107 protein-coding genes, 1 tRNA gene, 3 pseudogenes and 2 riboswitches (1 of these 113 only partly in view) are annotated in these 111,138 nt (G+C 62.9%); of the genes and pseudogenes, 60 read left to right on the top strand and 51 right to left on the bottom strand.

Going from position 1 to position 111,138, the window contains the following annotated elements; genetic code table 11:
• Positions 1-889 carry the 5' portion of an N-acetyl sugar amidotransferase gene (locus tag LQK84_RS22035; RefSeq protein WP_230830931.1) on the bottom strand. It extends 239 nt beyond the left edge of the window, so only the first 889 of its 1,128 coding nucleotides appear in the window; its start codon is at positions 887-889; the stop codon falls past the left edge of the window.
• A gap of 184 nt (positions 890-1,073) precedes the next feature.
• Here LQK84_RS22035 and LQK84_RS22030 point away from each other — a divergent pair.
• Positions 1,074-1,247, top strand: a pseudogene (locus LQK84_RS22030) (transposase domain-containing protein); the annotation flags it as partial.
• A gap of 326 nt (positions 1,248-1,573) precedes the next feature.
• On the opposite strand, the gene LQK84_RS22025 reads toward LQK84_RS22030, so the two are convergent.
• Both LQK84_RS22025 and LQK84_RS22020 read right to left on the bottom strand, forming a co-directional pair.
• Positions 1,574-1,879 (bottom strand): hypothetical protein, encoded by a 306-nt coding sequence (locus tag LQK84_RS22025; RefSeq protein ID WP_230830947.1) that lies wholly within the window; start codon positions 1,877-1,879, stop codon positions 1,574-1,576.
• Positions 1,879-2,109, bottom strand: a pseudogene (locus tag LQK84_RS22020) (transposase domain-containing protein); the annotation flags it as partial. The gene LQK84_RS22025 and the pseudogene LQK84_RS22020, both read right to left, overlap by 1 nt.
• 364 nt (positions 2,110-2,473) lie before the next feature.
• Here LQK84_RS22020 and LQK84_RS22015 point away from each other — a divergent pair.
• The 4 genes and pseudogenes from LQK84_RS22015 to LQK84_RS22000 form a co-directional block, all read left to right on the top strand.
• A pseudogene (locus LQK84_RS22015) lies at positions 2,474-3,169 on the top strand (recombinase family protein); the annotation flags it as partial.
• Positions 3,170-3,858: 689 nt separating this feature from the next.
• On the top strand, positions 3,859-4,824 hold the full coding sequence (locus LQK84_RS22010; protein WP_230830930.1) for a GGDEF domain-containing protein: 966 nt from the start codon (positions 3,859-3,861) through the stop codon (positions 4,822-4,824).
• Between the two features lie 175 nt (positions 4,825-4,999).
• Entirely contained in the window at positions 5,000-6,784 is a 1,785-nt protein-coding gene (locus tag LQK84_RS22005; RefSeq protein ID WP_230830929.1) for an ABC transporter ATP-binding protein, read from the top strand.
• A 32-nt stretch (positions 6,785-6,816) separates the two neighbouring features.
• The gene (locus LQK84_RS22000) at positions 6,817-7,749 is read left to right on the top strand and encodes a UDP-glucose 4-epimerase family protein (protein ID WP_269072217.1); all 933 of its coding nucleotides are present in this window, start codon (positions 6,817-6,819) and stop codon (positions 7,747-7,749) included.
• Between the two features lie 15 nt (positions 7,750-7,764).
• Here the strand turns inward: LQK84_RS22000 and LQK84_RS21995 are convergent, their stop codons facing one another.
• Entirely contained in the window at positions 7,765-9,027 is a 1,263-nt protein-coding gene (locus LQK84_RS21995; RefSeq protein ID WP_230830927.1) for a glycosyltransferase family 4 protein, read from the bottom strand.
• Entirely contained in the window at positions 9,024-10,397 is a 1,374-nt protein-coding gene (locus LQK84_RS21990) for an O-antigen ligase family protein (RefSeq protein WP_230830926.1), read from the bottom strand. The genes LQK84_RS21995 and LQK84_RS21990 overlap by 4 nt, the downstream gene beginning before the upstream one ends.
• Positions 10,398-10,667: 270 nt before the next feature.
• Here LQK84_RS21990 and cysD (LQK84_RS21985) point away from each other — a divergent pair, with 270 nt between their 5' ends.
• From cysD (LQK84_RS21985) to LQK84_RS21970, 4 genes are all read left to right on the top strand, one after another.
• Positions 10,668-11,573 (top strand): sulfate adenylyltransferase subunit CysD, encoded by a 906-nt coding sequence (gene cysD, locus LQK84_RS21985; protein ID WP_330166430.1) that lies wholly within the window; start codon positions 10,668-10,670, stop codon positions 11,571-11,573.
• The gene (gene cysN / locus LQK84_RS21980; protein WP_230830925.1) at positions 11,573-13,462 is read left to right on the top strand and encodes a sulfate adenylyltransferase subunit CysN; all 1,890 of its coding nucleotides are present in this window, start codon (positions 11,573-11,575) and stop codon (positions 13,460-13,462) included. Before cysD (LQK84_RS21985) ends, cysN (LQK84_RS21980) begins: the two co-directional genes overlap by 1 nt.
• Positions 13,463-13,495: 33 nt before the next feature.
• On the top strand, positions 13,496-14,074 hold the full coding sequence (locus LQK84_RS21975) for a peroxidase-related enzyme (RefSeq protein WP_230830924.1): 579 nt from the start codon (positions 13,496-13,498) through the stop codon (positions 14,072-14,074).
• Between the two features lie 135 nt (positions 14,075-14,209).
• Positions 14,210-16,225, top strand: a complete 2,016-nt coding sequence (locus LQK84_RS21970; RefSeq protein ID WP_230830923.1) for a putative bifunctional diguanylate cyclase/phosphodiesterase — start codon at positions 14,210-14,212, stop codon at positions 16,223-16,225.
• 250 nt (positions 16,226-16,475) lie between these two features.
• Here the strand turns inward: LQK84_RS21970 and LQK84_RS21965 are convergent, their stop codons facing one another.
• Positions 16,476-16,880 carry a hypothetical protein gene (locus LQK84_RS21965; RefSeq protein WP_230830922.1) on the bottom strand — a complete coding sequence of 135 codons (405 nt, stop codon included), beginning with the start codon at positions 16,878-16,880 and terminating at the stop codon, positions 16,476-16,478.
• A gap of 162 nt (positions 16,881-17,042) precedes the next feature.
• A complete protein-coding gene (locus tag LQK84_RS21960; RefSeq protein WP_230830921.1) occupies positions 17,043-17,522 on the bottom strand; it encodes a hypothetical protein in 480 nt (159 codons plus the stop codon).
• Between the two features lie 156 nt (positions 17,523-17,678).
• On the opposite strand from LQK84_RS21960, the gene LQK84_RS21955 reads away from it, so the two are divergent.
• A tRNA-Pro gene (locus tag LQK84_RS21955) sits at positions 17,679-17,755 on the top strand.
• Positions 17,756-18,157: 402 nt separating this feature from the next.
• Here the strand turns inward: LQK84_RS21955 and LQK84_RS21950 are convergent.
• The gene (locus LQK84_RS21950) at positions 18,158-19,951 is read right to left on the bottom strand and encodes a methyl-accepting chemotaxis protein (protein WP_230830920.1); all 1,794 of its coding nucleotides are present in this window, start codon (positions 19,949-19,951) and stop codon (positions 18,158-18,160) included.
• 415 nt (positions 19,952-20,366) lie between these two features.
• Here LQK84_RS21950 and LQK84_RS21945 point away from each other — a divergent pair, with 415 nt between their 5' ends.
• The 12 genes from LQK84_RS21945 to LQK84_RS21895 all read left to right on the top strand — a co-directional run bounded on the left by LQK84_RS21945 (position 20,367) and on the right by LQK84_RS21895 (position 32,065).
• A complete protein-coding gene (locus tag LQK84_RS21945) occupies positions 20,367-20,603 on the top strand; it encodes a DUF2171 domain-containing protein (RefSeq protein ID WP_230830919.1) in 237 nt (78 codons plus the stop codon).
• Between the two features lie 583 nt (positions 20,604-21,186).
• A complete protein-coding gene (locus LQK84_RS21940) occupies positions 21,187-21,867 on the top strand; it encodes a LuxR C-terminal-related transcriptional regulator (protein ID WP_230830918.1) in 681 nt (226 codons plus the stop codon).
• A gap of 172 nt (positions 21,868-22,039) precedes the next feature.
• Positions 22,040-25,813 carry a methionine synthase gene (metH, locus tag LQK84_RS21935; protein ID WP_230830917.1) on the top strand — a complete coding sequence of 1,258 codons (3,774 nt, stop codon included), beginning with the start codon at positions 22,040-22,042 and terminating at the stop codon, positions 25,811-25,813.
• A 303-nt stretch (positions 25,814-26,116) separates the two neighbouring features.
• The gene (locus tag LQK84_RS21930; protein WP_230830916.1) at positions 26,117-26,326 is read left to right on the top strand and encodes a cold-shock protein; all 210 of its coding nucleotides are present in this window, start codon (positions 26,117-26,119) and stop codon (positions 26,324-26,326) included.
• Positions 26,327-26,448: 122 nt separating this feature from the next.
• A complete protein-coding gene (locus LQK84_RS21925; protein WP_230830915.1) occupies positions 26,449-26,673 on the top strand; it encodes a hypothetical protein in 225 nt (74 codons plus the stop codon).
• 29 nt (positions 26,674-26,702) lie between these two features.
• On the top strand, positions 26,703-27,083 hold the full coding sequence (locus tag LQK84_RS21920; RefSeq protein WP_230830914.1) for a DUF6481 family protein: 381 nt from the start codon (positions 26,703-26,705) through the stop codon (positions 27,081-27,083).
• A gap of 199 nt (positions 27,084-27,282) precedes the next feature.
• A complete protein-coding gene (locus LQK84_RS21915) occupies positions 27,283-27,558 on the top strand; it encodes a BrnT family toxin (protein ID WP_230830913.1) in 276 nt (91 codons plus the stop codon).
• On the top strand, positions 27,527-27,805 hold the full coding sequence (locus LQK84_RS21910; RefSeq protein WP_230830912.1) for a helix-turn-helix domain-containing protein: 279 nt from the start codon (positions 27,527-27,529) through the stop codon (positions 27,803-27,805). The genes LQK84_RS21915 and LQK84_RS21910 overlap by 32 nt, the downstream gene beginning before the upstream one ends.
• Before the next feature lie 580 nt (positions 27,806-28,385).
• The gene (locus LQK84_RS25375; RefSeq protein ID WP_442967004.1) at positions 28,386-28,628 is read left to right on the top strand and encodes a type II toxin-antitoxin system RelB/DinJ family antitoxin; all 243 of its coding nucleotides are present in this window, start codon (positions 28,386-28,388) and stop codon (positions 28,626-28,628) included.
• A gap of 4 nt (positions 28,629-28,632) precedes the next feature.
• Positions 28,633-29,187: a GNAT family N-acetyltransferase gene (locus tag LQK84_RS21905; protein WP_230830911.1), complete on the top strand. Its 555-nt coding sequence runs from the start codon at positions 28,633-28,635 to the stop codon at positions 29,185-29,187.
• 74 nt (positions 29,188-29,261) lie between these two features.
• A riboswitch (cobalamin riboswitch) is annotated at positions 29,262-29,485 on the top strand.
• Between the two features lie 126 nt (positions 29,486-29,611).
• Positions 29,612-30,853: an aromatic ring-hydroxylating oxygenase subunit alpha gene (locus tag LQK84_RS21900; RefSeq protein WP_230830945.1), complete on the top strand. Its 1,242-nt coding sequence runs from the start codon at positions 29,612-29,614 to the stop codon at positions 30,851-30,853.
• An 18-nt stretch (positions 30,854-30,871) separates the two neighbouring features.
• Positions 30,872-32,065 carry a hybrid-cluster NAD(P)-dependent oxidoreductase gene (locus LQK84_RS21895; protein WP_230830944.1) on the top strand — a complete coding sequence of 398 codons (1,194 nt, stop codon included), beginning with the start codon at positions 30,872-30,874 and terminating at the stop codon, positions 32,063-32,065.
• A gap of 24 nt (positions 32,066-32,089) precedes the next feature.
• Here LQK84_RS21895 and LQK84_RS21890 read toward each other — a convergent pair whose 3' ends face one another.
• A complete protein-coding gene (locus LQK84_RS21890; protein ID WP_230830910.1) occupies positions 32,090-32,365 on the bottom strand; it encodes a hypothetical protein in 276 nt (91 codons plus the stop codon).
• Between the two features lie 117 nt (positions 32,366-32,482).
• Positions 32,483-33,550 carry an NAD(P)/FAD-dependent oxidoreductase gene (locus LQK84_RS21885; RefSeq protein WP_230830909.1) on the bottom strand — a complete coding sequence of 356 codons (1,068 nt, stop codon included), beginning with the start codon at positions 33,548-33,550 and terminating at the stop codon, positions 32,483-32,485.
• 165 nt (positions 33,551-33,715) lie between these two features.
• On the opposite strand from LQK84_RS21885, the gene LQK84_RS21880 reads away from it, so the two are divergent.
• Positions 33,716-34,786 (top strand): glycoside hydrolase family 25 protein, encoded by a 1,071-nt coding sequence (locus LQK84_RS21880; RefSeq protein WP_230830943.1) that lies wholly within the window; start codon positions 33,716-33,718, stop codon positions 34,784-34,786.
• A gap of 118 nt (positions 34,787-34,904) precedes the next feature.
• Here LQK84_RS21880 and LQK84_RS21875 read toward each other — a convergent pair whose 3' ends face one another.
• From LQK84_RS21875 to LQK84_RS21860, 4 genes are all read right to left on the bottom strand, one after another.
• Complete coding sequence (locus LQK84_RS21875) at positions 34,905-35,216, bottom strand: type II toxin-antitoxin system RelE/ParE family toxin (RefSeq protein ID WP_230830908.1); 312 nt, start codon at positions 35,214-35,216, stop codon at positions 34,905-34,907.
• Positions 35,213-35,473, bottom strand: a complete 261-nt coding sequence (locus tag LQK84_RS21870; RefSeq protein ID WP_230830907.1) for a CopG family ribbon-helix-helix protein — start codon at positions 35,471-35,473, stop codon at positions 35,213-35,215. Before LQK84_RS21870 ends, LQK84_RS21875 begins: the two co-directional genes overlap by 4 nt.
• A 102-nt stretch (positions 35,474-35,575) precedes the next feature.
• Positions 35,576-36,844, bottom strand: a complete 1,269-nt coding sequence (locus LQK84_RS21865) for a DUF3422 family protein (protein ID WP_230830906.1) — start codon at positions 36,842-36,844, stop codon at positions 35,576-35,578.
• Positions 36,845-36,980: 136 nt separating this feature from the next.
• Entirely contained in the window at positions 36,981-37,985 is a 1,005-nt protein-coding gene (locus tag LQK84_RS21860; protein WP_230830905.1) for an asparaginase, read from the bottom strand.
• A 136-nt stretch (positions 37,986-38,121) separates the two neighbouring features.
• Between LQK84_RS21860 and LQK84_RS21855 the strand changes: the two genes are divergently transcribed.
• The 3 genes from LQK84_RS21855 (at position 38,122) to LQK84_RS21845 (ending at position 41,706) form a co-directional block, all read left to right on the top strand.
• A complete protein-coding gene (locus LQK84_RS21855; protein WP_230830904.1) occupies positions 38,122-39,324 on the top strand; it encodes an MFS transporter in 1,203 nt (400 codons plus the stop codon).
• 62 nt (positions 39,325-39,386) lie between these two features.
• Positions 39,387-40,598 (top strand): MFS transporter, encoded by a 1,212-nt coding sequence (locus LQK84_RS21850; RefSeq protein WP_230830903.1) that lies wholly within the window; start codon positions 39,387-39,389, stop codon positions 40,596-40,598.
• Positions 40,599-40,725: 127 nt separating this feature from the next.
• Positions 40,726-41,706 carry a sensor domain-containing diguanylate cyclase gene (locus tag LQK84_RS21845; RefSeq protein WP_230830902.1) on the top strand — a complete coding sequence of 327 codons (981 nt, stop codon included), beginning with the start codon at positions 40,726-40,728 and terminating at the stop codon, positions 41,704-41,706.
• Positions 41,707-41,721: 15 nt separating this feature from the next.
• On the opposite strand, the gene LQK84_RS21840 is transcribed toward LQK84_RS21845, so the two are convergent.
• Positions 41,722-42,729, bottom strand: coding sequence for an NAD(P)H-quinone oxidoreductase (locus LQK84_RS21840; RefSeq protein ID WP_230830901.1), 1,008 nt, complete (start codon positions 42,727-42,729; stop codon positions 41,722-41,724).
• Between the two features lie 223 nt (positions 42,730-42,952).
• Between LQK84_RS21840 and LQK84_RS21835 the strand changes: the two genes are divergently transcribed.
• The gene (locus tag LQK84_RS21835; RefSeq protein WP_230830900.1) at positions 42,953-43,189 is read left to right on the top strand and encodes a hypothetical protein; all 237 of its coding nucleotides are present in this window, start codon (positions 42,953-42,955) and stop codon (positions 43,187-43,189) included.
• Positions 43,190-43,274: 85 nt separating this feature from the next.
• Here LQK84_RS21835 and LQK84_RS21830 read toward each other — a convergent pair whose 3' ends face one another.
• On the bottom strand, positions 43,275-45,068 hold the full coding sequence (locus LQK84_RS21830; RefSeq protein WP_230830899.1) for a GGDEF domain-containing protein: 1,794 nt from the start codon (positions 45,066-45,068) through the stop codon (positions 43,275-43,277).
• 256 nt (positions 45,069-45,324) lie between these two features.
• Between LQK84_RS21830 and betI the strand changes: the two genes are divergently transcribed.
• Both betI and betB read left to right on the top strand, forming a co-directional pair.
• Positions 45,325-45,912, top strand: coding sequence for a transcriptional regulator BetI (betI, locus tag LQK84_RS21825; protein WP_230830898.1), 588 nt, complete (start codon positions 45,325-45,327; stop codon positions 45,910-45,912).
• 29 nt (positions 45,913-45,941) lie between these two features.
• The gene (gene betB, locus LQK84_RS21820; protein ID WP_230830897.1) at positions 45,942-47,405 is read left to right on the top strand and encodes a betaine-aldehyde dehydrogenase; all 1,464 of its coding nucleotides are present in this window, start codon (positions 45,942-45,944) and stop codon (positions 47,403-47,405) included.
• 236 nt (positions 47,406-47,641) lie between these two features.
• Here the strand turns inward: betB and LQK84_RS21815 are convergent, their stop codons facing one another.
• Positions 47,642-47,995 (bottom strand): helix-turn-helix domain-containing protein, encoded by a 354-nt coding sequence (locus LQK84_RS21815; protein WP_230830896.1) that lies wholly within the window; start codon positions 47,993-47,995, stop codon positions 47,642-47,644.
• 195 nt (positions 47,996-48,190) lie between these two features.
• Between LQK84_RS21815 and betA the strand changes: the two genes are divergently transcribed.
• Positions 48,191-49,840 carry a choline dehydrogenase gene (betA, locus tag LQK84_RS21810; protein WP_230830942.1) on the top strand — a complete coding sequence of 550 codons (1,650 nt, stop codon included), beginning with the start codon at positions 48,191-48,193 and terminating at the stop codon, positions 49,838-49,840.
• Positions 49,841-50,009: 169 nt separating this feature from the next.
• Here betA and LQK84_RS21805 read toward each other — a convergent pair whose 3' ends face one another.
• Complete coding sequence (locus LQK84_RS21805; protein WP_230830895.1) at positions 50,010-50,966, bottom strand: AraC family transcriptional regulator; 957 nt, start codon at positions 50,964-50,966, stop codon at positions 50,010-50,012.
• Between the two features lie 118 nt (positions 50,967-51,084).
• Between LQK84_RS21805 and LQK84_RS21800 the strand changes: the two genes are divergently transcribed.
• On the top strand, positions 51,085-51,939 hold the full coding sequence (locus LQK84_RS21800; RefSeq protein WP_230830894.1) for an alpha/beta fold hydrolase: 855 nt from the start codon (positions 51,085-51,087) through the stop codon (positions 51,937-51,939).
• A 48-nt stretch (positions 51,940-51,987) separates the two neighbouring features.
• Here the strand turns inward: LQK84_RS21800 and LQK84_RS21795 are convergent, their stop codons facing one another.
• Positions 51,988-53,292, bottom strand: coding sequence for a phosphatidylglycerol lysyltransferase domain-containing protein (locus LQK84_RS21795; RefSeq protein ID WP_230830893.1), 1,305 nt, complete (start codon positions 53,290-53,292; stop codon positions 51,988-51,990).
• A 377-nt stretch (positions 53,293-53,669) separates the two neighbouring features.
• Between LQK84_RS21795 and LQK84_RS21790 the strand changes: the two genes are divergently transcribed.
• The 7 genes from LQK84_RS21790 (at position 53,670) to LQK84_RS21760 (ending at position 61,614) form a co-directional block, all read left to right on the top strand.
• A complete protein-coding gene (locus LQK84_RS21790) occupies positions 53,670-55,040 on the top strand; it encodes a chloride channel protein (protein ID WP_230830892.1) in 1,371 nt (456 codons plus the stop codon).
• 95 nt (positions 55,041-55,135) lie between these two features.
• On the top strand, positions 55,136-56,461 hold the full coding sequence (locus LQK84_RS21785; protein WP_230830891.1) for an alpha/beta fold hydrolase: 1,326 nt from the start codon (positions 55,136-55,138) through the stop codon (positions 56,459-56,461).
• A gap of 339 nt (positions 56,462-56,800) precedes the next feature.
• The gene (locus tag LQK84_RS21780) at positions 56,801-57,565 is read left to right on the top strand and encodes a phosphoadenylyl-sulfate reductase (protein WP_230830890.1); all 765 of its coding nucleotides are present in this window, start codon (positions 56,801-56,803) and stop codon (positions 57,563-57,565) included.
• A 110-nt stretch (positions 57,566-57,675) separates the two neighbouring features.
• The gene (cysD, locus tag LQK84_RS21775) at positions 57,676-58,626 is read left to right on the top strand and encodes a sulfate adenylyltransferase subunit CysD (RefSeq protein WP_230830889.1); all 951 of its coding nucleotides are present in this window, start codon (positions 57,676-57,678) and stop codon (positions 58,624-58,626) included.
• A gap of 203 nt (positions 58,627-58,829) precedes the next feature.
• Positions 58,830-60,305 (top strand): sulfate adenylyltransferase subunit CysN, encoded by a 1,476-nt coding sequence (cysN, locus tag LQK84_RS21770; protein ID WP_230830888.1) that lies wholly within the window; start codon positions 58,830-58,832, stop codon positions 60,303-60,305.
• Positions 60,306-60,491: 186 nt separating this feature from the next.
• Positions 60,492-60,929 carry a hypothetical protein gene (locus LQK84_RS21765; protein ID WP_230830887.1) on the top strand — a complete coding sequence of 146 codons (438 nt, stop codon included), beginning with the start codon at positions 60,492-60,494 and terminating at the stop codon, positions 60,927-60,929.
• A gap of 277 nt (positions 60,930-61,206) precedes the next feature.
• Positions 61,207-61,614 carry a hypothetical protein gene (locus LQK84_RS21760; RefSeq protein ID WP_230830886.1) on the top strand — a complete coding sequence of 136 codons (408 nt, stop codon included), beginning with the start codon at positions 61,207-61,209 and terminating at the stop codon, positions 61,612-61,614.
• A 49-nt stretch (positions 61,615-61,663) separates the two neighbouring features.
• Here LQK84_RS21760 and LQK84_RS21755 read toward each other — a convergent pair whose 3' ends face one another.
• The 5 genes from LQK84_RS21755 to cbiM form a co-directional block, all read right to left on the bottom strand.
• The gene (locus LQK84_RS21755) at positions 61,664-62,011 is read right to left on the bottom strand and encodes a BrnA antitoxin family protein (RefSeq protein WP_230830885.1); all 348 of its coding nucleotides are present in this window, start codon (positions 62,009-62,011) and stop codon (positions 61,664-61,666) included.
• Entirely contained in the window at positions 61,998-62,267 is a 270-nt protein-coding gene (locus tag LQK84_RS21750; protein ID WP_230830884.1) for a BrnT family toxin, read from the bottom strand. Before LQK84_RS21750 ends, LQK84_RS21755 begins: the two co-directional genes overlap by 14 nt.
• Before the next feature lie 62 nt (positions 62,268-62,329).
• The gene (locus tag LQK84_RS21745) at positions 62,330-63,151 is read right to left on the bottom strand and encodes an energy-coupling factor ABC transporter ATP-binding protein (RefSeq protein WP_230830883.1); all 822 of its coding nucleotides are present in this window, start codon (positions 63,149-63,151) and stop codon (positions 62,330-62,332) included.
• Positions 63,148-64,011: a cobalt ECF transporter T component CbiQ gene (cbiQ, locus tag LQK84_RS21740; RefSeq protein WP_230830882.1), complete on the bottom strand. Its 864-nt coding sequence runs from the start codon at positions 64,009-64,011 to the stop codon at positions 63,148-63,150. The genes LQK84_RS21745 and cbiQ overlap by 4 nt, the downstream gene beginning before the upstream one ends.
• A 341-nt stretch (positions 64,012-64,352) precedes the next feature.
• Positions 64,353-65,438, bottom strand: a complete 1,086-nt coding sequence (cbiM, locus tag LQK84_RS21735) for a cobalt transporter CbiM (RefSeq protein ID WP_230830881.1) — start codon at positions 65,436-65,438, stop codon at positions 64,353-64,355.
• A gap of 166 nt (positions 65,439-65,604) precedes the next feature.
• Between cbiM and nikR the strand changes: the two genes are divergently transcribed.
• The 4 genes from nikR (at position 65,605) to LQK84_RS21715 (ending at position 70,835) form a co-directional block, all read left to right on the top strand.
• Positions 65,605-66,003 carry a nickel-responsive transcriptional regulator NikR gene (gene nikR, locus LQK84_RS21730; protein ID WP_230830880.1) on the top strand — a complete coding sequence of 133 codons (399 nt, stop codon included), beginning with the start codon at positions 65,605-65,607 and terminating at the stop codon, positions 66,001-66,003.
• Positions 66,004-66,179: 176 nt separating this feature from the next.
• Positions 66,180-68,099, top strand: coding sequence for a putative bifunctional diguanylate cyclase/phosphodiesterase (locus tag LQK84_RS21725; RefSeq protein ID WP_230830879.1), 1,920 nt, complete (start codon positions 66,180-66,182; stop codon positions 68,097-68,099).
• Positions 68,100-68,237: 138 nt separating this feature from the next.
• Positions 68,238-68,852 (top strand): glutathione S-transferase family protein, encoded by a 615-nt coding sequence (locus tag LQK84_RS21720; protein ID WP_230830878.1) that lies wholly within the window; start codon positions 68,238-68,240, stop codon positions 68,850-68,852.
• A 78-nt stretch (positions 68,853-68,930) separates the two neighbouring features.
• The gene (locus LQK84_RS21715; RefSeq protein WP_230830877.1) at positions 68,931-70,835 is read left to right on the top strand and encodes an O-linked N-acetylglucosamine transferase, SPINDLY family protein; all 1,905 of its coding nucleotides are present in this window, start codon (positions 68,931-68,933) and stop codon (positions 70,833-70,835) included.
• Positions 70,836-70,878: 43 nt separating this feature from the next.
• Here the strand turns inward: LQK84_RS21715 and LQK84_RS21710 are convergent, their stop codons facing one another.
• The 9 genes from LQK84_RS21710 to mbhE all read right to left on the bottom strand — a co-directional run bounded on the left by LQK84_RS21710 (position 70,879) and on the right by mbhE (position 78,857).
• A complete protein-coding gene (locus LQK84_RS21710; protein ID WP_230830876.1) occupies positions 70,879-71,556 on the bottom strand; it encodes a glutathione S-transferase family protein in 678 nt (225 codons plus the stop codon).
• Between the two features lie 130 nt (positions 71,557-71,686).
• The gene (locus tag LQK84_RS21705; protein WP_230830875.1) at positions 71,687-72,118 is read right to left on the bottom strand and encodes a MucR family transcriptional regulator; all 432 of its coding nucleotides are present in this window, start codon (positions 72,116-72,118) and stop codon (positions 71,687-71,689) included.
• A gap of 394 nt (positions 72,119-72,512) precedes the next feature.
• Positions 72,513-72,863 carry a monovalent cation/H(+) antiporter subunit G gene (mnhG, locus tag LQK84_RS21700; protein WP_230830874.1) on the bottom strand — a complete coding sequence of 117 codons (351 nt, stop codon included), beginning with the start codon at positions 72,861-72,863 and terminating at the stop codon, positions 72,513-72,515.
• On the bottom strand, positions 72,860-73,225 hold the full coding sequence (locus LQK84_RS21695; RefSeq protein WP_230830873.1) for a cation:proton antiporter: 366 nt from the start codon (positions 73,223-73,225) through the stop codon (positions 72,860-72,862). The genes mnhG and LQK84_RS21695 overlap by 4 nt, the downstream gene beginning before the upstream one ends.
• Positions 73,222-73,695: a Na+/H+ antiporter subunit E gene (locus LQK84_RS21690; protein WP_230830872.1), complete on the bottom strand. Its 474-nt coding sequence runs from the start codon at positions 73,693-73,695 to the stop codon at positions 73,222-73,224. The genes LQK84_RS21695 and LQK84_RS21690 overlap by 4 nt, the downstream gene beginning before the upstream one ends.
• Positions 73,692-75,254, bottom strand: a complete 1,563-nt coding sequence (locus LQK84_RS21685; protein ID WP_230830871.1) for a Na+/H+ antiporter subunit D — start codon at positions 75,252-75,254, stop codon at positions 73,692-73,694. The genes LQK84_RS21690 and LQK84_RS21685 overlap by 4 nt, the downstream gene beginning before the upstream one ends.
• Positions 75,255-75,556: 302 nt before the next feature.
• Positions 75,557-75,934: a Na+/H+ antiporter subunit C gene (locus LQK84_RS21680; RefSeq protein WP_230830870.1), complete on the bottom strand. Its 378-nt coding sequence runs from the start codon at positions 75,932-75,934 to the stop codon at positions 75,557-75,559.
• A gap of 2 nt (positions 75,935-75,936) precedes the next feature.
• Complete coding sequence (locus tag LQK84_RS21675) at positions 75,937-76,356, bottom strand: Na+/H+ antiporter subunit B (RefSeq protein WP_230830941.1); 420 nt, start codon at positions 76,354-76,356, stop codon at positions 75,937-75,939.
• A 38-nt stretch (positions 76,357-76,394) separates the two neighbouring features.
• A complete protein-coding gene (gene mbhE, locus LQK84_RS21670; protein WP_230830869.1) occupies positions 76,395-78,857 on the bottom strand; it encodes a hydrogen gas-evolving membrane-bound hydrogenase subunit E in 2,463 nt (820 codons plus the stop codon).
• A 198-nt stretch (positions 78,858-79,055) separates the two neighbouring features.
• On the opposite strand from mbhE, the gene LQK84_RS21665 reads away from it, so the two are divergent.
• The 3 genes from LQK84_RS21665 to msrB all read left to right on the top strand — a co-directional run bounded on the left by LQK84_RS21665 (position 79,056) and on the right by msrB (position 80,495).
• Positions 79,056-79,388 carry a type II toxin-antitoxin system PrlF family antitoxin gene (locus tag LQK84_RS21665; RefSeq protein ID WP_230830868.1) on the top strand — a complete coding sequence of 111 codons (333 nt, stop codon included), beginning with the start codon at positions 79,056-79,058 and terminating at the stop codon, positions 79,386-79,388.
• A gap of 3 nt (positions 79,389-79,391) precedes the next feature.
• Entirely contained in the window at positions 79,392-79,874 is a 483-nt protein-coding gene (locus tag LQK84_RS21660; RefSeq protein ID WP_230830867.1) for a type II toxin-antitoxin system YhaV family toxin, read from the top strand.
• Between the two features lie 213 nt (positions 79,875-80,087).
• The gene (msrB, locus tag LQK84_RS21655) at positions 80,088-80,495 is read left to right on the top strand and encodes a peptide-methionine (R)-S-oxide reductase MsrB (protein WP_230830866.1); all 408 of its coding nucleotides are present in this window, start codon (positions 80,088-80,090) and stop codon (positions 80,493-80,495) included.
• A gap of 266 nt (positions 80,496-80,761) precedes the next feature.
• Here msrB and LQK84_RS21650 read toward each other — a convergent pair whose 3' ends face one another.
• From LQK84_RS21650 to LQK84_RS21640, 3 genes are all read right to left on the bottom strand, one after another.
• Positions 80,762-81,079 (bottom strand): TraR/DksA family transcriptional regulator, encoded by a 318-nt coding sequence (locus tag LQK84_RS21650; RefSeq protein ID WP_230830865.1) that lies wholly within the window; start codon positions 81,077-81,079, stop codon positions 80,762-80,764.
• Positions 81,080-81,109: 30 nt separating this feature from the next.
• On the bottom strand, positions 81,110-81,520 hold the full coding sequence (locus tag LQK84_RS21645) for a universal stress protein (RefSeq protein WP_230830864.1): 411 nt from the start codon (positions 81,518-81,520) through the stop codon (positions 81,110-81,112).
• 169 nt (positions 81,521-81,689) lie between these two features.
• A complete protein-coding gene (locus LQK84_RS21640; protein ID WP_230830863.1) occupies positions 81,690-81,914 on the bottom strand; it encodes a hypothetical protein in 225 nt (74 codons plus the stop codon).
• Between the two features lie 325 nt (positions 81,915-82,239).
• Between LQK84_RS21640 and LQK84_RS21635 the strand changes: the two genes are divergently transcribed.
• Positions 82,240-82,548, top strand: coding sequence for a hypothetical protein (locus LQK84_RS21635; protein ID WP_230830862.1), 309 nt, complete (start codon positions 82,240-82,242; stop codon positions 82,546-82,548).
• A gap of 88 nt (positions 82,549-82,636) precedes the next feature.
• On the opposite strand, the gene LQK84_RS21630 is transcribed toward LQK84_RS21635, so the two are convergent.
• The 6 genes from LQK84_RS21630 to LQK84_RS21605 form a co-directional block, all read right to left on the bottom strand.
• Positions 82,637-83,140: a copper chaperone PCu(A)C gene (locus tag LQK84_RS21630; protein ID WP_230830861.1), complete on the bottom strand. Its 504-nt coding sequence runs from the start codon at positions 83,138-83,140 to the stop codon at positions 82,637-82,639.
• A 36-nt stretch (positions 83,141-83,176) separates the two neighbouring features.
• Positions 83,177-83,935, bottom strand: coding sequence for an ABC transporter ATP-binding protein (locus tag LQK84_RS21625; RefSeq protein ID WP_230830860.1), 759 nt, complete (start codon positions 83,933-83,935; stop codon positions 83,177-83,179).
• Entirely contained in the window at positions 83,932-84,996 is a 1,065-nt protein-coding gene (locus LQK84_RS21620) for a FecCD family ABC transporter permease (RefSeq protein ID WP_230830859.1), read from the bottom strand. The genes LQK84_RS21625 and LQK84_RS21620 overlap by 4 nt, the downstream gene beginning before the upstream one ends.
• The gene (locus LQK84_RS21615) at positions 84,993-86,111 is read right to left on the bottom strand and encodes an ABC transporter substrate-binding protein (protein ID WP_230830858.1); all 1,119 of its coding nucleotides are present in this window, start codon (positions 86,109-86,111) and stop codon (positions 84,993-84,995) included. Before LQK84_RS21615 ends, LQK84_RS21620 begins: the two co-directional genes overlap by 4 nt.
• Entirely contained in the window at positions 86,108-86,806 is a 699-nt protein-coding gene (locus LQK84_RS21610; RefSeq protein ID WP_230830857.1) for a Crp/Fnr family transcriptional regulator, read from the bottom strand. Before LQK84_RS21610 ends, LQK84_RS21615 begins: the two co-directional genes overlap by 4 nt.
• Positions 86,807-86,915: 109 nt before the next feature.
• On the bottom strand, positions 86,916-87,272 hold the full coding sequence (locus LQK84_RS21605; protein ID WP_230830856.1) for a hypothetical protein: 357 nt from the start codon (positions 87,270-87,272) through the stop codon (positions 86,916-86,918).
• Positions 87,273-87,500: 228 nt separating this feature from the next.
• Positions 87,501-87,739, top strand: a riboswitch (cobalamin riboswitch).
• Positions 87,740-87,798: 59 nt separating this feature from the next.
• Between LQK84_RS21605 and LQK84_RS21600 the strand changes: the two genes are divergently transcribed.
• The 3 genes from LQK84_RS21600 (at position 87,799) to LQK84_RS21590 (ending at position 90,126) form a co-directional block, all read left to right on the top strand.
• On the top strand, positions 87,799-88,452 hold the full coding sequence (locus LQK84_RS21600; protein ID WP_230830855.1) for an energy-coupling factor ABC transporter permease: 654 nt from the start codon (positions 87,799-87,801) through the stop codon (positions 88,450-88,452).
• Positions 88,453-88,676: 224 nt separating this feature from the next.
• Positions 88,677-89,102 carry a helix-turn-helix domain-containing protein gene (locus tag LQK84_RS21595; RefSeq protein WP_230830854.1) on the top strand — a complete coding sequence of 142 codons (426 nt, stop codon included), beginning with the start codon at positions 88,677-88,679 and terminating at the stop codon, positions 89,100-89,102.
• Complete coding sequence (locus tag LQK84_RS21590) at positions 89,095-90,126, top strand: DUF6456 domain-containing protein (RefSeq protein ID WP_230830853.1); 1,032 nt, start codon at positions 89,095-89,097, stop codon at positions 90,124-90,126. Before LQK84_RS21595 ends, LQK84_RS21590 begins: the two co-directional genes overlap by 8 nt.
• Positions 90,127-90,409: 283 nt before the next feature.
• Here LQK84_RS21590 and LQK84_RS21585 read toward each other — a convergent pair whose 3' ends face one another.
• Entirely contained in the window at positions 90,410-90,826 is a 417-nt protein-coding gene (locus LQK84_RS21585) for a SufE family protein (protein ID WP_230830852.1), read from the bottom strand.
• A gap of 188 nt (positions 90,827-91,014) precedes the next feature.
• A complete protein-coding gene (locus LQK84_RS21580) occupies positions 91,015-91,446 on the bottom strand; it encodes a DUF5330 domain-containing protein (protein WP_230830851.1) in 432 nt (143 codons plus the stop codon).
• A gap of 488 nt (positions 91,447-91,934) precedes the next feature.
• Here LQK84_RS21580 and LQK84_RS21575 point away from each other — a divergent pair, with 488 nt between their 5' ends.
• The 3 genes from LQK84_RS21575 to LQK84_RS21565 all read left to right on the top strand — a co-directional run bounded on the left by LQK84_RS21575 (position 91,935) and on the right by LQK84_RS21565 (position 96,272).
• Positions 91,935-93,488 (top strand): sensor histidine kinase, encoded by a 1,554-nt coding sequence (locus LQK84_RS21575; RefSeq protein WP_230830850.1) that lies wholly within the window; start codon positions 91,935-91,937, stop codon positions 93,486-93,488.
• Positions 93,460-94,656, top strand: coding sequence for a peptidoglycan-binding domain-containing protein (locus LQK84_RS21570; RefSeq protein ID WP_230830849.1), 1,197 nt, complete (start codon positions 93,460-93,462; stop codon positions 94,654-94,656). Before LQK84_RS21575 ends, LQK84_RS21570 begins: the two co-directional genes overlap by 29 nt.
• A 161-nt stretch (positions 94,657-94,817) precedes the next feature.
• Positions 94,818-96,272 (top strand): methyl-accepting chemotaxis protein, encoded by a 1,455-nt coding sequence (locus LQK84_RS21565; RefSeq protein WP_230830848.1) that lies wholly within the window; start codon positions 94,818-94,820, stop codon positions 96,270-96,272.
• A gap of 71 nt (positions 96,273-96,343) precedes the next feature.
• Here the strand turns inward: LQK84_RS21565 and LQK84_RS21560 are convergent, their stop codons facing one another.
• The 3 genes from LQK84_RS21560 to LQK84_RS21550 all read right to left on the bottom strand — a co-directional run bounded on the left by LQK84_RS21560 (position 96,344) and on the right by LQK84_RS21550 (position 99,329).
• A complete protein-coding gene (locus tag LQK84_RS21560; protein ID WP_230830847.1) occupies positions 96,344-98,068 on the bottom strand; it encodes a copper resistance CopC/CopD family protein in 1,725 nt (574 codons plus the stop codon).
• A 188-nt stretch (positions 98,069-98,256) separates the two neighbouring features.
• Positions 98,257-98,778, bottom strand: a complete 522-nt coding sequence (locus tag LQK84_RS21555) for a YcnI family copper-binding membrane protein (protein WP_230830846.1) — start codon at positions 98,776-98,778, stop codon at positions 98,257-98,259.
• Between the two features lie 164 nt (positions 98,779-98,942).
• Entirely contained in the window at positions 98,943-99,329 is a 387-nt protein-coding gene (locus LQK84_RS21550; protein WP_230830845.1) for a hypothetical protein, read from the bottom strand.
• Positions 99,330-99,473: 144 nt separating this feature from the next.
• Between LQK84_RS21550 and LQK84_RS21545 the strand changes: the two genes are divergently transcribed.
• Positions 99,474-99,821: a DUF1491 family protein gene (locus LQK84_RS21545; protein ID WP_230830844.1), complete on the top strand. Its 348-nt coding sequence runs from the start codon at positions 99,474-99,476 to the stop codon at positions 99,819-99,821.
• Between the two features lie 5 nt (positions 99,822-99,826).
• Here the strand turns inward: LQK84_RS21545 and LQK84_RS21540 are convergent, their stop codons facing one another.
• Positions 99,827-100,858, bottom strand: a complete 1,032-nt coding sequence (locus LQK84_RS21540) for a DUF2336 domain-containing protein (protein WP_230830843.1) — start codon at positions 100,856-100,858, stop codon at positions 99,827-99,829.
• 540 nt (positions 100,859-101,398) lie between these two features.
• Here LQK84_RS21540 and LQK84_RS21535 point away from each other — a divergent pair.
• Positions 101,399-101,569: a hypothetical protein gene (locus LQK84_RS21535; protein WP_230830842.1), complete on the top strand. Its 171-nt coding sequence runs from the start codon at positions 101,399-101,401 to the stop codon at positions 101,567-101,569.
• Between the two features lie 246 nt (positions 101,570-101,815).
• On the opposite strand, the gene LQK84_RS21530 is transcribed toward LQK84_RS21535, so the two are convergent.
• The 3 genes from LQK84_RS21530 to LQK84_RS21520 form a co-directional block, all read right to left on the bottom strand.
• The gene (locus LQK84_RS21530) at positions 101,816-102,355 is read right to left on the bottom strand and encodes a DUF1254 domain-containing protein (protein ID WP_230830841.1); all 540 of its coding nucleotides are present in this window, start codon (positions 102,353-102,355) and stop codon (positions 101,816-101,818) included.
• Complete coding sequence (locus LQK84_RS21525; RefSeq protein WP_230830840.1) at positions 102,348-102,935, bottom strand: DUF1214 domain-containing protein; 588 nt, start codon at positions 102,933-102,935, stop codon at positions 102,348-102,350. The genes LQK84_RS21530 and LQK84_RS21525 overlap by 8 nt, the downstream gene beginning before the upstream one ends.
• 121 nt (positions 102,936-103,056) lie before the next feature.
• On the bottom strand, positions 103,057-105,246 hold the full coding sequence (locus tag LQK84_RS21520; RefSeq protein WP_230830839.1) for a transglycosylase domain-containing protein: 2,190 nt from the start codon (positions 105,244-105,246) through the stop codon (positions 103,057-103,059).
• 115 nt (positions 105,247-105,361) lie between these two features.
• On the opposite strand from LQK84_RS21520, the gene LQK84_RS21515 reads away from it, so the two are divergent.
• The 6 genes from LQK84_RS21515 to LQK84_RS21490 all read left to right on the top strand — a co-directional run bounded on the left by LQK84_RS21515 (position 105,362) and on the right by LQK84_RS21490 (position 110,843).
• Complete coding sequence (locus tag LQK84_RS21515; RefSeq protein ID WP_230830940.1) at positions 105,362-105,817, top strand: YcgN family cysteine cluster protein; 456 nt, start codon at positions 105,362-105,364, stop codon at positions 105,815-105,817.
• A 9-nt stretch (positions 105,818-105,826) separates the two neighbouring features.
• Positions 105,827-106,441 carry a LysE family translocator gene (locus LQK84_RS21510; protein ID WP_230830838.1) on the top strand — a complete coding sequence of 205 codons (615 nt, stop codon included), beginning with the start codon at positions 105,827-105,829 and terminating at the stop codon, positions 106,439-106,441.
• 98 nt (positions 106,442-106,539) lie between these two features.
• Positions 106,540-106,902 carry a carboxymuconolactone decarboxylase family protein gene (locus LQK84_RS21505; protein ID WP_230830837.1) on the top strand — a complete coding sequence of 121 codons (363 nt, stop codon included), beginning with the start codon at positions 106,540-106,542 and terminating at the stop codon, positions 106,900-106,902.
• 523 nt (positions 106,903-107,425) lie between these two features.
• A complete protein-coding gene (locus LQK84_RS21500; protein ID WP_230830836.1) occupies positions 107,426-107,998 on the top strand; it encodes a hypothetical protein in 573 nt (190 codons plus the stop codon).
• A gap of 565 nt (positions 107,999-108,563) precedes the next feature.
• Positions 108,564-109,868: a DNA-packaging protein gene (locus LQK84_RS21495; protein ID WP_230830835.1), complete on the top strand. Its 1,305-nt coding sequence runs from the start codon at positions 108,564-108,566 to the stop codon at positions 109,866-109,868.
• Positions 109,869-110,177: 309 nt separating this feature from the next.
• Positions 110,178-110,843, top strand: coding sequence for a hypothetical protein (locus LQK84_RS21490; RefSeq protein ID WP_230830834.1), 666 nt, complete (start codon positions 110,178-110,180; stop codon positions 110,841-110,843).
• Positions 110,844-111,138 lie beyond the last annotated feature (295 nt).

The following is a 111,138-nucleotide window of genomic DNA, read 5'->3' as shown; positions in this document are numbered from 1 at the left end:
AGGCGCGGCCAAAGCCGAATTTGTAGTATTTGATCATCTGATTCAATGTGACCCAGTCCTCGTCCAGCGACGAAACACCATACAAATCACCAGTATTGCTAGGGCTGTCATGCCGCACCGACAACCCATTCAAAGCAGATACCATGGCGTTGTTGTTCAGCGACCAATCTCCCAAAAACCAACCAAGGTAAATGATTTGAATGTTATGTTCCAAAAATTCTTCCGCCGAGGGGTAGTTATAGGCGATCAGATCTTTCTTTCCAAAGCCTGCCGACGTCATCCAATCATTGGAACCACCAGACAAAGTGTTCATATTGCGCAGGTTGTTACCGTCATAGCCCGTGCGCCCTAACGTCCCCAGATCGCCGAGTTGCAGCCCCGGATTTTCACCCCACAGGATCAGTGGTATCTTATAGTCAATCGCTAGGCGCGGAACGGCTGAAAACAGCGCTAGTTCGGTGGCTCTAGCCCAGTTGGCAAACTTTTCAAACGCCAAGGCCATCAACTTGCGCCATGTTTCGGGCGCTGGGCAGACCTGAATCAAATCGAAACCCAGCTCGATCAGGTTAGACAGGTTGTCAACGCCAATGTCCGTCACCTGGTGCGGGGGATAAGACAAGCAAACCAATAGTGGCCTGAGCTTTAGATAATCGCGCACCCAAAGGGCCTGCCGAACGCTGTCTTTGCCGCCACTTACCCCAATGATGCAGTCGTATTGTGCGGCTGGGTTTTTATAGCTCTGTGCCAAACGATGGATGATTTGTGTTCTTTCGGCCCAGTCCACCTCTTTATGCTTGCTGTAGTAGGTGCAAGCTGGGCAGATACCATCCTGTGAAAACCTGGTATTTGGTCTGGTGTCTGGCTGCAGACAATTTTTGCAATAGCGCATTCGATCGCCCAACACTCAATACATTCATCGAAACTTGGCACAGTTCAATGCAATATCACCTTTTCTGGCCATGTAGCCGATGCTTTGCACAGTCACCATACAACCGCCATTTCGGGGAGCAGTCTTAAAAATCGACTCGCACCAACCCGCGCCTACATCTAGCAAATGGCGTGAGGATCTACAAGCGCGCCTCTTTGCCGTTTCTGATCGAGGGGGATAGAGGGCGGCGACCCTTTACAGCCTGATCGGCACGGCAAAAATGAATCGTATTGACCTAGAGGCATGGCCTGCCGATGTTCTGGCTCGTATCGCTGAACATTCAGCCAGCCGAATTCATGAGCTTCTCCCCTGGAATTGACAGAACTCCGCAACAACATCTCTGCCGCAGGCGGCGTGATGGCTGGTCCTCTCGTTCGCTTGAAGGTTAAGCCCGACGAGGTCGACCCCTTGGTGATGCGGCGTGTTGCCGTGCCACTCCTCATTCGGCTGGACCCACAACTATCTCTATTAGTTCCGCATCCGAGACATCGGGTTTGGCGTGCCTGACGGCGGCTTTGATGACCCCATCGATGCGGAAGTCGAACGGTTAGCATGAAACATTGACCACGACACCCGATGCGATCATATCTTGCGCACCACCTGCAAGATCTTGGTGAGCGTCCGGTGAAGGGATTTTGTCAGGGGCTATAGGCTTCTCTTGGCTTCGTAGGCCATGACGCGCTCGATCATCTCGGGATCACATCGTTCATCGACGAGGAACTGGCGGATGCCACCCTCCCATGTTTTTATGTCGGCGAGCAGGTCCCGGAGATCGTCCACGCCGTTCTCGGTGAGGCCCTTTGTGCCATCTTCACTGCCATCGCGAACAAAGACCAATTCGCCCTCGGCGATATTGTCCGAGTTGGCCGTCACTTCCTCGATGAGTTCGAGGTTCTCGCCGATCATGCCGGCGACTTCTTTAAGCGTATAGATGAACCTTGATCGTGCCATCACGCAGCCTCGGACAGGGGTTTCATTGGCGTCCACTGCCACGGGAGCAGCTCTTCGAGGCGATCTGCGGGATGATCCTGAATGCGAGTCAGGACGTCCGTCAGATAGACTTCCGGAATGAGGCCGTGGAGTTTGGCCGTCTCGATGATGGTCAGGATATTGGCGATGCGCTCGCCGCGCTGGTCAGAGCCTGCAACGAGCCAGTTCTTTCGACCAATTCCCATTCGCCGTTCATTCTGCCCATGTCGGCGAAGAAGTCGAGGTTCATTATAGCTGGCATCCGTATTTCGGCCAGAAGGTAGTCGTTCGCCGCGTCGAAGAACGCGCGACAGGTCGATTTCTGAAGGTCTTGGGGGCGCCAGGCGTCGTGGTTTCGATTGCCGGGTGGATGATCGATCCGGTGGTGTGCGGCGGCATGACCATGGGAACGCCTGGCGTAGATCTTGTCGCGTTGATCGAATTGAACAGGCTGGTCACCAACGCCGACAATCCTGCAGTCTTCCGAAGTGGACTTAGAATCACTCAGGAGGACCATCATGAGAACCCGCAATACGCTGATGCCGGCCGCCGGTCTGGTCGTAGAGGAACTCGATGATGACCAGCGCTGACTTGATTCCGACAGCGCTACTGACGCGCAAGGCCGTCGTTTATGTGCGGCAATCCTAGCAGTCGCAGGTTATGACCAATCTGGAAAGCCAGCGACGGCAATATGATCTTGTCGATGTCGCGCGACGACACGGTTTCATCGACATTGAGACCATCGACGACGATCTCGGGCGCTCTGCCAGCGGAACGGTCGCGCGTCCCGGCTTCGACCGTCTTGTCGCCCTTTTATGCGCCGGCCAAGTTGGTGCCGTTTTATGCTTCGATGCCTCTCGACTCGCCCGCAGCGGCCGCGACTGGCATCACCTGCTCGAACTATGCGGCCTGGTCGAAGCCCGCGTCATTGATCATGTCGGCGTCTACAATCCGTGTCGACCCAATGATCGGCTCCTGCTGGGCATGAAGGGAAGTAATAGCGAGTTCGAACTCGGTGTGCTGAGAGCTCGAATGCTAGATGCCGCCAGATCGAAGGCGCGGCGTGGCGAATTGCGCCTTTGCGTTCCATTCGGTTACATCTGGCACCGAGAAGCGGGGCTCGGGCTTGATGCGGATCTGCGGCTGCAGGAGGTGATCCGGTCGATCTTCGCGCGCTTCCATGAGCTTGGAAGCGCGCGCCAAGTGCTCTTGTCGATGACACGGGAAAATATTCACTTCACGCGATCGTCGGACGAAGGACGCATGACCAGCTTGCGGTCCGTTGGTGGTGTCATTTGATCGGCGTAGCGAAGCGCCGTTCAGAACGATTGGAGACGATCAAGGCAGAGCTTCAAAAGCTGCAGGTCGAATTACGTTTGAAAGAACTCGCGATCTCGGCTGCTCGATTAAAAGAGGTTCGAGCAGAGAAGGCCGCCAAGGAGGCTCACGCTGCTATCGTTGTTAGCATCGCTGAAAGGCACAAAGTCGCTCGCCACCATTTGACGGTTATATAGGAGGCGAGGGCAATCCTGGAGGTGAGACCCGACATTGGATCGAAAGGGTTTGACACAGTGCTTGCAGTTGCCAAAGCCAGACTGCAACGCCAAAATGATGCGGCAAGGCAGCTGATCGAACTTGGAAATTAGGTAGCCACAGACCTCGCGGCGTTCTTATCGGCGGAAGAAAAATGTCTTGCGCTGTTGCCACAAATGTCTGTAATATTGTCATATTAGGTAAGCAGCTTTTTGAAGCGTTCTCAATGGGTTGAGGGTTCGGAAAAGCTAGCTGGGACTCCTTGCGCCCCAGCCATGCTTAACAAGGTTCGCCTCAAGACGGTGCCCAGCGATGGCGATGGCAATCGTCAAAAATGTGCGGCCGGAAACCTTAAGCTAACGATCACTTGCCATACTGTCTCGCAAGCTGAGGCGGCGAAGGCCGCAGCGAATTGAGCGAGGCCGTACATGTATTCTGCACTTATCGGGCGCGGCACCACAGGCGAGATCACGGCCGGCGATTCCACGACCCTCGAACAGTTCCGGCGTATCCAGGACCTGTTCGACAGGACGTTCAAGGCGTCACGGGTCGGCATATGGGTCTGCACGCTGCCTGACGAAAAGCTGACCTGGACCGACACGGTCTTCGAGCTTTTCGATCTCGATCCGCAGTCAAGGCTTCGCCGCGAGGATATCGTCAATCTTTATACGCCCGCCTCCCGCGAGGAACTGGGCAAGCTGCGTTCCGCAGCGATCAGGGACGGCGAGGGGTTTTCCCTTGATGCGGAGATCATCACCGCCAGGGGCAGCCAGCGCTGGATCCGGATCACCGCGATCGTCGAGCGCGTGGATGGCGTGGCCACCCGATTGTTCGGCATGAAGCAGGACATCACGACGGAGAAGACGATCTTTGACCAGATCCGTCGGGCCGCCGAGGTCGATTCACTCACTGGAACTGCCTCGCGTGCCATGTTCGACAACGTCTTCAGCGAGATATGCGGCGGCGCAGGCGCTTCGTCGCACGGTCTCTTCCTGATCGATCTGGACGGGTTCAAGGCCGTGAACGACAGGCTCGGCCATCAGGCCGGAGACGACTGCCTTGCGCTCGCCGGGCGGAAGCTTCTGAAGGCCCTGCCGGATGCAAGACTGGTGGCGCGCCTCGGCGGCGACGAGTTTGCAGTCCTCCATCCGTGCGAGTCCCCCGATGCCCTGCACCGCATCGGCGGGAGCATTGTCGAGGCACTTGAATACTGGTGGGGACGCGGCACGGAAAAGCTGAAGCTGACGGCCTCGGTGGGGGCAACGATGATCGAGCGGGACGCCGTTTCAAAGGACGTCTTTTCCCGGGCCGACCAGGCGCTCTACAAGGCGAAGGCTGCCGGCAAGGGCGGTCTGCAGACCGTATCGGACGCGGCGATCACCCACGCCGCATGAGGCTTGCCGCCGCATGACGGCTGGACAAGCCGCGGCGGCCTTGCAAAACCCTTGCTTTTTGGCGTCCTGAAGTCCAAATAGGCGCCTTATCAGGGCCTTGCGACACAAAGGCTCCAAGAGCGTGGGCACGACGTTCAGAGCGTCTTCGGCCCGGTCAAAAGGCATACCTGCACACATGCTGGACAATTTCATCTCACGCACCAACAAGACCCTCGTTGCGCGCCTGCTTTCCGAGAATTTCAGGAAACAGGCGCCGTGGTATGGCATTGCGATCGTGTCCATGCTGATTGTTGCGGCAATGACCTCGGCGAGTGCCTGGATCATGCGCGATATCGTCAACGAGACGGTGGTTTCGCGCGATCTCAACCGGGTCTTCATGATTGCGATTGCGGTCGCCGCCATCTTCGCGATCAAGGGTATCGCGACCTATGTCCAGTCCGTGTTCCTGTCGCGCGCCGGCAACAACATCATTGCCGAGACGCAGAAGAAGCTCTTCCGCAGCGTCTTGAACCAGAGCCTCGGCTTCTATTCCAAGTTCGCCTCGTCCGAACTCCTGATGCGCATCACCAACAATGCGCAGGCCGCCCGCAACGTGATGGACCTGATCGTCACCTCCTTCGTGCGCGACCTCTTCTCGCTTCTGGGGCTGATTGCCGTCATGGTCATCCAACAGCCCTGGCTGTCGCTGATCTCCGCCGTCATCGGACCGGCCGCCATTCTCGGCGTGCGCCGGCTGTCGAAGAAGGTGCGCAAGATCATGGAGCAGGAAATGGTGTCGCTCGGCGGCATCATCCGCAACGTCCAGGAAACATCCTCCGGCATCAAGGTCGTCAAGGCCTTCGGGCTCGAGGAATTCATGGGCCAGCGCATGGACCGCTATGTCGAGGATGTCGAGGCGCGATCCAATGCCATCGCCAAGCTGGAAGCCGCCTCCAGCCCGATCATGGAAACGCTCTCCGGCTTTGCCATCGCCGCCGTTGTCGCGCTTTCCGGCGTCTGGGTGCTGGAAAAGGGCAATACGCCCGGCGAACTCATGTCCTTCGTGACCGCGCTTCTGCTCGCCTATGAGCCCGCCAAGCGGCTGGCGCGCGTGCGCATCAATCTCGAATCCGGCATGGTCGGCGTTCGTCTCATGTATGAGCTTGCCGATCACCCGGTCGATCTGACGGAGCGTCCCGACGCGAAGGATCTGGTTGCCGGCCCCGGCGAAATCCGCTTCCACGATGTCGATTTCGGCTATCGCGAAGGGCAGGGCCTGTTCCGCAAGCTCAACATCACCTTCCCTGCCGGCAAGACGACGGCGCTGGTCGGCCCCTCGGGCGGCGGCAAGTCGTCGATCATCAATCTCGTGATGCGGCTTTATGATCCCGAAAGCGGCACGGTGACGATCGACGGGCAGGACCTGAAGTCTGCGACCTTCCGGTCGCTGCGCCAGCGCATGTCCTATGTCGGGCAGGATACGTTCCTGTTCTCGGGCACCATCCGCCACAACATCGCGCTCGGCCGCGAAGGCGCGACGGACGACGAGATCATCGCGGCGGCGAAGGCCGCGAACGCCCATGACTTCATTATGGCGCTGCCCGGCGGCTATGATTGCGACACCGGCGAAAACGGCGGCAACCTGTCGGGTGGCCAGAAGCAGCGCATCGCCATTGCCCGCGCCATGCTGCGCGACGCCGAAATCCTCATCCTCGATGAAGCAACCAGCGCGCTCGATTCCGATTCCGAAGCGCAGATCCGCGATGCGCTGGCGCGGCTCACCACGGGCCGCACGACAATCACCATCGCGCACCGCCTGTCCACCGTGACGACCGCACACAACGTCGTCGTCATGGAAAACGGCGCGGTGGCCGAGCAGGGCGAACTCGGCCGGCTTCTCTCCCACGACGGCCCGTTCAAGCGGCTTTACGAGCTGCAGCTTCTGCCGGGCAAGGAGAGTTTCGAAGGCGCGGCGCAATAGGCCGGACTTCGGCAGAGGCGAGGGCGAACACGATGAAAGTGCTGGTCACAGGCGCAAATGGTTTCGTTGGACGCGCTTTGGTGCAGGACCTTCGAGCCCGCGGTTATGATGTCGTGGCCGCCACCCGTCGCCCGACGGATCAAACAATCGGCGTCGGCGAACTCGATGGCGCAACGGACTGGAGCCGCGCGCTGCAGGGCTGCGATGCGGTGGTCCACACCGCCGCGCGCGTCCATCAGATGACGGAGCAGGCGGCCGAGGCGGAAGCGCTCTATCGGCAGACCAATGTCGAGGGCACGCTGAATCTGGCGCGACAGGCCGCGGCGTCCGGCGTCCGGCGCTTCGTTTTCATGAGCAGCATCAAGGCCATGGGCGAGGCTGGACATTTTTCGGAAGCAACGCCGTGCCGCCCGGAAGACGCCTATGGGCGTTCGAAGTGTGAGGCTGAAGAGGCGCTGTTGAAACTCTCCGGTGAAGCCGGCCTTGAGATTGTCATCCTGCGGCTTCCGCTGGTCTACGGGCCGGGCGTCAAGGGCAATTTCGCCAGCCTGATGCGCGTGGTGGAAAAGGGCATTCCGCTTCCGCTCGGCGCCGTCAACAACGCGCGATGCCTGCTTTATCTGGACAATCTGACCGATGTCATCGCCCTGTGCCTGGCGCATCAGAGCGCGGCGGGGCGGGCTTGGCTGCCGAGCGACGGATCGGCGGTTTCGACCTCTCAGCTGATCCGCGGCATCGCCGCCGCCATGGGCCGAAAGGCGCGACTTGTGCCTGTGCCGCCGGCGTTCATGCGGCTGGCTGCCAGCTTGCTCGGCAAGGGGCCGGCTGTCGCACGCCTTTTCGGCGACCTGACGGTGGACAGCGCGCCGCTGGTTCAGGAGCTTGGCTGGCGCCCGCCCGTCATGATGGCAGATGGCCTCAAGGTGACGGCAGATTGGTATCGGGCGCGCGAAGCGCGGTCATAGCCTCAGGCGGACCGCTTACGCTTTCCTCAGCGCCGCAAGCATTTCCACCGCGACAGTCTTCCAGGTCCGCAGCTGCGGCTTGGCATCCGCGATCCGCTGGCGCAATTCGTCGCGATAGGCGGCGTCCTCGTTAAGACGTGCAATTTGCCCGGCCAGCGTTTCCGGATCGTCCGGGTCGAAATAGAGACCGAGTTCGCCGCAGACTTCATAGAAGACAGGCGCCGTCGAGCAGAGCGCCGGCGTGCCGCACCACAGCGCTTCACCGGCCGGCAGGCCCCAGCCTTCGATGCGGCTTGGAATGATCAGCGCCAGCGCGTTCTCGTAAAGTCGGACCAGATCGGTCTGGTTTGGATTGTTGACGAAGACGATCCGGTCGCGGATCGGTTGCAGCTCGCTGCGTTCGACATAGCGCTTCAGCCGCTTGCGATGCGCACCGGCGAGCACGAGATGCGGAATGCTTTTCCCGGCCTTCGCCATGATCAGCAGCGCGTTCAGCACCACCTCGACATTCTTGCGGCCGAGATTGAGCCCGACGGTGAGGAGATAGGGCGAGGGCGGCAGACTGATTTCCGGTGCCTCGACGCCTTGCGGGCATTCGTGAACCAGCGGGATGGCCGTGACCGGGCCGGGCTTCGGCAGCATGCCGGAGGCGGCGAAACGGTTGAGTTCGTCCAGGGTGAACACGGAATTCGTCAGGATCAGATCGGAATGGGTGATCAGGTTGCGGTTGTCATGCATGAAATTGCGGTCGAATCGGCGAAACCGTTTCGTTGCGCCATTATGCAAAGGCATGAAATCATGCACCAGCGGCACGATCCGGGCCTTAGAGCCGGCACGCTTCATCGCCTCGATCATGTCAACGATCATCTTCGGCCGTGCGGCGGAAACGAATGTCCCGTCCAGGATGTCGACCTTCTTGAGCCCCGATGCGCGCTCGTCCCACACGCGGATGTTCCGCTTGGCAACCGAGGCATTCAGGAGCCGCAAGAAGAGCCCGATCAGCCCCGCGTCGCCGAAATGCGTACGGAACCAGCGCTGCCCGACATCCTTGGGGATATGGAACTCCACGCTGCCATCGGCAGCCCGGGTCCATTCGATTTCGTAGAAGGCCTGCTTGCCGAAGGAAAATACGACGAACCGCAGATCGGCATCAAGCAAGGCCGCTTCCCGCGCCGTCTCGATCACCACGCGCGCGATGCCGTAATATTGCACCCGCGTGGCCGAGGCCGAAAGCAGGGCTTCGGTGAGGTCGTAATAGATGGGTTTGGCCGATGTCATGTCTTACCTTCCGAATGCCTTTCGCTGACAAGCGTGTCGTTGACCAGCGCGTAGAGCAGGCCGCAAAGCAGACAGTAGTAATGCGTATAGAATTTCAGATTGAAATAGGAGTCGAACATCATCGCAAGCCCCCAGAAAATGGATACCGCGAGCGTCACGACAAGCCTATCGGGGAACTGAAGTCCCGCCGATACAAACCAAGGGATCGCGAGAAACATCAGCCCGAAGCACAATCCGACGATGCCGCCGGTCACGAGCCAGGAGAGATACTGGTTGTGATTGTGCTCGAAACCATAGCGTTCCGTGATCAGGTGCTGCAGGTAGAGCGCGCCGTGGCCGAAAATCGGTGCCTCGGCGATCGCGTGAAGCGAAGTCCGCCACATCTCCAGCCGGAAACCGATGGATATGTCGGTGTCCATGATGGCCTTGTCTGTGCCGGCTGCGGGTGGCGGCGGAGCGACAGGCTGCGCAACCACCGGGCTTGCGGGAGCCTGTGGCGTGGCAGCTGCCGGTGCGGCCTGCGTCGGCTGTTCCTCGGCGTGGGCGGAAAGAATACCGATCGTTTTGATCATCGGCATGATCCGGTCCATCGATCCGCAGCCGGTGATGACGGAAACGGCAGCACAGAGTGCCACGCCGGCAAGGCTGGAGACAAGCAGCTGCCGGAAGCCCGGCACAGCACCCCGACACTGCGGCACCAGCGCGAGGATCGCGAAGATCAGCAGCACGCCCGCTTGGGCAACCGCGATGCCACGTGAGCCGGTATAGGCCAGGATGACCACGACGGCGAAGGCGTTCAGCATGAGCCGGATATTGCGCTCACGGGCAGACAGGCCACGCCATCCCAGGAAGGAGAGGAAGGTCAACGTTCCGAAAAGCAGGGCCGGAATGAACGGCGAGGCGGCCGCCGCCGTGAGCCGGCAGCCGTTGCGGTAGCCTGCAAACATCAGCACACTCAGAACCACAAAGGCGGCAAGCAGCGCCCACGGAACGGTAACATCAAACTTCCGCCTCAGCCCCTCAATTTCGAGACTGCGGAGCAGTCCGACAATGAGCATCACAAGCGCAATGCCATAGAGTTCAAGATCGGGATTGACCGGCTTGGCTTCGCCCGGCTGAAGGCCAGTATAGAAAAAATAGGTGAGAAGTGCGTAGCCGAAATAGAGGGCTGCAGGCCCGACAATCCGTGCGGGCGAAACCACAAGCGGCCTCTGCCTGATGATGCCGAGAAGAAACGGGACTGGCACGACGCCGACAACGACGAGGAAGGGAACGATCTTGCCGGCCAGCACGAGACTGAAGACCAGACCGGCGATAAATGCCCAGTCCAGACCGCTTCTGAGCTTTGGGCTCGCAACATTCAAGATCATGTTTTCTTCCAGCGATAGTGTTTGCGCGCTCGTGTCGAGCGGGAACTTCTGGCCGCGACGCGAAGAAAAAGCAAGCGGTCATGAAACATGTCCGGTGTTGCCCATGGCTATTCACGGATTTTGCGCGAGCGCGCGGGATCTTGTCGTGCCATCCCCCAAACCAGTTCCGGGCAATCCAGCCCCGTTAAATCTCCTCGCCAGCAAGCTTGAAGCGGCCGCGGCCTCACCGGGGCGTCAAGGCCCGGAGGACTGACGGTGTCGAAGGCGCTTATCCATCTTGATCGGCCCCATCTGGAACGACTGGAGGCCGAGGCGATCCATGTGATGCGGGAGGTGGCGGCGAATTTCGTGAAGCCGGTCATGCTCTATTCGATCGGCAAGGACTCCTCCGTCATGCTGCATCTGGCGGCCAAGGCCTTTTATCCGGCGCGCCCGCCGTTTCCGCTCCTGCATATCGACACGCTCTGGAAGTTCCGGGAGATGATCGCCTTTCGCGATCGGATCGCCGCCGAGCTCGGCTTCGATCTTCTGGTCCATGTCAATCCGGACGGCATTGCCGAAGACATCAGCCCCTTCAACCATGGCTCCAGCCACCACACCCATGTCATGAAGACGGTGGCGCTCCGGCAGGCGTTGGACAAATATGGTTTCGACGCGGCCTTTGGCGGGGCGCGGCGGGATGAGGAAAAGTCGCGCGCCAAGGAGCGCATCTTCTCCTTCCGCAACAAGGAGCACGGCTGGGACCCGAAGGCGCAGCGGCCGGAAATGTGGAAGACCTACAATACCCGTATCCACAAGGGTGAATCGATCCGCGTCTTCCCGCTCTCCAACTGGACCGAGCTGGATATCTGGCAATATATCCTGAAGGAAGAAATTCCCATCGTGCCGCTCTATCTGGCGGCCATGCGCCCGGTCGTGGAGCGCGACGGCATGCTGGTCATGGTCGATGACGACCGTATGCCCATCAGGCCTGAGGACAAGGTGGAGGAACGCTCCGTCCGCTTCCGCACGCTCGGCTGCTATCCGTTGACCGGCGCCATCCCGTCCGAGGCCGATACGCTCGAAAAGGTCGTCGCCGAAATGCTCGCCGCCACGACATCGGAGCGGCAGGGCCGCGCCATCGACAGGGACGAGGCGGGCTCCATGGAAAAGAAGAAGCGCGAGGGCTATTTCTGATGCCAAACGCCCGGACAGATCTCGCAACCTATCTGCGCGCGCAGGAAGACAAGTCCATGCTGCGCTTTCTCACCTGCGGCTCGGTCGATGACGGCAAGTCGACGCTGATCGGCCGGCTGCTCTACGATACGAAGCTGATCTTCGAAGACCAGCTTGCAACGCTGACAAGCGACAGCCGCAAGCACGGCACGAATGGCGAGGCGCTCGATTTCGCTCTCCTGATGGACGGGCTGGAGGCCGAGCGTGAGCAGGGCATCACCATCGATGTGGCCTATCGCTTCTTTGCGACCGACAAGCGCAAGTTCATCGTCGCCGACACGCCCGGTCACGAGGAATATACGCGCAACATGGCGACCGGCGCCTCGACGGCCGATCTTGCCGTTGTGCTCATCGATGCCCGGCGCGGGGTTCTCACCCAGACCCGCCGCCACAGCTATATCGCCTCGCTGCTCGGCATTCGCCATGTCGTTCTGGCGGTCAACAAGCTCGATCTCGTCGATTTCGATCAGTCGACGTTTGAACAGATTGCCGACGAATACTGCGCCTTCGCCGCCGAACTCGGTTTCGAAACCATCGTCCCGATCCCGCTGTCCGCCCGCTTCGGCGACAATGTCATCGCCCGGTCGAAGAACACACCCTGGTATCAGGGGCCGTCCCTGCTGGAGCATCTGGAAACGGTGGAGATCGCGGGCAGGGGGCAGGATCTGCCGTTCCGCTTCCCCATCCAGTCGGTGGTCCGGCCAAACCAGGATTTCCGCGGCTTTGCCGGTGAGGTTGCCGGCGGACGTGTTGCGGTTGGCGATCCGGTCGTCGCCGCCAAATCGGGCAAGACCTCGCGCATAGCCCGCATCGTCACGAAAGACGGCGATCTCTCGGAGGCCGTCGAGGGGCAGGCGGTGACGCTGGTGCTCGCAGACGAGATCGAATTGTCGCGCGGCAACATGCTGGTGGCGCCCACCGATCGTCCGCATGTGGCCGACCAGCTGCAGGCCCATCTCGTCTGGTTCGACGCCAAGCCGCTGATCCCCGGCCGCTCCTATATCCTGCGCACCGAAACCGATGCGGTGAACTGCACCGTGACGGCGCTGAAGCATGAGGTGAATGTCAACACGCTGGCGCGCGATGCCGCGCGTTCGCTCCCCATGAACGGCGTCGGCGTCTGCAATCTGTCGCTCCAGTCGCCCATTGCCTTCGACGCCTATCAGGACAATCGCGCCACCGGCAATTTCATCCTCATCGACCGATATACCAATGCGACGCTCGGCGCGGGCATGATCGACTTTCCGCTGCGCCGGGCCGAAAACGTCCATTGGCAGGCGATGGAGGTCAACAAGCAGGCGCGCGCCGAAATCAAGGGCCAGCGCCCCGCCGTGCTCTGGTTTACCGGGCTTTCCGGCTCCGGCAAGTCGACCATCGCCAACAGCCTTGAAAAGCTGCTGCATGCGGAAGGCCGCCATACCTACATGCTCGACGGCGACAATGTCCGCCATGGGCTCAACCGCGATCTCGGCTTCACCGAGGCCGACCGTGTGGAAAACATCCGCCGCGTCGCCGAAGTCGCCAAGCTGATGGCCGATGCCGGGCTGATCGTTCTGGTCTCCTTCATTTCGCCCTTCAAGGCGGAACGCCGGCTGGCGCGCGACATGATGGAGGAGGGCGAATTCATCGAGATCTTCGTCGACACGCCCATCGAGGAATGCGCGCGCCGCGATCCGAAAGGCCTTTACAAGAAGGCGTATGAGGGCAAGATTGCCAACTTCACCGGCATCAGCTCGCCCTATGAGCCGCCGGAAAAGCCGGAACTGCGGCTGGACACGATCGCAGAGGAACCCGACGATCTCGCCCGCCGCATCGCCGATTTCATGGGCGAGCGGCTCATGCAGGGATAGCGGCGAAAGACGGGGCCGGAGGAGGGCCGCGACATGAGCGAGGACCTGAACCCACCCATCAGCCGCTTTGCCGTCCCCGCGCTCTCCAGCCTTCCCGCCGATATCCGCGAGCGCATCGAGGCCGTGCAGGAAAAATCCGGCTTCGTGCCGAATGTCTTTCTGGTGCTCGCCCGCCGCCCGGACGAGTTCCGTGCCTTCTTCGCCTATCACGACGCGCTGATGGAAAAGCCCGGCAATCTTTCCAAGGCCGAGCGCGAAATGATCGTGGTGGCGACCAGTGCCGCCAACCAGTGCCAGTATTGCGTGATCGCCCATGGCGCCATCCTGCGCATCCGGGCGAAGAACCCGCTGATCGCCGACCAGATCGCCATCAACTATCGCAAGGCCGATATCACGCCCCGCCAGAAGGCGATGCTCGACTTCGCGATCAAGGTCTCGCAGGCCGCCTACGCCGTTGACGAGGCGGACTTCCAGACGTTGCAGACCTGCGGATTTGACGAGGAAGATATCTGGGATATCATGGCCATAACCGGCCTTTTCGGGTTTTCCAACCGGATGGCGAATGTCGCCAGCATGCGCCCGAACGATGCGTTCTACATGCTGGGTCGCTGATCGTTACCGCTCCCGAATGGGACATCGGTAAAACACGGCAATCGCATTTGGAGGATTGTTAACAATCCAGCATTACGTTCGGCCTTGCTAATGTTGAATTCAGGGCATGCGCTTGAGAGTGGAGGCATGGGGGGAGTGAAACTGTTTCAGTCTGTGAAACGTCTCTTGACGGTTCCCAATGACAATCCGGAATTGGCGCTGGCGCAGTTCAAGGCCTTCTCGAAACAGGTCCCGCTTCTCTATTTCATTCTGCTCACCAACATGCTGTCGCTGGCCGGAACGCATCAGCAGAGCGCGCCCTTCTGGCTGGTCAAGGTCGTGCCGGCCGTCTTTGCGGTCATCTTCATCGTTCGCGGCATTGGCTGGATCCGGGAATCGCGCAAGACCGTCGACGCCGCCTATGCCTATCGCCGCCTGATTTCGACGAACCTTCTGGTCCCGCCCATTGCCATCATGTCGGTCGCGTGGTCGGTGGCGCTCATCCCCTATGGCAATGATTACCAGCGGGCCCATGTCGCCTTCTTCATGTCGATCACCGTCATCGGCGTGATCTTCTGTCTCATGCATCTGCGCTCGGCCGCGCTGATGGTGACATTCCTGGTCATCCTGCCTTTCGCCATCGTCATGGGGCTGTCGGGCGAGCCGACGCTGATCGCAACGGCGGTCAACATGTTCCTGGTGTCGCTCGCCATGATCGCGATCCTCATGCGGCACTATTCCGACTTCACCAAGCTCAACGAGCAGCGTCTGACGCTGCTGGCCCAGCAGGCGGCGCTGCACGACAAGAACCGCGAGATGCAGCTGCTGTCGGACGAGAACCTGCGGCTTGCCAATCTCGACAGTCTCACGCAGATCGCCAACCGCCGCAGCTTCTTCTCCAACCTGACATCGGCCTTCGAACGCGCGCGTGCCGAAAACCGCAGGCTGGCCATCGGCGTCGTCGATCTCGACGGGTTCAAGCCGGTCAACGACCTCTATGGCCATTCGGCCGGCGACAAGGTGCTCATCGAGGTGGCGGACCGTCTCTCCACCTTCGGCAGGGCCGGCTGCAGCATCTTTCGCCTCGGCGGCGACGAGTTCGCCCTGCTCATCGACATGGACGGCAAGGCCGCCATGGACGAGAAGGCACTGGTCGAGCTCGGCCAGCGCATCTGCGCCAGCCTTTCCCTGCCGATCATGATAGGCAACAGCGTCGTGCATGTCACCGGGTCGATGGGCATTGCCGTCTATCCCGATGTCGGCCTGAACGGGCAGGACCTCTACGAGCGCGCCGACTATGCGCTTTACAGCGCCAAGCGCGAGAACCGCGCCAGCGTCGTGGTGTTCAACGCGCGCCAGGCCAAGGCGCTGTTTCGTCAGCGGCAGGTCGAGGAAGTGCTGTTTGCCGCCGATCTCTCCCGCGAAATCACGCTCGCCTATCAGCCGATCGTCGACGCCCGGTCGGGGCGGACCGTGGGCTTCGAGGCGCTGGCGCGCTGGACAAGCCCGGTCCTCGGGCCCGTTTCGCCGGCCGAGTTCATTCCGATCGCCGAACAGCACGGGCGCATCAATCTCATCACCCGGCTTCTCCTGACGCGGGCGCTCAAGGATGCCGCCTCCTGGCGGGGCGAGCCCTATCTGTCGTTCAATCTCTCGCCGCACGATCTGGCGGTGGAAGAAAACGTCCTGCGCATCATCTCGGCCGTCAGTTCGAGCGACATCGCCCCGGAGCGCATCAATTTCGAGATCACCGAGACGGCGATCATGCACGATTTCGAGCAGGCCGCCCATTCGATCGAGCTTCTGCGCGCTCTCGGCTGCCAGATGTCGCTGGACGATTTCGGCACCGGCTATTCCAGCCTCAACCACGTCCACAAGCTGCCGCTGTCGAAGATCAAGATCGACCGCTCCTTCGTCGACCGTATCGACGAGCGGCCGGCCAGCTACAAGATCGTCAAGTCTGTCCTGACCCTGTGCAGCGAAATGGGGCTGACGGCAATTGCGGAAGGCGTGGAGCGCGAAGAGGAAGTGCGCGTCCTGAAGCAGCTGGGCGTGAACGCCATGCAGGGCTACTATTTCTCCACCCCGCTGGTGCAGGATCTCGCCGCCGCCCGGCTCGAACGCGAGCAGGCCGATGCCGGCGCGGCAATGGCCCTGGTGACGGGCGAATAGGCGAAACGGGCGCGGATGCGCCACTCCACAGTTCATCCCCCCACGAAGACAGGAAACGGTTTCGCGTCCGACACTGTTTCAGGACAGACGGAAAGGGGGCCGCGCGACGCGGCCTTTCGCGGAGCGGTCCAGGATTGGCTTGCAGACAAAAAAGCGACGCGGAGAATGGCCTCTTCTCCGCGTCGCGCTTCGTTGCTGAACCGGTCCCGCGACGGACGCACAGGCGCCCGTCATCGAACCGCGTTCGAAATCAGGACTTCTTCTGTGTCTTGGCAGTCTTTGCCGCGGCCTTGGCGGGTGCCGGGGCAGGCGTCGGCTTGACGCTGCCGGGCGCCAGCAGCTCGCGGCAATAGGACGGGCTGAATTCGCCCTGACGGTCGCCGGTGACGGTGATGGAGCGGATGTTGTAGTCGCCGTTGACGGCGATCGTGGCCGAGCAGCTCTTGTATTCGCCGCGCACGCGCTTGTAGCCGCCCTTCCAGGTGAAGACCGAACCGGTGCCGTCATCGGCCAGCGGCGGGCCATAGGCCGCGAAGAACTTGCCGGCCGACTTGCCAACCCAAGCAGACGCGATGGGATCGCCCATGCCGCCCGTCGTTGCGCAAGCCGAAAGAGATGCAGCTACCGCTGCCAATGCAAGAAATTTCAGTTTCATGATCGCCCACTCGAAATTGTTCGGCTCCAGCCGCCGAATCGCCACCGACAGGTTTGCAAGATTCGCAATGGGCGTGGCAACGGTTATCCTGCAAAAAATCAGAAATGTTGCCGCCAATCCCCGCTCTTCAGCCTCATACGGGCCGAAATGCGGGCCACCGCCTCACTTCTTGACGCCGAAAACCTCCGCGCAGCGCGACCGCGAGATGCCGTCGCCTTCCGTGTCGCCGGAGAGGCTGATGGTTTCGATGATGCGCGCCTTGTTCACCGTGATCTGTGCCTCGCATTGCAGGCGCACGTCGCGGCCGGGTGAAACCATGACCATCTGCGGATCGTCATACCAGGGTCCGAAACGCGGCCCGAAGCGGGGACCCATCATGGGATCGTAGAACGGGTCGCGCCGCACGATCTGGTAGTCTGGCGGGATATACTTGTCGAGCCGCCCGCCACGCCACGTATAGATCGTGCGCCCGCCGGCAAGCTTGTAGCTCGAAGCCGGCGGCCCATAGGCGGAGAAGAAACTGTCAACCGGCTGTCCCGGCCAGCGCTGCGCCACCGAGCGCTGCGCATCCTCGGTCGTCGTGCAGCCGGCCACGAGAAGGCAGGCGACAAGTGCAGCTGTGGGTCGAAAAAGCTCTGCCATGGCAATCCCCTTTGCGGCCAATGCTTTACGCCCTTCTCGCGGCAAGGTTAAGACCTTCGTCGGACCTTGTGGGCGCGCGACCAAAAAAATTCGAAAAACCGTCACACGACGCTTGTGGTTTCAAAACCGCTGGTCTATAGAGCCCCTCGCTGGCATCGGAGTGTAGCGCAGTCTGGTAGCGCACCACGTTCGGGACGTGGGGGTCGGAGGTTCGAATCCTCTCACTCCGACCAGCCTATTTCCTCACATATTTTAGCGTGTTTTAGAACTGCGGCGTGCTTGCCGGGTTCTGTTCATGTCTCCATGCATCTTATCTCTCTGGAATGGTTGAGAGACGCGGTGGATGGATGTCCCTCCAAATCCGACGACATATCCTGCGATGTCTGTGGTTCCTAATCCATGAAGGACCGGATCAGCCGCGAATGCAGGCCTCGCAACGGAACTGAAAATTGATACTGCGGCACCATGTGCCTGGGGACGCGGCCTGTGGAGGGCGGTGTCCGTCGTCCATTGTGTGAATGGAAGCTGTCTCAGGGCGGCCCATTTGTGATTTGGCCTTGAGACGAACGGCCAGCGTGGCAGCCCGCCATCTGAAGCAGTGGCGGGCACCGGGCGTGCGCGAGGTTCGACTGGGTTCAGAATTCTTCCCAGCTTGCCGCCGAAGTTGCGAGTGCCGCGTTGCCATGGCTTGCATAGGCGCGGGACGCGGGGCGTGGAGCGGTTGCCGGGCGGGCAGGGACGCGGTCCGGCGTGCGCGGGGCGGCACTTGCCCTTGCGGTTGCGATCGTGTTGCCCGTCTTGAATGTCGAGAGCAGCGCGTTCAGCGCGTCCACTTCCGAGGCGAGGCTGTGGCTTGCGGCGGTCGTCTCCTCGACCATGGCCGCATTCTGCTGCGTGCCCTGGTCCATGATGTTCACCGCGTGATTGATTTCCTTCAGGCCCGTTGCCTGCTCGCGCGAGGATTCGACGATGGCCGTGACGTTGCGGTCGATCTCGTTGACGCGCGTCACGATCTCCTCCAGCGCGTGGCCCGTCCTGTCGACCAGCACGACGCCATGCTGGACCTGCTGCGACGAGGTGCTGATCAGCGCCTTGATCTCCTTGGCGGCCTGGGCCGAGCGCTGGGCAAGCTCGCGAACCTCCTGCGCGACGACCGCGAAACCCTTGCCGGCCTCGCCGGCCCGCGCCGCCTCGACGCCGGCATTCAGCGCCAGAAGGTTGGTCTGGAAGGCAATCTCGTCGATCACGCCGATGATGTTGGAAATCTGCCCGGAGGACTTCTCGATATCGCCCATGGCCGAAATGGCGTCCCGGACGACGAGGCCCGATTGTTCGGCATCCCGCTTTGTCGTGGCGACCAGCCTTCCGGCTTCTTCCGCGCGGCGGGAGGCGTCGGCGACGGCGGTGGTGATTTCCTCCAGCGCTGCGGCCGTTTCCTCGACGGAGGCGGCCTGCTGTTCGGTGCGCCTGGCGAGATCGTCTGCCGCCGAGCGGATCTCGGATGCGCCCGCTGAAATCGAGCCGGCGTTCTGGGCCACATCGCGCATGGCGGCGCGCAGCCGGTCCACCGATGTGTTGAAGTCGGCCTTCACCTTGTCGAGATTGGCCGGGAAGGGGACGTCGATGCGCTGTTCGAGATCGCCCTGCGCCAGCCGGGTCAGGCCCTGGGCCAGTGCATTGACCGCATGGACGCGATCGGTCACGTCGGTCGCGAACTTGACGACCTTGAAGACCTTGCCGTTCATGTCGAAGATCGGATTGTAGAAGGCCTGTATCCAGACTTCCCTGCCGCCCTTGCCGAGGCGCCGGAATTCATCCGAATTCGGCTTGCCGGCGGCAAGATCGGTCCAGAAATGGCGATACGCATCGGAGCGGACATAGTCCGGGTCGCAGAACATCGCATGATGCTTGCCGGCGACTTCGCTCAGCGTATAGCCCAGAAGGTTGAGGAAGTTCTCGTTGGCGGTCAGCACCTCGCCGGCGGGCGTGAATTCGATCACCGCCTGCGCCCGCGAAATCGCCTCCAGCTTGCCGGCATCCTCGGCCGCCTTCAGCTTGGTCGCCGTGATGTCGGTCGCGATCTTGACGACCTTGACGGGCCGCTGTCCCGAGAAGACGGGGTTGTAGGAGGCTTCGATCCAGACCTCGCGCCCGCCCTTGGCGATACGCCTGTACTGCCGCTGTTCGAATTGCCCGCGCTTCAGGTTGGCCCAGAAGGCCACGTATTCGTCGCTCGCCCGTTCCGCGGGGTCGACAAACATGCTGTGATGCTTGCCCTTGATCTCGGAGAGTTCATAGCCCAGCGCCCGGCAGAAGTTCTCGTTCGCGGTCAGGATCTTCCCGTCCAGGTCAAACTCGATCATCGCTGCGGACTTGCTCAGTGCGGCAAGGACCGCGTCGGAATTGCCGGAGAAAGAAAAAATACCCATGAATGCCCCCCTCGTAAGTCGTGTTCGAATACAGGATGTCGGAGAGCGGCGTCGTTCGGCGCATGTGCCGGAGTGGACGGGCACCTCTGTGGTGCTTCGTCATCGCCCATGTGGCGCTCATCTTCATTCTGCAAGAAAAACCCCGCTGATTTTCAGGGGTTTCCTGTGCCATATCTAATACCGATTTATTAATCCTCTTTTAACGTCCGTTTTTTTGACGCTCTTTTCGGCCGTTTCGGCGGTCCGGTTTTCAGGGCGGGGGCATTTATACCTGATTGTTCACGTATCTCGCCGAATTTCCGCAAGAAACCACGCCGCCTCCCGCCCGGCAGGAGCGAAGGTCGAAGGCCGCGGTTCATGGAACAATCCATCGCGGCACGAGTTGATCCCTGGCAAACCTGAAGGGAGAAACACCATGATTTCTGCAAGTCAGATCAAGGACCATATGGAAGTGAAATCCGCCGACGGCCAGCATATCGGCACGGTCGACCATCTCGACGGCAACAGCCGGATCAAGCTGACCAGGCAGGGATCGCTGGATGGCATGCATCACGAAATCCCCCTCGACTGGGTCGATCACGTCGATGCCCATGTGCATCTTTCGATGGACGCGTCCGACGTCCGCTCGAAATGGACCGACCTGCCGAACTGACCGGACGAACTGGCCGGCCGCACTGCGCGCCTCGACGACGCTAGCGTCAGGGCGACGGCGGGACCGGTCACTGGTGCGGCGCCCGAAGACCCCTCGGGCGCCGCACCGTCATGGCGTGGCAGCCGGACCCCGAGCGGTGCGGAATGGCCACTGTGGCTTCCCCTGCTTTGCTCCTCGGCTTCACATGCGCCAACCCCTGCCGCGGGGTCGCTTCAAGTCAGACACGTCGTCATTGTCCGCCGTCCGAAAAGTCCGTCATTCTTCCCCAGCCACGCAGCGGGCGCGGCCCCGTTTGATAGGCCGTCTTCGGATTAGTTGAGCGCACGCCTGCCCCCGAAATTTTTCGTGTCTCTGTGTCCGGTCCGGCGTGTACCAAAAGGCGCTCCAGACGCAGGGATCAACGGGCGCAGCAGGTCCTGCACATCGCCAACGGGCATCCTGTCCCTTTTAAAGCCGAGAAAATTGATCTGGGAGAGCGCAAATACCCTAAAAATTTAGGGGTTTAAAGTTTGGCCCCCTGATTAACCTATGCGCTGGCATGACAAATCGTGGGGGCGGTTGATCTGGATGAGGACAGTTCTGTATGAGTTTCAATACCATCTCGCGGATGATGCTGGACAATTGGCTGAGCCAGTCTGACCCGTCTCCAGAGCAGATTTATGCAAGCATTCTCGATCGCGTTTCCATACGCTGGCAGATTGCCATCATCAGACTGGGCGGCAAGGACCCCGCCGACTGGATGTTCGAACCGGTCAAGCAGATGGGGATCGTTTCGCGGCTTCTCAATATCAACGCCATCTTCAAGAGCGGGCCTGTCGCCGACATTCCGGACGGGAAATACCTCGAAGAGACGGTGCTTCCCCGGTATAGATCCGTCATTCAAAGCCGGCAGCCGGCCATCGATCGCGTCGATGCGAGGCTTCTGGGCATCAAGGTCATCTACGACAGAATTGTCCTGCCCGAAAAATCGGAAAATGATCCATCATGGCTTGTCACCGGTTGCTTCGGGCGCTTCCTGTCTCCTCTGCCGGATAGCAATCCGGTTGTGGATGATCTGGATCAATCCATATTTCTTCATCTGACCGCTGGGCATCCCGCCAAGGAAATTGCAACGATCCTCCATCTATCCCCGCGCACCGTCGAACACAGGATCGATCGCATGAGGCGGCATATGGGAGCCAAGAACACGGCGCATCTGGTCGCCCTGCTGATGACCGCCGGCTTTGAAGGCGAAATCCGCTTCAGGGCGGACAGGCAGGCATGAAACGGCGCCCGGCGCCTCGGCAGTTTCGCCCGGCGTAATGCTCGATCGAGACGAGGCAGAGATGCGGACCGTGTTCCTGCCCAAAGACCGGCTGACAAAGAGCGCTGCGCCTGTTGCATCTCTGCTCCCATAACCATATAAGGATCCCTTTATATGATTTGAGAGGCCTCCCATGTCCCCCGTGATGGAAACGCTCTTCGGCTCTACCGCCGCGCCTGAAAAATCCTCGCGCGAGCGGCTGATGGCGGCGGCGCGCGAGCGCATTCTGGTTCTGGATGGTGCCATGGGCACGCAGATCCAGGGTCTCGGCTACAAGGAAGATCACTTCCGCGGCGACCGGTTCCTCTCCTGCGCCTGTCATCAGCAGGGCAACAACGATCTTCTGATCCTGACCCAGCCGGCAGCGATCGAGGAAATCCATTTCAAATATGCCATCGCCGGCGCCGATATCGTCGAGACCAACACATTCTCCTCTACCACCATCGCCCAGGCCGATTACGGCATGGAAGACATGGTCTATGAGCTGAACCGCGATGGCGCGCGGCTGGCCAAGCGCGCCGTGCGCCGCGCTGAAGAGATCGACGGCCGCCCACGCTTTGTTGCAGGCGCGCTCGGGCCGACCAACCGCACAGCCTCCATCTCGCCCGACGTCAACAATCCCGGCTATCGCGCGGTTTCCTTCGACGATCTGCGCATCGCCTATGCTGAACAGCTGCGCGGCCTGATCGATGGCGGGGCGGATATCATCCTCATCGAAACCATCTTCGACACGCTGAACGCCAAGGCGGCGATCTTTGCCTGTTTCGAGGTCTTCGAGGAAAAGGGCGTCGATCTGCCGATCATGATTTCCGGCACGATCACCGACTTGTCCGGCCGCACGCTATCTGGCCAGACGCCGACCGCCTTCTGGCATTCCGTGCGCCACGCCAAGCCTTTCACCATCGGCCTGAACTGCGCGCTCGGCGCCACCGCCATGCGTCCGCATCTGGCGGAACTCTCCGATGTCGCCGACACGCTCGTTTGCGCCTATCCCAATGCCGGCCTGCCGAATGCTTTCGGTCAATATGACGAAAGCCCGGAATTCATGGCCGAACAGGTCGAGGGTTTCGCCCGCGAAGGTCTCGTCAACATCGTCGGCGGCTGCTGCGGCTCGACGCCCGAACATATCAAGGCGATTGCCGAAGCGGTTGCCAAGCACAAGCCGCGCGAAATCCCGGAGCGCCCGCCGCTCATGCGCCTCTCGGGCCTCGAGCCCTTCACGCTGACCAAGGACATTCCCTTCGTTAACGTGGGCGAGCGCACCAATGTCACCGGCTCGGCCAAGTTCCGCAAGCTGATCACCGCCGGCGACTACGCCGCAGCGCTCGATGTCGCCCGCGATCAGGTCGCCAACGGCGCACAGATCATCGACATCAACATGGACGAGGGCCTGATCGATAGCAAACAGGCGATGATTGAATATCTGAACCTGATTGCCGCCGAGCCCGACATTTCCCGCGTTCCCGTCATGATCGACTCATCCAAATGGGAGGTCATCGAGGCGGGCCTGAAATGCGTTCAGGGCAAGCCGCTGGTCAATTCCATCTCGCTGAAGGAAGGCGAGGAGGCGTTTCTCCATCATGCCAAGCTGGTTCGCGCCTATGGTGCCGCCGTCGTCGTCATGGCCTTTGACGAGCAGGGGCAGGCCGATACGCGGACGCGCAAGGTGGAAATCTGCACCCGCGCCTATAAGCTCCTGACCGAAAAGGCAGGCCTTGCCCCGGAAGACATCGTCTTCGACCCCAACATCTTCGCCGTTGCCACCGGCATCGAGGAACACAACAATTACGGCGTCGACTTCATCGAGGCGACGCGCGAGATCATTGCGACGCTGCCGCATGTCCATGTGTCGGGCGGCGTGTCGAACCTCTCCTTCTCCTTCCGCGGCAACGAGCCGGTGCGCGAAGCCATGCACGCCGTCTTCCTCTATCATGCGATCCAGGCCGGCATGGACATGGGTATCGTGAACGCCGGCCAGCTCGCCGTCTACGAGACGATCGAGCCCGATCTGCGCGAAGCCTGCGAAGATGTGGTGCTGAACCGCAATGCCAATGCGACCGAGCGCATGCTGGAAATTGCCGAGCGTTTCAAGGGAACGGCCGGCAAGGAGGCCAAGGAGCGCGATCTGAAATGGCGCGAATGGCCGGTTGAAAAGCGGCTGGAACATGCCCTCGTCAACGGCATCACCGAATTCATCGACATCGACACGGAAGAGGCGCGTCAGGCCGCCGAGCGCCCGCTGCATGTCATCGAAGGCCCGTTGATGGCCGGCATGAATGTCGTCGGCGACCTCTTCGGCGCTGGCAAGATGTTTCTGCCGCAGGTGGTCAAGTCCGCCCGCGTGATGAAACAGGCCGTCGCAGTCCTGCTGCCCTATATGGAAGCCGAAAAGGCGGCCAACGCCGCCAAGGGCATCATGGGCGAGCGCGAAACGGCGGGCAAGATCCTGATGGCGACCGTCAAGGGCGACGTCCACGATATCGGCAAGAACATTGTCGGCGTCGTGCTCGCCTGCAACAATTACGAGATCATCGACCTCGGCGTCATGGTGCCGGCGGCGAAGATCCTCGAAACGGCCAAGGCCGAGAAGGTCGATATCATCGGCCTGTCCGGTCTCATCACGCCGTCGCTGGATGAAATGGTCCACATGGCCGCCGAAATGGAGCGCGAGGGCTTCGATATCCCGCTGCTGATCGGCGGCGCGACCACCAGCCGCGTCCACACCGCCGTCAAGATCCATCCGCGCTACGCGAAGGGCCAGGCGATCTACGTCACCGACGCCAGCCGCGCCGTCGGCGTCGTCTCCAGCCTCCTGAGCGCCGAAATGAAGCCCGGCTATGTCGAGACCATCCGCGCCGAATACCGCAAGGTCGCCGAGGCACACGAAAAGGCCGAGGCCGCCAAGAAGCGCACCAGCCTTGCCGCAGCCCGCGCCAATGCCCACAAGATCGACTGGTCGGGCTATACCCCGCCGAAGCCCACCTTCACTGGCACGAAGGTTTTCGAGGGCTGGGATCTGGCCGATCTCGCCCGCTATATCGACTGGACGCCCTTCTTCCAGACCTGGGAGCTCAAGGGCCGCTATCCGGATATCCTCAACGACGAGAAGCAGGGCGAGGCCGCCCGCCAGCTTTATGCCGATGCGCAAGCCATGCTGGAAAAGATCATCGCGGAAAAGTGGTTCGCGCCGCGCGCCGTCATCGGCTTCTGGCCCGCCAACGCCGTCGGCGACGACATCCGCCTCTTCACCGACGAGAGCCGCAGTGAAGAACGCGCCACGCTCTTCACGCTCCGCCAGCAGCTGGCCAAGCGCGAGGGCAGGGCGAATGTCGCGCTCGCCGATTTCGTCGCGCCGGCCGACACCGGCAAGCCCGACTATATCGGCGGCTTCGTCGTCACCGCCGGCATCGAGGAAGTGGCAATCGCCGAACGTTTCGAACGCGCCAATGACGACTACTCATCCATCATGGTCAAGGCGCTGGCCGACCGCTTCGCCGAAGCCTTTGCCGAGCGCATGCATGAAATGGTGCGCAAGGAGTTCTGGGCCTATGCAAGCGACGAAACCTACGCACCCGAAGAGCTGATCGGCGAACCCTATCAGGGCATCCGCCCCGCCCCCGGTTACCCCGCCCAGCCCGACCACACGGAAAAGAAAACCCTTTTCCGCCTGCTCGACGCCAAGGCAACAACCGGCGTGACGCTGACCGAAAGCTACGCCATGTGGCCCGGCTCCTCCGTCTCCGGCCTCTACCTCAGCCACCCCGAAAGCTACTATTTCGGCGTTGCGAAGGTGGAGAGGGACCAGGTGGAAGACTACGCGGCGCGCAAGGGCATGAGCGTGGCGGAAGTTGAACGCTGGCTTGGGCCGGTGCTCAACTATGTACCGGTGAATGAGGCGGCGGAGTGAGGGGCTGAAGGTCGGCTCCTCAAATTGTGCCTCACCCCTGGAAGGCTTCAGCAAAAAGGGCGTTTCCAACACGCGATGCGAAAATGCTCTTTAAGGTTGTATTATTGGGAAAATGAAAACTATTCGTTGACGTCCCTGGTTTGATCCTTTACATAGGGGTCATCGATCTTTTGCTTGCCGAGCTTTGTCTACCGCGCGATTGGCACCGCGCTATACGCGAACTTCTCTTTCAAAAATAGTCGGTTTCGACCTGCGCAGCATGAGCTTCGCGGCACCTCAATCTATGCTTTGAAAGGGTTCAACATGACCACTGGCACAGTAAAATGGTTCAATTCCACCAAGGGCTTCGGCTTCATCCAGCCTGACAACGGCGGCGCTGACGCATTCGTTCACATCTCGGCCGTCGAACGGTCAGGGATGCGCGAACTTGTGGAAGGCCAGAAGATCGGCTTCGAGCTCGAGCGCGACACGAAGTCGGGCAAGATGGCGGCCATCAATCTTCAGGCCGCATAAATCGAAATTCGCTTCCCTTTGACCACGGATGTACTGGCACTGCCGGAAGCTGTTTCATCAAGGCCAGGCGTTTTGCCTGGCCTTTTCGTTTCGGCACCCACGCTGAAACCAACGAGGTTTCCATGACCCAGACATATAGCAAACCCCGCCAGCAGGCGGAGCGCGCCTTCAGCAACATTCAGACGCAGTTCTTTGCGAAGAATGATGCGGTAGAAGAGCTTGAATCCGTCGCTTACGCGCGGGATGCCAAGACCCTCCGCCTGAGAGAGGCACGCATTGCCAAAGAGGTGGCCGATCGCGTGTCGGTCACATCCAATCTCATCGCAAAGCGCGCCAAAATGCGCTGATCTCTCCTTCACTCATTGTTGGGATAAGAATGAAGAACGCCAGAAACAAAGACCTTGCCGACCGCAGCTCCGCATCCGCCGACGCCAAGGCAGCACTCCTTGCCGCCTACCGTGCAGCAAAGACTGCCGCAGAACCGGACAGGTTGGCAAGACAGGCCGAAAGAACCGCCAACGCGGCAGCGCGCGAAGAACGACGCCTTGAACGTGAACGCGCGAAGCTCGAAGAGCGGACGCGCACTGAGGCCGAAGCCGCAGAACGGCATGCGGCAGCCGAGGCTGCAGCCACCGCCGAGATAGAGGCCCGCGAGGGTGCCGAGAAGGCACGGATCTCCCGCGTGATCGAAGACGAGGCGGAGCGAAAGGCCAAACGCGATCAGCGCTACGCCAACCGCAAGTCCCGGCAGGCCTGACAATCATGCTCCGAGACCGGACCTGGATTGAGTGCCGGTTGCAGCTTCTATCGGGAAGCTTCACACGACAAAGATCCGGGACGGTCCCGGAGCAACTGAAGCTAATCAGGATGCTTTTCGAGACAACATGACCTGACCAAAGGAAAAGGACGAACTTTCGCCGATTGCGAACCATACTGAAATCCCGTATGATCTCGCCATGTCGGAGAGCAGGTTTGATCCCGCGAAAGATGTGATCAATCGCGAGAAGCACAAGCTGCCGCTCGCCTTTGGAGAACGCATTTTTGAAGATGGTGATCACCTGATCCTTCCGTCGATCCGCGAGATCGATGGAGAGGAGCGCTTCAAGGTCATTGGAGTCGTGGACGGCAAGCTGTTTACGGGTGTGTTGACGTGGCGAGATGACCTGCCGCGTTTCATATCGGTCAGAAGGAGCAACAAGGGTGAAGAACGAGCCTATCATTCTGCCGGCTGATCCCGACGACGCCGAAGATTTCGACGTCAGCGCTGAGGCGCTGGATCGCGGCCAGCGCGCCCGCCTGATCCGTCGCACCCGGACGGCACTCGGCCTGTCGCAAACGGATTTTGCCGCCCGTTTTCATGTTCCCGTGGGGACGCTGCGCGATTGGGAGCAGGCCCGTGCCACCGCCCCGGACTTCGCCATCGCCTATATAAGGGTGATCGCGCAGTTTCCGGATATGGTGGCGAAGGCGGTGGCTTAGCAAAACTGCTGATCCCGAAGGGACGTCCATCTAGTTACGCCACGACTTGTTCAAATTACAGTTGAAGACAACTGAGCTTTGCGACCATATATGTCGGGTTGATGACGTGCCCAACTTCTCGTCGAGGCCAAGATATAGTTCCGATACTCTTGCTAATAATAATTGCAATTCTTCTGTTCGGGGGCGCAAAAGTTCTAGGTGCCGTAGGGACGGTACTTGGAGCGGTCCTAGGCCTTGGAATTCTAGTTTACGTCGCAGTTCATTATCAACTGAGCGGGTGGACGGTAACAGGTGTAATTTGTGTTCCCTTCGTAGCACTGTTAGTTTTCGGCCTTTGGGATGATCTCGACAAGAAGCGAACTATTCGCAAGATTGAGGCTGATGCCTGGGAAAAGATGGTGCAGACGCTTTCCTTATCAGGAGACTCGGAAGAGGCCTTTCTTGAAAAATATCCCGATTGGCGCAAGCGCCGTGAGGCTTGGCGTAAGCTAAACAAGGTAACATCAGTAACTTGAATGGGATGTCTTGAACTGTATTTCAGGTGAGACAGAACAGGTACAATGTGGTCTGGATCAGCGCCATGGCAGAGTATACAAAATTGATCCATATACGCGTCGATGTTGGCCTGCACGAAGAGGCTTCTGCAGTGCTTAAGTGCCTCGGCTTGTCGATGTCCGATGCTATCAGCATCTTTCTGCAACATGTCGCGGCAACCCAAAGCCTTCCGCCGGAGCTGAAAGTCCCAAACGAGGATACGGCTGAGGCGCTTGCGGAAGCCCGTGCCATGAGGCTAGCGCGGCGAAGGGCAGCAGAAGGTCGATAGTTCGATGGCACTCTTTCAAACCGCAAACCTCACCGTCGCGCCCTGCACGCCTAACGACCGCGAAGACTTCATCGCGCTCGAGCTTGATCCGGATGTCATGCATTTCCTGAACGGTGGTGCCGTCGATCACGAAGCAACCGATCCGGATGCGGTTGACTTCCTGATGCCGAGAGGCACGGAGCCGTTCGTGTGGACGGCGCGTCTCAAGGACAGCGGCGAATTTGTCGGCTGGTTTTGTTTGTCTTCCGCGGATGGCAGATCGGCCGAGATTGGATATCGATTGTGCAAGCGCAATTGGGGCCGCGGCTTCGCGTCGGTGGGCGCGCGCGTGCTTGTGGATTGGGGCTTTGCCGACGTCGGCTATGAAATGATCGCGGCCTGCACCATGGCCGTCAACCTTGGCTCTCGCCGGGTCATGGAAAAGCTCGGGATGCGCCATGTACGCACGGTCGAAGTGAAATCCCAGTTTCTGCCCGGCGCGGATCAGGGAGAGGTCTGGTATGAGATGTCGCGCGCTGAATGGCGCTCCATCCGCAAACCTTCTGACCGACGGGTTTGATTTCTCTCTTCTCTTTTGTCCCGCCGCGCCATCGCCATGTCGCAAACGATATCGCGCCGCGTTTTGTCCTGTGGTCATATCGCGATGCTTGAGGTGCCGGGAGACGGGGAGGTCTTTCGGAGAATTGGGAAGCCGGTGAAGGGTGCATAAACCTCATCCCGGCGCTGCCCCCGCAACGGTAGCAGAACTGAAAAGGTGCGACGGGAGCCACTGGACGGAAAGTCTGGGAAGGTGTCGCGCCAGTCCCGGCAAGGGACGGTTCTGGAGCCCGGAAACCAGCCACAGGCAAACGAACCCGGACTGATCGCGGTGGGCGGTCGGGAGGCGGATGCTTGGCGAGGGCGTTTTTTGACGCCGGGTTCTCGCGCGCGGCAACGTTTCTTCCCCCACATGGCCAGTCCTTCAGACGATAAGGGACCATATGATGGATATCCGCGCCGACATGCTTTCGCGCCTTCAGGGCCGCCGCCCGGGCTTCACGCTCGACCGCCCCTTCTATCTCGATGCGGATTTCCACAAGCTCGATCTCGAGCATATCTGGTACAAGGACTGGCTCTTCGTCGGTCACGATTGCGAGCTCCAGAAGCCCGGCGACTACATGACGGTGCAGATCGGCGAATACCCGATCGTCATCGTCCGGGCCGATGATGGCCGCATCAATGCGCTGCACAATTCCTGCCGCCATCGCGGTTCGCGGGTCTGCACCGAGCATCGCGGCTCGGCCACCAAGCTCGTCTGCCCCTATCACCAGTGGACCTACGATCTCGAAGGCAAGCTGCTCTATGCCCGCCAGATGGGCGACAATTTCGATGGCGCGGAATACGGCATGAAGCGCGTGGCCTGCGAAACGGCCGGCGGCTATATCTTCGTGTCGCTGGCCGACCAGCCGATGGATTTTGCCCCCTTCCGCGCCCTGATGGAGCCCTATTTCCTGCCGCACCGCCTGCGGGAAGCCAAGGTCGCTTACGAAAGCACCATCATCGAAAAGGGCAACTGGAAGCTCGTCTGGGAAAACAACCGCGAATGCTACCACTGCGCCGGCAACCACCCGGAACTCTGCAAGACCTATCCGGAAGCTCCCTCCGCCACCGGCGTTTCGGGCGCGGATGACGATCCGGAGACGGTCGAGCATTGGCAGAAATGCGAACAGATCGGCCTGCCGAGCCGCTTCGTCATCGATCCGGCCGGGCAATATCGCACCGCCCGCATGCCGCTCCTGCGCGATGCCGTCAGCTACACGATCTCCGGCCGCAAGGCCGTGCAGATGCGGCTCTCCGACAGCGTCAACATGGACCGTATCGGCACGCTGCTGCTCTTCCATTACCCGACAACGTGGAACCACGTTCTCTCCGACCATGCCGTCACCTTCCGCGTGCTGCCGATCAGCGCCACGGAAACGGCCGTCACGACCAAGTGGCTCGTCCACAAGGATGCCGTCGAAGGCATCGATTACCGCCTCGAAGAGCTGACCCATGTCTGGACCGAGACCAACGATCAGGACCGCCAGATCGTCGAGGAAAACGCGCGCGGCATCGCGTCGCCGGCCTATCAGCCCGGCCCGTATTCGGAAGTGCATGAAGGCGGCGTCGCCCAGTTCGTCGAATGGTACTCGGATTTCATGGTCGAGCGGCTGACCGGCCGTCCGCATCTGCGCTCGGTTGCTTGAGGAGTAGCCGGCATGAACATGCAGCCGCTGATGGGGCAGACGCCCGATGCGCTTCATCTCGATGAGCTGAAGCCCTGGAATTCGGCGCGGCAGATGCTGGTCTGCCTCTCCGTGGCCGATGAAGCGCCGGATGTGAAGACCTTCACCTTCGCCGTCGAGGGTGGCGGCTGGTTCCGCTATGCGCCGGGCCAGTTCATCACGGTTGAACTGAGAGCAAAGGGCGGCGACCTGCATCGCACCTACACGATCTCCTCCACACCCTCACGGCCCTATGCGATCTCGATCACGGTGAAGGCGCAACCGGGGAGCATCGGCACGCGCTGGATGTTCGACAACATCAAGCCCGGCAGCCGCATGCGCGCCTACGGCCCCTCCGGCCATTTCACGCTGACGCGGCCGCTCCAGCAGAAATATCTCTTCGTCTCCGCCGGCTCCGGCGTCACGCCCATGATGTCCATGCTGCGCTGGCTCGCCGATTGCGCACCGATGACGGATGTCACCTTCCTCAATGCCTCGCGCCGTCCGGAAGACATCATCTTCCGCGCCGAGCTGGAATTGCTGGCAACGCGCATGCCGAACCTCAGGCTCGGCTTCATTCCGGAAATGTCCTCGCCCGCCCAGCCCTGGGCCGGGCTGACAGGCCGCATCGACCGTACCAAGCTGCAATTGCTCGCGCCCGATTTCCTCGCCCGCGAAACCTTCTGCTGCGGACCCGACCCGTTCATGAAAGCCCTGAGCGGCCTCCTGCGGTCGGAGGGCTTCGACATGGGCCACTACCATCAGGAAAGCTTCGGGCTTGCTCCGAACCTTGCCAACACACCTGCGCAGCCAGCCTCCAAGACCCCTCCCCAACCCTCCCCACAAGGGGGAGGGAGAGTGACCGCCGTGCCTCCTTCCGTCTCCCCCCTTGTGGGGGAGATGGCCGGCAGGCCAGAGGGGGTCTTTTCGGGCACCATCACCATCGATTTCCTCTCCACCGGCGAGTTTGTCACCTGTGAATCGGGCGACACGGTCCTCAAGGCGGCCCGCTCCGCCCATGTCCGCATTCCGGCGGCTTGCGAAAGCGGTCTCTGCGGCACCTGCAAGGTCAAGAAGCGCTCGGGCGATGTCGAGATGCACCACAATGGCGGCATCACGACCCGCGAGATCGACGAGGGCTATATCCTTGCCTGCTGCTCGCGCCCGCTGACCGCGCTCGAAATCGAGGCCTGAGGCGCCATGGGCGAGGGGACCTCATCACAGGGTGAAACGCCGGAAGCGTTGTTCCTCGCCTGGCTCTTCGCCCAGCCGCAAGGCGCTGACATCGCGGCAGCCGCAAGGGTTCAGATCGGCCGTCTGGACCGGATCGACATAGGGGCCGAGACAAGGGCGAAGCTGATCGGTTTGTTGAGCCAGGCGACGGTGACGCCTCAGCGGGCGAGCCGCAGGGGAAAACGGCTGCGGCATTAGGGTGCGGCGCTCCATTCCTTCGTCATCCCGGACTTGATCCGGGATCCAGTGCGCGATGTCCATCGCGCGGAAGACACTTTGCAGATGGTCCCTTCAGCCCGCAGACGCGGGCTGGCTGGATGCCGGATCAAGTCCGGCATGACGGAGCAAAACTGGAACGTCAGCCGCCTTCAACTCGGCTCACAGCCCCATTTCCACCAACTCGACCGCCTCCGCTGCCGATTGCGGCGCGAGCTTGAACCCATGGCCTGAGCAGGCCGAAAGCAGTGTCGCCTTCCGTCCTGCAGACCGAATGACGAAATGCTCGTCTTCGGTCACGGTGTAATAGCAGGCCTTGCGCTCCAGCACCGTGTAGCGGTCGAAATCCGTGAAGGCGAGGTGGCCGGCGGCGATCAGGTCGGCGACCTCCTCTTCGGCCGCCAGACGGGACGCATCCGGATATCCGGTGCGCGAGAAGCGATGGTCGCCGATCTTCAGCCGCGTGCCGGGGCGGGGCGGGAGCACATAGGTGCCGGTTTCCGCATCGAGATCGAGATAGATCGGCGCGCTTGACCAGAGGCTCGCCAGTTCCGGCGGCGGGGCGAGGAAGAGCACGGTCTGGCGCGAGGGAACGAGTTCGCCCGTCGTGCCGGGCAGCAGGCGGTTCACCCAGGCGCCGGCCGCGATGATGACATGATCGCCCGCATGAACCGTGCCGCCTGCCGTGACGCGGCCCGTCTCGAGGTCGATATCCTCGACCTTCGTGTGCGGATGGACGCGCACGCCTCTTGCTGCGAGATGCACGACGAGATCGGTGACGATGCGGCTCGGAAACAGCATGCCGGAGCCGGAAAGCTCGACCGCGCGCGTGACGCCATCGCTGCGGATCAGCGGATGCTCCGCGCCGAACTGCGCCGGATCGAGTTCCCGCCACGCCACCCCCATGCCGTTCATGTCTTCGAGCGAAGGACCGATCCAGCCGGTGTCCTCACGCTCGAAGGCGATGATCGGCATCTCTTCCACATGCCGCGCACCGATATCGGCAAAGAGTTGATCCCACAGCGAAAAGGCCTGCGGCATGCGCTGCGCATAGGCCCGCATCGGGCCATAGGCGTGGCGGGTGATGCGGTGTTCGTCAAACGAGCTTGAGACGGGATTGGGGATCGGTCCCTGGTCGAACAGGCTGACGCGATAGCCCCTGCGCGTGAGCGTCCAGGCGGTCGCCAGCCCATTGATGCCGCCACCCACGATCAGGATATGTGCCGTCATCGCCTCATGTCTCCGCTTTCGACGCATAGAAGGTTCATTTTGTGTCGCGCGTAAAGAATGGATTCAGCTTTTGCCGGTAAAACTTTGTTAGCAATTCCGTCATGCCAGCGTTTCCGATGCTGCAGGGCGGGTCGGATGTCCTGTTTGTATAGAGTGACGATGTTCATGCGTTTGCCCGCCGGTCTCCTGTATCTCGGCCTCCTGGCAACTCTTGCCGGCTGCCAGTCCCAATCGCCCAGCGACGTGCTCTCCGTGAGCACATCGTCGGAAAAGACGGGCGCCATCGCCATGCCCTCGGCGAACATTCCCTCCGCTGCGGCCAGGAAGACCGCGCGCGCGCCGATCGCGCCGCCGGCAGCCGTTCCGGGGGGCGCGCCGGCGCTCGCCATGGCCACACCGCCGCAGTCACCCGTTCCCTTCGAGAATGTCCAGCCGCAGCTGATACCGGCCGTTGCCGAGCCGATGGCACGGCCGACGGCGGAAAAGGCCAATTTCATCGTTCCGACGAGCCCGACCGGTGCAGGCTCGATGCATCCGCGCAGCCGCATGCCGATCTACAGCCAGCGCTTCCGCGATGCCAAGCCGATCAATTTCGGCCGCCATTCGCCCCGCGCCTATGCGGTGCACGGCGTCGACGTCTCGCGCTGGCAGGGCAATATCGACTGGCGCAAGCTGCGCGAACAGGGCGCCAACTTCGCCTTCATCAAGGCAACCGATGGCGGCGACCATACCGATCCGATGTTCAAGACCAACTGGAATGGTGCGAAGGCCGCCGGCCTGAAGCGTGGCGCCTACCACTTCTTCTACTGGTGCCGCACGGCTGGCGAACAGGCCGACTGGTTCATCCGCAACGTGCCGCGCGACCCTGAAGCGCTGCCGCCGGTGATCGACGTCGAGTGGAACCACGATTCCGCCTGCCGCCAGAAGCTCAGCCCCAAGCTTGTCCGCGAGAAGATGAAGGTCTTCATGGAGAAGCTGGAAAGCCACTACGGCAAGCGCCCGATCATCTACACCGCGCCCGACTTCTACGAAGACAATCTGGATGGCGCATTCGCGAACTATCCCTTCTGGCTGCGCGCCGTCGCCGAGCACCCCTCGAAGGTCTATCCCAACCGCCGCTGGGTCTTCTGGCAATATTCCGGCTCCGGCCTCTCCCACGGCGTCAGCGGCCGCATCGACCTGAACACCTTCTACGGCAGCGCCGAAGACTGGCACCGCTGGGTGGCGTCGAATTGACCGAAGCCTTCAGACCTTCGTCCGTCCGGACCCTGTCTACGGACTGCGAGAGCTGAGGAGCGCCCGCCAACCTGGCGAATGAACCCGGTCAGGCCCTGCTTCATGGATCGAAGGTGGGCTATTCGAAATCGAAGTCATCATCGATTTCAATCCCGGGCGGACGTTCACGTCCATGGCGAATGGCGAAAATCAGAACTTCGCCGCGCGAAATCTCGTAGTCGACGAGATAAGATCCCATGACAAATCGCAGGACACCGGGAACGGGCATCTCGTCGTTGGACTTTCCCAGTTCGGGAAACCGGCTCAATCCCCGCCTGAGTCGCTTCAAATCATCCAGAAATTCTTGAGCGGCTTTTTTGCTGTTCGAACCAAGATAAGCGGCTTCCCGCTTCACATAGTCCCGTGCTTTGGGCGACAGCGTGACCTTCAAGCCGCCGCTCCGTTGACGATCGCATCGACTTCTTCAAGCACATCATCAAGATCGTGCCCATGACCGCTTTCAATCTCGCGTCTCGCCTCGGCGACCTCGATGATCTCGCGCCCCTCCGCAGCAAGGTAGGATTTCAGGGCGCGCACGAAAACCCAGCTTCGGCTGCGATTGCAGATTTCAGCGATCTGTTCGATCTCCGCGAGAACATCCAGCGGCAGGCGCATGGTGATCGGGTTGGACAATTCGCGTTCAGACATCGCTTTCGTCTCCATTTGTAATACAGAAGATAGCCGAACCGCGATTGAACGTCAAACTCCGCTCCGCTTGTGCCTGAACTGCCGGGCTCGGATGAAGAGCCCTCAATGCTCCCCATGGCTCTTCTGGATCCGCCTGACCGTCCACCACACGCCCGCGACCGCCAGCGGCACAAACAACCCGGTGGCAATGACCGGGTCGATCGGCAGCGTGTCATGCGGCAGCGCCTTGATGAAATAGCCAAAGAGGCCGACCACGTAATAGGAGATGGCGGCAACCGACAGGCCTTCGACGGTCTGTTGCAGGCGCAGCTGCATTTCGGCGCGCTTGTTCATTGTGTTGAGCAGGTCGGAATTCTGCCTTTCCAGCTCCACATCGATCCAGCTTCGGATGAGGCTTGTGGCACGCGCCAGCTTCCGCGACAGGTTCGCCTGCCGCTCCTCGATCGACTGGCAGGTGCGCATGGCAGGCGCGAGACGCTTTTCCAGAAACGAGCCCAGCATCTCGAAGCCGGCCACGGAGGTTTCGCCGAGCGCCCGGATGCGCTCCTGCACGATGCCGTAATAGGCCCGGCTTGCCCCGAAACGATAGAGGCTGAGCGCGGCATTGGCCTCCAGTTCGGCGGCAAGCCGCGTCACCTCCGCCAGCATCCGGTCGGCCTTGGAGCGCGCCTCGGTGCGCATGTCATGCGTCAGCCCGGTCAGCCCGTCCTCGATCCGGCGGATTTCCGGCGACAGCGTCTGCGCCAGCGGCAGGCCCAGCATGGCCAGCGTCCGGTAGGTCTCGATATCGAGAACGCGCTGGACGAGCGCGCCTGTGCCGGCCTGCGTCATGCCCTTGTCGATGACGAGGAACTGCGTCAGCCCGTCGCCGTTCTGGCGAAAATCGGTGAAGATCTCGGCCTGTCCATCCTTGACGATGGAATGGCAAAGGCTCTGCGGCTCGAACTGCGCAATCGCCGCCCGGCTCGCCGCGTCGTCCTGACGGATTTCCAGCCGGATGCCCGAAATCAGCGAGCCCGGCGGCGAAAAGCTGCTGCCGAACGGGTGTACAGATACATCGCCGCCAAACATTTCCGGCGGCGGCGCATCCCAGAACCAGGTGGAAAATTCCGTATGCCGCTCCCAGCGCAGCGTCCCGGCGCCCCAGGCAATCGCATGATGCCGCGCCTCGCGCGACGGCAGCGCCGCGCCCCGCTCACGACAGATCCCGGCCATCACCGCATGATCGACGCCAGACCCGCCATCCGACATGAAGGCGAGCTGAAGGATCACGCGCGGCGACGTCACCAGCGCGTAAGGCCGCGAATGGATCTCCCCCAACGCGCTCGCCCGCTCCGGCGAAACCGGAAAATTGAATGCCTGCTCTCCCATGCACGTCCCCCGAAGCTTGGGTCTTCATGCGAATGTTTTAGAGAGGCAGGGGGGAGGGCGCAACTGTGGTGAAGGGTCGCGTTCTGAAGGGTTGGTTCCCGTGATTGTCCTCTCCCTCAGAGGGAGAGGAGGGGGCTCACCCCAACACCCCCGTCACCCGCACATCCCCAACCTTGATCCCGTTCCAGTTCCGCATCTCGCTATTGGCCATCGCCATCAGCGTGCCATGCAGCTCCGGCTCGTCCTTGAAGAAGCGCGCGAGTGTTGCGGCGACCATGCTTTCCGCCGCCCGTGTCGCGCCGTCATCGCATTTCATCGCCATGGCGATGCCCTGTTCGGGGATGGCGGCGACGAAGACGCCTTCGGCGCCGGTCTTGGCGAAGATGCGGCCGGGGGCGGCCTGCATCAGGGCGGTGCAGGCGCGTTTCGTACCGGCGACATACCAGGGCTCGGCCATGCAGGCCTGCATCAGGCGCCTGGCGGATTTCGCGCGGATCGGCTCAAGCCCGGTGCCCGTCGCCATCTTGGCAAAACCATGCGCCAGACCCTTGAGCGGGCTCGCATAGGTCGGGATTGAGCAGCCGTCGACGCCGCAATTGTCGTGGCCGAGGATCGAGCCCGTGAGGTTTTCCATGATGCCGCGAATTTCCGCCTGCAGCGGGTGATCATAGCCGACATAGCCGCGCGTCTCGGTGCCGGTGTGGCAGCAGGCGCAGATGAAGCCGGCATGCTTGCCGGAGCAATTGTTGTAAAGCTGGCCGGGCTTGGGACCATGCGAGGCCTGTTCGATCAGGATCGGCTGCTGGAACGACCAGTGCGACCCGCATTCCAGCACCTCTTCATCGCGCCCGGTGGCGGCGATCATCTGGCGGGCCAGCTCCGCATGGCCGTCTTCGCCCGAATGCGACGAACAGGCGAGCGCCAGCTCCTTGTCCCCGAAGCCATAGGCCTCCGCAGCGCCGCTTTCCATCAGCGGCAGCGCCTGCATGGCCTTGCAGGAAGAGCGCGGAAACACCGCCGCATCGACATCCCCGGCCTCAAAGACGATCTTGCCATCGCCATCGACCACGACGACCATGCCGCGATGCCGGCTCTCCACCACATCACCGCGCGTGACTTCCACCAGAACCGGATTGGCCATGACATGCCCCTTGATCGTGTTTCCTTCTCGTCACGCCTTATGGGAGGAAACCGGGGGCGAAGGCAAGGGTGTCGTTTCGCGGCTTGATCCCACCCCGCGAAGCATTTAGCGCTGGTGGCTTCTGGAGCGACCTCCCATGCTGTCCACCATCCGTTTTGTCGCGCGCCATCCGGTGCTGCGCGTCTATGCCCTTCTGCTGTTCGTCTCGGCCTGCGCCGGCGGGGCGATGCATCCCTATATGGCGCTGGTCGCCATCGACACGTTGCACATGAGCGGGCAGGGCTTTGCGCTGACGATGTTCGTCTCGACGCTGACAAGCCTCGTCTTCGGCGTCACGATCGGCATCGTCTCGGATTTCGCCGGCAACCGGAAGCGGCTGATGGCGATCCTCATGGTGCTCGGTGTGGCGGGCGCGGCAGTCATCTGGCTTGTGCCGTCGGCCTGGATGTTTGCCCTGTCGCTCATCCTCGTGCTCCCCTTCGCCAATATCGCGCCGCTGGTCTTTGCCGGCACGCGCATGGAGGTGGCGGAGATGCAGCCGGACGAGGCGGCCTCGGTCAATTCGATCATCCGCACGACGATGTCGGCGGCGTGGGTGGTCATCCCCGTCGCCGTTGCCTTCGTGCTGCAATCGGGTGGCTTCGGCGTCATGAATGTCTGGCTGGTCACGGCGCTGCTCTTTGCCGTCTGCCTTGGGCTCGTCCTTCTCTTCCTGCCGGACACAGCAAGGGCCGGCGCGACGCAGGGCGGGCTTGCCGTCTATTTCTCCGCGCTGAAGGAGCTTGCCCATCCCGGCATCTTCCTGCGGCTGCTCGCCGTGTCGCTGATCGTCGCGGGCGAATGGCTGAACGGCTACCTGCAGACGCTGGTCATCAAGACCACGCTCGGCGGATCGCTGTCGGATGCCGGCTTCATGGCCAGCGGCGTGGCGCTGATGGAAATCCCCTTCATGCTGGCCTGGGCTTCGGGTCTGCGCCGGCTCGGCGCGGTCAACACCATTCTGGCGGGTGCCGCCCTCTACGGCGCCTATCTCGTCCTGATGGGCTCCGCGACTGCGGTCTGGCAGGTCCATGCGCTGATCCCGCTGGCGGGGGCGGGGGCGGCAGCCCTTCTTTCGGTGCCGCTTTCCTATTTCCAGGACCTGTTTCCCGGCCGTCCCGGCCTCGGCACGTCGCTTTCGCCCATCGAAGGCTTCATCGGCACGGGCGCCTCGGCCGCCATCTTCGCCGTCGGCACCCATGTCACGACCTATCAGGGCACGGCCATGATCGGTGCCGGCGTCATGCTGGCGGCGGCGGTCATGCTGGTGGCGGTGGAACGCTTCGTGCCGCGCGAATAGCCGTGCCCGGCTCTTGAACCGAATCTGCGGAAGAGATAGCCGGGACACTCGGGAGTTGTCTCATGTTGTCCACCATTCGCTTCGTCGCGCACCATCCGGTGCTGCGCGTCTACGGCCTGTTGATGTTCGTTGCGTCCTGCGCCAGCGCCGCTTCGCAGCCCTATCGTTCGTTGATGGCGATCGAGACGCTTCACATGAGCGAGCAGATGTTCGCGTTGATGATGCTGCTGGCGACGCTGACGAATGTCGTCTTCGGGGTGACGATCGGGATCGTGTCCGATTTCGCCGGCGACCGCCGCCGACTGATGTCGATCCTTGTGATTGTCGGACTTCTCGGCTCATCCCTGTTGTGGATGGTGCAGACGGCCTGGATGATGGCTTTCGTCGTCATCCTGCTCATCCCGCTGGCCAATCTGACCCCGCTTATCTATGCCGGGACGCGCAAGGAGACGGCGGCCATGCCGGCGGGCGATGCCGGCGCGGTGAACTCCGTGGTGCGCACGACCATGTCGGCCTCCTGGGTCGCCATCCCGGTGGGCGTCGCCGCCGTTCTCGAGTTCGGCGGCCTCGGCGTCATGAATGTCTGGGGCGTCATGGCGCTGCTCTATGTCGTGTGCCTGGGCCTGATCCAGCTGTTCCTGCCGTCGACAAGACGCGACACGAATGCGACCGGCGGCCTTGGCAGTTTCTTCTCGGCGCTGCGGGAACTGGGGCATCTCCCGGTTCTCCTCCGCCTCGTTGCCATCTCGCTGCTCACCTCGGTCAACTGGCTCAACGGCTACATCCAGCCGCTGGTCATCAAGACGACACTCGGCGGCTCGCTCGCCGACACCGGTTTCATGGCCAGCGGGATCGCCTTGATGGAAATACCCTTCATGCTGGGCTGGGCGGCAGGCATGAGGCGGCTGGGTCCGGTGAAGACATTGGCCGCCGGCAGTCTGCTCTATGCGGTCTTTCTGCTGGGCGTGGCGAGAGCAGGGAGCGTCTGGCAGGTTCATGCCCTGATCCCGGTCGCGGGCGCAGGGGCTGCCGCCATCCTCTCGGTCCCGATCTCCTATTTCCAGGACATGTTTCCGGGCCGGCCCGGGCTTGGTACCTCGCTCTATCCGATCCAGACCTTCCTCGGCACGGGCGCAGCGGCAGGCATTTTTGCGGTCTCGACGCATTTCACCAGCTATCAGGGCACGGCCGTTGTCGGCGCCTGCGTCACGCTTGCCGCATCTGTCCTGCTGCTTGCGGTGGAGCGGCTGGTGCCAATGGAGGCCCGGGCCTGAATGCATTCGGCATTTACGGGAACTTTACCGCTCTTATCCTGTGTATAACCAATGGCCCGAATATTCATTAATTCTAAGTTAACCCTGCAGGGGCAATATCCGGCGTCACACAGGGCGGGTGAATTTCATGACGCAGCGGCAGTCAACGGAAAGATCGGCGGTTGAGGCGCTGGCCGGTGGCCTGATGGGCCTGCAATCGGTCCAGTCGGTTGAGCTCGCGCGCCTGATGACGCTGGGCTTCGATGCCTGCGCCATTCCCGTTGCGCTGTTTGCTCCCGACGACACGATTGCCTTTGCCAACGACGCCTACCGGGCGCTGATGAATGTGACGGCCGACGCGCGCACATTCGGCGATGTCGTCCGCCACGCCTACCGGACGGGGCGGGGGCCGGTGCTGTCGATGGAGCCCGAAGCCTGGCTTGCCATGGCGTCCTCCCGCCGCCGCGTGCGCGAGGTGCGGTCCTTCGAAGTCGATTTCCTTGACGGGTCCTGGTACATGGTCACCGAAAGCTGCCTTGAGGGCGGCTGGATCTGGGATTTCTACACCGACATTACCTCGCTGAAATCCAAGGAGCACACGCTGCTGGTGGCGCGAGATTCGGCGCTGCGCGATGCCGATACCGATCTCCTCACCGGCCTCCACAACCGGCGTTATGGCGTTTCCGAACTCGACCATCAGATCGGCGTCGCGGCGCGCAGGGGCACCAATCTCGCGGTCGTTCTCATCGACCTCGATCATTTCAAGTCGATCAACGACACGCTGGGCCACTCGGCCGGCGACGACGTGCTCACCCATTTCGCTGCGGAAGTCACGCAATTGGTCCGCCGTGGCGACACGTTCGCACGCTATGGCGGCGAGGAATTCCTGCTGATCATGCCCGGCGCCGGCGAGCGCGAGGCCCTGGCCGCCATGGAGAGGGCGCGCCAGACGATCGAGGCATCTGCCATGCAGGTGCTCGGCCATAGCTACACCTTTTCGTCCGGTGTCGCCCGGATGACGGCGCGCGACGACGTGAAGACCCTGCTTCGCCGCGCCGACATGGCGCTCTATGCCGCCAAGCGCGCCGGGCGCAACTGTTCGCAGGTCGCCGAGCTGCCGTCTCCGTAACGGCCCTCGCGACCGTCAGAGCGTCAGCACGATCTTGCCGATATGCCCGCTCTCTTCCATCATCCGGTGCGCCTCCGCCACCTGTTCCAGCGGCAGAACCGCATGGATGACCGGCGCAACCTCGCCGGCATCGAGCTTCGGCCAGACCTTTTCCAGCAGCGAATCCCGGATCGCCCGCTTTTCGTCGCCCGTGCGCGGACGCAGCGTCGAGCCCATCACGCGCAGCCGCTTCATCATGATGGCGCCGAGATTGGCCTTTTCGGCCACCGCGCCACCGAGAAGCGCGATGATCGAAAGCCGCCCGTCCTTGCCGAGCGCACCGATATTCTTGTCGAAATAGGCCCCGCCGATCATGTCGAGAATGACATCGACCGAGCCGGCCTCCGCCTTGATGACGGCAAGGAAGTCTTCCGTCTTGTAGTTGATCGCGCGCTTTGCCCCGAGCTGCACGCAGGCAAGGCACTTCTCGCCGGAGCCGGCGGTCGTGTAGACCTCCGCGCCAAAGGCCTTGGCGAGCTGGATCGCCGTCGTGCCGATGCCGCTCGTGCCGCCATGGACGAGGAATTTCTCGCCCGCCTTCAGGCCCGCCATGTCGAAGACATTGGCCCAGACGGTGAAGAAGGTTTCCGGCACCGCTGCCGCGCGCACCGCGTCATAGCCCTTCGGCCAGGGGAGCGCCTGGCCCGCCGGAATGACGCAATATTCGGCATAGCCGCCGCCATTGGCGAGCCCCGCCACCTTGTCGCCGATGGCAAGTCCCGTCACGCCGTCGCCCAGCGCCACGATCTCGCCGGCCACTTCCAGCCCGAGGATCGGGCTGGCACCTGGCGGCGGCGGATAGGTGCCCTGCCGCTGCGCCACATCCGGCCGGTTGACGCCGGCGGCGGCCACCTTCACCAGAACCTCGCCCGCCTTCGGCTGCGGCAGAGGTCCCTCGACAATCACCATCGCCTCCGGTCCGCCGGGGGCGGGCAGGTCGACATGGCGCATGGTGAGGGGCAGGGGTGTTGTCGGCGCGGTCATGGGTGTTCTCCATTATGCTTGTTTGCCCTGATCCTGTTTCAGACGGCGGGCGAAGGCAACCGGAATGATCTCATTCGGCCCTCACTTCAAGATGTGTTCGCGGATTTGTCCAATCCATCGCCTGCCTGTTTTGAGGCGAGAAAGACGGCGCTCATGTGCCAGCCAATTTTTGCCGCAAATTGCGCTCACGCATAATGGGGTCAGCATTTTTGGGGGAAGTCACATGAAGCGTCTGATGATCATGGCAATGATTGCCGTGGGAGCGGGAACACTCTCGGGTTGCGTCGAATATCCCAGTGAAACCGTCGTGGTCCGCCACAGCGGATATTACTATTCCGACCGTGGATACTATCGCGACCGGCCCTATTATCGGCCGAGACCATACTATTATCGCGACAGCGGCTATTACGCGCCGCGATATTATGGCGGGTATCACAGGCATCATCACCACTATTGGTGACACCGGCCTGCCGACGCGCCCGGCGAAACCGGTCCGTCAAATGCGGAGCGTTTCCGGTTGAAACGCTCCGCCTTTTGACCCGCGCCTAAATGGTTTCGAACAGCAGCCCGTCGCGGTTGGATTTCACCCGCTTCTTCAAGCCCGCGATATGGGCCGACAGAACGGCCGGATCGCCGAAGACGCGGCCGGCCGGCACTTCGATGATGGCGACCGAGCAGCTGAGAAAATCGAAGGCGCGGCGGATGCCGGCGCGGTCGACGCCCTCGATATGGCCGCGCTCGCGATCCTCCTGCGCATAGAGCCTCAGCGCATCGTTCTCGAAATCCTCGAGCAGCCGCTCGAATATCATCTCCAGCTCGTCGTTCGACCAGCCGGTCATGCCGGCAAAGAAATCGTCGCCGCCGACATGGCCGAGGAAGATGGAGGGCGAGAAGAAATAGCGCTTCATCAGCCGGGCAAACAGCGAGATCGCCTCGTCGCCGCGCTGGAAGCCGTAGTGATCGTTGAACGGCTTGAAATTGTCGAAGTCGCAATAGCAGAAATGCCGCGTCGTCCCGCCGTCCGCCATCGTCTCTTCCAGATAGGAATGGATCGCCTGGTTGCCCGGAAGCCCGGTCAGCGGGTTCTGGTCCTGTGCCTGCCGCACCAGCTTGGCATTGATGATCTTGACGAGAGCCGCCGCCGAGATGACGCCGGCATAGCGCATGTTCTCGGTGAGGATCACGCATTTGGCGTCTTCTGTCCCCGAGAACACCGCCATCAGCCGGCCGGAATCCGCGCCGATATCGACCACCGGGGCGGGATCGATGAAGCGGGCGATCGTGCCGCCATAGAAGCGGTTCTGAAGCAAGTCGCGGCCGAACGGCTGGTAGATATAGCTCTTCAGCCGGGCTTCCTGGACGATGCCGCGCGGCTCGCCATGGGCGTTGATGACCGGAATGAATGGGAGGTCGGAATGCTGGCGGAAGATCTCGAACAGGGTCTCGATCGCCGCATCCTCGCGGATCGTTGGCACGGCCTCGACCTGCTGGCGCACCAGCACCTCGTCGACCGAACGCCGCACGCGCCGGTTCTGTCCCAGATCGCGCAGATGCGGGAAGCCATCGCGAAACTCCGCCGGGTCCAGCGAGGGATATGCGACGAACCAGCCCTGCACGAGGTCGACGCCGAGATCGCGGCAGACCAGGAATTCGCCCTCCGTCTCCACGCCTTCCGCAATGACGCGCACGCCCAGAACATGCGCCATGTCGACGACCGTCTTGGTCAGATGCCGCTTGCGCGCCACGGTGTCGATCTTGGACACGAGATGCCGGTCGATCTTCAGATAGTCGAGATCGTAGTCGCTCAGCAGCTTCATTTCGGCATGCCCCGTGCCGAAATCGTCGATCGCAAGCTTGAAGCCCATGCGCCGCATCTGCCCGATCAGTCCGGAAAAGTCCGGCATGCTGGAATTGTCCGAGCGCTCGGAAAGCTCGATGCAGACGGAGGAGGGCGAGATCGCATTCTTCTGCAGATAGGCGAGCAGCAGCGGCAGCAGCCGCTGGCCGGCGGCCAGCATGCGGTGGTCGAGATTGAGGAACAGCGTGCGCTTCTCGAACTCGGCCAGTGACGTGAACTTGGCAAAGGAGCGCGATGTGGTGAACAGCTCCAGTTCCGTCAGCTCGCCCGACATTGCGAAGGCATCGAGAAGCGAGGGCGGCGTGTCGAAGCCCAGCTTGTCATGCCCGCGCATCAGCGACTCGTAGCCATGGATCTTGCCCGAAACGGTCTCGACGATCGGCTGGAAGGCCGTGTCGATCGCGGCCTTGGCCAGCGGCATCAGCGCCATCCGGCTATAGGCAGCCGCATCATGGCCTCTCAGTGGAAGAAGTGCGGGCATGGGGGTACTCCAACAGTGCGCCAGCGGGGGTATCTTAGAATTTGATCACGAACTTCAATGCCAAATGGTCAACAATTCCTTCACCGGATGTGAAACTTCTGTGACAGAGCCCCTCATCAACATCTTTGAAATCGTTGAGCTTTTTCACGGTTAACGAGCGGCAAACGAAGCCCTGCGGGATTTCGCGCAACCAGCGAAATTTTTATTGATTGACGGATCAATCAAAATTAAACTGACATCAATCAAGGGGAACAGCATGCCGAAAATCGGAATGGAGCCGGTGCGCCGCAAGGCGCTGGTCGACGCCGCGCTGAAGGCGATCGGCGATCACGGCTCGCTCGACGTCACCATGCAGGAGATCGCCAAAAGCGCCGGCGTGTCCGCAGCGCTCGCCTTCCACTATTTCGGCTCCAAGGAACAATTGCTGCTCGCCACCATGCGCAGCCTGTTGCGACAATTGAAGGAAGAGGCGATTGCCGCCATGCGCCGGGCGGAAACGCCGCGCGGCAAGGTGAGCGCGCTGATCGCCGTCTCCTTCGGCGTCGAACAGTTCGCCGCCGCCACGGTCGCCGCCTGGCTTGCCTTCTATGTCGAGGCGCAGCGCTCGCAGGAAACGAAGCGTCTCCTCATGATCTATGCCCGACGGCTCCATTCCAACCTTGTGGCGGCCCTGTCGCCGCTCTGTGGCAGGGATGAAGCCCACCACATCGCCGAAGGCGCCGCCGCCCTGATCGACGGCCTCTACATCCGCCGCGCGCTCGATGCCGCCCGCCTCGATGTCAGCGGCGCGGTGGCGCTGGTCGAAGATTACGTGACACTGAAATTGAACGCAGCAACCCGCTGAAGCGACTCGAAAAAGAAAGAGAGCGAGCCATGCGCGCCCAACCGAAAGCCAGCCATTTCATCAACGGCGAATATGTCGAAGACACCGCCGGTAACGTCATCGAATGCGTCTATCCGGCCACCGGCGAGGTGATCGCGCGGCTCCGTTCGGCCACGCCCGCCATCGTCGAACAGGCGATTGCCTCGGCGAAAGCCGCGCAGAAGGATTGGGCGAAGATGAGCCCGACGGCGCGTGGCCGCATCCTCTATCGCGCCTCGCAGATCATCCGTGAGCGGAACCGCGAACTCTCCGAACTCGAAACGCTCGACACCGGCAAGCCGATCCAGGAAACCATTGTCGCCGACAGCACCTCCGGTGCGGACGCGATGGAATTCTTCGGCGGCGTGGCCCCGGCAGCGCTCAACGGCGAGCAGATCCCGCTGGGTGCCGACTGGGCCTACACGAAGCGTATCCCGCTCGGCATCGTGCTCGGCATCGGCGCATGGAACTATCCGCAGCAGATCGCCTGCTGGAAGGCAGCCCCTGCGCTCGTCGCCGGCAACGCCTTCATCTTCAAGCCTTCGGAAGTCACCCCGCTCGGCGCGCTGAAGATCGCTGAAATCCTGACCGAGGCGGGCCTGCCCAAGGGCCTCTTCAACGTCGTGCAGGGCGACCGCGATGCCGGCCCGCTGCTCGTCAACCATCCCGACATCGCCAAGGTCTCGCTCACCGGCTCCGTGCCGACGGGCCGCAAGGTGGCGGGTGCCGCTGCCGGCCAACTCAAGCATGTGACGATGGAACTTGGCGGCAAGTCGCCGATGATCGTCTTTGACGACGCCGATGTCGAAAGCGCCATTTCCGGCGCCATGCTCGGCAATTTCTATTCCGCCGGCCAGGTCTGCTCCAACGGCACCCGCGTCTTCGTGCAGAAGGGCATCAAGGACCAGTTCCTGTCGCGCCTGAAGACCCGCACGGAAGCGATCCGCATGGGCGAACCGCTGGACGAAGCGACCCAGATGGGCCCGCTCGTCAACCGTTCGCAGCGCGAAAAGGTGCTGGGTTACATCGAGAAGGGCAAGGCCGAAGGGGCAACGCTTCTCACCGGCGGCGGCATCCCCAACGATGTCTCCTCCGAAGGCTGCTTCGTCCAGCCGACCGTCTTTGCCGACGTGACCGACGACATGACGATTGCGCGGGAAGAAATCTTCGGCCCGGTCATGTGCGTGCTCGATTTCGACCATGAGGACGAGGTGATCGCCCGCGCCAACGCCACCGAATTCGGCCTCGCCGGCGGCGTCTTCACCAGTGACATGGCTCGCGCGCATCGCGTGGTCGATGCGCTGGAGGCCGGCACGGTCTGGATCAACACCTACAACCTCTGCCCCGTCGAAATCCCCTTCGGCGGCGTCAAGCAATCCGGCTTCGGCCGCGAGAATTCGCTCGCCGCGCTCAACCACTACACCGAGCTGAAGACGGTCTATGTCGCCATGGGCAAATGCGAGGCGCCGTATTGATGATGACAGGACGATCCCTCTCACTGGCCGTCATCCCGGACTTGATCCGGGATCCAGCCGCGCGACGTCCGTCGCGCGAGAGGACTCTTTCGTCGTCAGGTCATTCAGCCCGCAGACGCGGGCTGGCTGGATGCCGGATCAAGTCCGGCATGACGGAGGAGTTTGCCGTGCTCGCCTCCCGTCGTCTCCCCCCTTGTGGGGGAGATGGCCGGCAGGCCAGAGGGGGACTTTGCCGCTCAAACCACCAGATCGTCCAGATCGACCTTCAACGCAGTGGCGATGCGCTTCAGCACATCCACCGAGCCCGTCTTCTTGCCGTTCTCGATATCGGAGAGATGCGGCTGCGAAATGCCGGCGGCGGTCGCCAGTTCGGTCATGGTCAAGCCGCGATACTTGCGATAGGTGCGGATGCGGCTGTCGGTTTCGCAAAGCTCTTCGACAAGCTCCATCGGCCAGGTTTCCTCGCCAGCCTCGACACGCGCCAGAATAGCCTGAGCCTTCAAGCCATCGATCAGGTCTTCAAAGTCATCCTCGCTGAGCATGACGTAGTTCTTGCCGTCGAGGGTAATTCTCTGAATGTCGATTTCCATGGTGCGACATTAGCAGAAGGTCGCGTCAACGGCAACTTTTGCGTGCTTCCGAGGTGTCCCAAACGCCGTCATCCTCGGGCTTGTCCCGAGGATCTACGCACGTCACCGCAGTTGCAACGGAGCAGATGCTCGGGACAGGCCCGAGCATGACGACAAGTTTCCACACTCCCCATCCAAAGGTCTCTCCTCATGACCATGCAAGCTGATTACGTCATCGTCGGCTCCGGCTCCGCCGGCTCGGCGCTCGCCTCCCGCCTCTCCGAAGACGGCAAGCATACCGTCCTCGTCCTCGAATACGGAGGCTCCGACGTCGGCCCGTTCATCCAGATGCCGGCGGCACTGGCCTGGCCGATGAGCATGAAGCGCTACAATTGGGGCTATCTCTCCGAGCCCGAGCCGAACCTCAACAATCGCCGCATCACCGCGCCGCGCGGCAAGGTCATCGGCGGCTCGTCCTCGATCAACGGCATGGTCTATGTGCGTGGCTCGGCGGAAGACTTCGACACCTGGGACGAGCTCGGCGCGACCGGCTGGTCCTATGCCGATGTGCTGCCCTATTTCAAGCGGCAGGAAAACTCGAAGGGCGGGCAGGCCGGCTGGCGCGGCACCGATGGGCCACTGCATGTCCAGCGCGGGCCGGCGAAGAACCCGCTGGTGCGCGCCTTCGTGGAGGCGGGCCGGCAGGCCGGGTTCGAGACGACGGAAGACTATAACGGCGAGAAGCAGGAAGGCTTCGGCCTGATGGAGCAGACGATCCATAACGGCCATCGCTGGTCGGCGGCGTCTGCCTATCTGAAGCCGGCGCTGAAGCGGCCGAATGTCGATCTGGTGCGCTGCTTTGCCCGTCGCGTCGTCTTCGAAGGCAAGCGCGCCATCGGCGTGGAAGTGGATCGCGGTGGCAAGATCGAGGTGATCCGCGCCAACCGGGAGGTCATCGTCTCGGCCTCGTCGTTCAATTCGCCCAAGCTGCTGATGCTCTCCGGCATCGGCCCGGCAGCCCATCTGAAGGAGATGGGCATCGAGGTCGTGGCCGATCGCCCCGGCGTCGGCGCCAACCTGATGGACCATATGGAATTCTATTTCCAGCAGATCGCCACTAAGCCGGTCTCGCTCTATTCCTGGCTGCCATGGTTCTGGCAGGGCGTTGCCGGCGCGCAATGGCTCTTCACCAAGCAGGGTCTCGGCACCTCCAACCAGTTCGAATCCTGCGCCTTCGTCCGTTCCGCACCGGGCGTCAAACAGCCGGACATCCAGTTCCATTTCCTCCCCGTCGCCATTTCCTATGACGGGCGGGCGGCGGCGAAGAGCCATGGCTTCCAGGTCCATGTCGGCTACAATCATTCCAAGTCGCGCGGCGCCGTCACGCTCCGCTCGCCCGACCCGATGGCCGATCCGGTCATCAAGTTCAACTACATGAGCCACGAGGAAGACTGGGTGAAGTTCCGCCATTGCGTGCGCCTCACCCGCGAAATCTTCGGCCAGAAGGCCTTCGACCCCTATCGCGGCCCGGAAATCCAGCCGGGCGAGGACGTCCAGACGGATGAACAGATCGATGCCTTCCTGAAGGAACATCTCGAAAGCGCCTATCACCCCTGCGGCACCTGCAAGATGGGCTCCAAGGACGACCCCATGGCCGTCGTCGATCCCGACACCAAGGTCATCGGCGTCGAAGGCCTCCGCGTCGCCGACAGCTCCATCTTCCCGCGCCTCACCTACGGCAACCTCAACGGCCCCTCCATCATGACCGGCGAAAAAGCCGCCGATCATATCCTGGGCAAGCCCAGACTGGCACGCTCGAACCAGGCGCCGTGGATCAATCCGCGCTGGGAGGTGAGTGATCGGTGAGGGGGCTCTTGTCTGCGCAAGGTATAATCCAACTCCGTCATGCCGGCCTCGAGCCGGCATCCAGCCAGCCCGCGTCTGCGGGCTGAGAAGACTAATAGATAGAAGAGCCCGCTGGCGCGGCAATTGCCGTTGAAATTTCAGGCAAATTACCTGAACCCATTGTCAGCGCTTATGTCCCCCGCCGCGTCTCCGATGGCAGCACCCCGAATGCCTCGCGGAACTGCCCCGCCAGCCGGCCGAGATGCCAGATGCCGTAGCGGGCGGCGATGTCGCCGATGCTGTCGCTGTTCGATTTCAGTGCGCGGCGCACTGCGTCCAGCCGGAGGGCGGCGATATAGGCGTGGGGGCTCATGCCCACGGCCTCGTGGAAGGCATATTCGAGCGTGCGGCGGCTGACATTGAGCCGGCTTTGCAGCCGCGGCACCGAGACGGTGTCGAGGCTGTCGTGGATCGTCGCGCGCGCTTCCCGGAAAAGTGCTGCGCGGCGGTCGGGCGAGGGGAGGCGGTGCGCCAGTCCCGCACCCGCAAATCCGCTCATCGCCACCATGATCGCCGCGATCTCGGCGCTGAAGCCGTCAGGGTCGAGCGCCTCCGGCCCCATGCCGGCGGCCAGAAGCGCGCAATGCAGAAGCGCGTTGACCGTCTGGACGAGGCGGCCGGTCGCGGCTGGATTGTCGATGAGCCGCGTTTCGCCGCGCGCCGGCGGCAGCATGCCACTTGCCTCGCCCGCCTGCCGCAGGGCCTCGCCGCCGAATGTCACGACGCAGACATGCGTCCCGGGCGTACTCTGGAAATCGATCTCCGCGCCCGGTCCGAGAAGCATGGCTGTGCCGGGCGCAAATGCCCTTGCGCCGAACCGCGCCGATGGCTGGTCGCCACACAGAAACACAAGGCTCGTCTGGTCGGCCGGCACGCTGCTGAACTGCTCGATCACCTGATTGACCGTCTCGACATAGACACCCGCGCCTCCCCGGCCTTCCACGGTGGTGAAGCTGCCGGCAAAGGCACCCCGGCTCAGCTGGCGATAGATCTGGTCATAGCCGCTCAGCTGCGCCGCCTGCCGGTCGATATCGGCGAAGCGATCGCGATGGATGGTCAGGCCGGAGCGTTCGGGTTCCGTGGGCATCGCCGCCTCTTGCGTAAAACGGATAACGGGCGTGGGGCGGGACGATTATGATGGCCCGAAAGCCGGCATTCAAGCCGTCTTCGCAAATTCGTCACAAACGAGCAAAAAGGGGAATGACATGAGAAAATGGATTGTTGCGGCAGGCTGCGCGCTTGCCGTTCTCGCCGCATCGGTCGCTCAGGCTGCCGATCGCTGGACCGAGCTGCCGGAACCGCCGGCCATGCCCGCCGCCGTCAAGTCCGGCACGGCACCAGTCAACGGCATCCAGATGTATTATGCCGTCTATGGCACCGCCCCCGGCACACCGATCCTGATGATCCATGGCGGTCTCGGCTATGGCGATATCTGGGCCAATCAGGTGGCGGATCTTGCCAAAGACCATACGGTCATCGTTGCAGACAGCCGCGGCCATGGCCGCTCCACGCGCAATGCCGAGCCCTATGGCTATGATCTGATGTCGTCGGACTATCTGGCGCTGCTCGACTATCTGAAGGTCCAGAAGGTCGATCTCGTCGGCTGGAGCGATGGCGGCATTATCGGCCTCGACATCGCCATCCATCATCCCGAACGGCTCGAAAAGCTCTTCGCCCAGGCCGCCAACACCAAGGTCGAGGGCGTCAAGTCCGACGTGATGGAGAACAAGACGTTTGCCGCCTATATCGACCGCAGCGGCGAGGTCTACAAGAAGATCTCCCCGACGCCGACCGAATATGACGCCTTCGTCAAGCAGATCAGCGACATGTGGGCAACCCAGCCGAACTGGCCGGACAGCGACCTGAAGTCGATCAAGGTCCCGACGGCAATTGTCTTGGGCGATCATGACGAGGCGGTCGACCGTGGGCACACGGACTATATTGCCAGCATGGTTCCGGGCGCCAAGCTCATCATCCTCAAGGATGTCAGCCACTTCGCCATGCTGCAGGATCCGGCAGGCTATACGAAGGCCGTCCGCGACTTTTTCGGTTCGAAGTAGGAAAACGTGGGTGCGGCGGCAGATTGTCTGCCGCCGTATCACCCGGCCTTATGACCGCCGGAAGACCCCGCGCAGGCCGCCGCCGATCAGCAGCGTGACGTCGAGCATGGCGGAGACAGGCAGGCCGAGGCCGCCGGCAATCAGGTAGCGCGGCTGCCATTCGGGGTCGAACTTCGACTTGAAGGTCTTCACGCCCTTGAAATTGTAGAAGCGCTCGCCCTTTTCGAAGACCTGGTTGCCGATGCGGTTCCAGAGCGGTGCGCTGGCATGGTCGGAAAGGCCGGAAAGCGGTGCCATGCCGAGGTTCAGGCGGAAATAGCCGGCCTGTTTCAGGTGTTCCATGATCCGCACGAAGAGCAGGTCCATCGCGCCGCGGTGAACGCCCGGCAGAGAGCGCATCAGGTCGATGAAGGCATGACCGCTCTCGGTCGTCAGGATATTCGCGAAGGCGACGATGTGGCCATCGACCCGGATCACCGCGACGGGCGTCGAGGCGACATAGTCGTTGCGGAACGTGCCGAGGGAGAAACCCTTTTCGCTGGCGTTCTGGGTGGAAAGCCACAGGTCGGAAACGCGGGCAAGTTCGCCCATCACGGCCGGGACAGCCTCCGGCACCAGCATTTCGAAGGAAAGCCCGTCGCGCTCCGCCCGGTTGATCGAGCGGCGCAGCTTCAGCCAGTCGCCGCCGGCGAGCGAAAATGCGGTGAGGTCGAGCACCGCTTCTTCGCCGATCTTGTAGGGCTTCATGCCTGTTTCCACTGCCACCGGCAGGAAATCGGAGGAGACCTGGTAGAAGACGGGGCGAAGCATCAGGCGCTCGGCTTCGGCGCGGAACTTCAGAACCAGCGACGGCCAGAGGTGGCGCGGACCGACAGGGTCGAAGAGGGCCACCATCGAGCGGCCGCGGCAGCCAAACATGATGAAGGCCTGGCCGCAATCGGAGAAGAGAAGCTTCTTGTCGCCGAGGCGGACAAGACCGGCAGCCGCATTGTCGTGGCGGATCGCGATGTCGCTTGCCCGGCGGAGTTCGTCGCGGGCGGGGGCCGGGCCGCGCTGGCGCCAGGCGCGCATGGCGCGGCGTCCGGCCAGCACGCTGATCGTTGCGGCAAGCGCCACGCCGCCGCCGACCGGCTGGTAGAAGACGTGCTTCATCGCCTGCCGCATCAGCGGTCCGACGATCGCGCCGTCGAAGGCGGTGCTGACGCCGGCATAGAAGGCGAGCGCCGAGACGGCTGCCGGCGCAGCCCATCGTGACGTGCGATGTTTCTGCCGAATAGCCACCACCGCCGTCTCCGCGGCATGGCCAATCTCGGTTGCCGTGTTCGTTGCAGACAAGGCCGTTATGTCGAGCATGTTTGTTCCTGAGGTCTCAACCGGACGCCGTTCGCGGCGCTTATCATGGCTTTGGCTATATAAACATGACAGCTGAATGGAGTTTTAAAGTCTATCCCAAGAAAATTCATCAAATTCGCAGGAATGTGCGCATTGTTTTAGCTCTTTCGAGGAAATGAAATGCTACGGCTCGCTTAGCAGTTCATGGGGCATCTGCCTTAAAGTGCACAATGCTTGGGCATTGCTTTATAGGATGCACAAACTGGCCCGCAGTCGGGTCCGGAACCCGAGCCACCCTGAAGATGACGCCGCCGCGCTGCATAAGACCTTGAAATTGTCAAAACAAGGGCGTCTAACCCCAGGCACACGACAATTCCGTCCCCAGAGCGCGTCCCCCCATGCCAAATCCCCGCAAGCTGAAACTCCTCCGCCGCATCAAGGTCATGCGCGGCAGACGCAACATGTGGCAGGCGAGGCTGGTCTTCTGGATCGGCGCGCTGGCCATCGGCCTCGTCAGCGTCGTCTTCGCCAAGGCATCCGACTGGGCGAGCGACGCCTTTCATCATGTCACCCATTCGGGCGCCTACAGCTTCCTCATTCCGCTGGCGCTGACGCCCGCAGGCTTTGCGCTCTCGGCCTGGCTCGCCTTCCGCTATTTTCCCAATTCGCAAGGTTCGGGCATCCCGCAGGCGATTGCCGCGCGCCATTTCCACGATGCGGAAAGCCGGAGCTTCCTGCTCTCGCTGAAGCTGGCGGCCGCCAAGATCGTACTCACCATCTTCGGCATCTTCTGTGGCGGCTCGATCGGCCGCGAGGGGCCGACGGTGCAGGTCGGCGCGTCGATCATGCTGCAGGCCGCCCGCATCGGCGGCGTCGTGCAGGCGAGGGGACTGATTCTCGCCGGCTCGGCGGCGGGGATTGCGGCGGCCTTCAACACGCCGCTGGCCGGCATCGTCTTCGCGATCGAGGAAATGAGCCGCAATTTCGAGATCCGTGCCAATGGCGCGGTGCTCACCGCCGTCATCCTGTCCGGCCTTGCCGCCATGGGGCTGCTTGGCGACTACAATACCTATTTCGGCTCGACGCATGACGTGATGAACGGGCTTCGCGACTGGTGGCTGGTCCTGCTCTGCGGCATTGGCGGCGGCGCCTTCGGGGCCCTTTTTTCCACCGCCGTGCTCCGGCTGACGATCCGGCTCAAGCGCTGGCGGCAGGCCGCCCCCCTGCCGCGGCTTCTCGCCATTGCCGCCGGCTTCGGGTTCCTCGTGGCCGTCATCGGCATCGTCTCGGGCGGGCTCACCTTCGGCACCGGCTACAGCCAGGCGCGCGGAGCCCTGCAGGGCACGCCGCTGCCGCCGCTCTTCTTTGTCGAGAAGCTGGCCGCCACGTTCCTCTGCACCATGTCGGGCATTCCCGGTGGCCTCTTCGCGCCGTCGCTCGCCGTCGGCGCCGGCATCGGCTCGACCATCGGCCTCATCCTCGGCACCAATGCCGGCATTGCGGCACTGCTCGGCATGGCCGGCTACTTCGCCGGCGTCGTGCAGGCGCCGATGACCGCTTTCGTCATCATCCTGGAAATGACCGACAGCCACCAGAATGTCATTGCGCTCATGGCAACCGCCATGCTCGGCTACATCACCTCGCGCCTCATTAACCGCGAACCGCTCTACCATGGCCTCTCGCGCGCCTTCATGGCCGAAACGATCCGCCACCAGCGCAATCAGGAGCGCGGCGACGGTACGGCCATGGAGAAGAGCGCGCATATGTGAATTTTGCTTGAATATAAGACCGACATGATCATGTCATGATCGCATGGGAGGAGGGCTGATCTCGGCAATCCGCCCGCCACTCTGGAAGAGATGTCATGTCCATACTGCCGCGCCTTCTCCTTGCTTCCATCGCCTCGCTTGCTTCCATGACCGCTGCCCAATCCGCCGATGCCAAATTCCCGCCCGTCGTCTTCGTCCATGGCAACGGCGACACCGCCGCGCTCTGGATGACGCAGTTCTGGCGTTTCGAGAGCAACGGCTATCCGGCAGATCATCTCTTCGCCGTCGATATCCCGCATCCGAGCGCCCGCGCCGATGACAATGCGCAGGAAGTCAACCGCTCATCGACGACGGATGCCGCACAGGCGGTGGCCGCCGAAGTCGACGAAGCGCTGAAGGCGACCGGCGCCGAAAAGGTGGTGATCGTTGCCAATTCCCGCGGCTGCCAGACGGCGCGCAATTATGTGAAGAATTTCGGCGGTGCCGCCAAGGTCGAGCGCATGGTGCTCGGCGGCTGCGTCCATCACGGCGTCTTCGTGCTGCCGAATGCGGCGCAGGGTTCCGAATTCAACGGCGCGGCCCCGTTCCTGAAAAATCTCTCTGCCGAACCGGAAGTGCTGCCGGGTATTCCGGTCACGCTCATCCGCTCCGACAAGTTCGACCTCTATACCCAGCCTGAGGGCAAATATGTCGGCATGGCCGGCAAGCCCACGGGGATCAACTATGAGTCCCAGGAGCTCAAGGGCGCGGACAACCGCGTCATTCCCGGCGCCGACCACCGTGAGACGGCCTATTCGAAGCTCGCCTTCGAGATCATCTATCAGGCCATCACCGGCGAGAAGGCCGGCACCCATGCGATCGTCGCGGAGGAGAACCCGGTTCTCTCCGGCATGATCACCGGCTATGAAAATGGCGGCCCGACCAATCTGCCCGTGCCCGGCGCAAAGCTGTCGATCTACGCGACCGATCCCAAGACCGGCGAACGCTTCGGCCCGGCGGTCTATGAAAAGACAGTGGGTGCCGATGGCGTCTGGGGCGATTTCCATGCCCGGCCAAGCCAGACCTACGAATTCGACATCAAGGCCGACGGCTATCCGGAAACCCGCTATTTCCGCGGCCTGCTGCCGCGCTCGTTCCGCTACATGGATCTGCGCCTGCAGCCGGCGCCCGCACAGGGCAACTTCATCTTCGTGAAGCGCCCGCGCGGCTATTTCGGCCCCGATGACCAGGCGACTGCCAATGGCCTCATCCTGCCCGGCATCGACCCGAACGACCCGGTTCCGCATGTCGCCAGCGCCAATGTGCCGGTTGCCGGTGACAAGCCGGAAAGCGTGACGGCGGTCTTCAACGGCGAGACGATCGTCGGTCGTTATGATCCGGCACTGAAGGACACCGCCACCTATATCGAATTCACCGACTGAGACTGGGGCAGGGCGGTCACTCTCCATTCCGCTCTTGGTGAGGGGCATTTTTGCGCATGCCCAGAGGTTGCTGCAAAGCCCCCCTGGCTGCCGCCATGCACTTGAAACGGCGATGGCGACGAGCGGCATTCACGCCCCTGGCCGTCTCTGCTCATGAAGAAAATATCTAGTAATATAGTGGATATTCAGAAACTTACTTTGGGGATGTTTTTCGCCAAATCGGGTTTCTGGAGAGATATTTCTTCTGTTCCGTCGCCGCTTTAAATCCCTGTTCCTGTCATTTGTTCTATCCGGCTGCGATATTGGCCCCAACATCGCAACACCCCTCGGGAAATCGCAATGACCTTGAACATCGCGGGCCTCACGCCCGGCATCGAAGCCGCATCCTCGCTCGACGCAGAACTTTCCAAGCTCGACCTTGCGGGTCGTCTCAAGCTGGTGGCATCGCTCGGCGGCCGCGCCGTGTTCACGACCTCGCTCGGCATCGAGGATCAGGTGATCACCGCCGCCATCGGCACGCACTGTCCCGAGATTGAAGTGGTAACGCTGGAAACCGGCATGCTCTTCAAGGAAACGCTCGATCTCATCGGCGAGACGGAAGCGCGCTACGGGTTGGAAATCCAGCGCTTCCATCCGGACGATGCCGATGTCGAGGCCTATATCCGGCAATATGGGAAGCACGGCTTTTATGAAAGCGTCGAGGCCCGCCACGCCTGCTGCGGCGTGCGCAAGCTGAAGCCGCTTGCCCGCGCGCTGTCCGGCGCCTTCTTCTGGATCACCGGCCTGCGCCGCGGTCAGTCGGGAAACCGCGCCTCGATCCCGTTTGCCGAGTTCGATGCCGAGCGTGGCCTGATCAAGATCAACCCGCTGGCCGACTGGGACATCGATCAGATCCGCGCCCATGTGAAGGCGGATGCGATCCCCTACAACCCGATGCACGACAGGGGCTACCCGTCCATCGGCTGCGAACCCTGCACCCGCGCCATCCGCCCCGGCGAACCGGAACGCGCCGGCCGCTGGTGGTGGGAAAATGACGAAAAGCGCGAATGCGGCCTGCATGTGCCGGAGGCCTCGGCACTTCCTGCCGCGACCGCTGGAGCTTGAGGTAAAGACCCCTCTCCACAAGGGGGAGGTGGCGGCCGCCGGAGTGGAGGTCTTCTTCCTCGCGCAACGAATTGAACGACCAGGGGCAACCGCCCACAAGGAAAGACAAAATGCACATTTCCGAATTCGACGCCCACACACAGGACAAGCAGTCGAAGCCGCCGCTTGATCCGCATCTGAAGGCGCTGGAAAACGAGGCGATCCACATTTTCCGTGAAGTGGCCGCCGAGTTCGAGCGCCCGGTCATGCTCTATTCGATCGGCAAGGATTCGTCCGTCCTTCTGCATCTGGCGCGCAAGGCCTTCTATCCGGGCCGCATCCCGTTCCCGCTGCTGCATATCGACACCGGCTGGAAGTTCCCGGAAATGATCACCTTCCGCGACGAGATGGCCAAGCGCTACGACCTCGATCTGTTGGTTCATACGAACCCGCGTGGGCTGAAGGAAAACATCACGCCCTACACGCATGGTTCGGCGCTCTACACCGACATCATGAAGACGGAAGCGCTGCGCCAGGCGCTCGACGCCGGCCAGTATGACGCAGCCTTCGGCGGCGCGCGCCGCGACGAGGAGGCGAGCCGCGCCAAGGAACGCATCTATTCCTTCCGCACGCCCGACCATAAGTGGGACCCGCGCAACCAGCGCCCGGAACTCTGGAACGTCTATAACGGGATGATCCGTCGCGGCGAAAGCGTGCGCGCCTTCCCGCTGTCGAACTGGACCGAAGTCGACATCTGGCGCTACATCCAGGCGGAAAACATTCCGCTCACCCCGCTCTACTATGCCGCCAAGCGCAAGTTCGTCGAGCGCGACGGCATGATGATCTGGGCCGAAGACCCGCGCTTTGAAGCGCTGCCGGACGAGCAGGTGAGGGAAGACTACATCCGCTTCCGCACGCTCGGCTGCTGGCCGCTGACCGGCGCCATACCCAGCCGCGCCACCACGCTCGACGACGTGATCGCCGAACTCGAAATCGCCACCGTCTCCGAACGCCAGGGCCGCGCCATCGACAAGGATCAGGCCGGCTCGATGGAGAAGAAGAAGCGCGAAGGATATTTCTGATGGCTTTTCTTCGCTGACGCGAAGACCCCACCCCAACCCTCCCCATGAAGCGGGGAGGGAGAGAAGCCCGCAGCGCTCGCCGCATTCCGTCTCCCCCCTTGTGGGGGAGATGGCGGCAGCCAGAGGGGGAGCCAAGTCCACCGGAGCTTCGTTGTTCCGGGATACGCATGAAGCAAAGATTTCCGCCGAAAGGTAATAACGACATGACCGCCACTGCCACCGCCGCCGTCATCGCCCCCGCTGCCGAAGCCGCCCCGGCTCTCCGCGACACGCGTCCGCTCCGCCTCATCACCTGCGGCTCCGTCGATGACGGCAAGTCGACGCTGATCGGCCGTCTGCTTTGGGACACCAAGGCGGTCAAGGAAGACCAGGCCGCAGCCCTCAACCGCGATAGCGGCAAGCAGAACGATCTCGGCCTGCCGGACTTCGCGCTGCTGCTCGACGGTCTCCAGGCCGAGCGCGAGCAGGGCATCACCATCGACGTGGCCTACCGCTATTTCGCCACCGCCAACCGCTCCTTCATCGTTGCCGACACGCCCGGCCACGAGCAGTACACCCGCAACATGGCAACGGGCGCTTCGACGGCCGATCTCGCCGTGCTCCTGGTCGATGCCCGCGCCGGCATTCTCGAACAGACCCGCCGCCACGCGACGATCGCGACGCTGATGGGCATCAAGCAGTTCGTGCTGGCCGTCAACAAGATCGACCTTATCGGCTATGACAAGGCCCGCTTCGACGAGCTGTCGCTGGAGTTCAAGGAAATCGCGCTCTCGCTCGGCGTCAAGCAGGTCACGGCCATCCCGGTCTCGGCACTGAAGGGCGAAAACGTCGTTTACGACGGCAAGGCCTCCATGCCCTGGTATGACGGCCCGACGCTGGTCGAGGTGCTGGAACTGGCAACGGTGCGTTCCGCCCAGACGGTCGGCTTCCGTCTTCCCGTCCAGCGCGTCTCGCGTCCGGGCGAAAGCTTCCGTGGCTATCAGGGCACGGTCGCCGGCGGCGCCGTCAAGCCCGGCGACAGCGTCGTCATCCTGCCCTCCGGCATGGTGGCAAACGTCAAGCAGATCGTCACCTTCGACCTCGTCCGCAACGCGGCCGTCGCCGGTGACGCGATCACGCTCGTTCTCGACCGTCAGGTCGACGTGGCGCGCGGCGACATGATCGCCACCATCGACGCCCAGCCGCAGGTCGGCCTCGCCTTCGACGCGCAGCTTGTCGCCCTGCAGCCCGGCGGCATCGAACCCGGCAAGCGCTACTGGCTGAAATCCGGCTCGCGCCGCCAGCGCGTTTCGGTCCAGCCTTCGAGCCTGCTCGACCTGAAATCCGGCAAGTGGAACCGCCACGACGGCGCGCTGCCGATGAACGCCATCGGCAAGGTGCATCTCTCCTTCGACGAAGCCGCAATCTTCGACGCCTATGAGCTGAACCGCACGACCGGCGCCTTCATCCTGATCGATCCGGACACCAACAACACGGTGGCCGGCGGCATGATTTCGGCCAAGCGCGGCGATCTCGGCGGCCTCAACAACGAGGCCGAACGCGTGATCCTGTCGCTCCCCGCCGACCTCGCCGACAAGATCCTCGCCAGCGGCCTGCTCTCCGAACGCCGCGACGAGATCGACATCCGCCGCACCAACCCCGGCCGCGCCGCCGAACTGCTCGGCGAGCTGGACAGCTGAAGAGTTTACTCCCAGGACTGAACGAAGAGGGGCGCCGAAAGAGCGCCCCTTTTTGTTTCCCCCTGTTCCCCACGAAACAGCGCGGCCCCCGGTCTTGTGAGAAATTGAAGTCACTGAATGAGACGGCTCATTCACCGCAACCGCCAGACACGGTGCTGAAACTTCAAACAAACAGGGGATACCGCCATGAAAACCTTCGCCATCGCAACGCTCGTCATCGCAACCGCAGCCTTCTCGTTCACCTCCGTCGCCGCTCGTGCTGACGGCTTCAAGATCCCGCCGATTGGCCAGAAGGTCGATCCGGGCTTCAAGACGCCGAAGGGTCCGCTGCAGGTCGGCCAGATCAATCCGGGCGTCTTCAAGAACCCGAAGTCCCCCGGCCCGAAGTTCAAGCTGCCGCCGATGTCGGGTGGTCCGGCTCCGGCTCCTGCTCCTGGCCCGAAGGGCGGCATGAGCAATGGTGATGCGCTCGCTCTCGGCCTCGGCCTCGCCACTGTCGGCGTCATTGCTGCCGCTGCCGCCAGCCAGCATAGCGCCTATGACGACGAGTGCTGGTACGAAAAGCAGCTCCGCTACAAGAAGAGCGGCAAGGCCTACTTCAAGAAGGTTCTTGTCTGCGAATGAGCGTCATGCCCTCGTCAGCCATTTGACAAGCCGGCCTTGTAAGCCGGCTTGTTTCGTTCGTGCAAAGGGGGATGAGCCGTCGCCGATGATCAACCAGGCGCACGGCCAATCGCAAAACATTAAATTTCGGACATGTTTCGCGCCCTGATTGCGCAGCGAGCGCCGCGGCTGCTAGGTTCAGGGAACTGCCGCCTCCGCGCATTCAGGCGCGGGGTCGATCCCGTCCGATGCCATCCCCTGGAGCTTTCTCATGCGCCCATCGCGGTCTATCCAAGCCATGCTCTTTCTCGCCGTAACGACGCTCTTGCCGGTCGCGGCCATGGCCGCCGGACAACAGCAGTCCACCGGCTGGGTCAGCGCGGATGATTTCAAGGCCATGAGCAATAAGATGAAGGCACGCGGGATGATGCCGGTCAGCATCGCATGCAAGGGGGACTCCGGCAGCACCATTATTCGCGAAAGCATCATGCTCAATGTCACCTTCGCACCGGACACCGACCATCGCCCCTGGAAATGGGTCTGGGGCACCATGATGGGCCATTACACCCATTACCTCGTGCCCAAGGGCTGGAAGCTGGTGAGCCAGTCCGGCTTCACTCGCCCCAAGACTGGCCTCTTTGTTCCCTGCGGCGTGTTCGTCGGCCCGCCCGGCTCCCCGGCTTTATACGGTGCTCCGACCCATTAAGGCGCTGCCTTGCCTGAGGGAGGACGACGTGCAAGACCCCGGCAGGCTTTCATGAAGCCTTCCGGTTGGCTTCCATATATTTGCGCAGCACGGCGTTGATGCGCGTCTGATAGCCACGCCCGCCTTGCGCCTTGAACCATTCCACCACGTCGCGATCGAGCTTGATCCCGACCGGCATCTTGTCGGGCTTGTCGAGGCTGGCATTGAGCCATGCCTCGTCGCTCATCGGGGTGGCGTCAGGATCGGCATGCGCTCGCGCATCGATGTCACGGGACGACAATGCATCCAGGCTCGCATCATCCGTCAGGTCGGTGAGGGGCGTCAGCGTGCCATCGGCATGCCGCTGATAGGCCTTTCCCTCGATCAGGACAACACGTGTCATCTCATTGGCGTTCATAACGTTTCTGCTCCCGTTCATTTGCCTTGCGCGCCGAGATGATCCGGATCACATCGCCGCGAAGCGTATAGGTCACGTGGAAAACGCGCTCGCCGACCTTGGCCAGCATGTTGAACCGCATCTCGCCATAGTCCCTGCGATCATCGACCACGGTCTTCCGCTCCGGGTCGGAAAAGGCGGCGAGCACGCGAACGAAATCCACCTTGTGCTGATGGAGGTTCGTTTGCCGCTTCGTCTCGTCCCACTCGAATTCCATGGCTTAAGATGGAAACAGAACGCAATGTCGTCAAGTTCAAATCTAGACTTTTGTCTAGATCATCACCCATGCACATGCCCATCCCTGTCCAGCGCATGGACATGGTGATGCGCATGCGGGCTGCCATTGGCGTGGTGGTGGACATGGGCATGTGTCAGGCGGGCGCGGCGCAGGAGATCGGTGTCGTGCAGGATGTCATGCACGGCCCCGTCGCCCACCACATGGCCGCCGGCCATGACGACGGCGCGGGTGGCAATGGCGGTCAGGATGTCGAGATCATGCGTGGCGGTGATCACGGTGCGGGTTTCGCCCAGATGGCCGGCGAGAAAATGCACCAGCTTGTCACGGCTTTGCGGGTCGAGCGCTGCGGTCGGCTCGTCCAGCAGCAGCACATCCGGTTCCGTCACCAGAACGGAGGCGAGCGCCACGCGCTTCTTTTCCCCGCCCGAAAGCCGGTGCGGCGCGCGATCTTTGAGGTGTGTGAGCTCAAAACGCTCCAGCTGTTCCTCGATGGCTGTGCGGATACGCGGCTTGTCCCAGCCGAGTTGCAACGGACCGAAGGCGATTTCATCAAAGACAGTCGGGTTGAAGAGCTGGATATCCGGGTTCTGGAACACGAGCCCGACGCGGCGGCGGAAGGCGTAATGTGCGGCTTCGTCTTCGAAGCGCGCCTCGGTCAGCGGCGTGCCGAAGGCCTGGCTTGTGCCGCTTCCCGCAAAGGTGAGGCCGGAAAGCAGGCGCAGCAGCGTCGATTTGCCGGACCCGTTCGGCCCGATCAGCGCAATGCGTTCGCCGGAATGGACGCTGAGGCTGAGGCCCGAAAGCGCCGGCTGGTCGCGATAGGTATAATCGATGTCAGTGAGCGCGAAGACGGGTTCGGTCATCGTTGCATCCAGAAAATGGCGGCCGGAATGGTCGCGGCCAGGAGAAGGCCCACGCCGTCGCGGGCGCGAAACCGGAAATCGTCGATCAGCCGCACCTCGCCGCGATAGCCGCGCGCGATCATGGCCATATGCACATCGCCCGCCATGGCCAGCGTCTTGCCGAGCAGCACGCCGGCGCTCGACGCAATCAGCCGGCGCTGGTCGGCGGCTTTCAGCGGCCCCAGCTGCCGCGCGCGCCGCGCCTCCATCATCTGCGCCGCCGTCGTCATCAGCACGAAGATGTAGCGATGCGTCATGCCCAGCACCGCGACAACCGCGACCGGCACGCCGAGCGACCGCATCGCCTTCATCACATGCGGCCAGCTAGTGGTCAGAACGAGAAGGGCCGCAAAGGTCGCCGCCGTCTCGGCCCGGCCGATGAGGAATGTGGCGCTGCGCAATCCTTGCTCGCTGACCGTCCAGTTGAGGACGGGGAGCGTCGCGATCACCTTGCCGGGAACGAGAAAGGGCGAGGGGAGCGCAATGACGCCGGTGAAGGCGAGCACGCCGAGCCACACCTGCCTGAACAGCCGCGTCAACGGAATGCGCGAGGCAAGCGCCAGCATGACGGCAAGGGCGAAGAGAAGGCCAAGCCCGATCAGCGAATGCAGCATGGTCGCAGCGATGATCAAGAGCAGCGCGCCGGCCAGCTTGGCGCGCGGGTCGAGGCTTTGCAGCAACCCGTCGCGGTTCGCCAGATCTTCCGCCTCTATCGCATGGGTGAGCGCGTGGAGGAGGTGGGTGGGGGTGGTGAAGATGCGTCTGCCTCGTTTGCGGGCGATCCCGCCATTCTCTCCGTCATGCCGGACTTGATCCGGCATCCAGCCAGCGCGCGTCTGCGCGCTGAGAGAGCCGGTTCGACCGAATGAGGAGTCCTCTCGCGCGATGGACATCGCGCGGCTGGATCCCGGATCAAGTCCGGGATGACGGGAAACCAATCCGGCCTCTTCGGGCAGTCCCCCTCTGGCTGCCGCCATCTCCCCCACAAGGGGGGAGACGGATGGGGGCACCGTTCCGCTCGAGTCACCAGGTGAGGAGGGTTCTGCGTTCGCTCTCCCTCCCCCTTGTGGGGAGGGTTGGGGAGGGGTCTTGGCAACATCTGCCTCCGCAGATGACGCGCCAAGTCCTTCTGCCGCCTCCGAATGCCCCTTGTCCTCCCCCATCACGCCGCGTCCGGCGTCTCGGGCCGCAGGCGGGCGGCGAGGGCCGAAAGGGCGAGGAAGGTGAGGATGATCAGGCCGCCGCCGACAAGGGCGGAGAGGATATAGCCGAAGGCGTGGCTATGCATGAAGGCGGGTGCGTAATCCGGAATGGGCGCGGTCCAGAAGCTCGAAAGCTTTTCAAGCCCGGCGGGCACCGTTTCCGGCGGCGCGATGTTGTGCGAGGCGGCGGCAATCTCGGCGCGGCCTTCGGGATGCTGGAAGGCCTCGGCCCCCCATTCGCCCCAGGCCGTGCCGGCGGCTAGCAGCCCGAGCGGGCTTGCAATCATCAATGCGGCGAGCCCCGCCCAGTGTTTGCGCGTCGTTCGCCAGGTGCTCGCAAAGCCCTTGGCCACACCCGTTGCAGCCCCCGGAGCGGTCGCCTTCAGGAGGTCCACGTCATAGCGCTGCAGATAGGCGACAAGGCCGCCGGTGATGATGAGTTCCGCAAGACCGGCAAAGGTGATGTGCCCGATCATCATCGCCGGAATGGCGATCGACAGCGGGTAGGGCGCATAAAGCGGCGCGCCGGAGGCATCGTGGAAGAGCATCGGCTGGATGCCGAATTCGATCGCCGCCATCAGGGCCGAGACATTGATCGCGGCATAGCCCGCAATTGCGCCCGCCACCACGCGCCGCGTCGAGGCGAGCGGCGAGGCGCCGGCAATCAGCCGATAGAGCCCATAGGCAACCAGCGAGCCGACCACTGCCATGTTGAGCGCATTGGCGCCGAAGGCGAGAATGCCGCCATCGCCGAAGAACACGGCCTGCACCAGAAGCGCAATCGAGATCGCCAGCATCGCCGCCCATGGCCCGAGCACGATCGCCGCAATCCCCATGCCGACGGCATGGCCGGTCGTGCCGCCCGGAAGCGGCAGGTTGAACATCATGACGGTGAAGGAAAAGGCCGAGACGACGGAAATCAGCGGAACCGCCTTGGTGTTCAGCATGCGTCCCACCTTGCGCGAGGCGACATACCAGAAGGGTGCGGCCGCCGCGAAGGTCGCAGCGCAGGTGCTGGGTGAAAGATATCCGTCAGGAATGTGCATCGGTCGGTCTCCCTTCGCAGCCCGGTTTGGGTCCTGCATCTTTTGGTGAAGGGAAAGTATGATCTTTCTGAAAATTTGTCATCACCGATTTCGACATTTCTCACACTCGAATGCGGCGCGGGCCTATGGTATCTGGCGATGTGAAAACGACGTGAGGAGAAGCCCGATGCAGCGTGTGACCGTGACACTCGACGACGACCTGATGGCCGAGCTGGACCGCGTCATGAGCGAACGCGGCTATCAGAACCGCTCGGAGGCGATCCGCGATCTTGCGCGTGCCGGGCTCAAGCAGGCCCGCGTGGACTCAGGTGACATGGCCCATTGCGTCGGCGTGCTCTCCTATACCTACGACCACAAGGCCCGCGACCTTGCGCGCCGCCTGACCAACACCTTCCACGACCATCACGACATTTCGGTCGCCAGCATGCATGTCCATCTGGACCATGACCGCTGCCTGGAGGTGAGCATCCTGAAGGGCTCGGCCAACGAGGTCCGCCATTTCGCCGAACATGTGACGGCCGAGCGCAATGTCACCCATGGGGAGCTCGCGATCATCCCGTCGTGAGGCGGGTCGTCGCTCGGATGCCGGTTTTACTTCATATGCGCTGTTGCGTATATTGAGTATAGTTCAAAAACAAATCTCTAATATGATGTAAAAATTCTTGATAAAGCGCAATTTTGCGTTGCGGTTAGACTTTATTTAAGGATTGAATCCGAATTTGACTCCGGTGAGAGGTCCGGATGTCAAGTTCTATTTCAGAAGACAATAATTTAATTGTGGCGCAATATCGCTCCTTTGCCCAGAAGATGCCGCCGATTTATGCCGGCCTGTCTTTGGCGATGGCCTGCCACATCTATTCCTTCTGGTCGATTGTTCCCTGGGTCTGGTCGGTTCTGTGTCCGTCTCTTCTGATGGCCGGGGCCATGGTCCGTGGCATCTGGTGGTTTCGCCACAGGAACACGCCTGCCGCCAGTGATGTTGCGCAGAGCCGGCTGCAGCGGGCGACGCGGCTCCTGTTTGCCGCCGCCCTCGTCGTGGCGCTCATGGATTACATGGCCGTTCCCTATCTGGATCTGCATGGCAAATACTACCTGGTGGTAGAGCTGCTGGTTCTCTCGGTCGTCAGCTGCGTTTCGCTCATTCATCTGCGCCACTACGCCAATCTCGTCGCCGGCGTCGTCAATCTGGCCATGCTCTATGTCTGCTGGAGCATGAATGATTTCTATGCCTCTCTGTCTGCCGCCATTGCCGTTCTGTTTCTGGCCGTCCTGCATGCCTGCGTGATCAGCTATTACAACGACTTCAAGATGCTGGAACAGGCCCGCCGCGAAGCCCAGAGGCTGAGCAGCCGGAACGCCGCCCTTGCCAGCAGCGACATGCTGACGGGCCTGCCCAACCGGCGGCACTTCTTTGCCATGCTCGATCGGGTGCTGGAGCGGGCGCGCATGAAGTCGCGGCGCTTTGCCGTCGGCATTCTGGATCTCGATGGCTTCAAGCCGGTCAATGATTCCTACGGCCACCGCGTCGGCGACCTGGTGCTTTGCGAGGTTGCCAATCGTCTCACATCCAGCCTCGGCAAGGCCGTCTCCTTCTATCGCCTCGGTGGCGACGAATATGCCTTCATCGTGATCCTGAAAGGCGACGATGCGCCGCTGAAGGAACTCGGTCAGACGATGATCAGCCTCATCGAGGCGCCGATGACATTCGGCGACGTCACGGTCGCCGTCAGCGGTTCGGTGGGCATGGCCGTATGCCCCGATATGGCGGAGGCCGCCGACAGGCTGTTCGAATATGCCGATTTTGCTCTCTATCACGCCAAGCGGACGGGCAGGGCGCGTGCCGAAGTCTTCTCCCCCGTGCATCGTGAGGAATTGCGGGCGCAAGGGGCGATCGAGCAGGCGATCCGCGTTGCCGACATGGACGCCGAATTCTACCCCATGTTTCAGCCCATCGTGGATACCGAGACCGGCACCACGCAGCATCTGGAAGCGCTGGCGCGGTGGAACAGCCCGGTCCTCGGCGCGGTGTCGCCCAGCCAGTTCGTACCGGTGGCCGAGCGCGCGGGCCTCATCTCGGCCATCACGCTGGTCATGCTGCGCAAGTCCACGGCGGCCATGCGGCACTGGCCGGACCATGTCGGCCTCTCGTTTAACCTCTCCGCCTGTGACATCATCAACAGCGTCATGATCATGCGGTTGATCACCGAAGTGGAACAGAGCGGCGTCAATCCGCGCCGGATCGTCTTCGAACTGACGGAAACCGCACTTCTGCAGGACTTTTCGCTGGCGCGCGAGAATATCGAACTGTTGCGCCGCGCCGGCATTCATGTGGCGCTGGACGATTTCGGCACCGGCTATTCCAGCCTCAGCCATGTCCAGAACCTGCCGCTCGACAAGCTGAAGATCGACCAGCGCTTCGTCGCCGATATCGAAAACAACCAGACGAACCAGATGATCGTCCGCTCGCTGATCACGCTCTGCCGCGGCATCGGCATCAGCTGCGTCGTCGAAGGTGCGGAGACGAATGCGCAGGTCGAAGCGCTGCGCGAACTCGGCTGCCATTCGATACAGGGCTATTTCTTCGCCAAGCCGATGAGCGAACAGGATGTCGTGACCTATCTGAATGTCCCGGCCGAGGGGCTGAACCGGCTGGCTGGCTGATTGCGGAAAAAGCAGTCCCGCTCTGTCGCAAACGCTTCGTGCAAACGCTCTTGATGGACTGATCACCAAAACTCACTTGCTCCCGCCGCGCTTTCCGGCAAGGCTCTGCGCCTTGCATTGCCATTGATGGAGACACGCATGCTCACCCTCTTTCACGCGCCCGGAACCTGCTCGCTCGCCTCGCTGATCACGCTGAATGAAGCCGATATCGAGCATGATGTTCATGTCGTGAAGTTCGCCAACAGCGAGCAGCGCTCGCCCGAATATCTCGCCCTCAACCCCAAGGGCCGCGTGCCGGCGCTGAAGACCGAGCGCGGCGTCCTGACCGAAACGCCGGCGATCCTGCTCTATCTCGCCCAGATCGCCCCGCAGGCCGGTCTCGCGCCGCTCTCCGATCCGTTTGCGCTCGGCGAGCTGCAGGCCTTCAATACCTATCTCGCCTCCACCGTCCATGTCGCCCATGCGCATCGCCCGCGCGGCAGCCGCTGGGCGGACGAGGAAAGCTCGATCGAAGACATGAAGCGCCGCGTTCCCGGCAACATGACCGAGTGCTTCAACCTCATCGAGGCGGGCTTCAAGGGCCCCTGGGTCATGGGCGACACCTACACGATCGCCGATCCCTATCTCTACACGCTCTCCACCTGGCTCGCCGGCGATGGCGTCGACATCGCGAACTTCCCGCGTGTGCAGGACCATTTCCGGCGCATGAACGAACGCCCGGCCGTGAAGAAGGCCCTTGCCGTCACGGCCTGAGCCGCGATGCCTTTTGCCCGCCCGTTTCGGGCAAGCAGCGGGGGGTAATTTCGCTGCAATTCATCACGGGCGGGGCGCATGCAGCAATATCTGGTCGAGGCGGTGGCGGCCTATCAGGCGGGCGACTTCGAGCGCGCGCTCCAACTCCTGTCGCGCATGCCGGATGGCGCCATGCCGCTGCAGGCGCTGGCGCTCAAGGCCAATATCTTTGCCAGGCGCGGCGAGGCCCGCGCCGCTGGAGAAACCTTCCTCAAGGCGGCGCGCATGCCCGGCGCCGACAGGGTTCTCCTGCTGCGGCTTGCCGGCCGCATGCTGGACCAGGCAGGCGAGACCGAATTGCTGGCCGGTGCCGGCGTCGAGATCCTGCAATCGGTCACCGAAGACCCGGCTCTGGCAAGCGCCATCATCGGCGCGCTGCTGAATGCCGGCCGGGCGACGGAGGCTGCCGATTTCGTCTCCCGTCTCGACACGGCCGATCCGGGGCAGGTCATGCTCGGCGTCACCGTGCTGCGCAGCGCCAACCGCATCGAGCGGATGCTGCCGCTGCTCGACGCGGCACTCCAGAACTTCCCGACCGACGGCATGCTGAACGCGGAGCGCTTCAGCGCCGCCCTCGACCTCTGTGATTTTGACATCCAGGCCGAATGTCTGCGCCGCATCATGGACGAAGGCGACGATGGCGGGCGGAACATGTTTGCCGCGCAGTCGATGCATCGCCGTCTCATGTGGTCCGACGACGAGGCGGCCAACAGCCGGCCGGGGCTCGACCAGTTCCTCATCTCCCGCCAGATCAACGGCTTTGCGCCGCCGCGCCGCCGCTTCGGCCCGGCGGGTGGAAAGATCCGCATTGCCTATCTCTCCAGCGATTTCTACAGCCACGCCACCATGATCCTCGCCCGCGAGGTGCTGATGGCCCATGATCGCACCCGCTTCGACATCGGCCTCTTCTGCTACACCAGTGCGGACCGCGCCGTGGAACAGGAAAGCTGGCCGCCGGTCCTCAAGGATGCCATCGTGCCCCTGCGCGATCTCGATGACGCGGCGGCGGCGCGCGCGATTTCCGACTGGCGCGCCGACATCCTGGTCGATCTCAAGGGCTTCACCGGCGGCAACCGGCTCGGCATCGTCGCGCTCTCGGATGCGCCGGTCAAGGCGACATGGCTCGGCTATCCCGGCACCGTCACGGGCATCGGCCTCGACTATTGCATCTCCGATCCCATCGTGACGCCGGAGAGTTCCAGGCCGTTCTACGAGGAAAAGCTCTGCCGTCTGCCGGAATGCTACCAGTCGAACGACAGCGTCTCGCGGGCACGCCCCCGCGGCGCGCGGCGCGCCGACCATGGCCTGCCGGAATCAGCCTTCGTCTTTGCCTCGTTCAACAATGTCACCAAGATCAGCCGCGAGATGGTGGGGATCTGGGCGCAGATCCTCGCCCGCACGCCTGGCAGCATCTTCTGGTGCCTTGCGCCCGTCGCCGCCCGCGGCAATCTCCTTCGCGCCTTCGCACAGGATGGCATTGTCGCCGACCGCCTCGTCTTTGCCGAGGCCACGTCCTACGAGAAGCATATGGATCGCCTGGCGCTCGCCGATCTCGTCCTCGACAGCTTTCCCTATAATGGCCACACGACGACATCGGATGCGCTCTGGGGCGGCGTGCCGCTGGTGGCGCTCTCCGGCAACAGCTTCGCTTCCCGCGTCGCCGAGAGCCTGCTCCATGCCGTCGGCCTTCCCGAAATTGCCGTGAACGACCGCGCCGCCTATGCCGACCTCGCCGTGGCGCTGCACGACGACCGGGACCTGCTCGCGGAAATCAGGGAAAGGCTCAAGGCAAACGCCCGCATCATGCCGCTCTTCGACAGCGAACGCTTCACCCGTCATCTCGAACGTGCCTATGAGGCGATGGCGCAGCGCGCAAGGGCAGGCCTTGCGCCCGATCACATCGACGTCGAGCCGTTACCTGCGCGGCAGGTGCCGTTCATGTGAGGGGAAAGCGAGTGAGCGGACGACGAACTCTCTCGTCGGCGGTTCACTCCGTAACGCTCAGCGCCGCCGCTTCGGCCCGTCGGCCCGCCATCATCTTCTCGAAGGCCGGGCGCTTCTGGCAGTTCTCGTACCAGGCGCGGATATGGGGCTTGTCCTCGAAGAGCTTCGGTTCGCCCATGGCGTAGCGCATCACTTCCGCGACGTTGAGGTCGGCGACGGTGAAGCGGTCGCCGACGAGAAAGTCGCGGCCGGCGAGATGCAGTTCCAGAACCGAGAGCGGCATTTTCAGCATGCGGCTGGCCACCGCAATCGTCTTGCGTCCGCCTTCGCTCATCTCCTGTCCGGCGTCGTGCACAAGCACGATCTGCACGGTCTGCGGCTCGAGCTCGGTCGCCGCCCAGAGCGTCCACTGCAGCATCTGGCCTTCCTCGGCAATATTGGCCGGCGCCAGCGGGCCGCCATGCTTCTTGGCGAGATACATGGTGATGGCGAGCGACTCGGTCAGCACCAGGCCGTCATCGTCGATGGCCGGGATCTGCGCGGACGGATTGACCGCGAGAAAGTCCGACGAGCGCGTGTTGAACGGCGCGTCTTCGGCAAACGGGTCCTTCAGGTAGCGCGCCTGCGTCACCTTGACCGATTTGAAGGGAAGGCCGAGTTCCTCGGCGGTCCAGTAAACCCGCGACGCCCGGGACAGATAGACACCATAGATCGTCAGCATTTCGTCCCGCCCCCAGGTACAAATAGAGAAAGCGTGTCGCGACCTCGAAGAATCGCGTCCACGCTTCATTGTCGTCATCGCAAGCATCGACTGCAAGACCCATCAGGGTCCGACGCGGCTTGCGCAAATCTTAGCGGCCGCGACCCTTGCGGCTCTGGCCGAGGCCCATTTCCTTGGCAAGGCGCGAGCGGGCCTGTGCGTAGGCGGGAGCGACCATCGGATAGTCGGAGGCCAGATCCCACTTTTCGCGGTACTGTTCGGGGGTCAGGTTGTGATGCGTCATCAGGTGGCGCTTCAGCGACTTGAACGAGCCACCGCATTCCAGACACGTGATCTGGTCGTCCTGCACGGAACGGCGGACGGAAACGGCCGGCTTCGGCTTTTCGACAACGGCTACAGCGGGAGCGGGCGAAGACGTGTTCGACAGGGCGGTGAAGACCTCTGCGATCAGGTTGGGAAGGTCGCTCGCGGGAACGACATGATTGCCGACATAGGCGGATACGATATCCGAGGTCAGCTCGACAAGAAGTCCCTGATCCGGGGTTTTGACGTTTTCTGTCATATGATTCTCCTAGAGATGGTGCGAAACGCCCGAAGCGCGCCTCTCACAAAGCTAGATCTATCCGTCATTCGAAGGATAGTTGCGAAAAAAGTATCGTGTCGCCGATGCTGACCAGGGGACGCATCGAAGTCTATGTCCACTTTAGTTCTTGCATAATCCTCTGGGCGCAAAGGCACGGAGAGGAAATTCCGGCGAAGCACAACCTTTACAGTTGTCGTGATTACCACCGTTTCAGTAAAAGTCCATATGGAAATAAGGGGATTTTATCAATTCTAACCAATCCGTAACAATTGACCCTGACGATACACGAATAGAACAGGCAGAATGTTAATGCAGGCAACATCCACGTCCCGCGATAGGACATTGTGTCTTGCCAGTTGTGCAGCCGGTGTAACTATTTCAACCGATCCCCGTTCGCGTCGCGCCCGTAGTCGTCGCGCACGCTCGCCTTCGTCAGCGGCACCTGCGCAAGATGCGCCGCACGCGCCAGCAGATGCGCGGAGACGGGCGCCGTCAGGATGAAGAAGATGAAACCGGCAAACGCCCGCACGAGGATCGCCGGATCCTGCGAGCCGAGGCCGGCGGCCATCAGAAGCAGCCCCGAGCCGACCGTGCCCGCCTTGGAGGCCGCATGCATCCGCGTATAGACGTCGGGCAGGCGGAGGAGACCGAGTGCCGCGAGAACCGAAAATGTCGACCCCGCGACCAGGAGAATGCTGACCGGAATGGCAAGCCAGAGCGTCATCGTCTTTTCCTCCCGGTCACCGACCTGCGCTTCACCTTGCCGGACTTTTCGACGCCGGGCTTCGGCGTGCCCGCCTTCACCTTGCCAGCCGTCGTCAGCAGGAAGCGTGCAAACGCGATGGTCGCCAGGAAGCCGACGAGGCCGAGCGCCATGGCGATATCGATATAGAGGTGGAAACCGGTCTTCAGCGCGATCACGGCAATGAAGCCGATGGCGATCGCCACCAGCATGTCGAGCGCCACGACCCGGTCGGGCAGGCTCGGGCCGCGGATGACGCGGATGACGGTCATCAGGAAGGCGATCGGCAGCGCGATCAGCGCAAACCAGATGGCCGCTTGCAGGATCTGGTCGCCCGCCGTCATCGAAACGCCTCCAGGATCTTCGCCTCGAACCCGTCCGCGATGTCGCGGATGGCCGCCTCGGCATCGGCGCAGTCGAGCGCGTGGACATAGAGAAAGCGCCGGTCGTCGGAAACATCGACGGAGAGCGTGCCCGGGGTCAGCGTGATGAGATTGGCCAGCAGCGTGATCTCGAAATCGCGGTTCACCCGCAGCGGAAAGGCGAAGATGCCGGGCTTCAGGTTCATCTTCGGTCTCGTCACCAGAACCGCCACCTTGAAGGCCGAAAGCGCCAGTTCCCTGAGGAAGAGGAGGATGAGCGCCACCACCTTGAGCGGACGGATGGCGATCCCGCTCGGCTGCACGTTTTCGCGGATCAGGAAGAGCGCGAGACCGGACAGCACCAGCCCGAAACCGAGATTGAGCGCGGTGAACGAGCCGGTGATAGCCGCCCAGACCAGCGTGAAGAGGAGAAGGACTACCAGTCGCGTCATGGCGTGGGCGCTCCCTGCGGGAAGACGGAATGGAGATAGGCCGTCGGCTCGAGCAGGCCGGCGGCTGCAGTCTGCGCCAGCGCCAGCAGCGGCTCGGGATAAAGCCCGATGCCGAGCGACAGGAGGGTGAGGGCTGAAAGCGGGATGAGTTCGCTCGCCAGCATCCGCGCCGGTTCGACCGTGCCGGAAGCCGGCATCCGCCACCAGCCGAGCGCGAAGGCGCGCGTCGCGGCAATGGTGGTCAGGAGGCCCGAAACGAGGATTACCGCGCCCTGCCACCAGGCGCCGAAATCGAATGCGGCCTTGATCAGCATCGCCTTCGGCCAGAAGCCCGAGAAGGGCGGCAGGCCGGAAACCGAGAAGAACAGCGCCAGCGCGATTGCCGAGAGCAGCGGGCTCTTCGCATAAAGTCCCGAAAGATCGTGGAGCGAGAAGGACCCGCCCATCCGCCCGGCAACGCCCACCATCAGATAGAGCGCCAGCATGACGATCATCGAATGCAGCGCATAGAAGAGCGTCGCCGAAATCGCCGTCTGGGCGCCGAACGAAATGCCCGCCAGCATGATGCCGATGCCGGTGATCACCATGTAGCCCAGCATGCGCCGCAGATCCGCCTGCGCCAGCGCACCGAGCGCGCCGGTGATCATGGTGAGCGCGGCGATCACGCCGATGAGCGTCGAATAGGCATTGGCCTCCTGCGGAAGCAGCATGACCATCACGCGGATCAGCGCATAGACGCCAACCTTGGTGAGCAGCCCGGCAAAGAGCCCGGCCACCACGATGCGCGGCGTGTGATAGGAGGCCGGCAGCCAGGAATTCACCGGGAAGGCAGCCGCCTTCATCAGGAAGGCGGTGATGAAGACGAGGCTCAGCGTCATCATCGGTGCCGAGGCGCCGAGTGTGGGCGCGCGGGCCGCAATGTCGGCCATGTTGAGCGTGCCGAAGACCGCATAGAGAATGCCGACCGCAATCAGGAACAGCGTCGTGCCGATGAGATTGAGGATCGCGTATTTCGTCGCGCCGTCCAGCTGCTCGCGCTCCGATCCGAGGATGATCAGGCCGAAGGAGGAGATCAGCAGCACCTCGAACCAGACATAGAGGTTGAAGATGTCGCCGGTCAGAAACGCGCCCGAAACCCCGCCGACCATGAGGAACAGGAAGGGGAAGAAGCCATAGGCCCGCCGCGTCCGGTCGATATCGCCCAGCGCCGCGATGCCGCCGGCCAGGGCGGCAATGCCCGCCGTCAGGTTGAACAGCGCGCCGGTCGGGTCGACCGTGAAGGCGATGCCGAAGGGCGGCAGCCAGCGGCCCATGACCATGGTGATTGGCCCCTCGCGGATGACGGCCGCGAGCAGGCCCGCATCGATCAGCACGAGGCCCGCCAGCGCCGGGATCGCGAGCCATGCCTGCAGGTCCATGCGCTTGCGCGTCATGATGAGGATCGCGCCCAGCAGCAGGCACCAGACGGGCGGCGCGATGACCAGCCAATGCGCTGCCGGAACCGACGCGAGCGTCATCGACTTTTCAAGCGCTTCAAGGGGAATGCTGCTGGTGGCCATCAGCAGTTTCCTTGCCGCGGTTTGTATTGGTTCTGGATTGCGTGTCGGGCACGACGGTCACTCTCCCTCCCCCTTGTGGGGAGGGTTGGGGAGGGGACTTTGGCCAAGCTGGCACCTGCGCTTGTGGCGAAGACCCCCTCTGGCTGCCGCCATCTCCCCCACAAGGGGGGAGACGACATGCGGCGCTTGCTACAGTCCAATCTCCCCCCTTGCGGGGGAGATGGCCGGCAGGCCAGAGGGGGGTGCCAAGACCTCCGCTGCCTGTTGCTAGTCCGATTCAAGTTCATCCTGTCCCCTCCCACTCAATAGCCGAGCGGCGGCGGGCTTGCGTCTTCCGGCTCGGCGAGACGCATCTGCTGCGTGTCGTCGGTCTTCAGCGTCTGGTAGGCGCGATAGGCCAGCACCAGCAGGAAGGCGAAGAAGGAAAACGAGATGACGATGGCCGTCAGGATCAGCGCCTGCGGCAGCGGATTGGCGGCGCTCGCGGGGAGCGTTTCCATGCCCTTGCCGATGATCGGCGGCGCCTCGCGCGTCACCCGGCCAGCGATGAAGAGCAGCATGTTCACCGCATTGCCGAGGATTGCGACGCCCAGCAGGATGCGGATGATGTATTGCGACAGCATGAGATAGATCGCGACGGTGAAGAAAATCCCGACGACGATGGCCATGAACCCTTCCATGATCAGTCATCCTCCCGTTCTTCAAGCGCCAGCGCGATCGCGGTGATCGCCCCCGTCACCACCAGATAGACGCCGATATCGAAGAGCATCGGCGTCGATAGCGCGACTTCCGTGCCAAAAATGTTGGGAAACACCCAGAGTGCGGTCATGAACGGCACATCGGCAAACAGCGAGACGATGCCCGCCAGCGCCGATGCCGCAAGCCCGGCCGCCGCAATGGTGATCGGATCGAACCACAGCGCCCGCCGGACCGCCGAAACGCCGCTGGCAATGCCGAGAATGGCAAAGGCCGAGGCCGCGATCAGCCCGCCGATGAAGCCGCCGCCCGGTTCGTTATGGCCGCGCAGCAGCACGAAGACGGAAAACAGCACCATCAGCGCCGTGAGATAGGGCGCCATGGTGCGGAAGATCAGCGTGTCCATGCCGCGTCTTGCGCTGCGTCCCGTGCCGGACGTGTCCATCAGGCGCTCCTTTCCGGATCGTTGTCCGCCGGCTTCACGGTGCCGGTCCCGCGAATGCGGATCAGCGCGAGGATCGCAAGCCCGGTGATCGTCACCACCGCGATTTCGCCCAGCGTATCCGTGCCGCGGAAGTCGACGATGATGACGTTGACGACGTTCGACCCATGCGCGACCACCTTGGACCATGCATTGAAGAAATCGGTCAGCGAGGTGTTGAACGGCGCCTGCACGGCCCGCAGCAGGAGCGCGGCGAAACCGACGCCGCAGGCAAGCGCGATGATGGCATCCTTGACGAGTTCGCGCCCATGCCGGTGATCGCTCGGCTGCAGGTCCAGCCGTGTCATGACCAGCGCCAGAATGACGACCGACAGCGTCTCCACCATGAACTGCGTGAAGGCGAGATCCGGCGCGCCATAGAGCATGAAGATCACGGCGACGGAAAAGCCCTGGATGCCGAGCGACACGATCGCCGTCAGCCGGTCGCCGGCGACGACGACCGCGAAGAGGCCGATCACCGCAATCGCGAAGATGACGAGCTCATGGAAGCCCGCATCCGCGGGCCAGGCGGGCCAGGTCGGCCATTCCGAAAAGATCGCCATCGGCAGCAGCAGTGCTGCGGCAATGGTGATGAAGACCACCATGATATAGGTTTCCAGCCGTCCGGCCTGGATGCGCGTGGTGACAAGATGCGCGCCCCGGATCAGGCCGCGCATGGCCTGGTCGAAGCCCTGGTCCGGCCCCCAGCCGATCGATTCCAGCGCCGCAGCCGCAGCCTCGCGCGCCCGGTCGAGGAGAAGATAGACGATGACGCCAAGCGCAATCGTCGCCAGCGAGAGAGCGAAGGGCAGGGAGAGATGCGGGATCGCCGAAATGGTGATCTCCCGCGCCTCATGCGCAATCGCCGAGGCCATGGGCGCGGAGATCGCTGCGTGGAACGCGCCGGAAAAGATGCCGGCCATCAGGCCTGAAATCGCCAGCACGACCGGGCCGATGAGCATAAGGAACGGGGCCTCGTGGATATGGGGCGGGTGCCTCTGGCCGATCTCCCCCCTTGCGGGGGAGGTGCCCGGCAGGGCAGAGGGGGGTGCCCCAGCCTCCGTGCCAGCCTCCGACCCATGATGTGGCCCCGGCAGCGGGCGTTCCGCCCCGACAAACGGTTTCAGCGCCACGGCGAAGGCAAGCGCGAACATCAACCCGTTGCCGATCACCGCCGCAAGTGTGAAGGCGATGGCGCGCGGATTGCCCCCGGCAAGCGCCTCATAGACCTCTTCCTTGGCGAGAAACCCGAGGAACGGCGGCAACCCGCCCATGGAAAGCGCCGCCAGCATCGCTGCCGCAAAGGTCACCGGCATCGCCCGCCAGAGCCCGCCAAGCCGCGTGATGTCGCGCGTGCCGGCCTCATGATCGACCGCGCCCGCCACCATGAAAAGGGCGCCCTTGAACAGCGCATGGGCGACGAGATAGAGCGCCGCACTTTCCAGCGCATGCGGCGTGCCGAAGCCGGTCATCATGACGAGAAGCCCGAGCGAGGCGACCGTCGTATAGGCAAGCATCAGCTTGAGGTCTGTCTGGCGCAGGCCGATCACTGTCCCGGCGAGCAGCGTCGCGCCGCCGAAGACCGGCAGGATCGTCTCCCAGGGGGCGGTGTCGCCAAAGGCCGGCTGCAGCCGCATGAGCAGGAACACGCCTGCCTTCACCATGGTCGCCGAATGCAGATAGGCAGAGACCGGGGTCGGGGCCTCCATCGCGTTGGGCAGCCAGAAATGGAACGGAAACTGCGCCGACTTGGTGAATGCGCCGCCGAGGATCAGGAGCAGGGCCGCAAAGTAATACGGGCTCGCCTTCAGCGCCGGGGCATATTCGATGAGCAGCGAAATGGTGCTCACCCCCGTGACGTTCCAGACGAGGATCAGTCCTGCCAGCAGCGCCAGCCCGCCACCGCCCGTCACCACCAGCGCCTGGATCGCCGCGCGGCGCGACGCCTCGCGCGAATGATCGAAGCCGATCAGCAGGAACGAGGTGATCGAGGTCAGCTCCCAGTAGATGAAGAGCATGAGGAAACTGTCGGAGACGACAACGCCGAGCATCGATCCCATGAACATCAGGATGAAGGAAAAGAACCGCCCCTGCTGCGGATGTCCCTTCAGATAGCCGCCGGCATAGAGAAGGATCAGCGCGCCGATGCCCGAGATCAGAAGAACGAAGGTGAGCGACAGTCCGTCGATCAGCCACGAATAGCTGACATTGAAGGACGGCACCCAGAGATACCCGCCCGTGAACGCCTGTCCGCCCGCAACATCGCCGAGCGCACGGCAGAAGAACGCAAAGATCCCGGCCGGCACCAGCGCCAGCGGCAACGCCGCCCAATGCCCCAGCACCCGCGTCAAGGCAGGCGCTGCCACCGCCGCCAGAAACGGCGCGATCAGGGCTATGAAAATGAATGGCGCATCGCTCGCCGCCATGATCTCTCCATTTCAGCCTCGGGGAGAGAAGGGATAGGGCAATGCGGCGGCAGGCTCAAGCTTCGAAGGGGATTTTTCGGGGGAGGGCTGTTCATGACAGCAGACATGGTGAGGGCGGACAGCGCGGAGGCGTTGATCGATGCCGTCCTTGACAAAGTAAGGATTTTTCCTTACTTTTGGCCTTGAAGGAGTTTCGCCATGCCGGCTCTGCTCAAGAAGATCAGTGCGATTACCGAAAAGGGTCAGGTCACGATCCCCAAGTCCGTGCGCGAGGCGCTGGGCGTCGAATATGGCGGCCGTATCGCCTTCTATGTGGACGAAAACCGGGTGGTTTCGATCCAGAAGGAGGCGGAGGACCAAGAGGATGATCCTGTCATCGGCGGCTTCCTGAACTTTCTGGCCGAAGACATGGCAAAACATCCTGAACATGTGCGCGAATTTCCGCCCGAGCTTGTCGCGCGCATGGTGGAGGCGACCAAGGGCCTGGAGATCGATCCGGATGCGCCGATCCTCGGCGACGTGGCGCTCTGAGCGATGCCGGTCATCAACGGCTGGAACGTCTACGCCCATCCGCTTCTGCTTGATCAGCTTGAGAAACTGACCGCCGCCGTTGAAGCGCTGAAGCGCAAGGACCCGGATGGCTATGGCGATCACGCGAATGCCAAGCTGCTGGCGGCCTTGCTCTCGCTGATGTTTTCGAAGATCCCGAGCGACCCGACATCTACCGCCTATGTGCAAGGCAACACACTTGGCCCAGATCGTCGTCACTGGTTTCGCGCCAAGTTCGGGGCAGGGCGCTTCCGCCTCTTCTTTCGCTATAGCAGCCGATCGAGGATCATCATTTTCGCATGGGTCAACGACGAGAACTCGCTTCGAACCTATGGCTCGAAAACCGATGCCTATGCCGTCTTCAAGGGCATGTTGAACGACGGCAATCCGCCGGATGACTGGGACGCTCTCATGCGCGCGGCGTCGGACGGGAAGGCGATAGCGCGGCTGGACCAGGCAACGAAGTGACCGTCGAAGCCGGGAGAACGTTCATCTGCCCTCACGCTCCTCACACCAAGTTGATCCCGCTTGATCGCTGGCCCCGTTGCCATCCGCTCTCGACATCCCCATCTGACGTCGCGTAACTTCAACGAAATCAATTGGCAAAACGCCGCCCGCTGAATCAGTTTCTGAGGTCGCTCAGGCTCTGAAACGGGGGAGGCAAGTCGCATGGAGGCGCATATGGCACGCATAGTCCCCGTCATCACCAAGTCGGACGAAGAATGGCGCGACCAGCTCACGCCGGAACAGTTTCATGTAACGCGCAAGCATGGCACGGAGCGGCCGTTTACCGGGCCGTTCTGGAACACGTTCGAGCGCGGCACCTATTCCTGCGTCTGCTGTGATGCGCCGCTCTTCGTGTCGGACACTAAATTCGATGCCGGCTGCGGATGGCCGAGCTTTTTCAAGGCGATATCGGAGGATGCGATCACCGAGATCGAGGATCGCTCGCATTTCATGGTGCGCACCGAAATCCGCTGCGCCCGCTGCGACGCCCATCTCGGCCACGTCTTCCCCGACGGCCCGCCGCCGACCGGCCTGCGCTATTGCCTGAACGGCACGGCGATGAATTTCACGCCGGACAAGTAAGGTCGGGCCTCCCGCTCGTCCTCATCCTGAGGCGCCGCCCGCAGGGGCGGCCTCGAAGGATTGCCGAGCTGGCTTCCGTCGCATCAGACTGTCGCCAGCTCAGTCCAAAAATATTGAGGCCGGGTGGCCCCCGTGAACACCCGGCCTCGACGTTGCGCGGTAATTTGGGTTGAACCGCCTCACCCCCGAAACGGCCCGCGCATCGTTTTCCTCTTCGGCAGTTCCCGATGTCAGGCGCCCCAGCCCATGTCGGACCTGCCGTGATCTCACCCCATGCATTCGCGGCACAGGGCCGCATGCGGCACGGCTTCCAGCCGCTCGGCGCTGATCTGCCCGCCACAGCGCACGCAGGTGCCATAGGTCCCGTCTTCGATCCTCTTCAGCGCGGCCTCGATGGCCTTCAGCTCCATCTGCCCCTGCAGGCCCAGTTCTTCCAGAACCTCGTCATTCTCCCGCTCGGTGGCGCGCTCCGCGCTGTCCGGGTTGGGCGTCGTATCGAGATCGGTCTCGATCTTGCCCAGCCGATGGGTCAGTTCGGCCTTGCGCGCCAGCAACCTGGCTTCGTTCGTGTTCATGGCGTTCATCGCCCTCTCTCCGGGTTTCTTTGTCACAGCTCAGCGATCGACCAGCACCGAAATGTCGGCGTGTCGCACCACGCGGTCGGCGGTCGAGCCGAGGAAATAGTTGGATATGTCGGGCCGGTGGGAGGCGACCATGATCAGGTCTGCCTGATGCGCCTCGGCGGCGGCCAGAATGTTGCTCGCGGCCTGTCCGCTGCGCAGTTCGGCGCGGGTGCGCACCTTGATCTCGGCACGCAGCTTGTCGAGCGTTTCCAGCGCCTGCTGGCGGTTCCGCTCGATGACATGGCCTGGCACATCGATGGTAAGGTATCCCGGAACGTCCTCGACGACGTTCAGAAGCACGATCTCGCCGCCATCATCGGCCAGCGCTTCGGCCTTCTTCAGAATTTTCACGCCCTTGTCGACCTGTGCCAGATCGACGGCAACGATGATTTTCTTGAACATGATGGTCTCCATCGGGCGGATGCATCATGGGGCTTCCAGGCCTCGCTTCAATGCATCCGTCTTGAGATGGAGGTTCCGCCTTTTCGGCACATCCCGCATTGACAGAGATCAAGATTTAGCTTGATCTCTGTCAATCCGGCAGTTGATCCAGAGCAAGGCGAATCTCCGTTCAGTCGGGCAGGTAGGGCCAGGAGAGCACGATCAGCACGACGAACATGCCGGCAACGGCGGCCAATGCCGGAATGATGATCGCCGGAAATCCGAAGACGGTGATGGCAAGCGCCCAGAGCAGCAGGCAGTTGATGACGAAGAGCAGCTTGGCTGCAACCGGTCCGTCCGCTGCTTCGCGGAGCATCCAGCCGAAGACGGGGATATTGTAGATGACAGCCTGCATGACACGGTCCTTTCAGCGCTCCGAAAGCCGGAGGCTTCCGAGAATTGCGTTTGATCAAGAATTGACGAAATGCAAAGCGAGATGGTCGAAGAAATCGTGCCGCTTGGCCTGGATTTCGTCTTGCCCGTGATGTTCGTCAATTTACCAGTAGCGCAGTAAATCGGACGATATTTGTGGTAAAGCAAAGAATGCGCAGTGCAGCATTCTGCCGCAGCGTGGCTCTCGTCCTTGTGTCGGGCCAGCGCCTTCCGTGACAACGCCATTTGTCATCCAGGCGGGTAGGGGTTACACTTCATCCATCCGTGAAGAACCGGGTTCGTTCGCCATGTCGACAGAAACAGTCAGCATCGAATTTCTCGCAAAGCAGGCCAAGGTCAACATGGACGAATTGCGGCTTCCCCGCAAAGACGTCTCCGACATGATGCGCCTCCTGAACGCCACGTACGAGCTCACCCGTCGGGTCGAGCGCCGGGAGGGTGAGTTGCGCGACGACATCGAGCTGATGATCAAGATGGAGATCGGCGGTTCGCTCGCCAATATTCATACGACGCTTGAAGGATCTCTGGCGCGGATCGAAGAGACCGTTGGTGATGTGGTCCGGAGAGTGAACGCTCTGGAAGATCGACCGCAATAGCGCCGCCTGCACCCGCCTTCCCGAATGAGCTGGGCCGCGAAGATGAGACAGGCCAACCGGCCTGCCTCCGAGCTTTGCGTAAAAGCGCTTACTGCTTCGGCTTCTGGCCGTTCATGTCCTTCATGTCGTGCTTCATCTCGCCGCCATTGGCCGGGCCGACCTGGAATTCGACCTTGACGTCGCCGGCCTTCTGGAAATGCAGCACGGCCGGGATCTTGTCGCCTTCCTTGAAGGGCGTCTTCACGTCCATGAACATCACATGCAGGCCGCCCTTCTTCAGTTCGACCGTCTTGCCGGCCGGAACCGGAATGCCGTCCTTCAGCTGGCGCATCTTCATCACGCCGTCGGTCACGGCCATTTCATGAAGCTGCACATTCGGCGTGGCGGGCGAGGTGATGGAGACGAGCGTGTCGTCGGTCTTGCCGTGATTGGTGATTTCCATGAAGCCGCCGCCGACGGCTGCGCCCGGCACCATGGCGCGGCTGGCCGGATGCACGACTTCGAGTTCGCCGACCTTGTATTCATGGGCGAAGGTGGCCGTTGCAAGCAGGCCGGCGGCCAGTGTCAGGCCGAGTGTCTTGATGAGGTTCATGGGGTATTCTCCTTTTGTAAACAGGTGTTTCCGTTGTCAGAAGCCCGCCGGGGCAAGCCCGGTGGGAATGAAGACCCGGTGGCCGGCCGGCGAGGCGACGAATTCCGCCACCACGCCATAGGCCCCGCGAATGGTGGCGGTCGTCAGCACATCCTCATGCGCGCCGGCCTTGATCAGGCGGCCGCGCGCGAAGAGCAGCATCTGCCCGCAGAAGCGGGCGGCAAGGTTGATGTCGTGCAGCGCAACGAGAACCAGCGCGCCGCTTTCGCGCGCATAGGCCTCGACATGGCCAAGCGCCTCCATCTGGTGGCGGATGTCGAGCGCGCTGGTCGGCTCGTCCATGATCAGCACCTCCGGCCGCCGCATCAGCCGTTGCGACAGCATGACCAGCTGGCGCTGCCCGCCCGACAGCGTCGGCATGGTGCGCGGCGCCAGATCGGATAAGCCGAAACGGGAAAGCAGCGCCATCGCATCGGCAATATCCTCGTCGCCGACGCGCACGCCCAGCCGCTCCAGTCGCCCGAGCAGCATGACTTCCAGCACGGTCAGCGCCGAGCGCACATCGGTATTCTGCGGCATATAGGCAAGAGCCCGGCGGTCGAGCGCCGCCCCCTTCCAGGTTATCGCGCCATCATGCGGCAGCAGGCCGGCGAGGGCCGAGAGGAAGGTGGACTTCCCCGCGCCATTCGGCCCGACAACCGCCGTCACCCCGCCGCCGGCAAGCGACAGCGAGACATCGGCCAGCGTCTTCCGCGCTCCGCGCGTCACATTCATGTTGCGGATCTCAAGGCTCATGCCAGTCGCCCCTTCTTTGCGAAGATGAGTATGGCGAAAAGCACCGGCACGCCGATCACCGCCGTGACAATGCCGACCGGGATGACCCCGCCGGGCGACACGGCCTTGCCGAAGGCGGACGCGCCGGCCAGCATCGCCGCGCCCGCCAGCGCCGACATCGGCAGCGCAAAGCGGTGATCCTCGCCCACCAGCGCGCGCGCCGCATGCGGCGCAATCAGGCCGATAAAGCCGATCGTGCCGGTAAAGGAGACGGCCGCCGCCGTCAGCAGCGCGGTCAGCACGAAGGTGCGGCGGCGCAGCGCCCAGGTCTTCACGCCCAGGCTTGCCGCGTTGTCCTCGCCAAGCCGCAGCGCCGTCATCTGCCAGCAATCGCGGATGATGAAGGGGAGGGTGAGTGCGAGGATGACCGAAACGGTCAGCACCCCGCTCCATGTCGCCTTCTGCAGGCTGCCGAACAGCCAAAAGACGATCTGCTGCAACACTTCCGGCGAGGCCATATATTGCAGGAAGGATTGCAGCGACTGGAAGAAGAAGAGAACCGCAATGCCGGCCAGAACCAGCACCTCCGGGCTTGCGCCCGTCATCCGCGCAATCAGGTAGACGATGGCCGCCGCCAGCAGCGTCATCGCAAAGGCAGCCACCGGGATGGCATAGAGCGCCGGCAGCGGCAGGCTGAGTTCGAACAGGATCGCCACCGCCGCGCCAAAGCCGGCCGCAGCGGAAAAGCCGAGCGTAAACGGGCTTGCCAGCGGATTGTCGAGGATCGTCTGCATCTGCAATCCCGAAAGGCCAAGGCAGGCCCCGACCAGTGTCGCCATCGCCGCCTCCGGCATGCGAAGCTGCCAGAGGATCGTGGCGGCCATGCGGTCGGCCCCGTGCGGCCCGGCAAGAAGCGTCGGCACCAGCGTCTCGAACGGCATGCCGGATGGCCCGGTGGACAGATCGACGGCAAGGGCCGCGACCAGCGCCAGCCCGCAAAGCGCCAGCGCGACGAGTTTCCCCGTCGCGCCGGACCGCGCGGTTCCTGAAGCCGGGCTTGCAAGAACGGCGGCATCGCTCATTGGACGGCAGCCTTGTATTGCTCGATGAACACGCCCTTGGCCTCGATCGGCAGCCAGGTCTTGTAGAAGGCGCGGATTTCCGCATTGGGATCGACATCCGCAAAGGCCTTCGGATGCAGAACCTTCGCCATGTAGCGCACATAGACGAAATCGGAGAGCGTGCGCGTGCCGCCGTGATAGACGGCGTGAACCTCGCCCATCTTCACCGCCGGCAGCTGGTCCCAGCCGGGTCGCTTCAGATAGGCAGCAATCCGCTGGTTGACGACCGCCGGGTCCGCGCCGAAGCCGACGGAGACAGCCTGTGGCTTGTTCAGCCATTCGGAACCGGAGAGGAAAATGGCGTCAGGTGCGGCGGCGAGAACATATTCAGGCCGGAGCGGCCCCCAATTGCCGACCTGACCCTTGGCGATATTGGTGCCGCCCGCCATGTCGATCACGCCGGCCCACATCGTGTCGCCATAGGAATTGCCGAACTCGCCCGGACCCTTCTGGGCCAGCTCCACATAGACCTTCTTCGGCGGGCCGCTTTCGGACGCCTGCGCGGCCTTCACGCGGGCAATCGTGTCCTCGACAGAGCCCTTGTAAAAATCGCCGAGCTGCTTCGCCCGCTCCGGCTGGCCGAGCACATCGCCCAGCACCGTCGTCGAGCGCAGATGTTTGTCGAGCGTCTGCGCATTATAGTCGATGACGACGACCGGAACGCCCGCCGCCTCGAACTGTTTCACCGCTTCGCCCAGCGCCTTGAACTGCCAGGCGGCGAGGATGACGAGATCGGGCCGGGCCGAAATCGCCTTTTCGACCGAGAACGTGCCGGCCTCGGCATCGCCCACATCCACCTTGTCGGCAATGGAGGGGATGGCCTTCACATAGGCCGCATATTGCGCCGGCCGCCAGTCGCGCCAGACCGGGGCGGAAACGGCAACGACACGGTCGATCGAGCCGGGCCCGCCAACGGCCATGAAGTCCTCGAAGTTGAAGCCGAGCAGGATGCGCTGCGGCGGCGCGGCGATCTCGACCTTGCGGTCGAGAACGTCGGTGATCGTGGACGAAAGCGCGGCACCTGCGCCGAGAAGAAGGGCGGCAGCGGAAAGCGCCAGTGACTTGAAGATCTTCATTGTGCTTTTCCCTTGCCGTTGTTGCGGGCCGAGGTGGCCGGATTGTTGCCGGAGGCGATCTCCTTCAGTCGCTCCGTTTTGGTCAGTGTCACGATTTCGGCATGCGCATAGTCGATCACGCCGTCGCGCTTGAACTGGTTGAGCGTGCGGCTGACGGTTTCCACCGTCAGGCCGAGCCAGTCGGCAAGGTCGCCGCGGGTGAGATAAAGCGTCAGCACCGGCCGCCCCTGGCGCAGCTTGCGGGGAAATTGTGCCGCAAGGTCGAGGAGCCCGTTGGCCACCTTTTCCGCCGCGTTCATGCGGCCGAGCAGCGTGGCGTGGCGCACCAGCCGGTCGAGCGAATCAAGCGAGGCTTCCGTGGCGAGATCCGGGTTTGCGGTGGGATCAAGAACTTCGACCTCGGTAAAGGTCAGCGCCTTGATCGCGCCGCCAATGTCGCGGTCCGGCTGCTGGGCAATCGTGCGCCCGGGACCGACAATATCGGTGATCTGCCGGCGGCCGTCGGCGAGCAGATGATAGACGGCGAGGCAGCCGTCGATGACGCGGTAAAGCCTGGGGCTTGCCGGCGTGCAATCCACATCGTCGCCAGGCGCGATGAACTGGAGAAGGGGCTTGTCCAAAGCGATCGGGACATGCCCGGGATGAATGAGGACAGGATGCGGCAGCAAGGCCTGCCGTGTGTTGACATGTAGCATGGAAGATATCCGCTTGCTCGGCGGACCAGCCCGGCCTCAAACGGGCAGGGCATGGGTCCGCGCGTGACAGAAGACGCCGGACGCGAAGTCGCGACGCCGGTTCGGTCTGTCAGGCGGATGCGGGTGGCGCGCGCGGGCCGGCGCCGGGCGGATAGAGACGATGGTGAAGCGCGTCGGGTCCGGCGGGCAGAAGCGTGCCGGAAACGATCACCAGCCGTGCGCCGGCGGCCTCTGCAGGCACCGGAAGTATCACATGGTGATGATGCAGCCCCAGCGAATCAGCCCCGAGCTTGACGATCTTGCCCTGGCCGGAGCCATCGGGAATGGTGACGCAGAGCGACGGCAGCGAGCCGTCCGGCAGCATGTAGGCCGCGACTTCCTCAGTCGACAGCGCCCGGGAATTCGCCTCTGCCGGGGCCGAGAGCGCCAGCGACAGGAGAGCGATCGCGCAAAAGAAGCGCGTCACGATACCCATCCATGTCGCCCGTTTCGGCTGCATCAGTTCAAAATTTCCCTCGTCCTTCATCACGGATAGGCCGGGCGGCCTGAAACGTCAATGCGGCATTCTGGTCGGTGAAGCGGGTGGTCCCCGCCTCTGATGCTCCTCCATACACAGGCTGCGCGCCTGACACTTTGCGCTAGCGCAAGTCGGTTGATCTTGACACTTGCCGCCGCGCGCCGAACCGGCTAGCTCTACCTTCAGTGGTTCCATCGTGCCTCAGGCGCGAGGATTAAAAGGGAACACGGTGAGGCGTATCCATCAGGACCCGAAACCGTGGCTGCCCCCGCAACTGTAAGCGGAGAGCCTCCTTCGGATGCCATTGGTCTTGCGGCATGTCGCGTCAACACGACAGGCCGGAAATGAGACCGATAAGGCGAAGGACAAGGCAAAGACCCGCGAGCCAGGAGACCTGCCATGGACCGCCGCAGCCGCAAGGTTGCGGTTCAAACAAACACCTTTTGCGCGGTGGGCGCTTAAAAAGGAGACGAACATGCATATCGAACCCGGACTCATTGATCCCCTGCGCGTGACGGCAGCCAATGCCGCAGCACTCGCCGTTGTCGCCACACAGATCCCGGCGCTCGTCCGCGCGCCGCTCAACATCGTCAAGGCAGGCCTTGCGGCCGTCGTCTTCTCGGTCCTCATGCAGGCCTGGCACCTGCCGGTCGGCCCGTCGGAACTGCACCTCATCGGCGCAACAACCGTCTATCTCCTCTTCGGCTTTGCGCCGTCGATGGTGGGCTTCGCGCTTGGCCTTTTCCTGCAGGGCTTCTTCTTCGAGCCGCAGGATCTCGTCCATCTCGGCGTCAACTCGCTGTCGCTGATGCTGCCGCTCATCGCCGTGCATGAAACCTTCGGCAAGCGGCTCTTTGCGGCGCATGCGGCCGAGCGCTTCAGCTTCGCCCGCGTGCTGCGCATCGATGCGGTCTATTATGCCGGTGTCTCCGCCATGGTCGGCTTCTGGCTGATGATCTCCAATGACGGCTTCGCCCTGGCCGACTGGGGCCGCTGGGCGCTCGCCTACATGCCGGTCTTCGGTATCGAGGCGCTGATCACCTTCACGACGGTGACGGTGATGGAGACCTGGCGCAATTCCGGTGCGCTCTCGCGCTTCACCGAAATCGGTCGCCTGACCTTCGCCTGACCGGCTCCGGCAACATCCATCATCAAGACATGAAAGGCGGGTCCCTCGGGGCCCGCCTTTTTGCATGCACGGTTTTGATAAACGAGGAAAAAAATCCCAAAATTGGGGCGGAATTTTCCGAAAACTTAAGAAAAAACAATCATAGATTGTCGTGAGGCGCTTCCAAACATCCACGAAATGCCTCTAGGGTGTATGAATAAATTCCTATTACATAGGAGGTTTTCATGATTGCCAGCAAAGACCAGGAGCGTGAAGTGCGCTCCGGACGTGGATCGGACCGCGCCAGGGACCGACGTCCGCCCCTTTCGGCGCTGCGGGAAACGCGGCCCGAGCGCGTCATCTGCCAGTCCGTCCGGCTGATGACGGCGGAATTTCTCTTCGTTTCCGGCGACCGGATCGGCATGCGCCGCGAGCGCCGCCGGCTCGCCTGCCACATCCGCCAGATCGCCATGTATGTCTGCCATGTCGCGCTGCAGATGCGCATGACGACGATCGGCGAGGGCTTCGGCCGCGACCGCTCGACGGTCGCCCATGCCTGCGCCGTGGTCGAGGACCGCCGCGACGACCGCGACTTCGACGAATTCGTCTCGGCCATTGAACGCATCGTGGTTCTCGCCTTCGGCCATTTCAGCGAGGTGGCCCATGACTGAGGAAACGACCGGCAAGAGGCCCGGCACGACAGCCGACACCACGGGAAAGCCGGGCCCCGCAGCGCCGCCCCAGAGCTCCGGCACCAGGAAACCCGCCGCCAGCGTCCAGGCCGCCCCCGGCCATGCGGCTTCCGTCAGCACAAAAGCCAGCCCCGGCAAGTCGGTCCCCGGCAGAGGAGGCAAGCCCGCACCCCGCCCGAACCAGGAGGCCGACCGCCTCAGGTCCCTGCTGCTGCGCTTCCTCAAATCCCTGTCGCCCGCCGGCGCGCAAATCTGCCCGCAGAATGCCGGCCCGCAAGGCAGCGGCTCGGCCGGCACCGCTTCGGGAGCCGTGGTCGAGCTCGCCACGCCCACGGCCCGGCTGCGCGTCGAAACCCGCATTCTGGTTCTGGCCGCCCGCGAGGGCCTGATCGCCCGCGAGGGCGCGCGCATCCGCCCGCTGCCGGAGGCGGCAGGCTTCATCGCCCGCCACGCCACGGCGGAACCCGATTTCGCCCGCCCGCATCGCGATCTTGAGGAAACCATGCTCAGCGTCGATGGCGAGACCGCCCGCGTCACCCGCAACCAGTCCGAATCGCCGCTCTCGGCGCTGGAACGGCTGAAGGGCAGGGCCGGTGAGACCTATTTCCCCCGCGAGGCGATGGCCGCCGGCGAGCGCCTGCACGCCGATTTCACCCGCGGACTGCTCCAGCCGCAGATCACCATGCGCTTCGAGCCGCGCCTCGGCGCCAGCATCAAGGGCGCCCGCGGCGGCATCGCCGATCTCTCCGACACCGCCATCGCCGCACGCCTCCGCGTCAACCGCGCGCTCGCAGCCCTCGGCCCCGAACTCTCCGGCGTGGCACTCGACATCTGCTGCTTCATGAAGGGCCTCGAAACCGTCGAACGCGAACGCCAATGGCCCCCACGCTCCGCCAAGCTGATGCTGAAAACAGCACTTCTGGCGCTCCACAGGCACTACACGCCGCCGGCAAGGCGGGAGACAAGGCATTGGGGCGAGGAGGGGTTCAGGCCGGAGATGTGAGGGGGGATAGAGGAGAGAGAAGACCCCCTCTGGCCTGCCGGCCATCTCCCCCACAAGGGGGGAGACGACTCGTGGCGCCGTTGCGGTCAGCCGCAACGTTGTCATCTCGTCTTATCAATATGATCATTGCTTCTAATGGCTGGCGATCTTGAGGCGGGAAACCCGTGCGGTATCGTCTCCCTCCCCCTTGTGGGGAGGGTGGGGAGGGGCCTTTTCAAATCCACCAACGGCTGGGCAAACGCCGTCTCAAATCCGCCGCCGTTTCACCGAGCCGAAAAGCCCATCACCCCGCAGCCACCACCGCCTCGGCCCGGATCCGCTTGATCATCGATCTCAGCCCATTGGCCCGCTGCGACGACAGGTGTTCCACCAGGCCGATCGTGTTGAATGTGTCGATGGCGTCGGTGGCGGCGATGTCGGAGGCTTTGCGGCCGGAATAGATGGAGAGCACGATGGCGACGAGGCCGCGCACGATGTGGGCGTCGCTGTCGCCCTCGAAGGTCATGACCGGGTCGGGGCCTTCGCCCCTGTGGCTGACGAGCCAGACCTGGCTGGCGCACCCCTGCACCTTGTTTTCCGCCGTCTTTTCGCTCTCCGGCAGGTCGGGCAGCGCTTTGCCGAGTTCAATCACGTAGCGATAGCGGTCTTCCCATTCGTCGAGAAAGGAAAAGTCCTCGATGATCTGCTCGATGCTCGCCATATGTCCTGAACCGTCCTGATCTGTGTTGGCCCGCATATAGGCGGAAATGCGCGGGAAGGGAACCATTCGGGGCTGCAGAAAAAGAAAACGCCGCAAACACGAGGTTTGCGGCGTTCGCGAAAATCGCAAGTTCAGGCAGGATCAGAAAGTCAGATGTTCAGGCAGGTGGTATTTCGGTCTTGCGGACTTTAGTGCTTCGGGCGGGCCGAGGGCACGGGGATGACGGTTCCGGTGACGACGGCGTCGGGCATCGGCTGCTCGGCGGCGGCGGGAATGGACTTGGTGGCTTCCGCCACGTTCGGGGCGGCGGTGTTGTTGTCGGCAGAGCCGGCGGGCGGCTTGTCCGAGAAATTCTTGTCGAGAAGCTTGTAGGCGACGAGCGCGCCTTCCTTGGCGCGGTTGCCCAGCGCCGAAACGGTTTCGGCTCCCTTGACGCAGACATCCGGGCGCTTGGCGCACATCTCGCCGATATAGGAGAGTGCGCCGGTGGCGGCGGTCACGGCGTCTGCGGCCTCGATCTGCGGTGCGCCTTCCAGCTTCTTCTGGGCTTCCCCGTCGAAGAAGGGCAGCACGACGAGCACGGCGCAAAACCAGAAGGTTCCTTTGATCAGCATGCCCATGGTTTCAGGTTCCTGTCTCTTTGCTTCGGTCCCGGTCTTTTCGCCGGTTGTGGTCCGCCGGTTCGCTTTCCGTCCGGCTTGAGAAGACATTAGGCCTGAAGTTGCAAAAGCCGCTTTTCAAAAAATGCGCGCTTTCGAGGCAAATTTGTCTCAAATTTTATCGATTTTGTCTTTTGGAGCATTTGAGCCGCATTTGAGCGATCTTCGTTAATCCTGCTGCAGCGCAAGTCCAGGAGATACAGGGCTTTGCGGCAAGGGCCACCCGGCCAAATGTTAACGCTTGCGGCAAATCGAGCCTTTTCAGGCGCTTACGTGGCGTTAACCACGATATCCAAAGCCCCTCGGAAATCGTTCCAAAACGGGATTGCGACAGAAAATCGCAAGGCTTGGGCTTCCGTTTTTAGACTTTCCTTAAGCCGGGTGCGCCAATGTCGTCCCATATAAGAATATGAGTCACAGGGTAAATCGCGTTGCGAGTTCTGCGTAACATGGCCGGTAAGATAGCGTCGCTGCCCCAGCAGCTGGCGGGTGCATGGGCGCCGGGCCTTGCGCTGGAAGATCCAGCCGCCGCCCGCCGGCTCGAGCGCATTGCCGCTTTCGGCCTCTATGGCATGATGGTGGCGCCTGCCGCCCTTTGCCTCGTCACCAGCCCCGCCGTTGCGCTTCCCGCCGGTGTCGGCGGCATGGCCGCTCTGGCGCTCGCCGCCGCCGGCTGGCTGTCGAATGATTCGCGCAAACCCGCCGCCGTCACCGACGTTGCCGTCGAGGATGCCGTTGCCCGCCATGCGCAGGACCCGCTGCTCGATCTTCTGCCCGGTCTCGTCACCATTCATAATGAGCGTGGCCTTGTCATCCGCGCGCGTGGGCGCGACCGCGACGTGCTGATGCGCGAACTGCGCGCGCTCGACGCCAAGGGCTTCCTCGACCAGATCCATGTCTCCGACCGCATCGTCTTCCTGCAGGCCGTCGATGCCATGCGCCAGGGCGGCAGGGGCACGACGATCAACCTGCGCTTCGAAACACGCGGCGCCGATGAAGACGCCCGCAGCCAGTTCGTTCACCGCCGCCTGATGCTGAGCGCGATTGAAAGTGCAAACGGCGAATTTGCCGGCTTCTTGAGCCAGATGCTCGACACGGCGGAAGACGAGGCGGCGAGCCGCGCGCTTTCCGCACAGGCTGCCGAGGCAAATTCCGCCAACGAGGCGAAGACGCGCTTCCTCGCCGCCGTCAGCCACGAGCTGCGCACGCCGCTCAACGCCATTCTCGGCTTTTCCGACATTCTCGCCGGCGAATATTTCGGCAAGCTCGAAAATGACCGCCAGCGCGAATATGTCGCCCTCATCAACCAGTCGGGCAACCATCTGCTCGCCGTGGTCAACACCATGCTCGACATGAGCAAGATCGAGGCGGGCCGCTATGAGCTCACCTGCGAGGACTTTGCTGCCTCCGCCGCCGTGTCGGCCTGCGAGGCCATGCTGTCGCTGCAGGCGAAGAACAAGGGCGTGACGCTGACCACCCGCGTTGCCCGCGACACCGGCGATCTCGTCGCCGACCGCCGCGCCGTGCAGCAGGTGCTGATCAACCTCGTCGGCAATGCGCTGAAATTCACCGATGCCGGCGGCGTCGTCTCGCTCGATGCGGAGCGTCGCGGCCATGACCTCGTCTTCACCGTCAGCGACACCGGTATCGGCATTCCGGAAGACAAGATCGCGCTGCTCGGCCGCCCCTTCATGCAGGTGCAGAGCGATTATGCGCGCAAGTATGAAGGCACCGGCCTTGGCCTCTCGCTCGTCAAGGGCCTGGTCGAACTGCATGGCGGCCGCGTCTCGATCGAAAGCCGGCTGGGCGAGGGGACCGTCGTCTCCGTCACCTTCCCGGTCGATGGCCCCGAGGCCGTGGCCGATCCCGTCTCCGGCGAAACCGGCCAGATCGTGCCGCTCGACACCAGAACCGAATTTCCGCCGCGCCTTCCGGCCGCAGCGAAAAGCATGAATGACAAGAAGGAAAATGCCCATGACCACGCGAAAGCGCAGACCGCCTAAGAGGCAGGCCGGGCGCGTCTCGCGGATGATTGCGGGCGGCGCGGCGATGATCGGTCAAGCCGCCATGCGCAATCCGGTTGCGACCGGCGGGACGACGGCCTTTGCCATCGTCTTCTCGTTCGTTGCCGCCAATGCGCTCTGGTATCAGCCGAGCTCGCATCCGCATCCCTGGCTCGACACCCGCGATGCCTTCCGCGACTACGCCTCCAAGGCCATGCATCCGGGCGGCGACACGGCCACGACCTTCCGCATCGAGCGCGATGCCAGTGCTCAGGCAGGGGCGCAGGCTGGCTCGACCGCTGCTCAGCCGAAGCCGGTCGACGGCGTCGTCGTGCAGGACGAGCCGGCCCCCGCCGCCAATCCGCTCGTCGCCGACATTCAGGCCAATCTCCTCCGCCGCGGTCTTTATGAAGGTCCGGTCGATGGCATGATGGGCTCGAAGACCGAAGCCGCCATCATGTTCTATCAGGAAACCCGCGGCCTGCCGCAGACGGGGGCGGCAGATCCCGCCGTGCTCGATCTCCTGAAGAAGGACAATGCCGAATTCAACGTCGTGCCGCCGGATCGCCCCGCCGACGTGACCGGCGCGATCGTCGCCAGGGCCCCGCAGAAGCCGGTCGAAAAGCCGGCGCAGAAGGCTGCCGATCCGGTCGCCGCCCTGATTTCCAAGGCGCCGCGCCCGCAGGCCCCCGCCGCCCAGCCCGCCAAGGCCCAGACCGAGACTGCGAAGGTCTCCCGTCCGGCCGCGGCTCCGCCCGTTCCGCCGGCCCCCATCCCCAATGCCGCGGCAAAGACGCCGGCTGCCAAGGGTGCCCAGAAATCCGCAGAGAAGCCGGCGCAGAAGCCCGCCCACAAGCCGGCTGAAAAGGCTGCGCGCGACAAGCTGCCGGCCCAGAAGATCGTGGCGACGAACCAGCGCCCCGCCGCCATCCCGGCAAAGGCCGAGGTGCCCGGAAAATCGACCTCGGCCGCCACGCCATCCAACCTGACGATGGCCATCCAGAAGGGCCTGTCGAACCTCGCCTATCGCGACGTCACCGTCGACGGCGTGCCCGGCGAACAGACCAAGGAAGCGATCCGCCACTTCCAGAAACACTATCGTCTCCCCGTCACCGGCGAGCCGGACGAGGCGGTGCTGGAAAAGCTGAAGAAGATCGGCGCACTCTGAGCCGTCGCGAGGTCTGACCCGCCCCACCCGGACTTGCCGTCCGTCAAGGGCGGGGTGGCAAACCGTAGACTTAAGTCTGGGTCCCTTTCTATAGGCGGTCGATTTAGAGAATTCTTAACTTCGTTCATTCACCCTTTGTTGATCAACCATAGGGGGGTGAAATGAATACGGCGGCCTATCGGGTGTCGGAAGACATGATCGAAGACGAGCCTGCGCGCAAGGCGCCGCCGGCGCCGGAGGTGCTGCGCGAGGTGATCGTCCGGCTGTCGCAGGATGCGTCGCGGCTTGGCATCGATCTCGTGGATATCGCGGGTGCCATCCAGACGGTGGCGGCCTCCTCGTCGAAACACACGCAGGTCTTCCGCCAGCTGACCGGCACCGCGCATGAGATCGCCGACGCAAACCGCAGCATCGCCGAGGCGCTGCGCGGTACCGACCAGATGGCCGGGCGCGCCCGCGATGCCCTGCAGCGCTCTGCCGAGGACCTGAAGCGCTCCTCCACCGGCATCGACGCCATGGTGGATGTCAGCGCCGAGATCACCGGCGAAATTTCGCAGTTTGCCGTCTCGCTCAACGATGTCGACAAGTTTGCCGGCGAGATCGGCTCGATTGCCCGCCAGACCAACCTTCTGGCGCTCAACGCCGCCATCGAGGCCGCGCGTGCCGGCGAGGCCGGCAAGGGCTTTGCCGTGGTCGCCGCCGAAATCCGCTCGCTGTCGCTGCAGACCTCGACGGTGACGGCGACCATCCAGAAGACCCTGTCCGACATCCGCAACCGCATCCTGCGGCTCGGCGAGGCCGGCGAGGGCGCTGCCCGCTCGGCCGGCGACATCAAGGAAATCACCAGCGCCATGGATGCCTCCTTCCGCCTGATGGAAGAGGTCTTCACCCGCATCCTCGACAATTCGCAGCAGCTTTCCAGCACGACCGCCGGCGTCGAGACGCGCTGCACGGGCTTCGTCAGCCAGCTCGAGTCCGCGCTCGACGAGATGCTCTCCTCCAACAAGCACCTGCAGGGGGCGGCCGAGCGCGTCGACAGTCTCGTCGACATGTCCGAGCGCATCATCCAGGTCGCAGCCACCGCCGGCATCGAAACGCCCGATCATCGCCTGATCGTCAAGGTGCAGGACGTGGCTGCCGCCATTTCCGCCGCCTTCGAAGAGGGCATCGCTTCCGGCCGCGTTTCCATGTCCGACCTCTTCGACCGCAGCTACCGGGAAATCCCCGGCACGAACCCGAAACAGTTCTCCACCCGCTATCTCGATTTCGCCGACCGGGTTCTCACTCCGATCCAGGAAAGCGTGATCGAGGCCGACCCGTCGCTCGCCTTCTGCGCCTGCGTCGACGAAAACGGCTATCTGCCGACGCATAACCGGAAGTTCTCTCAGGCGCAGCGTCCGGGCGACGTGGAATGGAACACCGCCAACAGCCGCAACCGCCGCATCTTCAACGACCGCACGGGCCTGGGCGCCGGCCGCAACACGCAGCCCTTCCTGGTCCAGACCTACCGCCGCGACATGGGCGCCGGCACCTTCATCATCATGAAGGACATCTCCGCCCCGATCGTGGTGAATGGACGACACTGGGGCGGTGTGCGGCTGGCGGCGAAGGTGTAGCCTTGAGATATTCCGCCGGATGAAGCCCTCCGGGGCGCGCCGCTTCCTGCTCGCCGCCGCAGGCCGCCCGGTCACTGCCTGATTTGCACCTCGCCTTCCGGCGTGGTCATCTCGAAATCCGAGATCAGGATTTCGATGCGGATATGCCAGCGGCCCGGCACCGGCAGCCGCACGCCCTCGACGACATAGTCGCCATCGTCATCCAGTTCCGCCTTGCGCCGGATCGGCTCGATGCCGGCGGCGGGGTTGGACATGATGACGGAAAGTTCCTTCACCGTCAGTTCGCCCGTCCCATGCGCCATCGGCGCGACGGTCACCATTACCGGGCCGGTCGTGGCCGGGAAGATGGTCACGTTCGCCATCGCCTTGTCCGACATGACCTCGACAGCGACGGCCTGACGCGCGGCGAGCTGCAGCGCGCGCGGCGGCGCGGTGAACCGCCAGTTGGCCACCGTCACGAGAATGGCCAGCACAAGCAGGACTTCCAGCACAATCGAGACCCGGAGCGCCTTTGCCTTTCTGGGCAGGGAGACCGCGGCATCCTCCGCCGTCAGCGGGTCTGAGGTCAGGCGCCCCTCCAGTCCGCTGAGCGCCGGCGCGGTCAGGAATGCGCGGTTGACCGCACCCGCTGCAAAGAGCCCCACCAGCATGACGAGCTTGGCGGCAAACACGATGCCGTAGTCGGTCGTCCAGAGCGCCTCGACCTTGCGCACCTGCACAACTGCCAGCACCACGCCGGAGGCAATCAGCAGCGCGATCACCGGCAGGATGGCCCGCGAAAACCGCGCCAGCATGGCGGCACTCTCCACGCCGCCGCGCCGCAAGGCCCGGCCGAGCGGCAGCAGCGCGCCGATCCAGATCGCCACTGAGACCGCATGGGCAAACACCGCCGGCCGCATCAGCCATTGCGGGTCCGCAGCGCTGGCATGGCCGCTGGCTGCAACCGACAGGCCGACAAGGAGAAGCGCCGGAAGCGCCAGCGCCCTGGCAAGCCCGCCGCGGGTCGACAGGGCAAGAAGTGCGGTGAACATCGCCAGTGCCGCGAGCCCCAGCGTCACCGCATAGGTTGCCTTCAACCCCTCCCGCCAGGGCGCGGAGCTCAGCAGGGCGGCGGGGGAAACGGCGAGCATGTCGAGCCCCTGCAGCCCGATGCCGAGAACGGATGCGACAAGCCCGAGCCCGAGAAACACCCGGACCGCGGCCACCCCTTCGCGCTGCCCGGCGCCAATCCAGTTCACCGCGAAGGCGCCGCCAACGCCGAGGAAAAGCCCGAGATAGAGCGCCACGCGCTGCGCCAGGATCATCAGCCGGCTTGCCTGCGGCGTGGCATCGTCCATGACGCGCGAAGCACCCGCACTCGGCGCGCCGATCGAAAACACGATTGTTCCGCCGACCGGATGCCCGTCTTCGGAAATGACGCGATAGCTCAGCGCATAGCTGCCGTTGGCAAGGCCGGCCGGCGGCGTCAGAACCACCGTCTCGCCCGCCACCTTCACGGTCTCGATCAGCATGACCGACCCGTCCGGCCGCGCCAGCTTGATGGCAATCGGCGACACGGGCTCATTGAATGTCAGGGTAAAGGCTTCGGGTGCTGCGGCCACGACCGCGCCGTCGCGGGGATTGGAGGAAATGAGCTGGGAATGGGCGAGCGCCAGCGTCGGCAGAAAGAGCAGGGCAAGAAACGCCGCCGCCACGGCCAACCCGCGCCGGCTGAGCACGCCAATATGTGTGAGGCAGAGATCGAAAAGCTGCGCCCCCTTGTGTGACGCGGAGACAGAGCGACCGGGTTGCCACATCCGTCTCCCCCGTTGTGGGGGAGACGGTGGCTGCCGGCGGCGGCTTTCGGGGCCACCACCGGAGCAGGCCACCCCTTCATCGCCACGCACAGCCCAACATGCCTCCCCGGCGGGGGGGAAGGGGAGGCTGCTGCCGACGAGAAATCGCCGCCTGGGCGGACGCGAAGGATGAAGGGGCCGTGCCATACTTACTTCTTCTCGATGAGCTTGAGCCCCGGAGCCGGTGCTTCCGGTTCAGCCTTGCCTTCGACGGGGATTTCGATCCAGCGTGTCGACGAACCATCGACGCAGGACTGGACGACGGGGAAATAGAGCGTCGTGCCGGCTTTCAGGCTGGCGTCGAGATAGGTCGATACCACGAATTCCTCGTATTCGTCATCCGGCAGGTTTCCGCCCTTCCACTCGATTTCCTTCACGCCTTCGGAGACTTCATGGCCGTAGGGCTTGTAGGTATTGGCATATTTGCCCTTCACCTTGTTGAGCGTCCAGCCGGCCTTCGGCATCGGCTTGGCATTGACGACGCCTTCCGGGATCTGCACGCGGATGGAGGTGGTTGCCTGGCCCTTGCAGCCATGCGGCACGCGCAGGACGGCCTTGTAGCCGCTGCCGACGGCGGCTTCTCGGCTTTCCAGCGTGACATGCGCAAAGGCCGGTCCGGCGATCACGGAGGCGAGCGCCAGCGCAAGCGATGTCTTCAGAATATGGGACATGGGTGTTCCTTGTTCGGTTCGAATGACGGCAGGCCCGCGCGCGATCTCACGCGTCGCTCTCGGCATCTGGCCGTCACTGTAGGTTGGGAAATCTTGTGCTGCTTGATGTACCGCAAGTCCGGAGCGAAAGGCGCAATTGCCCCGCCGGCCCTGCAGGCCCGCTCTCAGGCGGCGGGCGGCGCCCGCGGAAGCGCCCGCGATGTCTCGGCGACGTCGGGCTTGGGGATATCGCGGCAATGCGCACAGCGCTTGCGCGGGAATTCGATGGCGCTGCCCTGCAGAACCGGCGGCTCCGGCACCAGGATCGAGGCCGCCAGCCGGCAGGCATCGCAGCCATAGCTGTGCATCGCGCCCTTGGCCGAACCCGACATGTCCTCGTCGCCCGTGACGGTGACGCAGAGCACCGGCAGCGTGCCGTCCGGCAGCGTATAGGCGGCATATTGCACGGAGGCGGGAAGGGCGGCGGCTTCAACGGGCTTGTGCGCGAAGCCGATCATCGTCAGAGCGACGATGAGCATCACGCGCATGAAGATGTTCAGCCGTTGCGGCATGAAAACTGTCCCGAAGTGTCCCTTTGTTGAACCGCTATCCCGGCGCGCGGCCGGCGTCAATTGTGGCGAATACGGACCAGTTGTCGCACTTGCGTTACCCACCGTTCTCCGCCATCAGTGCGAAAACCCGATGGAACCCCGCCCATGCGCCTGAAAACCGAAATCTTCGCCTCGGCCCTGGTCCGCCGCATCTTTTCGGAAGGCGGCTTTGCGGCAGTGGAGCGCAAGGGCGAGGAACAGGCCGGCGCGCTCTTCGTCACGCAGCGCTTTCGCGATGGAACGGTGTCGCTCTATGCACCGGCCCCGCAATCGGCCTTTGGCGAGGGCGAGGCGCGCGGGCGCAAGTTCGAGACGCGGCTGGTTCTGGCCGAGGAGGATGCGGTGCGCGAGGCGCTGGCGCGCGAAATCCGCTTCGATCCGGATCTCTGGGTGGTCGAGATCGAGACCGACAAGCCGATCGCCGATTATCTGGACATGGCAGAAGAGGGGTAGGCGATCTAGCTCCGCGCCGACCGCTTTTCGACGGCAGCGTCGTTGTTATTGCCCGCAGCAGCGACCGCCTGCGCGGCGACATCCGCCTCCACATCTTCGTAAAGCCCGGTGCGCGTGTAGATATCGGCGCGGCGCCAGGCGATGACGCGGGCGACGCATTCGGCCGGATCGAGGCTGCGGACCAGCTGGAAGGCGCGGTTGCGGCCATCGACGATCTGCGCCAGATGCGGATAGATGCCGGTGAGGATCTGGCGGGTATCGGCGGGGCGGAGACCGAGCGCAATCAGCGTCGAGGCAAGCTGCTGGCCGGAGACGTCGAGCAGGATGCGCTCCGAAAGTGCTGCGGAAGCGTCGAGAACGTCGGTCATCACCCGTGCGAAGAGCGGCATCTGGCGGGCGCGGGCGAAGCGGACGAGCAGCGCCTGGCTCATCTCGTCGGCGGCGCGCAGCATGACGGCCGGGCGGACGTCTTCCGGGGCCTTGGCGGCGACCAGCTGGCGCAATTCGTTGCGCAACGCTTCTTCGCGGGCAAGCCGGGCAAGCTCCGGAACGGCCTGGGCATGGCTCGGCTCGGCGTGCGCTGACTGGATTTCTTCCTGCGCCGACGCTGTCGCAATCGCGGGCGCGGCTTCCGCCTCGGTCAGGTGGACGGTTTCGGTGGCAGGCTTGGCGTTGCGGCGATAGCTGCTGCCGTCATGGAGCGCTGCAAGCGCGTCGACAACGATGGGCGAGAGATTGGAACGCGTGGCGATCGCGCGGGCATGCGGCTCGCCCTGGCTGCGGGCAATGTCGATCAGCGTTGCGTCGGAAATGGCGGGCGATTGCGACAGGAAGATCGCGGCAGTGCCGATCGGCTCGGAGCCGACGAAGAAGCAGACGGCCTGGGGCAGCGTCTCGAGCCTGGAAAGGGCGGCCACGGCCTGGCGGCGGGCTTCCGGCGTGGAATGTTCGTAAAGCGGGCGGAACAGTTCGGCAAACTGCTTCAGCTCCATCCGTGTGGGAGTGCTCAACGCCTCGAAACTGGTGACGGTTGCCATCAAGACCACATCTCGCTTGCGGATAGAGTGCGGCTTCTCCAACTCTCTGAACCTGTCCAACACGGGCACACCTGACGCTACGCAATACAACAGCGGACCGGCCGGCTGAAATGCGCCGCAGTGCTGCCTGTCCCCTATTCACTCAAATTAAGGGAAAACCGTTTACAACCCATTAACTATCGCTGTGGCTTGATGATCACACGGGATGCGGGGGGAACCGCAGTCGTCGTGGAGCGTTCAAGCTCCGCGGAAAGCATCGTTTGGCAGGTGGCCCTTCAAACGGCCGCATACAGGTGATGAGAAAGCGCAGATGTCCCGGGCCGGCGGCCAGGGGTTCTGGAGCGAGTTGCGTCCATCCGGACGCACAAGGGACGCTTCGGGATTTTCAATCTACGCATCGTGCTTTCCGAAGATCGATTTCGATTTTCGGGCCGATGCGTGAAACGTCGCCATCCGGAAATTGCGCTGGTCCGCGAACGACAGGCGGACAGGGTGAAATTTGTTCTTCGTTCATCCGTCTCAAGGTTTCAGGAGACGAGAATGGCACAGGTAATCAGTATCAGTGAGCGCATGCCGCGCACACCGCGTCGCATTGAGCCGGGCGCAAAGGACGCGCAGATCCTGCTCTTCACCGGCATCCGCTACGAGCGTTTCGGCCAGATCCCCGAGCGGGTCGAGCTGGACGAACGCGGCGAGCCGGTGAGGCATTGAAGGCGAGAGCCTCTTTCAGGCGAGGATGTGCGTTGGTCTTGGCGGCCACCCCCTCTCTTGCGATTTCTAACACTTAGCTAAAGCTAAGATGTTGAAATCGCTTTCTCCCCCACCAGTGGGGAGATGGGGAGAGCGACGCGCCCGCACACTCCAGTCTCCCCCTCGGTGGGGGAGAAAGCAAAATCACGGTCTTGGGCGCAGCCCAAGTCGTAGATTTTGCAAGAGAGGGGGTATTCCCCCACCACGTCACAACCCGTCGCAGTTGGCGCTGTCCAGAAACGCCTGCGTCGTTGCGGCCATGCTTGTCTCCGGCATGACGGCGCGCAGGACCACGTAGGCGTCGTTGGACGGCATGGTGACGAGGATGTGGTTTTCGGTGGCGTTGACGCCGCTGTTCTTCAGCGCGGTGATCTGCGCTTCCGTTCCCGCGATGATGTCGAGCGAGCCGCGCACGGCGGTGCGGTCGCTCATGCTGAAGATCTCGTTGGAGCGGCTGTCATAGATGGCCGCCGACCAGAAGGGGACGCTGCCTTCCGCCGTCAAGTTGACCGGCCCGTCATCGACGGAGAAGGCGCAGACGCTTTCCTTCAGGAACGGCCCGCTGACCGCCAGCCCCCCGTCAATTGGCTTGTCCGGCAGCGGCCGGAATTCGCCATCGGCACCGAGATCGAGCACGCGCGCATAGATGTCGGCGCCCGTGTAGACCGGGGTCGCCAGAATGACCGTGATGTGGAGCACCAGTGCGCCGAGCAGGCCGACGCCGACGGCATAGAAGAGGCTACGCATCGCCACAGCCCTCCCGGACGATCAACGGCATCGACTGGTCGATGAGGCCCGAACTGCCGGCGACCGGCGTGTCGAACAGCGTGAAGGCGAGGCGATAATGACCGATCGGAGGCACCGACAGCCAGTTGCCCGGCTGCGGGTTCTGCGACACCGAGACGGTCAGCGTGCCGTCATTGCCGTAAAGCACGGACTGCGCATTGAGCGCGGAGGGGAGGCCTGGCCGGCTGGTGAGCGGGTTGTTCGCCGGATCGGTGACGGTCAGCGTCCAGAAACGCGCCTGCGGCACCTTGCCGGAGAGCCGATAGGTGCAGCCGCCGGTCAGCGCCTCGCCGGCATCGTCATTGTCGGCATAGAAGACAAGGCCTTCGGCACTGCCGAGGAGAAGCCCCGAGGCCTTGGCGCGATGGTTGCGGGCGTAAGGGTCGGCCTCGGAAGTCTGCGCCTTCGGATAGGCCTGCCAGGAACCGAGCGTCAGCGCGCTGAAGCCGGACGAGCGGCTGATCGCGCTCTTGGTAATGAGGATACCGACGCCGAAGGCAATCATCAGAGCAACGGCGACGAGAAAGGGAACCCGGAACATGAACTGGCTTGCTTCTTTCTCGTTCTATCTTTTGGCGTCGTAGGGTTTCATTCTGGATTTGGCGAGGGTGGCGCCGCGGGCTCAGGGTCGGATTGTCGTCCAGTGTATCTCATCCGTCGTCCTACTTGCTGCCAACCTGCACCGGAACCGTGACACCGTCCGCGCTCGCGCCTGACAGCGGGGCGGCATCCGAAAGCGCCTTGCCGATCGTCTCGATGAGCTTGGTCGATGCCGGGCTTAGCATGCGCGGGCGCTCGATCGAAAGACGCGTCTCCTCGCTTCCCGGCTTCTTTTCGCCGGTCGTCTGGTTGGAGACGTTGCTGGCGATGATGGCGGGTGTCGGATTGTCGATGCCGGGGATGGGCCTGAGCGGTATCCCCTCATGCGCATAATCCATCAGCTTCTTGAAGGTCGCCGCCGGCAGCGAACCGCCGGTGATGCGGTTGGTCGGCGAGAAGTCGTCATTGCCCAGCCACACCGCGCAGGTGAAATTGCCGGTGAAGCCGACGAACCAGGCGTCGCGATAGGACTGTGTCGTGCCCGTCTTGCCGGCGGTCGGAATGGCATTGTCGAGCGCCGCGCGCCGCGCCGTGCCGTTGACCGGAATGGTCACGAGAATCCGGTTCATCGAGGTCGCGGCCTGTTCCGAAAGAACACGCTTGGCCGGCGGCTCGTCGCGGTTGAAATCGTAGATGATCTTGCCGGTGTCGTCGGTGATCTGGGTGACACCATGGCGGCGCGTCTGCATGCCGCCGGACATGAAGACGCCATAGGCGGTCGCCTGGTCCATGATGGTCACTTCCGACGTGCCGATGGGGATCGTCACGTCGTTCTTGATCGGCGTCTCGACGCCCATGTCATGCGCCATCTTGATGATCGGCGGGATACCGAAATGTTCTTTCGCAAGGCGCACCGGAATGGTGTTGATCGATTTTGCCAGCCCCGTCATCAGCGACACGCGGCCCTCATAGGAGCGCTCATAGTTCTGCGGCGTCCAGTTGCCCCAGGAGATCGGCGCATCGGTGATCATCGATTCCGGCGTGAAACCGTTCTCCATGGCCAGCGCGTAGGTGTAGACCTTGAAGGACGAGCCCGGCTGGCGCAGCGCCCGTGTCGCGCGGTTGAACTGGCTTTCGCCATAGTCGCGCCCGCCGACCATGGCGCGCACCGCACCACCATTTTCAATGAGCACCAGCGCGCCCTGGCCGATATGGGCGCTCTCGCCATATTGCCTGAGCGTCGACTGCATGGATTCGTCGGCCGCCTGCTGCAGCTGCGGATCGAAGGTCGTCTTGACGAAAAGCGTGTGCGAGGATTTCGGACCGGCCAGCCGCTTGGCTTCGTCAAAGGCCCAGTCGAGGAAATAGTCGGGCGATTGTGAGCCGGCGCGGTCGACGACGCTCGCCGGATTGCGCCGCGCCGCCACGACCTGACCTTCGGTCATGAAGCCGGATTGCACGAGATTGGTCAAAACGTCATTGGCACGCGCACGCGCCGCCGGCAGGTTGACGGTCGGCGAATACTTGGTCGGCGCCTTGAAGAGGCCGGCCATCATCGCAGCTTCGGCGAGGCTGACATCGGTAATGTCCTTGCCGAAATAATATTGCGCCGCAGCCTCCGCGCCGAACGTCCCGGCGCCCATATAGGTGCGATCGAGATAAAGCCGGAGAATTTCCTTCTTCGACAGATGCGATTCGAGCCAGAGCGCCAGGAAGGCTTCCTTGATCTTGCGCTCGATGGACCGCTCGCTCGACAGGAACAGATTTTTTGCCAGCTGCTGGGTCAGCGTCGAGCCGCCCTGAACCACGCCGCCGGCGCGCGCATTGGTCGAAATCGCACGGAAAAGGCCGATCAGGTCGATGCCGAAATGGTCGAAGAAGCGGCGGTCTTCCGTCGAAAGCAGCGCCTTGACGAAATAATCCGGCAGGTCGTCGACGGGGACGGATTTCTCGTGGATGATGCCGCGATGGCCGATCTGGTTGCCGTAGCGGTCGAGGAAGGTCACGGCATAGTCGCCGCGCTTGCGCCAGTCGTCCTTGGTTTCCTGAAAGGCCGGCTGGGCCAGCGCCAGAAGCAGCACGAAGCCGGCAGTGCCGAGCGTCATCGCCTCGCCGGCGACCTCGAACAGCGCCTTCCACAGGCCCCGCGCGCGGAAACGCTGGAAGAAGATGGTGATCGACTGCCAGGTGGACGCCAGCCGGTCGCCCAGCGTCCACAGCGCCGAATCGAGCGCCGCGTCGAGCTGGAGAAAGAAAAACCGCTTGCGGATGCGCGGCTTTTCGTTCTTTGAAGGGTCTTCCGGATCAGTCATGGCGCTGGCGCTTTGGCTCTGCAGGGATCTGTGTCCGAAAACGGGACACCTCTCGTATAGAGCCAGATTTGGTTGATTTGAACGAAAATCACAAGAAAAGAATGCAGGCGATATGATGACCGCGACCCCGTTCTGGAAACAGAAGACGCTTCTCGAAATGTCGGACACCGAATGGGAGAGCCTGTGCGACGGCTGTGGGCTCTGTTGTCTCAACAAGCTGGAGGACTGGGATACGGGCGAGATCGCCTGGACCTCGATCCACTGCACGCTGCTCGACGGCGACACATGTCGTTGCAAGGATTACGAAAATCGCCAGAAGACCGTGCCCGACTGCATTCGCCTGACGCCGCAGTCGGTCAACGAGATCTCCTGGCTGCCGCCCACCTGCGCCTATCGCCTCGTGCGCGACGGGGAAGAGCTGAAATGGTGGCACCCGCTCGTCTCCGGCAACCCGGAAACCGTGCACGAGGCCGGCATTTCCGTGCGCGGCCAGACGATCAGCGAAGACGGCATCGATATCGACGATTACGAGGACTACCTCGTCGACTGGCCGATCAACCGGCCGGAATGAGGGCGGCGCATGCTGGATGGCCTGCTTCCCCAATCGGCTGCCGCTTTTGCGTTGGCGAGCCTGCTGATTGAACTGACGCCCGGACCGAACATGACCTGGCTTGTTCTGGTGGCGGCAGAGGAGGGGCGCCGCAAGGCCTTCCCGGCGGTCGGCGGCGTGGCGCTGGGGCTTGCCATCGTCGGCGCCATTTCGGCCGTCGGCGTTGCGGAAATCGTCCGCTCGTCGACCATGGCCTACGAGGCGCTACGCTGGGCCGGTATCGCCTTTCTGCTCTGGCTTGCCTTCGACGCCTGGCGCGGAACGGGTGGCGAGGAGGCGGGCGAGGGTCGCAACTATTTCCTGCGCGGCCTCATGTCCAACCTGCTGAATCCCAAGGCTTTCATCTTCTACGTCTCGGTCCTGCCGACCTTCGTCAATCCCGCCGGCAGCCTCTTCCAGGAAACGCTCTCGCTGACCGCAATCTATGTGGCGATCGCCACCGCCGTGCATGCGGGCCTCGTGATTGCCGCCGGCGCGCTGCGGCCGGTGCTGACCCGGCCGAAGATCGAGCGCATCGTTCGCCGCGCGCTGGCCGCCGTGCTCGCGCTGGTCGCCATCTGGTTCGCATTCTCGACCGCGCGCTAATGCATTTTCCATCGGGGATTTGATGCAAAGCAAGGCGTGAGCCCTCTTGCTGATATACATATAAGTTATTATATGTATTGCCTCACAGGAGACACACCATGACCAAGAACTATCCCGAGCTCATCAAGGACATTTCCGCCAATTCCCGCAAGATCCGCAAGGCGATCCCCGACACGATGGCCGGCTTTTCGCAGCTGGCGCGCGAGGCCAGCAAGGACGGCGCGCTGTCGGCGAAAACCAAGGAAATGATCGCGGTGGCGATTGCCATCGCCACCCGCTGCGACGGCTGCATCGGCTATCATGTCGAGGCGCTGGTGAAGCTCGGCTGCACGTTTGAAGAATTCAACGAAGTGCTCGGCATGACCATCTATCTCGGCGGTGGCCCGTCGCTCATGTATGCGGCCGACGCGGTTGCGGCGTTCGAGCAGTTCTCGGCGGCGGAAGGCCGGACGGTGGCCTGAGCGGGCGTGGCGAAAAATTCCCTTTTCGATGAAACGGGTTAGCCTGAATCGACGAAGATAGGAAAATAAGCCTTGACGGCGATACGGTCGTTTGGTACAAATTAGGCACAGTCACAGATTTGTGGCTGCGCTACAGGGGAACCCCGTTTCCCCGTCCCGGGCCTAGAATCGTTGGCTTCCTGATGGAAGCTGCAGCGTGGGTCATTCGGGTTTAACGCGCAAGAGATGACGGGCGGTCGCAGATCGAATAAGGAATTTATTCCTTGATCGCGCCGCCCGTCGGCGTTTTCGGTTTGCGGAGCGGTTTTCTCCCTCTTCTCCCCCTGGGGAAAAGGTGGCCCGAAGGGCCGGATGAGGGGGTCATGCCCTCCACACGCGAGCCCCCTCATCGCCTCACTGCGTTGCCCCGTCTCACCACGGGGAGACGCGGGCGCGCGGCAATTCGCCTTCGCGCTTTGCGAGGGGCGGTCGCGCTGCACGGCTCCTGGCTCTTTCTTTCGGCTCGTTTCGGCTGGAGACCATCATGACATTCGAAGACCTTGACCCCGGCCTTTACGGCGCCTGGGGCGATGACGGCTATTGCGGTGGCAGCGCGCCGCCTGCGCTCAGCCCTGCACCCGATCCCGCACGGGAGAGGCGGGCGCGGCATCTGGCGCGAGAGCTGGCTCATGAACTGGCATTGGAGATCAAGTCGGCAGACGCGCTGGCCGCGGGGGCCGATCTGCGGTCGCTGCTCAACGAGGCGACGGGCGAGCTGAAGGAACAGCTTCTGCTCTTCCAGCGCCTGCGCCGCGAGGCGGCCCGTCTTCTCGACGATCCCGATGGCGACCAGAAGCTTGCCCGCGCCGACCTGAAGGCGGCGACAGACGCCATTTCGCTGATCGTGCGCACGCTCGACAAGACGGATGAATTGCAGAGGAAGATCGACGATGCAGGCGAGGCGGAGCGGGCGCGGCATGTCGATGATGCAACGCTCTCGGACCTCTGCGAAAGCCTCAACCGCCATATCGCGGATCGCGCCGACGCCCTGGCCCGCGATCGTCTCGCAGGCGGACCTGTTCCGGAAGAGCCTCCTCCCGACGACGCGCCGGGATGAAATCATCGTCTGTCTGAGACAGCTTTTCCGGCTTGAACAGGCCTTCGCCGACGAGATCGACAGGATCGTGATGACGCGGAAGACGTTTGTGGGTGGTTGGGATCTCGCGGCTGTCATGGACGCTGGCAAGAAGACCCCACCCCACCCTCCCCACAAGGGGGAGGGAGACCGTGGCGCGCCGTCTGAGGCTCGCGATTTGGTCGAGGTGGGTGCCGCATCCGTCTGCGATGTGATGGGGCAGGTGGTTGCCACGGGTCGTCTCCCCCCTTGTGGGGGAGATGGCCGGCAGGCCAGAGGGGGACTTGCCTCGGACGTAGAGGCCGCCGATACCCCCCTCTGCCCTGCCAGGCATCTCCCCCGCAAGGGGGGAGATTGGCAAGACGCACCCGCCGAGCCTGATCTGGCACCCGTTCAACCCGACGGTCGGGACGAGCTGGTTGGTACGTCTGGTTCAATCGTCACCGCCGGTTCGGCTGAGCCGGTTCACCTTGCCGAGCCGCGGACTGAGGACGTTTCGGCTGAGCCGGGCGGCCGCCACGAGTCAATCTCCCCCCATGCGGGGGAGATGGCCGGCAGGCCAGAGGGGGGTGCCCCAACCGCTCCACCCATCACCCCCCGCTGGCGCATCGGCCCGCATCTCCTCACCGATGCCGAACTGCTCGCCGCCGCCCGCGACTGGCGCATCCTGTCCCGCCCCGAACAGCTGCCGCCGCGGGGTCTCTGGCGCACGTGGCTGCTGATTGGCGGTCGCGGTTCCGGCAAGACGCGGGCGGGTGCGGAATGGGTGCATGGGCTGGCGCGCAAGGCGGCGGGCCTGCGCATCGCGCTGGTGGCGGAGACCTTTGCCGACGCCCGCGAAGTGATGATCGACGGGCAATCGGGTATCATGCGCATTGCCGGCCGCGAGCGCCCGGTCTTCGAAATCTCGCGCCGAAGGCTCGTCTGGCCGAATGGCTCGACCGCCTATCTCTTCTCGTCCGAAGACCCGGAAAGCCTGCGCGGCCCGCAATTTCACGCTGCCTGGTGCGATGAGCTGGCGAAGTGGAAACATGCCGGCGAAACCTTCGACATGCTGCAATTCGGCCTCAGGCTCGGCGACGATCCGCGCCAGCTCGTGACCACGACGCCGCGCCCGCTGCCGCTCCTGAAACGCCTGATGGCGGACCCCGGCACGGCGCTGACGCGGATTGCCACCAGCGCCAATGCCGGCAATCTCGCGCCGGGCTTCATGGCAGCGCTTGAGGCGCGCTATGGCGGCACGCGGCTTGGCCGGCAGGAGTTGGATGGCGAGCTGATCGAGGATCGCGAGGACGCCTTCTGGCGGCGCGATGCGATCCCGGTGGCAACGCTGGCCGAGATCGGCCCGCTCACCCGCATCGTCGTCGGCGTCGATCCGCCCGTCGGCCATGGCACGACAAGCTGCTGCGGCATCGTGGTGGCCGGTATCGATGGCAAGGGCAGGGCGGTGGTTCTGGCCGATTGCTCGGTGGAAGCCGCAACGCCGGCCGGCTGGGCGCTGGCCGCGGCACGCGCCTATCGCCGCTTCGAGGCCGACCGCATCGTCGCAGAAATCAACCAGGGCGGCGACATGGTGGTCTCGACGCTCCGCGGCATCGACGAGAACCTGCCGATCACCACAGTCCGCGCCGCGCGCGGCAAGGTCGCCCGCGCCGAGCCGGTGGCAGCACTCTACGAACAGGGGCGCGTGACCCATGCCGGCCGCTTTGCCAGCCTCGAAGACCAGATGTGCGACTTCGGCCCCGACGGCCTCTCCTCCGGCCGCTCACCCGACCGGCTCGATGCGCTGGTCTGGGCGCTGACCGCGCTGATGCTGGAGGGGCAGGGGGAACCGAGGGTGCGGGGGGTGTGAGGTCCCCGCCGTATAATTGCTGGCCTACCCCCCTCTCTTGCGATTTCTAACACTTAGCTGGCGCTAAGATGTTGAAATCGCTTTCTCCCCTACCCAGGGGGAGATTGGAGTGCGGGGGGGCTACATCCTCCCCATCTCCCCCCTGGTGGGGGAGAAAGCAAAATCACGGTCTTAGGCGGAGCCTAAGTCGTAGATTTTGCAAGAGAGGGGGCATGCCCTCCGTACACTATCGTTCGGCTTCACTTCTCAGGGCCGGCGACCTCTTTTGCAGAGGCAAGCCAACCATCCAGACCCAACGCAGAGTTCTCCATGACCGATCACACCGGCTTCTTCACCCATGTCCGCAGCACACTCGGACGTGGCGCGCTCTCTGCCGCCCAGACGCAGGGCCTCGCGCGCCTTCTCGACGCGTTTGCCACCCGGCGCGATCTCTTCGATCCGCGCCATCAGGCCTATATTCTGGCAACCGCCTGGCATGAAACGGGCGGGCGCATGCAGCCGGTGACGGAGAACCTGAACTATTCGGCGCGCGGGTTGCTGGCGACCTTTCCGAACCGGTTTTCCGCCGAGGACGCCAAGGCCCTTGCCCGCCAGCCGGAGCGGATCGCCAATCGCGTCTATGCCAGCCGCATGGGCAATGGCGACGAGGCCTCCGGCGACGGCTGGCGCTTTCGCGGGCGTGGCCTCGTGCAGATCACCGGCCGCCGCAACTATCGCTGTTTCGGCATCGAGGGCGCGCCGGACAAGGCGCTCGATCCCGCAATCTCCACCCGCATTCTCATCAACGGCATGGTCAGCGGCACCTTTTCCGGCGCCCGCCTCTCCGACTATTTCCGCCCCGGCCGCGAAGACTGGATCAAGGCCCGCGCCATCATCAACGGCCGCGACAAGGCGGATCTGGTGGCGGGCTATGGGCGGGTGTTTTGGGAGGGGTTGCGGACTTTGTCCCAGTCGGTTTGCGCCGGCGCGGAGTAACACCCCCTCTGGCCTGCCGGCCATCTCCCCCACAAGGGGGGAGACGACAAGAGGCAAAGTCTTCGCCCCTTCTTCACATTGTTCAGGATGTGGATCGTTAAAGACGAAAGAGTCTGAGGCTGCAGATGTGAATGGCAATTGTTTGCAGGAAGCCCGTGCCCCATCCGTCTCCCCCCTTGTGGGACCATTGCATAACTCGCACTTGTTGGGATTTTGAGGATTGAAGACGCAGCTTTTCGAGCCCGGTTGTTGATTTTCCGGGCTTTTGGGTTGTTCTTTGTCGGCTTTGGGTGGT

It is taken from the genome of Rhizobium sp. C4 (assembly GCF_021026315.1).
Lineage (GTDB): Bacteria > Pseudomonadota > Alphaproteobacteria > Rhizobiales > Rhizobiaceae > Ensifer_A.
The sequence above is the reverse complement of the archived record's forward strand: the minus strand, read 5'-3'. Positions and strand labels throughout refer to the sequence as shown.

What these genes read in the sequence shown, in the direction of transcription:
- LQK84_RS21785 (WP_230830891.1), top strand. Translation starts at nt 55,136, where the DNA reads ATGTCCATACTGCCGCGCCTTCTCCTTGCTTCCATCGCCTCGCTTGCT.
- LQK84_RS22005 (WP_230830929.1), top strand. Translation starts at nt 5,000, where the DNA reads ATGCTGGACAATTTCATCTCACGCACCAACAAGACCCTCGTTGCGCGC.
- LQK84_RS21510 (WP_230830838.1), top strand. Translation starts at nt 105,827, where the DNA reads ATGCTGGATGGCCTGCTTCCCCAATCGGCTGCCGCTTTTGCGTTGGCG.
- LQK84_RS21830 (WP_230830899.1), bottom strand. Translation starts at nt 45,068, where the DNA reads ATGCCCGCACTTCTTCCACTGAGAGGCCATGATGCGGCTGCCTATAGC.
- LQK84_RS21795 (WP_230830893.1), bottom strand. Translation starts at nt 53,292, where the DNA reads ATGCTCGACATAACGGCCTTGTCTGCAACGAACACGGCAACCGAGATT.
- LQK84_RS21960 (WP_230830921.1), bottom strand. Translation starts at nt 17,522, where the DNA reads ATGGCAGAGCTTTTTCGACCCACAGCTGCACTTGTCGCCTGCCTTCTC.
- LQK84_RS21690 (WP_230830872.1), bottom strand. Translation starts at nt 73,695, where the DNA reads ATGACGCGACTGGTAGTCCTTCTCCTCTTCACGCTGGTCTGGGCGGCT.
- LQK84_RS21975 (WP_230830924.1), top strand. Translation starts at nt 13,496, where the DNA reads ATGAGCGAGGACCTGAACCCACCCATCAGCCGCTTTGCCGTCCCCGCG.
- LQK84_RS21900 (WP_230830945.1), top strand. Translation starts at nt 29,612, where the DNA reads ATGGATATCCGCGCCGACATGCTTTCGCGCCTTCAGGGCCGCCGCCCG.
- LQK84_RS21915 (WP_230830913.1), top strand. Translation starts at nt 27,283, where the DNA reads ATGTCGGAGAGCAGGTTTGATCCCGCGAAAGATGTGATCAATCGCGAG.
- LQK84_RS21965 (WP_230830922.1), bottom strand. Translation starts at nt 16,880, where the DNA reads ATGAAACTGAAATTTCTTGCATTGGCAGCGGTAGCTGCATCTCTTTCG.
- LQK84_RS21585 (WP_230830852.1), bottom strand. Translation starts at nt 90,826, where the DNA reads ATGGCGAGCATCGAGCAGATCATCGAGGACTTTTCCTTTCTCGACGAA.
- LQK84_RS21920 (WP_230830914.1), top strand. Translation starts at nt 26,703, where the DNA reads ATGAAGAACGCCAGAAACAAAGACCTTGCCGACCGCAGCTCCGCATCC.
- msrB (WP_230830866.1), top strand. Translation starts at nt 80,088, where the DNA reads ATGGCACGCATAGTCCCCGTCATCACCAAGTCGGACGAAGAATGGCGC.
- LQK84_RS21565 (WP_230830848.1), top strand. Translation starts at nt 94,818, where the DNA reads ATGAATACGGCGGCCTATCGGGTGTCGGAAGACATGATCGAAGACGAG.
- cysD (WP_230830889.1), top strand. Translation starts at nt 57,676, where the DNA reads ATGCACATTTCCGAATTCGACGCCCACACACAGGACAAGCAGTCGAAG.
- LQK84_RS21645 (WP_230830864.1), bottom strand. Translation starts at nt 81,520, where the DNA reads ATGTTCAAGAAAATCATCGTTGCCGTCGATCTGGCACAGGTCGACAAG.
- LQK84_RS21725 (WP_230830879.1), top strand. Translation starts at nt 66,180, where the DNA reads ATGTCAAGTTCTATTTCAGAAGACAATAATTTAATTGTGGCGCAATAT.
- LQK84_RS21790 (WP_230830892.1), top strand. Translation starts at nt 53,670, where the DNA reads ATGCCAAATCCCCGCAAGCTGAAACTCCTCCGCCGCATCAAGGTCATG.
- LQK84_RS21685 (WP_230830871.1), bottom strand. Translation starts at nt 75,254, where the DNA reads ATGGCCACCAGCAGCATTCCCCTTGAAGCGCTTGAAAAGTCGATGACG.
- LQK84_RS25375 (WP_442967004.1), top strand. Translation starts at nt 28,386, where the DNA reads ATGGCAGAGTATACAAAATTGATCCATATACGCGTCGATGTTGGCCTG.
- cbiQ (WP_230830882.1), bottom strand. Translation starts at nt 64,011, where the DNA reads ATGCCGGATCAAGTCCGGCATGACGGAGAGAATGGCGGGATCGCCCGC.
- cysN (WP_230830888.1), top strand. Translation starts at nt 58,830, where the DNA reads ATGACCGCCACTGCCACCGCCGCCGTCATCGCCCCCGCTGCCGAAGCC.
- LQK84_RS21525 (WP_230830840.1), bottom strand. Translation starts at nt 102,935, where the DNA reads ATGTTCCGGGTTCCCTTTCTCGTCGCCGTTGCTCTGATGATTGCCTTC.
- LQK84_RS21500 (WP_230830836.1), top strand. Translation starts at nt 107,426, where the DNA reads ATGACATTCGAAGACCTTGACCCCGGCCTTTACGGCGCCTGGGGCGAT.
- LQK84_RS21925 (WP_230830915.1), top strand. Translation starts at nt 26,449, where the DNA reads ATGACCCAGACATATAGCAAACCCCGCCAGCAGGCGGAGCGCGCCTTC.
- LQK84_RS21580 (WP_230830851.1), bottom strand. Translation starts at nt 91,446, where the DNA reads ATGGGCATGCTGATCAAAGGAACCTTCTGGTTTTGCGCCGTGCTCGTC.
- LQK84_RS21600 (WP_230830855.1), top strand. Translation starts at nt 87,799, where the DNA reads ATGCATATCGAACCCGGACTCATTGATCCCCTGCGCGTGACGGCAGCC.
- LQK84_RS21675 (WP_230830941.1), bottom strand. Translation starts at nt 76,356, where the DNA reads ATGGACACGCTGATCTTCCGCACCATGGCGCCCTATCTCACGGCGCTG.
- LQK84_RS21635 (WP_230830862.1), top strand. Translation starts at nt 82,240, where the DNA reads ATGTCGACAGAAACAGTCAGCATCGAATTTCTCGCAAAGCAGGCCAAG.
- LQK84_RS21765 (WP_230830887.1), top strand. Translation starts at nt 60,492, where the DNA reads ATGAAAACCTTCGCCATCGCAACGCTCGTCATCGCAACCGCAGCCTTC.
- LQK84_RS21905 (WP_230830911.1), top strand. Translation starts at nt 28,633, where the DNA reads ATGGCACTCTTTCAAACCGCAAACCTCACCGTCGCGCCCTGCACGCCT.
- LQK84_RS21805 (WP_230830895.1), bottom strand. Translation starts at nt 50,966, where the DNA reads ATGCCCACGGAACCCGAACGCTCCGGCCTGACCATCCATCGCGATCGC.
- LQK84_RS21625 (WP_230830860.1), bottom strand. Translation starts at nt 83,935, where the DNA reads ATGAGCCTTGAGATCCGCAACATGAATGTGACGCGCGGAGCGCGGAAG.
- LQK84_RS21575 (WP_230830850.1), top strand. Translation starts at nt 91,935, where the DNA reads ATGGCCGGTAAGATAGCGTCGCTGCCCCAGCAGCTGGCGGGTGCATGG.
- LQK84_RS21570 (WP_230830849.1), top strand. Translation starts at nt 93,460, where the DNA reads ATGACCACGCGAAAGCGCAGACCGCCTAAGAGGCAGGCCGGGCGCGTC.
- LQK84_RS21695 (WP_230830873.1), bottom strand. Translation starts at nt 73,225, where the DNA reads ATGACGGCGGGCGACCAGATCCTGCAAGCGGCCATCTGGTTTGCGCTG.
- LQK84_RS21745 (WP_230830883.1), bottom strand. Translation starts at nt 63,151, where the DNA reads ATGACCGAACCCGTCTTCGCGCTCACTGACATCGATTATACCTATCGC.
- LQK84_RS21520 (WP_230830839.1), bottom strand. Translation starts at nt 105,246, where the DNA reads ATGACTGATCCGGAAGACCCTTCAAAGAACGAAAAGCCGCGCATCCGC.
- mbhE (WP_230830869.1), bottom strand. Translation starts at nt 78,857, where the DNA reads ATGGCGGCGAGCGATGCGCCATTCATTTTCATAGCCCTGATCGCGCCG.
- LQK84_RS21535 (WP_230830842.1), top strand. Translation starts at nt 101,399, where the DNA reads ATGGCACAGGTAATCAGTATCAGTGAGCGCATGCCGCGCACACCGCGT.
- LQK84_RS21620 (WP_230830859.1), bottom strand. Translation starts at nt 84,996, where the DNA reads ATGAGCGATGCCGCCGTTCTTGCAAGCCCGGCTTCAGGAACCGCGCGG.
- mnhG (WP_230830874.1), bottom strand. Translation starts at nt 72,863, where the DNA reads ATGACGCTCTGGCTTGCCATTCCGGTCAGCATTCTCCTGGTCGCGGGG.
- LQK84_RS21755 (WP_230830885.1), bottom strand. Translation starts at nt 62,011, where the DNA reads ATGAACGCCAATGAGATGACACGTGTTGTCCTGATCGAGGGAAAGGCC.
- LQK84_RS21660 (WP_230830867.1), top strand. Translation starts at nt 79,392, where the DNA reads ATGCCGGTCATCAACGGCTGGAACGTCTACGCCCATCCGCTTCTGCTT.
- nikR (WP_230830880.1), top strand. Translation starts at nt 65,605, where the DNA reads ATGCAGCGTGTGACCGTGACACTCGACGACGACCTGATGGCCGAGCTG.
- LQK84_RS21800 (WP_230830894.1), top strand. Translation starts at nt 51,085, where the DNA reads ATGAGAAAATGGATTGTTGCGGCAGGCTGCGCGCTTGCCGTTCTCGCC.
- LQK84_RS21885 (WP_230830909.1), bottom strand. Translation starts at nt 33,550, where the DNA reads ATGACGGCACATATCCTGATCGTGGGTGGCGGCATCAATGGGCTGGCG.
- LQK84_RS21710 (WP_230830876.1), bottom strand. Translation starts at nt 71,556, where the DNA reads ATGCTGACGATCTATGGTGTCTATCTGTCCCGGGCGTCGCGGGTTTAC.
- betB (WP_230830897.1), top strand. Translation starts at nt 45,942, where the DNA reads ATGCGCGCCCAACCGAAAGCCAGCCATTTCATCAACGGCGAATATGTC.
- LQK84_RS21505 (WP_230830837.1), top strand. Translation starts at nt 106,540, where the DNA reads ATGACCAAGAACTATCCCGAGCTCATCAAGGACATTTCCGCCAATTCC.
- LQK84_RS21595 (WP_230830854.1), top strand. Translation starts at nt 88,677, where the DNA reads ATGATTGCCAGCAAAGACCAGGAGCGTGAAGTGCGCTCCGGACGTGGA.
- LQK84_RS21615 (WP_230830858.1), bottom strand. Translation starts at nt 86,111, where the DNA reads ATGAAGATCTTCAAGTCACTGGCGCTTTCCGCTGCCGCCCTTCTTCTC.
- LQK84_RS21815 (WP_230830896.1), bottom strand. Translation starts at nt 47,995, where the DNA reads ATGGAAATCGACATTCAGAGAATTACCCTCGACGGCAAGAACTACGTC.
- LQK84_RS21515 (WP_230830940.1), top strand. Translation starts at nt 105,362, where the DNA reads ATGACCGCGACCCCGTTCTGGAAACAGAAGACGCTTCTCGAAATGTCG.
- LQK84_RS21495 (WP_230830835.1), top strand. Translation starts at nt 108,564, where the DNA reads ATGGCCGGCAGGCCAGAGGGGGGTGCCCCAACCGCTCCACCCATCACC.
- LQK84_RS21940 (WP_230830918.1), top strand. Translation starts at nt 21,187, where the DNA reads ATGAGTTTCAATACCATCTCGCGGATGATGCTGGACAATTGGCTGAGC.
- LQK84_RS21855 (WP_230830904.1), top strand. Translation starts at nt 38,122, where the DNA reads ATGCTGTCCACCATCCGTTTTGTCGCGCGCCATCCGGTGCTGCGCGTC.
- LQK84_RS21845 (WP_230830902.1), top strand. Translation starts at nt 40,726, where the DNA reads ATGACGCAGCGGCAGTCAACGGAAAGATCGGCGGTTGAGGCGCTGGCC.
- cysN (WP_230830925.1), top strand. Translation starts at nt 11,573, where the DNA reads ATGCCAAACGCCCGGACAGATCTCGCAACCTATCTGCGCGCGCAGGAA.
- LQK84_RS21490 (WP_230830834.1), top strand. Translation starts at nt 110,178, where the DNA reads ATGACCGATCACACCGGCTTCTTCACCCATGTCCGCAGCACACTCGGA.
- LQK84_RS21870 (WP_230830907.1), bottom strand. Translation starts at nt 35,473, where the DNA reads ATGTCTGAACGCGAATTGTCCAACCCGATCACCATGCGCCTGCCGCTG.
- LQK84_RS21550 (WP_230830845.1), bottom strand. Translation starts at nt 99,329, where the DNA reads ATGCCGCAACGGCTGAACATCTTCATGCGCGTGATGCTCATCGTCGCT.
- LQK84_RS21555 (WP_230830846.1), bottom strand. Translation starts at nt 98,778, where the DNA reads ATGTCCCATATTCTGAAGACATCGCTTGCGCTGGCGCTCGCCTCCGTG.
- LQK84_RS21560 (WP_230830847.1), bottom strand. Translation starts at nt 98,068, where the DNA reads ATGTGGCAACCCGGTCGCTCTGTCTCCGCGTCACACAAGGGGGCGCAG.
- LQK84_RS21650 (WP_230830865.1), bottom strand. Translation starts at nt 81,079, where the DNA reads ATGAACGCCATGAACACGAACGAAGCCAGGTTGCTGGCGCGCAAGGCC.
- LQK84_RS21590 (WP_230830853.1), top strand. Translation starts at nt 89,095, where the DNA reads ATGACTGAGGAAACGACCGGCAAGAGGCCCGGCACGACAGCCGACACC.
- LQK84_RS22000 (WP_269072217.1), top strand. Translation starts at nt 6,817, where the DNA reads ATGAAAGTGCTGGTCACAGGCGCAAATGGTTTCGTTGGACGCGCTTTG.
- LQK84_RS22010 (WP_230830930.1), top strand. Translation starts at nt 3,859, where the DNA reads ATGTATTCTGCACTTATCGGGCGCGGCACCACAGGCGAGATCACGGCC.
- LQK84_RS21835 (WP_230830900.1), top strand. Translation starts at nt 42,953, where the DNA reads ATGAAGCGTCTGATGATCATGGCAATGATTGCCGTGGGAGCGGGAACA.
- LQK84_RS21860 (WP_230830905.1), bottom strand. Translation starts at nt 37,985, where the DNA reads ATGGCCAATCCGGTTCTGGTGGAAGTCACGCGCGGTGATGTGGTGGAG.
- betA (WP_230830942.1), top strand. Translation starts at nt 48,191, where the DNA reads ATGCAAGCTGATTACGTCATCGTCGGCTCCGGCTCCGCCGGCTCGGCG.
- LQK84_RS21895 (WP_230830944.1), top strand. Translation starts at nt 30,872, where the DNA reads ATGCAGCCGCTGATGGGGCAGACGCCCGATGCGCTTCATCTCGATGAG.
- LQK84_RS21950 (WP_230830920.1), bottom strand. Translation starts at nt 19,951, where the DNA reads ATGGGTATTTTTTCTTTCTCCGGCAATTCCGACGCGGTCCTTGCCGCA.
- LQK84_RS21715 (WP_230830877.1), top strand. Translation starts at nt 68,931, where the DNA reads ATGCAGCAATATCTGGTCGAGGCGGTGGCGGCCTATCAGGCGGGCGAC.
- LQK84_RS21840 (WP_230830901.1), bottom strand. Translation starts at nt 42,729, where the DNA reads ATGACCGCGCCGACAACACCCCTGCCCCTCACCATGCGCCATGTCGAC.
- LQK84_RS21610 (WP_230830857.1), bottom strand. Translation starts at nt 86,806, where the DNA reads ATGCTACATGTCAACACACGGCAGGCCTTGCTGCCGCATCCTGTCCTC.
- LQK84_RS21760 (WP_230830886.1), top strand. Translation starts at nt 61,207, where the DNA reads ATGCTCTTTCTCGCCGTAACGACGCTCTTGCCGGTCGCGGCCATGGCC.
- LQK84_RS21640 (WP_230830863.1), bottom strand. Translation starts at nt 81,914, where the DNA reads ATGCAGGCTGTCATCTACAATATCCCCGTCTTCGGCTGGATGCTCCGC.
- LQK84_RS21990 (WP_230830926.1), bottom strand. Translation starts at nt 10,397, where the DNA reads ATGATCTTGAATGTTGCGAGCCCAAAGCTCAGAAGCGGTCTGGACTGG.
- LQK84_RS21720 (WP_230830878.1), top strand. Translation starts at nt 68,238, where the DNA reads ATGCTCACCCTCTTTCACGCGCCCGGAACCTGCTCGCTCGCCTCGCTG.
- LQK84_RS21850 (WP_230830903.1), top strand. Translation starts at nt 39,387, where the DNA reads ATGTTGTCCACCATTCGCTTCGTCGCGCACCATCCGGTGCTGCGCGTC.
- LQK84_RS21530 (WP_230830841.1), bottom strand. Translation starts at nt 102,355, where the DNA reads ATGCGTAGCCTCTTCTATGCCGTCGGCGTCGGCCTGCTCGGCGCACTG.
- LQK84_RS21630 (WP_230830861.1), bottom strand. Translation starts at nt 83,140, where the DNA reads ATGAACCTCATCAAGACACTCGGCCTGACACTGGCCGCCGGCCTGCTT.
- LQK84_RS21865 (WP_230830906.1), bottom strand. Translation starts at nt 36,844, where the DNA reads ATGGGAGAGCAGGCATTCAATTTTCCGGTTTCGCCGGAGCGGGCGAGC.
- LQK84_RS21780 (WP_230830890.1), top strand. Translation starts at nt 56,801, where the DNA reads ATGACCTTGAACATCGCGGGCCTCACGCCCGGCATCGAAGCCGCATCC.
- LQK84_RS21890 (WP_230830910.1), bottom strand. Translation starts at nt 32,365, where the DNA reads ATGGACATCGCGCACTGGATCCCGGATCAAGTCCGGGATGACGAAGGA.
- LQK84_RS21880 (WP_230830943.1), top strand. Translation starts at nt 33,716, where the DNA reads ATGCGTTTGCCCGCCGGTCTCCTGTATCTCGGCCTCCTGGCAACTCTT.
- LQK84_RS21930 (WP_230830916.1), top strand. Translation starts at nt 26,117, where the DNA reads ATGACCACTGGCACAGTAAAATGGTTCAATTCCACCAAGGGCTTCGGC.
- LQK84_RS21750 (WP_230830884.1), bottom strand. Translation starts at nt 62,267, where the DNA reads ATGGAATTCGAGTGGGACGAGACGAAGCGGCAAACGAACCTCCATCAG.
- LQK84_RS21705 (WP_230830875.1), bottom strand. Translation starts at nt 72,118, where the DNA reads ATGACAGAAAACGTCAAAACCCCGGATCAGGGACTTCTTGTCGAGCTG.
- betI (WP_230830898.1), top strand. Translation starts at nt 45,325, where the DNA reads ATGCCGAAAATCGGAATGGAGCCGGTGCGCCGCAAGGCGCTGGTCGAC.
- LQK84_RS21540 (WP_230830843.1), bottom strand. Translation starts at nt 100,858, where the DNA reads ATGGCAACCGTCACCAGTTTCGAGGCGTTGAGCACTCCCACACGGATG.
- LQK84_RS21945 (WP_230830919.1), top strand. Translation starts at nt 20,367, where the DNA reads ATGATTTCTGCAAGTCAGATCAAGGACCATATGGAAGTGAAATCCGCC.
- cbiM (WP_230830881.1), bottom strand. Translation starts at nt 65,438, where the DNA reads ATGCACATTCCTGACGGATATCTTTCACCCAGCACCTGCGCTGCGACC.
- LQK84_RS21545 (WP_230830844.1), top strand. Translation starts at nt 99,474, where the DNA reads ATGCGCCTGAAAACCGAAATCTTCGCCTCGGCCCTGGTCCGCCGCATC.
- metH (WP_230830917.1), top strand. Translation starts at nt 22,040, where the DNA reads ATGTCCCCCGTGATGGAAACGCTCTTCGGCTCTACCGCCGCGCCTGAA.
- LQK84_RS21680 (WP_230830870.1), bottom strand. Translation starts at nt 75,934, where the DNA reads ATGGAAGGGTTCATGGCCATCGTCGTCGGGATTTTCTTCACCGTCGCG.
- LQK84_RS21995 (WP_230830927.1), bottom strand. Translation starts at nt 9,027, where the DNA reads ATGACATCGGCCAAACCCATCTATTACGACCTCACCGAAGCCCTGCTT.
- LQK84_RS21665 (WP_230830868.1), top strand. Translation starts at nt 79,056, where the DNA reads ATGCCGGCTCTGCTCAAGAAGATCAGTGCGATTACCGAAAAGGGTCAG.
- LQK84_RS22025 (WP_230830947.1), bottom strand. Translation starts at nt 1,879, where the DNA reads ATGGCACGATCAAGGTTCATCTATACGCTTAAAGAAGTCGCCGGCATG.